This window comes from Serratia sp. AS12 (assembly GCF_000214195.1).
Classification (GTDB): domain Bacteria; phylum Pseudomonadota; class Gammaproteobacteria; order Enterobacterales; family Enterobacteriaceae; genus Serratia; species Serratia plymuthica.
Genome location: NC_015566.1, coordinates 2,518,175 through 2,633,517, shown reverse-complemented (window position 1 = coordinate 2,633,517; position 115,343 = coordinate 2,518,175). Strand labels below are relative to the sequence as shown.

The 115,343-nt window shown below is 53.7% G+C and carries 101 protein-coding genes and 4 pseudogenes (2 of these 105 running past the window's edge); 42 read left to right on the top strand and 63 right to left on the bottom strand.

Translation table 11 applies throughout. The features are described 5' to 3' along the window. The 4 genes from SERAS12_RS12290 to SERAS12_RS12275 form a co-directional block, all read right to left on the bottom strand. Positions 1 to 925: the 5' portion of a serralysin family metalloprotease gene (locus SERAS12_RS12290; protein WP_013812959.1), read on the bottom strand. 572 nt of this gene lie to the left of the window's left edge; only the first 925 of its 1,497 coding nucleotides appear in the window; the start codon lies at positions 923 to 925; the stop codon falls past the left edge of the window. A 266-nt stretch (positions 926 to 1,191) separates the two neighbouring features. Beyond that, positions 1,192 to 1,431: a hypothetical protein gene (locus SERAS12_RS12285; RefSeq protein ID WP_013812957.1), complete on the bottom strand. Its 240-nt coding sequence runs from the start codon at positions 1,429 to 1,431 to the stop codon at positions 1,192 to 1,194. 47 nt (positions 1,432 to 1,478) lie between these two features. After that, the gene (locus tag SERAS12_RS12280; RefSeq protein WP_013812956.1) at positions 1,479 to 2,426 is read right to left on the bottom strand and encodes a LysR family transcriptional regulator; all 948 of its coding nucleotides are present in this window, start codon (positions 2,424 to 2,426) and stop codon (positions 1,479 to 1,481) included. Between the two features lie 443 nt (positions 2,427 to 2,869). After that, entirely contained in the window at positions 2,870 to 3,760 is an 891-nt protein-coding gene (locus SERAS12_RS12275) for a LysR family transcriptional regulator (RefSeq protein ID WP_013812955.1), read from the bottom strand. Positions 3,761 to 4,065: 305 nt separating this feature from the next. Here SERAS12_RS12275 and SERAS12_RS12270 point away from each other — a divergent pair, with 305 nt between their 5' ends. From SERAS12_RS12270 to SERAS12_RS12255, 4 genes are all read left to right on the top strand, one after another. Continuing rightward, on the top strand, positions 4,066 to 5,094 hold the full coding sequence (locus SERAS12_RS12270) for an alpha/beta hydrolase (protein WP_013812954.1): 1,029 nt from the start codon (positions 4,066 to 4,068) through the stop codon (positions 5,092 to 5,094). 97 nt (positions 5,095 to 5,191) lie between these two features. Next, positions 5,192 to 5,677 carry a cyclophilin-like fold protein gene (locus SERAS12_RS12265; protein WP_013812953.1) on the top strand — a complete coding sequence of 162 codons (486 nt, stop codon included), beginning with the start codon at positions 5,192 to 5,194 and terminating at the stop codon, positions 5,675 to 5,677. Between the two features lie 92 nt (positions 5,678 to 5,769). Then, complete coding sequence (locus SERAS12_RS12260; protein WP_013812952.1) at positions 5,770 to 6,960, top strand: MFS transporter; 1,191 nt, start codon at positions 5,770 to 5,772, stop codon at positions 6,958 to 6,960. 70 nt (positions 6,961 to 7,030) lie between these two features. Then, a complete protein-coding gene (locus SERAS12_RS12255; RefSeq protein ID WP_013812951.1) occupies positions 7,031 to 7,987 on the top strand; it encodes a helix-turn-helix domain-containing GNAT family N-acetyltransferase in 957 nt (318 codons plus the stop codon). On the opposite strand, the gene SERAS12_RS12250 is transcribed toward SERAS12_RS12255, so the two are convergent. Then, positions 7,968 to 8,336, bottom strand: coding sequence for a helix-turn-helix domain-containing protein (locus SERAS12_RS12250; protein WP_013812950.1), 369 nt, complete (start codon positions 8,334 to 8,336; stop codon positions 7,968 to 7,970). The genes SERAS12_RS12255 and SERAS12_RS12250 overlap by 20 nt on opposite strands. A gap of 105 nt (positions 8,337 to 8,441) precedes the next feature. Between SERAS12_RS12250 and SERAS12_RS12245 the strand changes: the two genes are divergently transcribed. Next, on the top strand, positions 8,442 to 8,996 hold the full coding sequence (locus tag SERAS12_RS12245) for an NAD(P)H-dependent oxidoreductase (protein WP_013812949.1): 555 nt from the start codon (positions 8,442 to 8,444) through the stop codon (positions 8,994 to 8,996). A 43-nt stretch (positions 8,997 to 9,039) separates the two neighbouring features. Here the strand turns inward: SERAS12_RS12245 and SERAS12_RS12240 are convergent, their stop codons facing one another. After that, a complete protein-coding gene (locus SERAS12_RS12240) occupies positions 9,040 to 9,825 on the bottom strand; it encodes an NAD(P)H-dependent oxidoreductase (protein WP_013812948.1) in 786 nt (261 codons plus the stop codon). Positions 9,826 to 9,909: 84 nt separating this feature from the next. On the opposite strand from SERAS12_RS12240, the gene SERAS12_RS12235 reads away from it, so the two are divergent. The 3 genes from SERAS12_RS12235 to SERAS12_RS12225 all read left to right on the top strand — a co-directional run bounded on the left by SERAS12_RS12235 (position 9,910) and on the right by SERAS12_RS12225 (position 12,888). Then, the gene (locus SERAS12_RS12235; protein WP_013812947.1) at positions 9,910 to 10,806 is read left to right on the top strand and encodes a LysR family transcriptional regulator; all 897 of its coding nucleotides are present in this window, start codon (positions 9,910 to 9,912) and stop codon (positions 10,804 to 10,806) included. Positions 10,807 to 10,995: 189 nt separating this feature from the next. After that, positions 10,996 to 11,949, top strand: coding sequence for a 2-hydroxyacid dehydrogenase (locus tag SERAS12_RS12230; RefSeq protein ID WP_013812946.1), 954 nt, complete (start codon positions 10,996 to 10,998; stop codon positions 11,947 to 11,949). A gap of 330 nt (positions 11,950 to 12,279) precedes the next feature. After that, the gene (locus SERAS12_RS12225) at positions 12,280 to 12,888 is read left to right on the top strand and encodes a class I SAM-dependent methyltransferase (RefSeq protein ID WP_013812945.1); all 609 of its coding nucleotides are present in this window, start codon (positions 12,280 to 12,282) and stop codon (positions 12,886 to 12,888) included. A 234-nt stretch (positions 12,889 to 13,122) separates the two neighbouring features. Here the strand turns inward: SERAS12_RS12225 and SERAS12_RS25585 are convergent. Beyond that, positions 13,123 to 13,322 (bottom strand): annotated as a pseudogene (locus SERAS12_RS25585) (ISNCY family transposase); the annotation flags it as partial. Here SERAS12_RS25585 and SERAS12_RS26745 point away from each other — a divergent pair. Further along, positions 13,314 to 13,607: pseudogene (locus SERAS12_RS26745) on the top strand (hypothetical protein); the annotation flags it as partial. The pseudogenes SERAS12_RS25585 and SERAS12_RS26745 overlap by 9 nt on opposite strands. A gap of 102 nt (positions 13,608 to 13,709) precedes the next feature. Here SERAS12_RS26745 and SERAS12_RS12215 read toward each other — a convergent pair. Further along, positions 13,710 to 14,699: an amidohydrolase family protein gene (locus SERAS12_RS12215; RefSeq protein WP_239441000.1), complete on the bottom strand. Its 990-nt coding sequence runs from the start codon at positions 14,697 to 14,699 to the stop codon at positions 13,710 to 13,712. Between the two features lie 33 nt (positions 14,700 to 14,732). After that, positions 14,733 to 15,314, bottom strand: coding sequence for a nuclear transport factor 2 family protein (locus tag SERAS12_RS12210; protein ID WP_013812943.1), 582 nt, complete (start codon positions 15,312 to 15,314; stop codon positions 14,733 to 14,735). Between the two features lie 122 nt (positions 15,315 to 15,436). Between SERAS12_RS12210 and SERAS12_RS12205 the strand changes: the two genes are divergently transcribed. Continuing rightward, a complete protein-coding gene (locus SERAS12_RS12205) occupies positions 15,437 to 16,312 on the top strand; it encodes a LysR substrate-binding domain-containing protein (protein ID WP_013812942.1) in 876 nt (291 codons plus the stop codon). On the opposite strand, the gene SERAS12_RS12200 is transcribed toward SERAS12_RS12205, so the two are convergent. The 4 genes from SERAS12_RS12200 to SERAS12_RS12185 form a co-directional block, all read right to left on the bottom strand. Next, the gene (locus tag SERAS12_RS12200) at positions 16,313 to 17,041 is read right to left on the bottom strand and encodes an alpha/beta fold hydrolase (RefSeq protein WP_239440999.1); all 729 of its coding nucleotides are present in this window, start codon (positions 17,039 to 17,041) and stop codon (positions 16,313 to 16,315) included. A 336-nt stretch (positions 17,042 to 17,377) separates the two neighbouring features. Next, entirely contained in the window at positions 17,378 to 18,781 is a 1,404-nt protein-coding gene (locus SERAS12_RS12195) for an ISNCY family transposase (protein WP_013812940.1), read from the bottom strand. Positions 18,782 to 19,701: 920 nt separating this feature from the next. Further along, positions 19,702 to 20,319 (bottom strand): nitroreductase family protein, encoded by a 618-nt coding sequence (locus SERAS12_RS12190; RefSeq protein ID WP_013812939.1) that lies wholly within the window; start codon positions 20,317 to 20,319, stop codon positions 19,702 to 19,704. 34 nt (positions 20,320 to 20,353) lie between these two features. After that, positions 20,354 to 21,226: an EamA family transporter gene (locus SERAS12_RS12185; protein WP_013812938.1), complete on the bottom strand. Its 873-nt coding sequence runs from the start codon at positions 21,224 to 21,226 to the stop codon at positions 20,354 to 20,356. A 68-nt stretch (positions 21,227 to 21,294) separates the two neighbouring features. Here SERAS12_RS12185 and SERAS12_RS12180 point away from each other — a divergent pair, with 68 nt between their 5' ends. Further along, positions 21,295 to 21,816, top strand: coding sequence for a MarR family winged helix-turn-helix transcriptional regulator (locus SERAS12_RS12180; protein ID WP_013812937.1), 522 nt, complete (start codon positions 21,295 to 21,297; stop codon positions 21,814 to 21,816). Positions 21,817 to 21,968: 152 nt separating this feature from the next. Here SERAS12_RS12180 and SERAS12_RS12175 read toward each other — a convergent pair whose 3' ends face one another. Then, complete coding sequence (locus SERAS12_RS12175; RefSeq protein WP_013812936.1) at positions 21,969 to 22,820, bottom strand: SDR family oxidoreductase; 852 nt, start codon at positions 22,818 to 22,820, stop codon at positions 21,969 to 21,971. Positions 22,821 to 22,918: 98 nt separating this feature from the next. Between SERAS12_RS12175 and SERAS12_RS12170 the strand changes: the two genes are divergently transcribed. Continuing rightward, positions 22,919 to 23,341 carry a helix-turn-helix domain-containing protein gene (locus SERAS12_RS12170; RefSeq protein WP_013812935.1) on the top strand — a complete coding sequence of 141 codons (423 nt, stop codon included), beginning with the start codon at positions 22,919 to 22,921 and terminating at the stop codon, positions 23,339 to 23,341. A 119-nt stretch (positions 23,342 to 23,460) separates the two neighbouring features. Here SERAS12_RS12170 and SERAS12_RS12165 read toward each other — a convergent pair whose 3' ends face one another. Then, positions 23,461 to 23,757, bottom strand: a complete 297-nt coding sequence (locus SERAS12_RS12165) for a YciI family protein (protein ID WP_013812934.1) — start codon at positions 23,755 to 23,757, stop codon at positions 23,461 to 23,463. Between the two features lie 60 nt (positions 23,758 to 23,817). Next, positions 23,818 to 24,705, bottom strand: a complete 888-nt coding sequence (locus SERAS12_RS12160; protein WP_239440998.1) for an SDR family NAD(P)-dependent oxidoreductase — start codon at positions 24,703 to 24,705, stop codon at positions 23,818 to 23,820. 147 nt (positions 24,706 to 24,852) lie between these two features. On the opposite strand from SERAS12_RS12160, the gene SERAS12_RS12155 reads away from it, so the two are divergent. Further along, positions 24,853 to 25,290 (top strand): helix-turn-helix domain-containing protein, encoded by a 438-nt coding sequence (locus SERAS12_RS12155; RefSeq protein WP_013812932.1) that lies wholly within the window; start codon positions 24,853 to 24,855, stop codon positions 25,288 to 25,290. Between the two features lie 60 nt (positions 25,291 to 25,350). Further along, positions 25,351 to 26,406: an FAD-binding oxidoreductase gene (locus tag SERAS12_RS12150; RefSeq protein WP_013812931.1), complete on the top strand. Its 1,056-nt coding sequence runs from the start codon at positions 25,351 to 25,353 to the stop codon at positions 26,404 to 26,406. Positions 26,407 to 26,434: 28 nt separating this feature from the next. On the opposite strand, the gene SERAS12_RS12145 is transcribed toward SERAS12_RS12150, so the two are convergent. Next, positions 26,435 to 26,881 (bottom strand): MarR family winged helix-turn-helix transcriptional regulator, encoded by a 447-nt coding sequence (locus SERAS12_RS12145; protein ID WP_006325379.1) that lies wholly within the window; start codon positions 26,879 to 26,881, stop codon positions 26,435 to 26,437. Positions 26,882 to 27,058: 177 nt separating this feature from the next. On the opposite strand from SERAS12_RS12145, the gene aceE reads away from it, so the two are divergent. Together aceE and SERAS12_RS12135 are read left to right on the top strand one after the other, a co-directional pair. Continuing rightward, positions 27,059 to 29,713 (top strand): pyruvate dehydrogenase (acetyl-transferring), homodimeric type, encoded by a 2,655-nt coding sequence (gene aceE / locus SERAS12_RS12140; protein ID WP_013812930.1) that lies wholly within the window; start codon positions 27,059 to 27,061, stop codon positions 29,711 to 29,713. A gap of 57 nt (positions 29,714 to 29,770) precedes the next feature. Then, positions 29,771 to 31,027 carry a 2-oxo acid dehydrogenase subunit E2 gene (locus tag SERAS12_RS12135; RefSeq protein ID WP_013812929.1) on the top strand — a complete coding sequence of 419 codons (1,257 nt, stop codon included), beginning with the start codon at positions 29,771 to 29,773 and terminating at the stop codon, positions 31,025 to 31,027. A 45-nt stretch (positions 31,028 to 31,072) separates the two neighbouring features. Here the strand turns inward: SERAS12_RS12135 and SERAS12_RS12130 are convergent, their stop codons facing one another. Continuing rightward, a complete protein-coding gene (locus SERAS12_RS12130; protein ID WP_013812928.1) occupies positions 31,073 to 34,159 on the bottom strand; it encodes a multidrug efflux RND transporter permease subunit in 3,087 nt (1,028 codons plus the stop codon). Positions 34,160 to 34,240: 81 nt separating this feature from the next. Next, positions 34,241 to 35,140, bottom strand: a complete 900-nt coding sequence (locus SERAS12_RS12125) for an ABC transporter six-transmembrane domain-containing protein (protein ID WP_013812927.1) — start codon at positions 35,138 to 35,140, stop codon at positions 34,241 to 34,243. Positions 35,141 to 35,237: 97 nt separating this feature from the next. Here SERAS12_RS12125 and SERAS12_RS12120 point away from each other — a divergent pair, with 97 nt between their 5' ends. After that, the gene (locus tag SERAS12_RS12120) at positions 35,238 to 35,828 is read left to right on the top strand and encodes a TetR/AcrR family transcriptional regulator (protein ID WP_013812926.1); all 591 of its coding nucleotides are present in this window, start codon (positions 35,238 to 35,240) and stop codon (positions 35,826 to 35,828) included. 49 nt (positions 35,829 to 35,877) lie between these two features. Here the strand turns inward: SERAS12_RS12120 and SERAS12_RS12115 are convergent, their stop codons facing one another. The 5 genes from SERAS12_RS12115 to SERAS12_RS12095 form a co-directional block, all read right to left on the bottom strand. After that, complete coding sequence (locus SERAS12_RS12115) at positions 35,878 to 37,260, bottom strand: carbohydrate porin (RefSeq protein ID WP_013812925.1); 1,383 nt, start codon at positions 37,258 to 37,260, stop codon at positions 35,878 to 35,880. A 222-nt stretch (positions 37,261 to 37,482) separates the two neighbouring features. Continuing rightward, positions 37,483 to 37,785 (bottom strand): PTS lactose/cellobiose transporter subunit IIA, encoded by a 303-nt coding sequence (locus tag SERAS12_RS12110; RefSeq protein ID WP_013812924.1) that lies wholly within the window; start codon positions 37,783 to 37,785, stop codon positions 37,483 to 37,485. Further along, positions 37,778 to 39,181, bottom strand: a complete 1,404-nt coding sequence (locus SERAS12_RS12105) for a glycoside hydrolase family 1 protein (RefSeq protein WP_013812923.1) — start codon at positions 39,179 to 39,181, stop codon at positions 37,778 to 37,780. Before SERAS12_RS12105 ends, SERAS12_RS12110 begins: the two co-directional genes overlap by 8 nt. A gap of 21 nt (positions 39,182 to 39,202) precedes the next feature. Continuing rightward, positions 39,203 to 40,531: a PTS cellobiose transporter subunit IIC gene (locus SERAS12_RS12100; protein ID WP_013812922.1), complete on the bottom strand. Its 1,329-nt coding sequence runs from the start codon at positions 40,529 to 40,531 to the stop codon at positions 39,203 to 39,205. 12 nt (positions 40,532 to 40,543) lie between these two features. Further along, entirely contained in the window at positions 40,544 to 40,858 is a 315-nt protein-coding gene (locus SERAS12_RS12095; RefSeq protein ID WP_004944534.1) for a PTS sugar transporter subunit IIB, read from the bottom strand. Between the two features lie 296 nt (positions 40,859 to 41,154). Between SERAS12_RS12095 and SERAS12_RS12090 the strand changes: the two genes are divergently transcribed. After that, complete coding sequence (locus SERAS12_RS12090; protein WP_004944530.1) at positions 41,155 to 42,108, top strand: LacI family DNA-binding transcriptional regulator; 954 nt, start codon at positions 41,155 to 41,157, stop codon at positions 42,106 to 42,108. Between the two features lie 75 nt (positions 42,109 to 42,183). Here the strand turns inward: SERAS12_RS12090 and SERAS12_RS12085 are convergent, their stop codons facing one another. Then, complete coding sequence (locus SERAS12_RS12085; protein ID WP_013812921.1) at positions 42,184 to 43,389, bottom strand: aldose 1-epimerase family protein; 1,206 nt, start codon at positions 43,387 to 43,389, stop codon at positions 42,184 to 42,186. 323 nt (positions 43,390 to 43,712) lie between these two features. After that, positions 43,713 to 46,130 carry an outer membrane protein assembly factor BamA gene (gene bamA, locus SERAS12_RS12080; protein WP_371105547.1) on the bottom strand — a complete coding sequence of 806 codons (2,418 nt, stop codon included), beginning with the start codon at positions 46,128 to 46,130 and terminating at the stop codon, positions 43,713 to 43,715. Positions 46,131 to 46,526: 396 nt separating this feature from the next. Here bamA and SERAS12_RS12075 point away from each other — a divergent pair, with 396 nt between their 5' ends. Beyond that, positions 46,527 to 47,279: a MipA/OmpV family protein gene (locus SERAS12_RS12075; protein ID WP_013812919.1), complete on the top strand. Its 753-nt coding sequence runs from the start codon at positions 46,527 to 46,529 to the stop codon at positions 47,277 to 47,279. Positions 47,280 to 47,333: 54 nt separating this feature from the next. Here SERAS12_RS12075 and SERAS12_RS12070 read toward each other — a convergent pair whose 3' ends face one another. The 6 genes from SERAS12_RS12070 to SERAS12_RS12045 form a co-directional block, all read right to left on the bottom strand. Further along, positions 47,334 to 47,711, bottom strand: a complete 378-nt coding sequence (locus tag SERAS12_RS12070) for a DUF4440 domain-containing protein (protein ID WP_013812918.1) — start codon at positions 47,709 to 47,711, stop codon at positions 47,334 to 47,336. A gap of 52 nt (positions 47,712 to 47,763) precedes the next feature. After that, positions 47,764 to 52,860: an RHS repeat domain-containing protein gene (locus SERAS12_RS12065; RefSeq protein WP_013812917.1), complete on the bottom strand. Its 5,097-nt coding sequence runs from the start codon at positions 52,858 to 52,860 to the stop codon at positions 47,764 to 47,766. A 279-nt stretch (positions 52,861 to 53,139) separates the two neighbouring features. Then, positions 53,140 to 53,532 carry a hypothetical protein gene (locus SERAS12_RS12060; RefSeq protein ID WP_013812916.1) on the bottom strand — a complete coding sequence of 131 codons (393 nt, stop codon included), beginning with the start codon at positions 53,530 to 53,532 and terminating at the stop codon, positions 53,140 to 53,142. Positions 53,533 to 53,636: 104 nt separating this feature from the next. Then, complete coding sequence (locus SERAS12_RS12055; RefSeq protein WP_013812915.1) at positions 53,637 to 54,041, bottom strand: fucose-binding lectin II; 405 nt, start codon at positions 54,039 to 54,041, stop codon at positions 53,637 to 53,639. A gap of 11 nt (positions 54,042 to 54,052) precedes the next feature. After that, positions 54,053 to 54,454, bottom strand: a complete 402-nt coding sequence (locus SERAS12_RS12050; protein WP_004944514.1) for a hypothetical protein — start codon at positions 54,452 to 54,454, stop codon at positions 54,053 to 54,055. Further along, the gene (locus SERAS12_RS12045; RefSeq protein ID WP_013812914.1) at positions 54,451 to 56,016 is read right to left on the bottom strand and encodes a hypothetical protein; all 1,566 of its coding nucleotides are present in this window, start codon (positions 56,014 to 56,016) and stop codon (positions 54,451 to 54,453) included. Before SERAS12_RS12045 ends, SERAS12_RS12050 begins: the two co-directional genes overlap by 4 nt. Before the next feature lie 661 nt (positions 56,017 to 56,677). On the opposite strand from SERAS12_RS12045, the gene SERAS12_RS12040 reads away from it, so the two are divergent. Together SERAS12_RS12040 and SERAS12_RS12035 are read left to right on the top strand one after the other, a co-directional pair. Then, positions 56,678 to 58,063 carry a diaminobutyrate--2-oxoglutarate transaminase gene (locus SERAS12_RS12040; protein WP_174270191.1) on the top strand — a complete coding sequence of 462 codons (1,386 nt, stop codon included), beginning with the start codon at positions 56,678 to 56,680 and terminating at the stop codon, positions 58,061 to 58,063. Between the two features lie 18 nt (positions 58,064 to 58,081). Then, a complete protein-coding gene (locus SERAS12_RS12035; protein WP_004944506.1) occupies positions 58,082 to 59,554 on the top strand; it encodes an aspartate aminotransferase family protein in 1,473 nt (490 codons plus the stop codon). Positions 59,555 to 59,631: 77 nt separating this feature from the next. On the opposite strand, the gene SERAS12_RS12030 is transcribed toward SERAS12_RS12035, so the two are convergent. Continuing rightward, positions 59,632 to 60,336, bottom strand: coding sequence for an SDR family NAD(P)-dependent oxidoreductase (locus SERAS12_RS12030; protein WP_013812911.1), 705 nt, complete (start codon positions 60,334 to 60,336; stop codon positions 59,632 to 59,634). 142 nt (positions 60,337 to 60,478) lie between these two features. Between SERAS12_RS12030 and SERAS12_RS12025 the strand changes: the two genes are divergently transcribed. Continuing rightward, entirely contained in the window at positions 60,479 to 61,411 is a 933-nt protein-coding gene (locus SERAS12_RS12025; RefSeq protein ID WP_013812910.1) for a LysR family transcriptional regulator, read from the top strand. A 376-nt stretch (positions 61,412 to 61,787) separates the two neighbouring features. Here the strand turns inward: SERAS12_RS12025 and SERAS12_RS12020 are convergent, their stop codons facing one another. Beyond that, positions 61,788 to 63,344: an alpha/beta hydrolase gene (locus SERAS12_RS12020; RefSeq protein WP_013812909.1), complete on the bottom strand. Its 1,557-nt coding sequence runs from the start codon at positions 63,342 to 63,344 to the stop codon at positions 61,788 to 61,790. Between the two features lie 403 nt (positions 63,345 to 63,747). Here SERAS12_RS12020 and SERAS12_RS12015 point away from each other — a divergent pair, with 403 nt between their 5' ends. From SERAS12_RS12015 to SERAS12_RS26540, 3 genes and pseudogenes are all read left to right on the top strand, one after another. Then, the gene (locus SERAS12_RS12015; protein WP_041416579.1) at positions 63,748 to 66,183 is read left to right on the top strand and encodes a glucose/quinate/shikimate family membrane-bound PQQ-dependent dehydrogenase; all 2,436 of its coding nucleotides are present in this window, start codon (positions 63,748 to 63,750) and stop codon (positions 66,181 to 66,183) included. Positions 66,184 to 66,438: 255 nt separating this feature from the next. After that, positions 66,439 to 68,538 carry a bifunctional diguanylate cyclase/phosphodiesterase gene (locus tag SERAS12_RS12010; RefSeq protein ID WP_013812907.1) on the top strand — a complete coding sequence of 700 codons (2,100 nt, stop codon included), beginning with the start codon at positions 66,439 to 66,441 and terminating at the stop codon, positions 68,536 to 68,538. A 323-nt stretch (positions 68,539 to 68,861) separates the two neighbouring features. Further along, positions 68,862 to 68,984: pseudogene (locus tag SERAS12_RS26540) on the top strand (resolvase); the annotation flags it as partial. A 3-nt stretch (positions 68,985 to 68,987) separates the two neighbouring features. On the opposite strand, the gene SERAS12_RS12005 reads toward SERAS12_RS26540, so the two are convergent. Continuing rightward, entirely contained in the window at positions 68,988 to 70,190 is a 1,203-nt protein-coding gene (locus SERAS12_RS12005; RefSeq protein ID WP_013812906.1) for an MFS transporter, read from the bottom strand. A gap of 103 nt (positions 70,191 to 70,293) precedes the next feature. On the opposite strand from SERAS12_RS12005, the gene SERAS12_RS12000 reads away from it, so the two are divergent. Next, complete coding sequence (locus SERAS12_RS12000; RefSeq protein ID WP_013812904.1) at positions 70,294 to 71,217, top strand: LysR family transcriptional regulator; 924 nt, start codon at positions 70,294 to 70,296, stop codon at positions 71,215 to 71,217. A 210-nt stretch (positions 71,218 to 71,427) separates the two neighbouring features. Further along, entirely contained in the window at positions 71,428 to 72,351 is a 924-nt protein-coding gene (locus tag SERAS12_RS11995) for an ABC transporter substrate-binding protein (RefSeq protein WP_013812903.1), read from the top strand. Between the two features lie 52 nt (positions 72,352 to 72,403). Here the strand turns inward: SERAS12_RS11995 and SERAS12_RS11990 are convergent, their stop codons facing one another. Then, a complete protein-coding gene (locus tag SERAS12_RS11990; RefSeq protein ID WP_013812902.1) occupies positions 72,404 to 73,432 on the bottom strand; it encodes an NADP-dependent oxidoreductase in 1,029 nt (342 codons plus the stop codon). Between the two features lie 91 nt (positions 73,433 to 73,523). Here SERAS12_RS11990 and SERAS12_RS11985 point away from each other — a divergent pair, with 91 nt between their 5' ends. Continuing rightward, positions 73,524 to 74,099 carry a TetR/AcrR family transcriptional regulator gene (locus SERAS12_RS11985; protein WP_041416105.1) on the top strand — a complete coding sequence of 192 codons (576 nt, stop codon included), beginning with the start codon at positions 73,524 to 73,526 and terminating at the stop codon, positions 74,097 to 74,099. 30 nt (positions 74,100 to 74,129) lie between these two features. On the opposite strand, the gene SERAS12_RS11980 is transcribed toward SERAS12_RS11985, so the two are convergent. Continuing rightward, the gene (locus SERAS12_RS11980; protein WP_013812900.1) at positions 74,130 to 75,935 is read right to left on the bottom strand and encodes a sigma-54-dependent Fis family transcriptional regulator; all 1,806 of its coding nucleotides are present in this window, start codon (positions 75,933 to 75,935) and stop codon (positions 74,130 to 74,132) included. A 276-nt stretch (positions 75,936 to 76,211) separates the two neighbouring features. On the opposite strand from SERAS12_RS11980, the gene SERAS12_RS11975 reads away from it, so the two are divergent. After that, the gene (locus SERAS12_RS11975) at positions 76,212 to 77,732 is read left to right on the top strand and encodes an aldehyde dehydrogenase family protein (RefSeq protein ID WP_013812899.1); all 1,521 of its coding nucleotides are present in this window, start codon (positions 76,212 to 76,214) and stop codon (positions 77,730 to 77,732) included. Between the two features lie 46 nt (positions 77,733 to 77,778). After that, positions 77,779 to 78,804 carry an alcohol dehydrogenase AdhP gene (gene adhP, locus SERAS12_RS11970; protein WP_013812898.1) on the top strand — a complete coding sequence of 342 codons (1,026 nt, stop codon included), beginning with the start codon at positions 77,779 to 77,781 and terminating at the stop codon, positions 78,802 to 78,804. Positions 78,805 to 78,813: 9 nt separating this feature from the next. Here the strand turns inward: adhP and SERAS12_RS11965 are convergent, their stop codons facing one another. The 6 genes from SERAS12_RS11965 to SERAS12_RS11940 all read right to left on the bottom strand — a co-directional run bounded on the left by SERAS12_RS11965 (position 78,814) and on the right by SERAS12_RS11940 (position 84,649). Further along, the gene (locus SERAS12_RS11965) at positions 78,814 to 79,842 is read right to left on the bottom strand and encodes a putative zinc-binding metallopeptidase (protein WP_013812897.1); all 1,029 of its coding nucleotides are present in this window, start codon (positions 79,840 to 79,842) and stop codon (positions 78,814 to 78,816) included. 94 nt (positions 79,843 to 79,936) lie between these two features. Next, positions 79,937 to 80,143, bottom strand: a complete 207-nt coding sequence (locus SERAS12_RS11960; protein ID WP_013812896.1) for a hypothetical protein — start codon at positions 80,141 to 80,143, stop codon at positions 79,937 to 79,939. Positions 80,144 to 80,184: 41 nt separating this feature from the next. Continuing rightward, positions 80,185 to 80,283, bottom strand: a complete 99-nt coding sequence (locus SERAS12_RS26230) for a YoaK family small membrane protein (RefSeq protein ID WP_013812895.1) — start codon at positions 80,281 to 80,283, stop codon at positions 80,185 to 80,187. 370 nt (positions 80,284 to 80,653) lie between these two features. After that, entirely contained in the window at positions 80,654 to 82,408 is a 1,755-nt protein-coding gene (locus SERAS12_RS11950) for an ATP-binding cassette domain-containing protein (protein ID WP_013812894.1), read from the bottom strand. 236 nt (positions 82,409 to 82,644) lie between these two features. Then, positions 82,645 to 83,424: a Fic family protein gene (locus SERAS12_RS11945; protein ID WP_013812892.1), complete on the bottom strand. Its 780-nt coding sequence runs from the start codon at positions 83,422 to 83,424 to the stop codon at positions 82,645 to 82,647. A 121-nt stretch (positions 83,425 to 83,545) separates the two neighbouring features. After that, the gene (locus SERAS12_RS11940; protein ID WP_013812891.1) at positions 83,546 to 84,649 is read right to left on the bottom strand and encodes a succinylglutamate desuccinylase/aspartoacylase family protein; all 1,104 of its coding nucleotides are present in this window, start codon (positions 84,647 to 84,649) and stop codon (positions 83,546 to 83,548) included. 14 nt (positions 84,650 to 84,663) lie between these two features. Here SERAS12_RS11940 and SERAS12_RS11935 point away from each other — a divergent pair, with 14 nt between their 5' ends. Continuing rightward, on the top strand, positions 84,664 to 85,119 hold the full coding sequence (locus tag SERAS12_RS11935) for an Lrp/AsnC family transcriptional regulator (RefSeq protein ID WP_004944442.1): 456 nt from the start codon (positions 84,664 to 84,666) through the stop codon (positions 85,117 to 85,119). 6 nt (positions 85,120 to 85,125) lie between these two features. Here the strand turns inward: SERAS12_RS11935 and SERAS12_RS11930 are convergent, their stop codons facing one another. From SERAS12_RS11930 to SERAS12_RS11910, 5 genes are all read right to left on the bottom strand, one after another. Then, positions 85,126 to 85,848, bottom strand: a complete 723-nt coding sequence (locus SERAS12_RS11930; protein ID WP_004944439.1) for an ABC transporter permease — start codon at positions 85,846 to 85,848, stop codon at positions 85,126 to 85,128. Further along, on the bottom strand, positions 85,848 to 86,540 hold the full coding sequence (locus SERAS12_RS11925; protein WP_013812890.1) for an ABC transporter permease: 693 nt from the start codon (positions 86,538 to 86,540) through the stop codon (positions 85,848 to 85,850). Before SERAS12_RS11925 ends, SERAS12_RS11930 begins: the two co-directional genes overlap by 1 nt. Positions 86,541 to 86,595: 55 nt before the next feature. After that, positions 86,596 to 87,369: an ABC transporter substrate-binding protein gene (locus SERAS12_RS11920; RefSeq protein WP_013812889.1), complete on the bottom strand. Its 774-nt coding sequence runs from the start codon at positions 87,367 to 87,369 to the stop codon at positions 86,596 to 86,598. Between the two features lie 27 nt (positions 87,370 to 87,396). Next, a complete protein-coding gene (locus tag SERAS12_RS11915) occupies positions 87,397 to 88,158 on the bottom strand; it encodes a dimethylarginine dimethylaminohydrolase family protein (protein WP_013812888.1) in 762 nt (253 codons plus the stop codon). Between the two features lie 160 nt (positions 88,159 to 88,318). Continuing rightward, complete coding sequence (locus tag SERAS12_RS11910) at positions 88,319 to 89,257, bottom strand: LysR family transcriptional regulator (protein WP_013812887.1); 939 nt, start codon at positions 89,255 to 89,257, stop codon at positions 88,319 to 88,321. 96 nt (positions 89,258 to 89,353) lie between these two features. Here SERAS12_RS11910 and SERAS12_RS11905 point away from each other — a divergent pair, with 96 nt between their 5' ends. Continuing rightward, a complete protein-coding gene (locus SERAS12_RS11905) occupies positions 89,354 to 90,571 on the top strand; it encodes an MFS transporter (protein WP_013812886.1) in 1,218 nt (405 codons plus the stop codon). 38 nt (positions 90,572 to 90,609) lie between these two features. Here SERAS12_RS11905 and SERAS12_RS11900 read toward each other — a convergent pair whose 3' ends face one another. The 3 genes from SERAS12_RS11900 to SERAS12_RS11890 form a co-directional block, all read right to left on the bottom strand. Then, entirely contained in the window at positions 90,610 to 91,533 is a 924-nt protein-coding gene (locus SERAS12_RS11900) for a substrate-binding domain-containing protein (RefSeq protein WP_013812885.1), read from the bottom strand. 93 nt (positions 91,534 to 91,626) lie between these two features. Next, a complete protein-coding gene (locus tag SERAS12_RS11895; protein WP_013812884.1) occupies positions 91,627 to 92,406 on the bottom strand; it encodes a TIM barrel protein in 780 nt (259 codons plus the stop codon). After that, complete coding sequence (locus SERAS12_RS11890) at positions 92,406 to 93,422, bottom strand: Gfo/Idh/MocA family oxidoreductase (protein ID WP_013812883.1); 1,017 nt, start codon at positions 93,420 to 93,422, stop codon at positions 92,406 to 92,408. Before SERAS12_RS11890 ends, SERAS12_RS11895 begins: the two co-directional genes overlap by 1 nt. Positions 93,423 to 93,617: 195 nt before the next feature. Between SERAS12_RS11890 and SERAS12_RS11885 the strand changes: the two genes are divergently transcribed. The 6 genes from SERAS12_RS11885 to SERAS12_RS11860 all read left to right on the top strand — a co-directional run bounded on the left by SERAS12_RS11885 (position 93,618) and on the right by SERAS12_RS11860 (position 98,331). Then, on the top strand, positions 93,618 to 95,588 hold the full coding sequence (locus SERAS12_RS11885) for a sigma-54-dependent Fis family transcriptional regulator (protein WP_013812882.1): 1,971 nt from the start codon (positions 93,618 to 93,620) through the stop codon (positions 95,586 to 95,588). Between the two features lie 57 nt (positions 95,589 to 95,645). Then, positions 95,646 to 95,939: a SelT/SelW/SelH family protein gene (locus SERAS12_RS11880; protein ID WP_013812881.1), complete on the top strand. Its 294-nt coding sequence runs from the start codon at positions 95,646 to 95,648 to the stop codon at positions 95,937 to 95,939. A 90-nt stretch (positions 95,940 to 96,029) separates the two neighbouring features. Then, positions 96,030 to 96,524: a TIGR00645 family protein gene (locus SERAS12_RS11875; protein ID WP_013812880.1), complete on the top strand. Its 495-nt coding sequence runs from the start codon at positions 96,030 to 96,032 to the stop codon at positions 96,522 to 96,524. A gap of 260 nt (positions 96,525 to 96,784) precedes the next feature. After that, positions 96,785 to 97,240, top strand: coding sequence for a 3-hydroxyacyl-ACP dehydratase FabZ (fabZ, locus tag SERAS12_RS11870; RefSeq protein WP_004944391.1), 456 nt, complete (start codon positions 96,785 to 96,787; stop codon positions 97,238 to 97,240). 35 nt (positions 97,241 to 97,275) lie between these two features. Continuing rightward, on the top strand, positions 97,276 to 98,064 hold the full coding sequence (locus tag SERAS12_RS11865) for a spermidine synthase (RefSeq protein WP_013812879.1): 789 nt from the start codon (positions 97,276 to 97,278) through the stop codon (positions 98,062 to 98,064). Between the two features lie 72 nt (positions 98,065 to 98,136). Continuing rightward, a complete protein-coding gene (locus SERAS12_RS11860; RefSeq protein ID WP_006318355.1) occupies positions 98,137 to 98,331 on the top strand; it encodes a ribbon-helix-helix protein, CopG family in 195 nt (64 codons plus the stop codon). Between the two features lie 122 nt (positions 98,332 to 98,453). Here SERAS12_RS11860 and SERAS12_RS11855 read toward each other — a convergent pair whose 3' ends face one another. Beyond that, complete coding sequence (locus SERAS12_RS11855; RefSeq protein WP_013812878.1) at positions 98,454 to 99,581, bottom strand: nickel/cobalt efflux transporter; 1,128 nt, start codon at positions 99,579 to 99,581, stop codon at positions 98,454 to 98,456. An 8-nt stretch (positions 99,582 to 99,589) separates the two neighbouring features. Beyond that, complete coding sequence (locus SERAS12_RS11850) at positions 99,590 to 99,859, bottom strand: metal-sensing transcriptional repressor (protein WP_013812877.1); 270 nt, start codon at positions 99,857 to 99,859, stop codon at positions 99,590 to 99,592. Between the two features lie 191 nt (positions 99,860 to 100,050). Here SERAS12_RS11850 and SERAS12_RS11845 point away from each other — a divergent pair. After that, positions 100,051 to 100,243: pseudogene (locus tag SERAS12_RS11845) on the top strand (ribbon-helix-helix protein, CopG family). A gap of 54 nt (positions 100,244 to 100,297) precedes the next feature. On the opposite strand, the gene SERAS12_RS11840 reads toward SERAS12_RS11845, so the two are convergent. Continuing rightward, positions 100,298 to 101,512 carry an MFS transporter gene (locus SERAS12_RS11840; protein WP_013812875.1) on the bottom strand — a complete coding sequence of 405 codons (1,215 nt, stop codon included), beginning with the start codon at positions 101,510 to 101,512 and terminating at the stop codon, positions 100,298 to 100,300. A gap of 197 nt (positions 101,513 to 101,709) precedes the next feature. On the opposite strand from SERAS12_RS11840, the gene SERAS12_RS11835 reads away from it, so the two are divergent. Further along, complete coding sequence (locus tag SERAS12_RS11835; protein WP_013812874.1) at positions 101,710 to 102,327, top strand: TetR/AcrR family transcriptional regulator; 618 nt, start codon at positions 101,710 to 101,712, stop codon at positions 102,325 to 102,327. Between the two features lie 29 nt (positions 102,328 to 102,356). Here the strand turns inward: SERAS12_RS11835 and SERAS12_RS11830 are convergent, their stop codons facing one another. Then, a complete protein-coding gene (locus tag SERAS12_RS11830) occupies positions 102,357 to 103,430 on the bottom strand; it encodes a LacI family DNA-binding transcriptional regulator (RefSeq protein WP_013812873.1) in 1,074 nt (357 codons plus the stop codon). Between the two features lie 266 nt (positions 103,431 to 103,696). Between SERAS12_RS11830 and SERAS12_RS11825 the strand changes: the two genes are divergently transcribed. Beyond that, on the top strand, positions 103,697 to 104,962 hold the full coding sequence (locus tag SERAS12_RS11825; protein WP_013812872.1) for a maltoporin: 1,266 nt from the start codon (positions 103,697 to 103,699) through the stop codon (positions 104,960 to 104,962). A 144-nt stretch (positions 104,963 to 105,106) separates the two neighbouring features. On the opposite strand, the gene SERAS12_RS11820 is transcribed toward SERAS12_RS11825, so the two are convergent. From SERAS12_RS11820 to SERAS12_RS11795, 6 genes are all read right to left on the bottom strand, one after another. Next, positions 105,107 to 105,427, bottom strand: a complete 321-nt coding sequence (locus SERAS12_RS11820) for a PTS transporter subunit EIIB (RefSeq protein WP_013812871.1) — start codon at positions 105,425 to 105,427, stop codon at positions 105,107 to 105,109. A gap of 69 nt (positions 105,428 to 105,496) precedes the next feature. Further along, positions 105,497 to 107,557 (bottom strand): beta-galactosidase, encoded by a 2,061-nt coding sequence (locus SERAS12_RS11815; RefSeq protein WP_013812870.1) that lies wholly within the window; start codon positions 107,555 to 107,557, stop codon positions 105,497 to 105,499. A 51-nt stretch (positions 107,558 to 107,608) separates the two neighbouring features. Beyond that, positions 107,609 to 108,814 carry an arabinogalactan endo-beta-1,4-galactanase gene (locus tag SERAS12_RS11810; protein WP_013812869.1) on the bottom strand — a complete coding sequence of 402 codons (1,206 nt, stop codon included), beginning with the start codon at positions 108,812 to 108,814 and terminating at the stop codon, positions 107,609 to 107,611. Between the two features lie 4 nt (positions 108,815 to 108,818). Further along, positions 108,819 to 109,670: a sugar ABC transporter permease gene (locus tag SERAS12_RS11805; RefSeq protein ID WP_037430937.1), complete on the bottom strand. Its 852-nt coding sequence runs from the start codon at positions 109,668 to 109,670 to the stop codon at positions 108,819 to 108,821. A 4-nt stretch (positions 109,671 to 109,674) separates the two neighbouring features. Further along, a complete protein-coding gene (locus SERAS12_RS11800; protein WP_013812868.1) occupies positions 109,675 to 110,982 on the bottom strand; it encodes a carbohydrate ABC transporter permease in 1,308 nt (435 codons plus the stop codon). A gap of 237 nt (positions 110,983 to 111,219) precedes the next feature. Further along, the gene (locus tag SERAS12_RS11795) at positions 111,220 to 112,455 is read right to left on the bottom strand and encodes an extracellular solute-binding protein (protein ID WP_013812867.1); all 1,236 of its coding nucleotides are present in this window, start codon (positions 112,453 to 112,455) and stop codon (positions 111,220 to 111,222) included. 365 nt (positions 112,456 to 112,820) lie between these two features. Between SERAS12_RS11795 and SERAS12_RS11790 the strand changes: the two genes are divergently transcribed. Then, positions 112,821 to 113,927, top strand: coding sequence for an ABC transporter ATP-binding protein (locus SERAS12_RS11790; protein WP_004944356.1), 1,107 nt, complete (start codon positions 112,821 to 112,823; stop codon positions 113,925 to 113,927). Positions 113,928 to 114,124: 197 nt separating this feature from the next. On the opposite strand, the gene SERAS12_RS11785 is transcribed toward SERAS12_RS11790, so the two are convergent. After that, positions 114,125 to 114,478: an MmcQ/YjbR family DNA-binding protein gene (locus tag SERAS12_RS11785; RefSeq protein ID WP_013812866.1), complete on the bottom strand. Its 354-nt coding sequence runs from the start codon at positions 114,476 to 114,478 to the stop codon at positions 114,125 to 114,127. Between the two features lie 82 nt (positions 114,479 to 114,560). Further along, positions 114,561 to 115,343, bottom strand: the 3' portion of a protein-coding gene (locus tag SERAS12_RS11780) for a LysR family transcriptional regulator (RefSeq protein ID WP_013812865.1). 93 nt of this gene lie beyond the right edge of the window; only the last 783 of its 876 coding nucleotides appear in the window; its start codon lies beyond the right edge, outside the window; the stop codon is at positions 114,561 to 114,563.

Below are 115,343 nucleotides of genomic sequence, written 5' to 3'. Positions count from 1 at the left end.
TCAGTTTGCTGTTGCTGTCGGTGGCCGACAGATAACCGCGCCCGGTATTTGAATGGAAGCCATAAACGGTGCTCGTGTTAAACGCCGTGGTGTTGGCACCGTATAGGTATTGCATGCCGGCAATATCATCCATCAACGGGGCAGAGGCGTAATAACCTTTGAAGTCGCCGATCGTTGGGTTGGACGCTGGGCTAACCTCGGAGAAATAGCTCATTATGGAAAACTGGTTGGTGTCTTCCACGTAGGCTGCGTCATTTCGATAGGTAGGAGCGCCACCGTTATAACTTCCCGGGTGATCAAGCCCCAGCGCATGGCCAATTTCATGAGTAAAAACCTGTGCGCCGTAACCCCCGCCTGAGCTAGGATCGCGGTTTTCTGGCAGATCAAGAACCCATACCTGGCCTGACATGTCATTGCCCCAATCGTCAAGGATAGGTTGGTTATTTTCTAACGTATGCGGATACAACGCATAGTTAGAGTCATCATCTTTAACCTGAGTAAAATTACCGAATTTGATCTGCGCATTTTGGCTTTGAGAAGCGGGCAATTCCTTAAATTTCAGGTTGGCGACATCGGCCCAGGCTTGCAGCGATGCTTTGGCAAAAGCCTTTTGCGTAGCGTCCAACCCGCTTAACCCGCCATCACCAGAACCATTTTTTTCATACTCACTCCAGGTCGGGAAGGCAAAAGTGACCGTTGCGCCTTTACCTGTCGCCTCCTGACCTGTGCCATTCCAGGTTAGCAGGGGGCGAGCCAGGTTGATCCCTGCCGACTCGGCGCTTTGCGACGGTTTACCATTCAGTGTAAAACTGCCGCGCTCCTGATAATGCCAGAAGAGATCGATACTTTTATAAACGGATTGATCGTCGCCGTCAGCCAAAACGGAGTTATCATACTGGCTATAGATATAGTTTTTTCCACTCATTGCTACCCCTCATTTTACCTACTGTTACGGTTTGTTCGGCCACCTGTGCATTTGCTAATGCCACGGTGAGCGAGGATATATCGCTGGTGAGGAAGAAGGGCGGAAGGTTACGCCAAAATAAATCGATAATGCTATTTACATGTGATTGAATCATTTTCGTAATCCAGAAAATCTAGTCATGACTTTTTGTGCTGTACACTCTTCCGAGGGAAAAAGTAACTTTCCAAACAGGAAGTAATTATTTTGTGGAAAATAAAGGTGAATGGTTATTCAGATGGCGTCATTCCAACCATTTCAATTGCGACGCGGTATAGTTTCCTGGTGTAATCACAGGATTGCGCTTCTATTTCCTCCACTAAATAGGCCAATACGCCTGATTTGTTAACGGTCTTTTTTCCGGCCGAGATATGGGTAAAGCATTTGTCCAATATTGCATAGACTTCTGCATTGATATCCTGCACATCGCCGGTGAGGCCAAAAATTTTTATGTCTATACCTTGCTTCATTGCTGTTTCTCTCCATGTTATTGCGTTAACGAAGTGCAGCCCTATTTTTAATCATCAAGATGATTATTTGGGGGAAGGCCGACCTGTAAGTGAGTTTTTATAAAATCTACGCAGCTACGAATGAGGTGCGTCTTCTTCTCCTGATTCTTGATTACCGCGATGATATCGGCTGATTGCCGGTAGTGCGGTAAAACTCTGACCAATACCCCTGAGGCCAATTCCGGGGCTGCCCCCCAAAGCGGCAGCATGGCGATACCGTGATTTTTAATTGCCCAGGTTTTGACCACGTCGCTGTGGCTGGCGGACAGCGTACCGCTCACTTTAACCTTGCTTTCTGTCCCGCAGCGGCTGTCCGCAAGCCTCCACAGCCCCATACTTTCCTCGCGCGGACGGTACAGGATGCAGTTATGATGGCTGAGATCGTCAAGCTCCTCGGGGGTGCCGTGGCGTTTGAGATAGAGCGGCGAGGCGCAAAGCACACGAAAGCTGGTGGCTATTTTGTAAGCCACAAGATGAGGCTCTTTCACGCTGCCAATGCGGATATCGATATCAATATCGTCTGCAATCAAATCGTTTTGTTGATTGGTCAGATCCAGCCATATGTTTAAGCCGGGGTTCTGCCGTTCCATTAAAGACAATACCGGCGCCAGATGGTTTTGGCCCAAATAGGTATTACAGCTGATCCTCACATTACCGCTGGCCACGTCCTGTAAGGCATTTATGCCAAAAATGGCATCTTCGACGTCACCAAGAATATCTTTAACTTTAATAAAAAAGAACTCACCGCTTTTACTCAGCATCACCTGACGGGTAGTACGAACAAAAAGCTTGGTATCCAGGGCTTTTTCAAGCGAATGGATACACTTAGTTACGTATCCAGGCGTAATACCCATTTCCTGAGCTGCCCGGTTGAAGCTAAGCCATTTGGCCACAAGGAAAAACAAGTTTAAATCCCATAACGATATTTGTTTGGGTAAGGTTTTAAGTACGGACATGCGGGCATTCTCATGTAAAACATACGGATATTCCCATCATAAATATCAGGCTGCGATAAATGGGTGATAGGCTGTACTTAAATAAGTAAAATAATCACAAAAATGAACATTTCCGTGACTGTGCGCAGTTTACCTGAAAAACATCAGCTGTAAATTCTGACCTTTGTCGATGAGTAAATTTCATATTGAGCATTGAACGCAGGGAAGTTATATAACCACACACCATAAGCTTATAATAAAACAAACTTTCAGCACTTGAAATTTAAGTCTTTTCCTATTTATTATAGGCAAAAAAAATAAAATAGGGATGCCGTAGTCAGGCAATTGCTTCCATATAAGAACTTCTATCTTTACCAAAAAAACGATCTGGCTTTAGGGGGCAATTTCCAGATGTCTTACCGCCAGATCTGGCGGGGATAACGAAGGTGAAGGTCTGCGAGTGGCTAAAGATGATTGCGGTAATTTTCCTTCAGGATATCAACCAGGGCCATAAAGGCCGGCGAACCGTGGCGGCGATGAGGATAATAAAGATGATACCCCTGAAAATATGGGCACCATTCAGCGAGGATTTCTGTCAGTTGCCCACTCTGGAGATAAGGGGCTACCAGGTAATCGGGTAGGTAAGCAATGCCGATACCCGCCAGCACGGCGTCTAACTGATGCAGGGTGCTGTTTGCCGTGAATTGCCCCTTAACTTTTACGCTGAACTGATGTTTGCCTTTTTCAAATTCCCAGGCATAAACGCCGCTGGTGATTGAATGACGGATATTAATGCAGTTATGCCGGATAAGATCGTTAGGGGTTTGCGGGGCGGAATATTGCTGGAAATAAGAGGGCGTCGCCACCACGCACAATCGCCAGTCCCGGCTGATCCTTACCGCCACCATGTCCTTGTCAATAGACTCGCCCAAGCGTATACCCGCATCAAAGCGCTCCTGGACGATATTGGTAAAGCCGTAATCGATACCGATTTCAATATTAATCTCGGGATATTTTTTTAGAAAATCGGCCAGCACAGGCCGAATCAGGTACTGAACGGAATCATCGGAACCGGTCAGGCGAATCGTCCCGGTCGGGGTGTTCCTCATCGCCCCCAACTTTTCCAGCTCATCGTTTATCTGCTCGAATAAGGGCCCCAGGCTGCGCATGAGCATTTCGCCTTCTTCGGTGGGGGCCACGCTGCGGGTGGTTCGGGTCAGCAAGCGATACCCCAGTTTTTCCTCCAGCGTTTTAATCGTATGGCTCAGGGCTGATGGGGTGACGCCAATCTCCGCCGCCGCTTTGGTAAAACTCTGCAATCTGGCAATGCACAGAAAGGCTTTAAGATCATCCATTTTGCTTCTCCTCTGGGGCTGGATTCAGGTGTTGATTGGGCGGGTGCCTGAGTGCATATCATCTTACCCAAATGCAGGCTGAGGGAAAACCATTGATGAATTTCTCTCACAAAAGCGTAAAGATTTTTGGCATTAATTGTTCTAATCATTGTTGCTATATTGACTGCGTCGACAGGCCCTTTACATCAACTTGAAATGAGTCGTTTACATAAATGACCCGCGTTCAGGTTTGATTTTTGATTCCCCGATTTACTTATACGAATACCGAAGAAATTAACTTCACTATTTCAACCGAGAGTAATCCGATGAAGAAAATAGCGTTATCCCTGGCCCTGCTGGTCAGTTCATTCACCTCTATGGCCGCCGATATGTCTCACGGCGCAAATAACTTTTACCTGAGCGATAAGGTAACGACGCAAAAGATCACCTTTAACAATCAATTCAAAATGAAGATTGTAGGGAACCTGTACATGCCCAAAAATCGGAAACAGGGCGTCAGCTACCCGGCGATAGTCATCGGACATCCAATGGGGGCGGTGAAAGAGCAGAGTTCGAACCTTTATGCGCAGAAACTCGCTGAGCAAGGTTTTGTCACCCTCGCTATCGATCAGTCTTTCTGGGGGGAGAGTGAGGGGCAACCCCGTAACGTTGTTGCGCCAGACCTTTACGCAGAAGCGTTCAGCGCAGCGGTTGACTACCTGAGAACCCAACCTTGGGTTGATAAAGAGCAGATTGGCGTGCTGGGCATTTGCGGAAGCGGTAGCTTCGTCATCAGCGCCGCGAAAATCGACTCGCGCATCAAAGCCGTTGCGACGGTCAGTATGTATGATATGGGGGCGGCAGTGCGCAATGGACTCAAACACTCGCAAACGCTGGAGCAGAGAAAGCAGATGATCGCCGCCGCATCCGAACAGCGTGATGTGGAGTTCGCGGGCGGAAAAACCGAATACGTCAGTGGTACTGTACATGAATTGACAGCGGACACACCGGCTATTCAACGTGAGTTCTATGACTTCTACCGCACGCCACGCGGCGAATTCACCCCTAAAGGTTCGTCACCGGCGCTGACGACCCATCCGACGCTGACCAGCATCGTCAAGTTCCTGAACTTCTATCCGTTCAATGACATTGAGACGATCTCTCCTCGCCCGATGTTGTTCATCACGGGTTCTGAAGCTCACTCGCGTGAGTTCAGCGAAGAGGCCTATAAACTGGCCGGTCAACCGAAAGAACTGGTCATCGTGCCGGGGGCCGGCCATGTGGATCTGTACGACCGTATCGACCTGATCCCGTTTGCCAAGCTGGCTTCCTTCTTCCATAGCCATCTGAAGTAAGCGTTTCCTCAGGCCGCGCACACCCACGCGGCCTGCAACCTGAGCTTATTTCACGGGTAACAGCATGGAGAAGACGTCGACTATAAAAGGACATGCCATGGAAAAGACCTCTATGCGGGTTAGCCAATATGCAGCACTGCTCTTTATGCTGTCGACAGTCGGCACATTACAAGCGGCCCAGGACAGTTCTGATAACCAGAGAGAAACCGCAACCCGGCAGGTAAAAATGCATGATATTCGGATAGCCATAGGTTCCGCCCATCTGACGGCAACGCTTGAAGATAATCCGACGGCGCGGAGTTTCATTGAGCTGCTGCCACTCACCTTAACGCTTAAAGACTACGGCGATGCGGAAAAAATCAGTGGCGCGCTGCCACATCGCCTTTCGCAAGACGCGGCCCCCGAGTCTGATGCTGGCGCCACCGGGGATATTGCTTATTATGCCCCGTGGGGGAACATTGCTTTTTACCGAGGCCCGGGACCTGAAGCCGCAGAGGTTATCAAAATGGGCAAAATTACTTCAGGCATTGAGGCCCTTAACCGACCGGGAATAATGCGCGTAACAATCACCCTTGGGAATTGAATCTGATGTGTATTTGACTGCGTTCATTCATTTTCCTCGCCCATAATATGCCCCCGTTATTTTACGGGGATATTTTCATTTCGGAGTAACCCATGACCACCTCAACCCGATCCTCGTCAGGAGGTTCTTTGGCGAGTGCCGTCGGCTCCATGGCGCTGTGCGTAGCGCTACTGATCGCCTCAGAGTTTATGCCTGTCAGCCTGCTGACGCCTATCGCCGGCGATCTGCATGCTACGCAGGGCATGGCCGGGCAGGCAATTTCCATCTCAGGTTTGTTCGCCGTGTTGGCCAGCTTGTTTATCGCTCCGATAGCAGGCCGCTTTGATCGCCGCTATGTCTTGATGAGCATGACGGTGCTTATGCTGTTGTCACTGATTCTGATCGCTCTGGCACCCAGTTTTTCCTTGCTAATGGTCGCCCGCGCACTGCTGGGTTTAGCCGTGGGCGGTTTCTGGTCGCTGGCTACCGCCACGGTGATCCGCCTGGTTCCTGCGCACCGAGTCCCCAACGCGCTCGGCACCATTTACATGGGTAATGCGGTCGCCACCGCGTTTGCAGCGCCGATTGGCGCTTATATGGGGGGGCACTTCGGATGGCGTTGGGTCTTTGCGAGCCTGGTTCCTCTGGTTTTGATCAACCTCGTCTGGCAGGCGAAAAGCCTGCCGTCGATGCCGCCACAGGCCAGCATTCCGCTCACACGCCTGTTCGGTTTGCTCAAACGTCGCTATGTCGCCATAGGTATGCTTGCGGTCATGCTGACCTTTGCCGGAGCCTTTGCCGCATTCACCTATTTCCGCCCCTTTCTGGAAGGCGCGACCGGTGTTGACGCAGACAAACTCTCCTTGCTGTTGTTGGGCCTGGGGGCAGCAGGTTTCGCAGGCACGCATTTTGCCAGCGCCATGCTGCAGCGCAATCATCTGTATCGGCTGCTGGTTTGGTTGCCGGTCGGCCTGGCGATGGTGACCTTAGGCATGGTCGGGGCAGGTCATATATTTGCCGGCGTTGCGGTGATGATGATCGGATGGGGCATGCTGAACGCGGCCATTCCGGTGTGCTGGTCTACCTGGCTTGCCAAAGAGATTAATGACGAACCGGAAAGCGGCGGTGGCCTGATGGTGGCATCCATTCAGTTATCCATCATGCTGGGTGGGGCTGTCGGCGGGCATTTGCTGGATTCCATCGGCGTGGCCGCGCCGTTGATTGGCGGCGCAGTTTTACTGATGCTGGCGGCGTGGATGATAGGAAACGGACGCCGCCTGCAACGGCCAGAGCAGGGGTTTTGATTCGTACTCTTGAATTTGTGGCTTTCTCTGATATGGTTGTATTGTGCAACCATATATGGGAGAGGCCATTATGCCCACCGCCGAAAGCCGTCTTTATTTGCAGCCTATCAGGGATGCGTCACGCTATCTGGTGCGCGAGCTGGGCTTTATGGGTAGCACTTTGGCGGGGACCGATTTGCCGCCGTCCGCCGTGCATGCGTTGATCGAAATCGGCGATCGGCAGGTTGATACCGCCGCGCAGCTGTGTACCGTGCTCAATCTGGAAAAATCCAGCGTCAGCCGCATGCTGAACAAGTTAATCAAGGCAGGAGAACTGGCTACGCAACCCAGCGAGCGCGACGCGCGGGAGAAAATGCTGCGGCTGACGGAACAAGGGCGGCAAACCTTGGCGGGGATTAATCGCTTTGCCGAACGGCAGGTACTGAATGCGCTGGATACTCTGCCGACGGCGGCCGGCGCCGGCATTGCCGCCGGTCTGCAAACCTATGCTGCCGCATTGCGCGCGCACCGGGTCGGTGACGGGGCATTGCCGGTACCTGAGGCAGAGATTGCCAGTGGTTACCGCCCCGGCTTTGTCGCCAGAACGCTGGAAATGCATATGCAGTATTATTCGCGGACGGTTGGGTTCGGCGCATTTTTTGAATCTACGGTAGGGGCGGCGCTGGCCGATCTCGCCGGGCGCCTGTCTCATCCGCTGAACGAGACCTGGTCCGCGCTCAGCGGCGGCCGTGTTATCGGTTCGGTTTCCATCGACGGCGAGTCACTGGGCGATAACCGCGCCCATCTGCGTGCCTTTATCATCGATGACAGCCTGCGCGGCAGCGGCGTGGGCCGGAAATTGCTGAACCGGGCGGTGGCCTTTTGCGACGAACGCGGATTCCGTGAAACGCACCTGTGGACGTTCAAAGGGCTGGATGCGGCCCGGCATCTGTATGAAAGCGTCGGTTTTGTCCTTGCAGAAGAGCAGCAGGGTGAACAGTGGGGCCAACCGATGACCGAACAATTATTTATTCGTCCACAGGGCTGAGCGCTTCAGCGCGGTGAGTTTCCCCCCAGGCACACATCATATCTATGACCGGGATCAGTGTGCGGCCACGCTCCGAGAGGCTGTATTCGACCTTGGGCGGGATCTGCGGATATTCCTTTCTGATGACGATGCCGTCTCTTTCCAGCTCTTTTAACGTCGAGCTTAGCGTTTTATAAGAAATTGTGCCGATGCAGCGCTGCAATTCGTTGAAGCGTAATACCGGTTTATATTGCGCCAACCAGTACATAATAATCATTTTGTATTTCCCGCTGATCACCGACAGCGTATAGCCATATCCGGTCTGTTCGAGGTCGATGCCCGTTGGGCTGCAGATATCTTCAACGTTCATTTGATACTTTCCTAAAGGTTAGTATATGTAGTCAGTGTGCGTATTTTACATTAATAAAGCATAGCATATGATGCCCCGGTGAACTCATTGAAAGGGGAAGTCTGAATGAAAACGCTGGTGGTGGTCGCTCATCCTGATATCGAAAATTCGATGATAAATAAAGCCTGGCTGACCGAGCTGAGGAAATATCCCGATCTTTATACCATTCATGAATTATATAAAGCCTATCCAGACTGGCGGTTCGATGTCGAAAAAGAGCAGCAACTGATTGAACAGCATGAAAAAATTATTCTGCAGTTCCCGGTATTCTGGTTCAGTTCGCCGCCGCTCCTGAAGAAGTGGCTGGATGATGTACTGACCTATGGCTGGGCCTATGGTTCGAGCAGCGGTTATAAGATGAAAGATCGCAAGGTTGCATTGGCCGTCACGGCGGGGATCAGCGCGAAGGGTTACTCGCAGGAGGGCAGATATAAGTACTCACTGGATGAAATTTTGCGGCCTTTTGAAATCACGGTTAACTATGTGCGGGCAAAATACGGCTCATTCCATGCATTCTACGGCAAGGAAAATACCCCGGACGCTGAAGTTGAACCCCTAAATCATCATGATATTGAACGCAGCGCGTCAGAGTATCGAGCGTTTATCGCCAATCTGAACTAGCCTTGTACCGCGCGCGCCGCATTAAATGGCGCGCGCGGTAGAGTTATTGATTATCGCTGCTGTGCACAGTGAACCCCGAACGACCTGGCGCGATATGCTCTTTCAGGGACAGCTCGGGGATATGGTATTCCCCGGCATTTTGCCGCCGGAACGGAATAGGCGGGGTATCCCACAGGCTGTCCAAACGTTGCCCGAGTACTTCACAGGCCGCGGCAAACCGCGCTGAGTCTATCTTGTCGGTTCGGTAGATCACGAACGGCGGCAGTACGTCAAAACCGGGATAATGCAAAATCCCATGCTGGATCGGGAATAAAATATCATCCATAGGCCCGTTGATGCCGCGCGGGCCGTAATGCGTTTCCCAACCGCCGGCGGTGACCATCAGCATGGCGCGCTTGCCGACCAGCGTGCCCTCACCATAACGATCGCCCCAATGGGCGTCGGAGTGTTCCCCCACGCCATAGGCGAAACCGTAGGCGTAAACCCGCTCAACCCAGCCTTTGAGGATCGCCGGCATCGAGAACCACCACAGCGGGAATTGCAGGATCACCGTGTCGGCCCACAACAGCTTTTGCTGTTCGAGTTCAATGTCTTTGCTCTGCAGCCCATCGGCAAATGCCCGTTGGGAATCGTGCACAGGATCGAACCGTTCGCCCGTTTGTTTTGCCGTGCTGTCATCCGCGTCGAGCACGGCTTTCCACCGCATGGCGTAAAGGTCGGATACCTGGACGGCATGCCCGGCATCCTCCAACCGCTTGATTGAAAAATCCCTCAGCGAACCGTTCAGTGATTGCGGTTCTGGGTGTGCGTAGACGAGAAGAACATTCATGGTAGACCTCCGTTGCAAGATAAGATCAGGGTAGGTTTTTGTCAGGTATAGTAGAAATGAATTTCTAATATTCCAGGTATTATCATGACTAATCTCAGACGACTGGATCTCAATCTGTTGGTGACGCTGGATGCCTTGCTTGCCGAACATAATGTGACGCGAGCGGCGCAACGCCTTAATTTCTCGCAGCCCTCGGTTAGCGTGCACCTTGCCAAGCTGAGGGAGATTTTTGGCGACCCGCTGTTGCTGCCGGGGCCACGAGGCATGCGGCCTACCGCGCGGGCCGAGGCGTTACGCGAGCCTTTGCGGCAGGCGCTTGAGGCGCTGCAGCAAGCCGTGGCACCCGCAAGCCCTTTTGATCCCGCCAGCGCCGGCAATACCTGGCGGGTGGCCGCCTCAGACTATGGTGAATCGACCATCATCTTGCCCGCCTTGATTGGCCTGCGTTCTGTGGCTCCGGGCACCCGGTTGGCGGTCTTCGAAGCCGTGCCCGCTCGCCTCGCCCGGCAGGCGGAGCAAGGGGAAATTGATCTTGCTTTTCATACTCATGAAGGCGCGCCAGAGAATCTGCGTCGGCGAACCCTGTTTAGCGAACGTTACGTCCTGGCAGGCCGCGCCGGTCATCCTCAACTGGCAGTAACCCCTACGCTGGAACAGTTCTGCCGGCTGGAGCACGTGGTGGTATCGCCGGACGGCGGGGGATTTTTCGGCAATACGGACAGCGTATTGTCGGAGGCCGGTCTGCAACGCCGGGTGGTGCTCTCGGTTCCCCATTTCCTGTTCATCATGTCTGTTCTGGCCAGCTCCGATCTGGTGGCCATGCTGCCTTGGCGGCTGGTGCGCAACAACCGGGCGCTACAGGTGGTTGAAGCGCCCATTGAGGTCCCCGGATTTGAAATGGCCATGCTGTGGCACGAACGATCCCACCGCGATCCGGCGCATCAATGGTTGCGCGAGCATATCATCGCGGCAGTGAGCTAACGGCTGATTGATTAATGGGGATAATAGGGGAGTTAACGATCGCCTGGCAGCGGAAATAGCCTTTCCTCGTGTCGTTGGTTTAATACAGAGAACTGAGTCGCAGATTCTTAATCAGCACTTTCCGGCTTAAGATACGGGCGCCGTCGCGGTATTCTGGCGATAGCCTTTCTTGCCGCCGGAACCTTTTCTATGACACGCCATCTTCTGATACTGGTTGAACTTGCGCACGAACATCATGCCCGCCTCGAACTGGCTGGTTTTACCGTCCATGCCGCCAGTTCGGTAGCGGCATGGACGGTGCAAAAACCAAGGATCGATGTACAGGCGGTGCTAACCAACGGTTCCATTGGGCTCAGCGCAGACGAAATATCCGCACTGCCGGCGCTTGAAATCATCTGCGCACTCGGTGCGGGCTACGAAAATATCGACCTGACGGCCGCACAGGCGCGGGGTATTGTCGTCACCCATGGCCCCGGCACCAATGATGCATCGGTTGCCGACCATGCGATAACGTTGCTGATGGCCATTGCCCGTGGGATCCCACAGGCCGATGCGGCCGTTCGCCGGGGGGAATGGAAGCAAGCACGGCAACCGCGCCCGATGGTTTTCGGCAAAAAACTGGGGATCCTCGGCCTCGGAAACATCGGTATGCAGATTGCCCAGCGTGGGGCCAGGGGTTTTGAGATGCCCGTGGCTTACCACAACCGCCAGCCGCGTAACGATACGCCTTATCGCTATTGTGCAAGCCCGGTTGCCTTGGCCGAATGGGCTGATTTTATGGTGATCGCAACCCCTGGCGGCAGGCAAACCAGCCACATTGTTAACGCGGAGGTGCTTGATGCTCTGGGCCCAAACGGCTTTTTGATCAACATTGCCCGCGGTAGCGTGGTAGATACACCGGCGCTTATCAACGCCCTGCAACATCAACGCATCGCCGGCGCGGCTCTTGATGTGGTAGAGGGCGAACCTGCCGTACCGCCGGAACTTGCGCAGTTAACCAACGTTATTTTAACGCCGCATATCGCCGGGCGGTCTCCCGAGGCCATTGCCGCAACGGTCCAGTTGGTTATTGATAATCTGTCGGCACATTTCCTGGCAGAACCGTTACTTACGCAGGTGATTCCAGGTGACAATGTCACTTAACAAGAGCCAGGCGTGTTAATTTGCAGCATCTAAACGACGTATTTTGGTGAAATCTGCAGGCCCAAAAATTGCTGAAAGAACAAAAGGTGAGCGCGTTGAATACCAATATTTATGGTTAGCCAGTTGGCTTTTCCTTACCTGAGTGGCAGCCGGTATCTCTCCCAGACCAGAGGCCGCTTAACGGTCAATACTGTAATCTCTTGCCCCTTGAGAGTTGAAAAATTGGTTGCTGAGTAGGATTTTCATCGGTAACTATTGGCGCATTCTGTAAGGCCAGAGGTGCCAATCTTTCTCAGATTTCACGTAGCGCGATCAAAAAGAAGAGGGTAAATGACACATTCTGCGGCCGCGAAGATCATCACTTTATACGAACAGCATGCTGAAGCCTGGAAAAGGTTGCGGACAACGGATCTGTTTGAGCGACCCTGGCTGGACAGATTCCTGAATCTGGTACCGACAAATGCAAGGCTCCTGGATATCGGTTGTGGTAATGGAACGCCGATCGCTGAATATTTCATTCAACAAGGTTTTGGCGTACTGGGGATTGATAGCTCAGGATCAATGATCGACTCATGCTTGAAGACATTTCCGCATCAGCAGTGGCGAGTGGCAGACATGCGAGCATTGGCACTGGATGAAACCTTTGGTGGGCTGATTGCCTGGGACAGTTTTTTTCATCTTACTCGTAATGACCAACGGCAGATGTTCAACGTTTTCCGCAAGCATGCTGGCAGCAAAGCAGCATTGATGTTTACCAGTGGCACAAGTGATGGCGAAGCGATTGGCACATTTGAAGGCGAGCCATTGTATCATTCGAGCCTGGCGCCGGCAGAGTATCGACAGTTACTGCATGAAAATGGCTTTCGTGTTGTGAAGATGGTTTTCGAAGATCCTGAATGCCGAGGAAGAACAGTATGGCTAGCGCAAAGCACGATCTGAGGCAGGATGCAGATAAGGTCATGACAAAGGCCAAAACCTCAGAATCTACGTATTCTTATCTATGTCAAAGATAAGTTCAGGTGTCCGGGGCAGGGCAAAGTTCAAATGTCCATAGCATGGTTTCATCAGTCGAAACGACGCCCATCTGATCGGCAAATGAATTTTGTCTGAATGGTTATTTCTCTGATTTGCTTCCCACATTGCGTATAGCGTCTTTCGGTTCTTTCAAGACTTAGGTCCCCGGTTTTCAAACCAGTGATGGTCACAGCCGTCAATCTGGATCAGCACCCCGTATAGGGACGTCGGTAACGGGGCTGATGAATTTTTGGGCGGGCGTTGTCTGCGGGGATCCAGAGTCCGGCTTTTATCATGAGGCGTCTGATGGTTTCCTTGCCAAGGATCAGACCATGAACTTCCTCGAGCTTTTCCCGTGCGTATGGTTTGGCAACGTTGAGAATGTGGCCGCCGAGAAAATTGGTGCGGAAACCGTAACCTACGTCAGCAATATCTATAAATACTACATTGCGTATCGACTGGTTATCGATGAACTGGCCGGAAAAGAGAAAGCGGTGGAGCAATCTACAAGTAAGGCTACTTCACTAAAGATGCCGCAGGCAAAGAGCATCGTCGCTCCGTTGAGAACCGAACCTCAACCATTCTGGACAACGACTCAGAAGGCAGCACCTGGAAAAAATGCATGCAGGACAACGATGCTTTAGTGCCCGAGCTGACGTTTGCTCACTAATCCTGAGCGGGTTGGATGCTCGTAATTTTTGTACCCGCTTTGTCGCCAGATAGTTTTGTAACCTCAGCTGCCAGAATTACGCAAACTTAGGGAAAAGGGCGAGGGCGTTGTTACGCATAAAATCGGCCCGTAATGCCGCTGAAAGCTGCGGACTGCCATCAAGCTGGGCGGCAAGGGCGGTCACTAACGGCTCCGGCGTATAAGGATAATCGCTGCCGTACAAAACATGTTTGGGGTCAGCGATTTCCAGCAGCGCATTAAGCTGTCGAGGCAGTGGGAAACCGGCCAGGTCGTAATACATGCCGCGCAACGAGGTCATGAATTTTTCCGCATCCAGTTTTTCAGGCAGACCGAGCGCAGGAGAAAGACCCGCCACACGATCGGCCAGCACCGGGATTGTCGCCCCTGCATGCGGCACGATAATTTGCACATTCGGGAAGCGATCCAGGGTCCCGGAAAGCAGCAGATTAAATACTGCTCGCGTAGTTTCGAACATAAATTCAATCATCGGGTACGGATAGCCAATCGGTGGCAGCGCTTCGGCATTTTCACCTTTTGGCTGTACCTGACAGCACGGACAATGCGGGTTGGTCGGGTGAATGAACACTTTCGCGTGCCGACGATTCAGTTCCTCAAACACCGGATCAAAGCGGGCATCTCCCAGATAAACTCCGTGGAAATTACTTTCCAGCACCACGCCATCGGCCTTCAGGGTATCAAAGGCATATTCCAGTTCACGCAGCGCGCCGTCGACATCCGGCAGCGGCAAGGTGGCAAACATGCCAAAGCGCTGAGGATTATCGTGCGCAGCGGTGGCACCTTCTTCATTAACAAAACGCGCCAGATCGCGGGCTGCGGCGTTATCACCAAAGTGGACGCCGGGCGCCGATACCGACAGGATCGCACTGCCAATCTCATTACGGTCCATCATTTCAAGGTGTTCATTGACGTTCCACTCAGGAATGGCGGGCATCCCTGAAGGTTTCGAATGACCCGCTGCGGCAAGGGCCGCACGATAGCGTTCGGGCAAAAAGTGTGCATGCACATCGATTCTCTGGACCATCATTTACTCCTTTATTTCAGTGATATTGAATTCGGTTTAGGCGGCTAACCAACGTTTACCGTCAGCTTTCATCTTAGCTTCCAGTTCACTGCCGCGTGTCGCGAAGATGCGTCCCAGAGGGAACCCACTCTGCTCAAGTAAATAGGCCAGCGCGGCATATTCGCGTGGATATTTCGTCACAATCGCTTGGTCAACCTCTACCGGGCCGAAGGGGAAGGTGAAAGTGCCAATATCGTAAACACTCTGACGATGGAACAATTTCCATACGCCATTGCGTTTTTCTGCCAGGTCGTAAAAACGGTTATGACATTCACAGCCGATGTTCAGCTTCACGTTCTCAGCAATGATTATCGCGTTGGTTTCCAGAATGGCTTTATCACCGGCGTCGTTGAAGGTGATTGCCGGTGACGCGATGAGATGTTTAGTTCGCAGGTCAGACGCGCCCATGCGCATTGAGCCATTTACGAAATCGCTGGCCAGCCCTTCGAACCAGGTAATTTCGATAGTACCGTCCGGGTGGAACAGATTGCGCAGCTGATCCCATTCACCCAAGTCGCGGTGCATCCAGCCATTCATCAGGTCATTAAGTTGCTGGCGGTCTTGAAGTTGATTTTGCATGGCGAGGATTCCTGTTAGTAGTCTGTCGTTGTTTAACTGGATTCAGTTTGGCCCCGAAAGGAGGTAAACTCAAATATATAGATTTGACTGATCAATCATTTTTATTGATTGATGGAGGGGTTATGGACTTACGTCACCTGAAATACTTTCAGGCTGTCGCAGAAGAAAGGCACTTTGGCCGGGCCGCAGAGCGACTCAACATTGTTCAGCCCGCATTGAGCATGCAGATAAAAGCCCTTGAAGCCGAGCTGGGCGGCCCGTTGCTGATTCGCACCAGCCGTCGGGTCGAACTGACCGACGCCGGTAAGCTTTTGCAGGCCGAAGCCATGCGCACGCTGGAGCATATGGAACATACGCGTCTTGCGGTCGAGCGGTCGATTCGCGGTGAAACGGGTAGGGTGCGGGTCGGGTTTGCCGGCAATGCCGTCTTTAGCGGCAGGCTGATGCAGGACGTTCGCGCGTTTCATCAGGCATATCCGGATGCTGAGATTATTTGTCAAGAGTTGGCCCCGCAGCTGCAAAATGAGGCTATTCAGAACGGCACTCTGGATGTGGGCTATATGCCTGATTACTATCCTGATCATGACTCATCCCTGATGTATGAATCCGTGGGTGAATGGGGACGGGTGGTGGTGATGTCCAGCGAGCATCCGCTTGCCGATAAAGAGAGTCTGACTGTTGATATGCTGGCCAATGAACCATTAATCATGTACTCCATCAACGATGCTGATTCTGAGCTGGACAGGCAGTTACAAAAGCTGCTGGGTGATTCGTTGCATATTGCTTGGCGGATCTCAAGCTCACTGAGCGTACTCGCCATGGCCGGGGCTGGACTTGGGATCGCCCTGGTTCCCGCGCCGTTAGCGCAGGTAGCCATTCCGGGCGTGGTCTATCGGGTTCTTGATTCTAAGGCGCTGACAGCCAATTTGATGCTGGTCAGCCGTAAAGACGAACCCAGCGCCGCCGTGCAGGCCTATCTTACCCACACCCGTTCGTGATTATTTGATCAGTGAAACAAGGATCTGATGCAGTTCGTTGGCAAATACCACCGGTTCCATGGCGTAACTCAGGTGATGGCCGCTGAACTCAACACACGGGCAGGGTAATTGGCGGGCCAGCTCTATGGCTGTCACGGCATAAAACGCATCGCCACTGGCGCGTCCTCGGGCCGTCACCATCGGCACACCTCCGTGACGAAGTGCGGCCACGTCTGGTACAAAGCGATTAATAACGTTGAATTCGTGTGCCAGAAAACGCTGATATGCGCTGCCCTGATCGCCAGGGGCATTGGCTTGCAGGTCCAGGCCAACAAAAGACGCATTGAAAAGCTTCATTGCTTCGGCGCCGCCGTCGGCGATAAAGGTGTCGTACACGCGGTTGAAAAATTCTCGCCACGAACCGGCTTCAGGCGAGGGCAAAAAATCAGTGACAGGAGGCTCGTGAGCGACCAGGCCACGAACCAATTGCGGGTGATCCTGCGTTAGTTTCAGAGCAATATTTGCCCCAGCGCTATTGCCGAACACAAACGCCGGTTCATTCCCGAGTGCGCGAATAACGGCGGCGGCATCACGGCCCTGTTGGGCCATATCCAGCTCGGCCCCGGTATCGCCGGTACTACGGAAATTAGCCCGCCGGTCATAACGCACCACGGTATAACGGTCAGAAAGTTGTGCGGACAAAGCGGCGAAACGACGGCTGTCACCATTCCCTCCGACAACCAGCAGCAATAGCGGCCCCTGGCCTTCGACGTCATAAGCGATTTCAGCGTCTTCATTATGAACAGTTGCACTATATCGTTGCATGGTATTTTCTCCAGAAGGGAGTTGGGGAACAGTGTGATTCTAATAAGAGATAAATTCCAATAGCTATATTTTACCGATTAATCATTTTTAGTGATTTGTCGGTGGCTGACCAAAAATTTGCTACTTAGCGACGTAACGCATAACCACTGGCCCATAGCGATCCCCCCGGATAGCATCCGGTGTAAGAAGGGCGCTCAAATACTCAATTTCTGAAGCACTCAGGGCAATAGCTGAATCGCTATTGATTCGGACCCTGATGAGTTACGTTTGTTTCTTCCCAAATATCTCTTCAGAGCGTGACTGAAGTTTCATCAGTGCATTGAGCATATCGTCCTGATCCAGGGAGCGCTGGGATTTCTTCGTCGTGGGGGCTTTACGCCTGCGTGAAGGACCGTCTCCGGATGGCACTGATTGTGACCGGTTATTATCCCGTTCGGCCTGTACCAGTTGCGCCATTTCCAGTGCCCGGCCCAGGCGCTTATTGTCTACAATGGCCCCCTGATCGATTTCAGAAAGCTTGTCATAGGTGGAGTAGGGAAGTGATACGCCATTAAGCCGGAGCTCTTTATGCCCGCCAGGGTAATGCCAGACATCGATGTATTTACCAATCGCCCGACGACTGAATTCGCTGTCTTCAATCAGGTAAAGGACTTTGTCGTACTGCACAGTGAGTGATTTCGACACTTTGCGAGCTTCACGCCAGTTAAACACCATATCAAGGTCATCATCGACATCCAGTTCCCGATGAACATCAAACGCCTGGCGAGGCGCTTTTGCGAAACGACGGTTGTAATCGTTCATGAATTCTTCGGCAAATGCGTTCGCAGCTTCCATGGAACTGATGCCCTGGAGCCTGAGTTCCTTGACCAGGCGGTCCTGAAGCGTCAGGTGCGCCCGTTCAACGCGGCCTTTGGCAGCACTGGTTTCTGCACAAATAGTCTGAATGTTCAGTTCATGCATCGCACGGCCAAACTGGGTATCGCCGTCGCCGCCGGTTGCGTTTTTATTGTTGATCCTGAATACACTGGCTTTGTCGCTGTAAAGCGCCAGCGGCTTGCCATGTTTTTCAATATAGCCCCGGGTCGCTTCAAAATAGGTGAAAGTAGACTCAGATTTCACGAAAAGCAGCTGCATTAAACGACTGGTTGCGTCATCAACGTAAACCAGTGCCGTACACTTAGGTCCCCGGTTTTCAAACCAGTGGTGGTCGCAGCCGTCGATTTGTATGAGTTCACCGGCACAGGCTCGGCGGTAGCGCGGTTGCTGAATTTTTGGCGCACGTTGCTTACGTGGCACCCAAAGACTGGCCTGAGTCATCAGTTTACGGACAGTTTCTTTAGAAAGATGAACGCCGTGAACCTCAGACAGTTTTTCACATGCCAGCGTCGGCCCGAAATCGTTATAGCGCTCGCGAATAATATTCAGCGCGTATGCGGCCAGTCCCTGAGGCAACTGGTTGTTACTGGATTTACCACGACGGCGGCTGGTCATGCCAAGCGGACCATCTTCACGATAACGCGCAAGCAGACGGCGGCACTGACGGTCGGAGATACCAAGCCGGTGAGCTGCCATCTGTGTTGTCAGACGCCGGTCGATGACGTCCTGAATGATCTTGAGTCGGTTAACTTCATCCAATGTGAAAAACTCCGCTGCGAGAGCCGTCATGGTAATCCTTACTTGATTATACACGCCGGACATCTTAACTTAGCCCAGAGCGGACATTACAACTTTGCTACTACAACCTAGGTGCGCATAATGTATATTATGTTAAATTATATCAGTGGATACGCACCAGGCTATTCCTTTAGACTCTATCTCTCCTCACCTTCAGTCTTTGCCGGCTTCTTTCGCAGAATCTGCTCAGGCGCATCCTTGCCGATTGTCCCGGTTTAAACATCCGGTCTCACTCATCGATCGCCGTGTCCTGATGAAAAAGCGTTTGCCAATGACCACTGCTTTCTGCACCAGATTGACGAACTCGCTATGCGACGAGCCACCTTGCCGTCTGCATCAAGTTGAAAATTTTTATATCTCAGCAACGCTCTCGGTAATCATCATTAGCTGACCCCTCGGCAAAAATCTGCGGATGTTTACCGTTTTTGTCATAGCGTTGTTCCAAACGGCTGGTTTCTTCAAAATCGTCATGCAGTAATTCGTCGACGGTATTTGCATTGTTAGGCGTCGCCTACAGATGGAGCTGGACCTCCAGTAATTGAAGCACGGGCATGAAACCGGTGGAATCGCTCAAAAGGCCCTTCTTTTTTGATCGCGCTACGTGAAATCTGAAAGGAACTGGCTGCCATGGCCTTGCAGATTTAGCCAAAACGCACCGTTAATTCCCCCTTAAATCAGCCGATACCTCAGCACTTCCTCACTGTAACCATCGGCATTCTTTAGTGACACTGTCACCAAATGTCACTATTGGCCCCCTGGTCCATAACGCGCTCCCACTGACCACCAATCTTACCAACTGACTAGCCCTGAACAGCCACGAGCCGCAATTGGTTGTTGCTGGATCTCTTTCAGAACGCTGATAAAAACAGAGAAAATCTGGCAAAGATCTTTATCAGCGTACATCACAACACTTAAACGAAAGACAGCACCTCGTTAAGCGGTCGGCGGATTTTCTGCGTCAAACAGTCATCTTCCGGGTATCCAACTGCAACTATCATCAGGGGTAACTCATTGTCTGATAAGCCGAATACCTCCCCAACTTCCTGCGGATTAAATCCAACCATCGGGCACGAACCCAGCCCCATTCCCTGTGCAGCCAGCATCAACGTCATGGCTGCGAGTGATGCAGAGCGCACAGCTTCATCGCGCTGAAGGATAAGGTCATTTTCATGGCTTGTTATGGCCTGGGATAACCAGGCATCTGCGGTGCGTTGCGTCATTATTTTTGCTTCAACACTCGGCATAAGTATTGCGGGCAGAGGACGATATGCCGCCAACGAGCCACAGACAATGAACGCAACAGAGGCGTCGGCAATTTTCTGCTGGGAAAACGCTGTATCCTTCAGTTTTTCCTTCCCTTCCTGAGTACGCACCGCGATAAATCGCCAGTTTTGCATGTTATAGGCTGAAGGTGCTTTGGTTGCCTGGCGCACCAGCTCAGCAATAGTTTGATCCTCAAGCGGGCGATCAGGTTGAAAACGATTAATGGAAACGCGTGAGGCGATTGCGTCAAGCACCGAAATTGTCATTTGTATACCCTGTTTAAATGAAGAGTTGATGGTTTTAACTAGCGCGAACTGACGTGCGCTGTACAACCAGCACGCTAATCAACACGATGATGAATCCAAAGAGAGCCGTGCTACTGAGGGTCTGAGAAAGCATGATCCAGCCGAGCAAAACGGCAGTTAACGGGCTGAGTAATCCCAATGAAGCCACCGCAACACCAGGAAGACGGGTGATGCCACGGAACCACAAGCCGTAAGCCACAAACGCGCCGGCAAGGCTCAAGTAGGTGTAAGCGGCATATTGTGAAGCGGTCAGTGTGGGTAAAGGTGCGTCTAAAAGCCACGCCGCGGGGGTTAACATCATTCCGCCCAACACCAGTTGCCAACCAGTCAACGCCATTACAGGCATGTTGATCTGCCAGCGGCGTGTTAACCAGACGCCGGTTGCCATGCACCCCGCTCCCAGCAAAGCTGCGGCTATGCCAATAGGCTCAAATATTGTCTGGGGTGAAAGTAGCAATATTGCCATGCCAAATACCCCCGCCAACGCAGCCCATAGCGTGATTTTTTTGGGCGAATGGTGGTCAACCGCCCAGAGTAGCACCATCACCAGAAGCGGCTGGATCGCACCCAGCACTGCGGCCAGGCCGCCGGGCAACCGATAGGCAGCAACGAATAATAGCGCCTGAAAAACGCCGATATTAAGTGCGCTGAGGATCAACAATCGCCCTATTTCACGGTACGCAGGAATGCGGCGTGTGAACAGCAATAGCAAGAGCCCAGCAGGAAGAACCCGGATCAGTGCCGCAGTGAAGGGTCGGTCTGGTGGCAAAAGTTGCGTTGTCACAATATAAGTTGACCCCCATATAATCGGAGCCAGAGCCGTCAGGAGGACGTCACGCCAGTGAGAGAGAGAAAATGAAGTACCCATAACTTTGCCTTTACCTTCAATTCAAGATAAAATCAGTTTGTCCACCAATTAACTTGAAGTCAAGATAAATGAGCGATCTTATTAATCCATCACATGATGCCGTTGATGCCATTCTTGAGCAGTGGCAGCGTGAACGACCAGACCTGGATTGCAGCCCGATGGGGCCGATTGGGCGAGTAAAACGTTGTGCGGCGCTGCTGGATCAGAGGCTTGAATTAGCGTTTGCGGAATTTGAGCTGAGTACGTGGGAGTTCGATATGCTGGCAACGCTGCGCCGCTCGGGTACCCCCTATAGTCTCAGCCCAACAGAGCTGTTTTCAACGTTAATGGTGACCTCTGGTACCATGACACATCGGCTCAAACGCCTGGAATCCCGAGGTTTGATCAGCCGGCAGGTGAATGCAAATGATGCGCGAAGTATGCTGGTGCAATTAACGCACGATGGAATGTTGCTGATCGATCGTGCCGTAGAAAAGCATGTTGAGAACGAAAAACACATATTGTCGGGGATCTCTGCCGAAACTCTGGGCGAATTAGATCGCCGCTTGGCGGACTTACTGAGATCACTGGATGGTTTTAGTCAGCAATAAGTGTAGGTGGCATTGCTGTGGGAGCAACCGCTGCTCAATACCCCGGCTCCTGGCGCCGGAGGCTGATCCAGGTACAAGCCTGGCATGCGCGGGCTCTTGTTCAAGAGGCAACAGCTCGCCATTCCAGGCTAGTTCCGAAAAATCATAGAGGGTCAGCTCGTCTTCAGAGCCTGTTCAACGCAGGTTGCCAGCGGGGTCGTCGGGCGGCCGATAAGCCTGGATAACGCACCACCCGCATCGAATAACGCGCCCTGCGAAGCGCCCACATCCCAAGAGGCGATCGCATCGGCGAGCCCTGCCGGCAGGCCAAAGCTATGCAGTGCCGCCGCATACTCGGCTTCAGGAAGGTTATGGTAGGCGATGTCCTTGCCCGTCTGACGGGATAGCTCGTCTGCCAGATCTTTCAGTGTCCATGCAGTGTCGCCGGCCAATTCGTAGGTCACATTCACGTGGCCGGCGCTGCTCAAAATCGCCACGGCCGCTTCTGCGAAATCTTCACGGCTGGCCGATGAAATCCGGCCTTCACCGGCGCTTCCTATAAAAGCGCCATTGGCCAGTGCTGCGCCAACGGAACCGGTGTAGTTTTCAGTGTACCAACCGTTGCGCATGATCGTGTAGGAAAGGCCAGAGGCCTTAATCGCGGTCTCCGTTGCAAGATGTTCACCGGCCAGGTTCAGAGGCGAGACGTCTGCATGGAGCAGGCTTGTGTAGACAATGTGTTTCACGCCCGCCTTCTTCGCGGCGGCGATCACATTGGCGTGCTGGGCGACGCGTTGGCCGACTTCACTTGAAGAGATCAGCAAAAGGCTGTCGATACCGGCCAGTGCAGCGTCGAGCGTGTCAGGGTGCGCATAGTCGGCAGCACGTACGCTAACCCCTAGCGATTGCGCTTTTTCCGGGGTGCGTACCAAAGCAACGATGTCGCTGGCCGCCACTTTCTGTTTAAGCTTATCAATAACGATACGACCTAACTGGCCTGTGGCACCGGTGATGGCAATAGTCATGGCATAACTCCTTGAAATTTGATTGTGCGGTTAATCACGACTCGACTATAGACTAGATACTAACTTATAGTAAGTACGTACAAAAAGGTAAGTGAGGCATGATTTCACCTGTCCAAAGAGGCACCATGACAAACTCCGTAGTTGAACCTTTATCCGAAAAAATGTTGCGCGGCGACGTAATGATCGCGGCCTGTCCTTCACGCGAAATCTTGAGCCATCTTACCAGCCGCTGGGGAGTTCTTATTCTGATCGCGTTGCTGCCAGGGACACTGAGGTTCAGTGAAATTCGCCGCAGGATCGGGGGAGTAAGCGAGCGAATGCTGGCTCAAACTCTGCAGTTATTAGAGAAAGACGGCATGATAAACCGCTATGACTACAACATCGTCCCGCTACGCGTAGAATACACGCTCACGCCACTTGGAAAAGAAGCTGCGGTCAAAGTTCGGGATTTAGCAGACTGGATCGAGAACAATTTGGCGGCACTAACACTGTCGCACAATAGCCCCGATGCAGTTACCTGATAGGGTGTGCCGGTCATTTTCAGCAGACGGCCTCAGGCCTCGAAGAGCACTCTTTACCCTTCGAGGTGTGGTAACGGGATAACTCCCTCTCACGGGCGATAACCTTTCGTCGCCTGAGGTTAGCCGCGGGCTTTCAAATGCAGCATGGAGTAATGCTCATAGTGGCCAACGCCATTCTTCACAATGGGATCTTCCGCTGTGATGGCCGCGATATCCTGCTCATCGGGAATTTGGTAGAGCGAGACGCCATAGCCGCCCTTTTCATCAATCACCGGGCCATGAGCCACGATCACCCCCTGGGCAAGCAGCTCGTTCAAAAAGTCACCGTGCTGCTGCATCCATTTTTGTTCGTCAGCAGACATCGTGGTCAGGAAATTCGCTCGCGGCGGTATAAATTTGCACAGATAATATTTCATGGTCAGTCCTTCATTGAAGTCATTTAAATTTCATTTAAACGTCGCAGACATTATTTCTGCTTATGCAGACTTCACGCTTTTCAGAATTTCACCTTCAAAGATTTTTGGCATGTGGTGCTGAAGGAACAGGATTATTCTGCTCATTTTCCCCACAGGATTGCTGAATTTCGGTTTCTTCGCCGTTATCAGGCCGGAAATGGTTTTGATCACCGCATCAGGCGCTTCGGCTTCATCAATGCCCTTCTGCGTTGCGGCCATGGCTTGTTTGCGATAGGTGTTGTAGTCGGCAATGTCACGGCCTTCTGCGGAAATGGCATTGTGGGCCAGGTTGGTTTTAAACCACATCGGCTCGACCATGCTGACTTTGATATTGAATTGATCCAGCTCGAAGCGCAGAGATTTGAAATAACCCTGAACGGCGTGTTTGGAAGCCGTGTAATAAGACAGGTTTGGTGGGCCGATCAGGCCAACAATAGAACTGACCGTAATAATTTGCCCTTGTTTTTGCGCCCTGAAATAAGGCAGCAAGGCATTCGTCAGCTTAACCGTGCCCCAGAAGTTGGTTTCAAATTGTTGTCTGCCCAGTTCAATCGGCGTTTCTTCGGCAAGGCCGGTCACCATAAAACCGGCATTATTGACCAGCACATCCAGCTGTTTGGTGAACTGGAATAATTCGTAAACAAACGAGGTCATTGAGCTGTCGTCGTCAATATTCAACTTCAACAGCTTGAACGGGACGTTAGCCGCGTATTTCTCAGGTTCACGGCTGGTGCCGATAACGGTAAACCCCTGCTGGTGAAGGCTGTTGGCGAGCATCAGTCCAAAACCCGATGATGCACCTGTAATTAAAACGGTCTTTTTCATAGTGATCTTTTCCAAAAGGCTGTGTGGTTTCACATTCCGCAGTGCAATAGAGATATCAGTGATGGATAAATGTGCCGCTGGCACGTACCGGCACCGTCAGGTTGCAGTGATGACCCGGTTTAAGTTAGTATCGTTTTAGTAGTTAGTCAATACAGAAATGATAGTAATAAAAAGTCGGCGCAGGCGATCCTGCATGATAGTATCGTTTCAGTAGTTAGTGAGGTAAAAGCTATGAGCACAAATTCCTATTCTGAAAACATCTGCCCTATCGCCCGCAGCGTCGCTTTTCTCGGCGATGCCTGGACTATGCTGATCCTGCGTGATGCCAATTCCGGGATGACGCGCTTTGATCAGTTCCGCAAAAGCCTGGGGATTGCCCCCACCATGCTGACCAAACGGCTGGCGATGTTGACCGAGGAGAATCTGCTTGAGAAGCGGCAGTATTCGGAGCGCCCATTACGTGAAGAGTATATTTTGACAGAGGCCGGCCGCGACTTTTTGCCGGTGCTTATCATGATTGGCGCCTGGGGGAGAAAGCACCGTGGCGAAGGCAAGTTGCTCCGTCTGCTGGATGCCGAGGCGGGAACTGACATCAACGCTATAGCCATTGATACCGTCACCGGGGCCGAGATTGGCACACGCGCAATCCAGATGGTGCTGCCGGAATGATATAGCCTGCGAGGCCGGCAAAATTCTTTATTGAACGGACAGTGACACGAGGGATTCGGCATGTATGCCACAGAAAAACACATGATTGTTGTGGGCGCGGGAATTATGGGGGCATCGATAGCCTATCACCTGGCCAGCCGCGGGATAAAAGTGACCGTTATCGATAAAAGCCAACCAGCGTCTGGGGCTACCGGCAGCTCTTTTGGCTGGATACACACTACGGTGAGTGATGATGCGCCAGATGCCCTTCTTCGTCGCGCCTCGGTGGCGGATTGGTGCCGGCTGGAAAAAGAGATACCGGAACTCTGGGTGAACTGGACGGGAGCGCTCAGTTACGACGATTCTTCACTGGAGAGCCAGGCCGACGATCACTTGCTTCGGCAACCTGGCATATCCCAGCTTGAACCTGCGCTGAATAACCCGCCGCAATGGGCTTATTATGCACAGCAAGATGGGGCCGTTGATCCCATAGACGCCACCCGCGTCCTGCTGGATAAAGCCTGTAGTCTCGGGGCCACGCTGAAAAGCCAGACTGCGGTAATTGGCTTGACCCGAGAAGGAAACAAAATTACCGGTATCGAGACTCCGGAGGGCGTATTGCAGGCGGATTGCCTCATCCTGGCGTGCGGAACGGGCATCTCGCACCTGCTCGATTCCATTGGCACCCCGCTTCCGATCATGGCTTCACCGGCCATTTTATTGCGGTACGGCGTGACAGGCCACGTAGTTAACACCCTGATTTCAGGCCATGACATAGAGGTTCGCCATACCCGCAACGGCGATATTTTAGCAGTGGAAGATTATCCGACAACGGGCGGAATTGATGGCGTCGCCTCTGACACGCTCGCGGCGATGAAAGTCGCCTTAAAAGGCACAGAGTCGGCGCAGTTGCTTAGCCAATCGGTGGGGCTGCGGCCTGTGCCGGAAGATGGATGCCCGGTCATCGGATTCATGGGAGATGCAACAGGCGTTTACGTGGCGGTGATGCATCCGGCAGTGACCTGCGCAGCCACTTTGGGGAGGATGATAAGTGAAGAGTTGGTCAGCGGTAAGTCGCTGGAAATGCTTGAAAGTTATCGGCCGGCGCGTTTCTTCTCTGGCCAAGGCTGCACTTAAGCGGTTCATAAGGTAACCAAGCACAGCCCTATTCGTGCAGACGGCGCGCCGCCGCTGAAGCGTTATCCAGCGCGGTGGCAAATACCGCCTGCTGATCCGGAGTAAACTGCCTGAGGAACAGCTCGGCCACCGTGGCCTGATAAATGGCCCACATCCGTTTGCGCAACTCTTTCCCCTTTGCTGTGATGCTCACAAACGCCGCCCGGCCGTCCTCGGCCGAACGAATGCGGCTCACCAATCCCTCTTTTTCCAGCCGGTCGACCAGCCGGGTCAGGTTATAGCGTTCGATCACCAGTACATCCGCCAGCTCATGCATTCTGCGTGAACCTTGCGGGTGGCTCTCCAGTCCCCACAGCGTGTCATACCAGGCGTAAGGCGGTAGCCCCGCCTGCGACAAACGCTGCTCAATTTCGCGGATCATCAGCCGATGAGATCGCACATAAGAAAACCACAGATCGGGTTCACCTGAAGACATGATGCATTTTCCTTCCAGATACGATTGCATTTGCAATTGCATTTTACACTGATAGTATGCTCGTCGCCATTGTTGCAATTGCAATTGATAATAAGTCTTGCTCAGTCATGGGATGGATTGACGCAGGTAACCCAAACCCGGCTCGCCGAGCCGGTTAATCGCACTTGGAGAATTGTCATGAACTCACCTGATGTCGACTCGCAGGAAACCCACGAGTGGCTGGCAGCAATGGACGCCGTTCATACGGCCGAAGGCCGCACGCGCACTCACTATCTGATCGATCAATTGCTCGATCAGGATGTCATCCGGCACGGCGACTTGCATGGCCGGGTCACCACTCCTTACCTCAACAGCATTTCAAGAGAACGGCAGCCGGTCTACCCTGGCAACCTCGAGTTGGAACAGCGATTGAGCGCCTATGTGCGCTGGAACGCGATGGTCATGGTATTGCGCGCCGGGAAACATTCCAATGTCGGAGGACACATTGCCACTTATGCCTCCGCCGCCGTGCTGTATGAAGTTGGGTTTAATCACTTCTTCCGCGGCCGCACCGACAGCTTTGATGGCGATATGATCTACATTCAGGGCCATTCGGCGCCGGGCATTTACGGCCGCGCCTATCTGGAAGGCCGCGTCAGCGAAGCGCAGTTGGACAATTTCCGCCGGGAAGCCGATCGCGATGGTCTGTCCTCCTACCCGCATCCCCGTTTGATGCCCGACTTCTGGCAATTTCCAACGGTTTCCATGGGCCTCGGGCCGCTCACTGCCGCCTATCAGGCCCGCTTTATGCGCTATCTGGAATATCGCGGGTTAAAAAGCCCTCAGGGTCGCAAAGTCTGGGCCTTCCTGGGCGATGGCGAGATGGATCAACCGGAATCTCTGGCCGCGATCGCACTTGGCGGGCGTGAGAAACTGGATAATCTGATCTTTGTCGTCAACTGCAACCTCCAGCGGCTGGATGGCCCGGTGCGCGGCAACAGCAAGATTGTCCAGGAGCTGGAAGCCACCTTCCGCGCAGCCGGCTGGCAGGTAATCAAAGTGATGTGGGGCGGTGGCTGGGATGCGTTGCTGGAACGCGACCAAAGCGGCCTGCTGCGCCAGCGCATGATGGAATGCGTCGACGGCGATTATCAGACCTTTAAATCGCAAAGCGGTGCTTACGTGCGTGAACACTTCTTCGGTAAATACCCGCAATTGCTGCAACTGGTGGCAGACATGACGGACGAAGAGATCTGGGCACTGACCCGCGGTGGCCACGATCCGGAAAAAGTGTACGCAGCTTATGCGCAAGCCAGCAGCCACAGTGGGCAACCGACGGTGATCCTGGCTAAAACCGTTAAGGGATTTGGCATGGGTGAAGCGGGAGAAGGCCAAAACATTAACCACCAGTTGAAAAAAATGAGCGCCGACGCAGTACGTGCCTTCCGCGATCGCTTCGCGCTGCCGGTCAGCGACGCTCAACTGGAGGAAATGCCTTATCTGAAACCCGCGCCAGACAGTGAGGAAGCGCGCTATTTCGCTGCCCGTCGCAGCCAAATGGGTGGATATGTGCCTGCGCGCATTGCCACGGCAGAAACGCTGCCGATCCCGCCGTTGAGCGCATTTTCAGCCCTGTTGAAAGACAGTGGCGAACGCGGCGCTTCGACTACCATGGCCTTTGTTCGCATCCTCAGCACTCTGCTGAAAGATCCGCAGTTGAGCGAGCGGGTAGTACCGATCGTGCCGGATGAATCACGCACCTTTGGCATGGAAGGCTTGTTCCGCCAGATTGGCATCCACTCTTACCTTGGCCAACTCTATACTCCGCAGGATGCGGGCCAGCTCAGCTACTACAAAGAAGCGAAAGAGGGGCAAATCCTGCAAGAAGGTATTAATGAATCCGGAGCCATCGCCTCTTGGATCGCCGCCGGCACCGCGTACAGCAACCATGGCTTGACCACCATTCCGTTTTATATCTTTTACTCCATGTTCGGGCTACAGCGCGTCGGCGATCTGGCCTGGGCCGCCGCCGATGCTCGCACGCGCGGTTTCCTGCTGGGTGCCACATCGGGCCGCACTACACTGATGGGCGAAGGTCTGCAGCACGATGACGGCCACAGTCACGTCCTCTCATCCGTGATCCCCTCTTGTATATCTTACGATCCCACCTTCCCCTATGAACTGGCGACCATTGTGCAAAATGGCCTCCAACGCATGTATGCAGAACAACAGGATATTTATTACTACATCACTTTGCTCAATGAAAATTACCCGCAACCTGAGATGCCGGCAGGCGCCGAAGCCGGGATCTTGCAAGGCATGTATCTGTTCCAATCCGCACCGGCAGACCACCAGCCACAGGTGCAATTAATGGGCAGCGGAGCCATTTTGCGTGAGGTGATCGCCGCCGCCCGGTTACTGGCCGATGACTTCTCCATCGCCAGCGAGATATGGAGCGCCACCAGCCTGACCGAACTGCGCCGCGGGGGAATGAAAACCGAGCGTTGGAACCTGCTGCATCCTGAACAACCGGGGCGCACCAGCTATGTCGCTCAATGCCTGAAAGGCCACGTGGGTCCATTGGTGGTCGCGACGGATTACATGAAAATCGTCGCCGACCAAATCCGCCCCTACGTTCAGGATCGCCGTTTCGTGGCACTGGGTACTGACGGCTTTGGCCGCTCGGACACCCGAGAATCGCTGCGGCGCTGCTTCGAGGTGGATCGCTATTTCATCGCAGTGGCAGCGCTTAAGGCCCTGGCCGATGAAGGCAAAATCGCGCCGACGCTGGTCAGCCAGGCCCTGCAACGCTATGGCATCGACAGCGATAAGCCGGATCCGGCCTATGTCTGATCCCTATTCATAACGATAAGTGACAGATTTGCCACCTTAGGATCACAGGGAATCAAGATGCCAGAAATAAGACATGCCGTGGTGCCGGACATCGGCGACGACCAGCCAATTCCGCTGGTCGAGATACTGGTTGCCGTGGGGGATTACATTGCGCTGAACCAGGGGTTGATTACCCTGGAATCCGACAAGGCGACGCTGGAGATCCCCGCCACCTTCAGTGGCCGCGTCACCGAGCTGCTGGTCAAACCGAATGACAGGCTGTCGGCCGGTAGCCCGATCGCCGCCATTGAGGTCGAAGAAGAGACGCCAAGCGAACCGCTGCCGGTGAACGTTGCCGTACCAGCGCCCTCACCCGTGCCGGCCATGCCCGTTGCCGTCAGAGAACCGACAGCGCCGGCCCGCCCGGGTACTGCAGCTTATGCCAGTCCGCTGGTGTACCGTTTGGCTCGCGAGCTTGGGGTGGACCTGCAGCGGTTAACCGGCAGCGCCCGACAGGGGCGCATTACCCGCAATGACGTTATGCAACATGTCAGATCCGCTCTGAGCGCTCAACCTCAGGCAACGTCAACACTCGCAGCGGCGTTGCTGCCGTGGCCTGAGGTCGATTTCAGCCGGTTCGGCGAAACCGAACGCCGGCCGCTAACGAGGATCCAAACGATGTCGGCCGCTAACCTGAGCCGAAACTGGGCGTTGATCCCGCATGTAACGCACCATGATCATGCCGATATTACCGAGTTGGAAGCGCTGCGGGCAACGCTGAACCGTGAAAACGGCCCGGAAGGCGTGAAAATTACCCTGCTGGCATTTCTGCTCAAAGCCAGCTCCGTCGCGTTAAGGGCGTTTCCTCAGTTCAATGCTTCGCTGGATATCGACGGCAAACAGCTGATTATGAAGAAGTACCTGCACATTGGTTTTGCCGTGGAAACACCACAGGGATTGGTGGTGCCGGTAGTGCGCAACGTCGATGAAAAAAGCGTGACGCAGTTGGCGCAGGAGATCGCCGCATTGAGCAAAAAGGCGCGTGAAGGCGTATTGACAGCCTCAGAGATGAGCGGTGGCTGCTTCACGTTGTCCTCGCTGGGGGGCATTGGCGGGCTGGCGTTTACCCCGATCATCAATGCGCCGGAGGTCGCGATACTGGGGATCTCGACCGCGTGTTGGCAACCGGTGTGGGACGATAGGGAGTTTATTCCCCGCCTGCTGTTGCCGTTGTCGCTGAGCTACGACCACCGGGTGATTGACGGTGCCCTCGCCGCTCGTTTTAGCGTTTATCTGACCGGTCTGTTGGCCGATATCCGCCGTCTGTTACTCTGAGCCATTATCCTGCACCGGGCCATTTCCGGTGCAGGGTACACGCATTTACTTTTTTTCAAACAGACGCATGACGGAAATATAAAACACCGGCACAAAAAATATCGCCAGCAACGTCCCGCTGATCATGCCGCCAAAGACGCCTGTACCAATGGCGTGCTGGGTTTTGTCACTGGCGCCGGTAGCGAGCATCAACGGCACGACGCCCAGCGTAAAGGCCAGTGAAGTCATCATAATTGGCCGCAGCCGTTGTTTGGCCGCCAGCAATGTCGCGGCAATGATATCCATCCCCTGAGCACGCAACTGCCGGGCGAACTCGACGATCAAAATGGCATTTTTGGTAGAAAGTCCGATGATGGTGATCATCCCCACTCTAAAAAAGACATCATTCGACATGTCTGCCACGATGACCGCACATACCGCCCCTGCCAGGCCCAATGGCACGACCAACATCACCGCCAAAGGCGTTGACCAGCTTTCATAGAGCGCGGCCAGCACCATAAATACGACCAGGATAGAGAGCAAAATAAGCATGGGGAGCTGAGCGGTGGATTCTTTTTCCTGTAATGCACTGCCGGCCCATTCGGCTTTAAACCCCTGGGGCAATTCGCTCGCCAACCGCTCCATTTCCGCCATGGCGGCACCGCTGGACTCACCAGGCGCAGCGCTGCCCGTCACCTTTAACGCAGGATACCCCTGATATCGGTTTAATTGGCGTGGTGTCTGAGCCCAGGCAGCAGTAACGAAGGCGGAAAGCGGCACCATTTCGCCCGTTTTGTTTTTGACTGAAACCTTCAGTAAATCCGTTAACTGCATTCTGTAAGCAGTGTCGGCCTGGACGATAACCTGCTGAACACGGCCGTTGTCCGTATAGTCATTCACATAATAAGAACCCGAAGCGGCAGATATCGCCTGGCTAATATCGTCAAAAGAAACGCCGAAGGCTTCCGCTTTTTCCCTGTCGACATTCAGTGAAACACTGATGCCCTCCGCTAAGCCATCAATGTAAACATCCATTAATACCCAACTTTGATTGGCAAGATCGACAAGTTTTTCCGTCGCCTGCCTCAACGCGGAATAACCTTTTCCGGCACGGTCTTCAATATACAGCGTGAACCCCGATGAGGTCCCCATATCAGAAATAGCCGGTGGCAACAGGCTTAGGGTGGTGGCGTCAGGTACGCTGCTTAATGCTGTCTGAACAAAATCGGCTTCGTCCTGAGCGGTCTCGCCGTTCCGATATTGCCAGTCTTTTAACGTGGTAAACGCCAGCGCCGTATTGGGGCCCGACCCCGAAAAACCAAAACCGAGGATCGAGATATTGTTCGCGATAACCGGACGCGTAGCTATGGTCGCTTCGAAACGCTCCACCACGTCGCGCGTCCGCGCCATAGTGGCATCTGAAGGCAGTTGAATCGATGACATGAAATAGCCCTGATCCTCTTCCGGCAAAAATGATGAAGGCAGGTTCTGCAAGGCCACCAGCAGTGCGCCGCAAATCGCGACATAAAGCAGTATCGTTCTCCCGGTACGCTTCAACACATATCTCAGTCCTGACTGATAACGAACGGATAAGGCGTTAAAATAGCGATTGAACCCGCGTGAAAATTTGCCACCGGGGCCTTCTTTTTGGGCGTGCGGTTTCAATAAGGACGCGCAGAGGGCCGGCGTCAGCGTCAGGGCCAAAAAGGCTGAAAACAGAATGGACACGGCCATCGAGAGCGTAAACTGTCGGTAAATGACGCCGACCGAGCCACTGGCAAAACCCATCGGGATAAATACGGCAGTCAACACCAGGGTAATGCCGATAATTGCGGGGGTAATTTCTTTCATTGCCTCGCGTGTAGCCTGTTTCGGCGACAGCGCCTTTTCTTCCATCAGGCGTTCCACATTCTCCACGACCACGATCGCATCATCCACAATAATGCCGATAGCCAGTACCATGCCGAACATTGTCAGGACATTAATGGAAAAACCGCTGAACAGCATGATGGTGAATGTGCCCAACAACGCCACCGGCGCCACAATGGCGGGAATAAGAGTGCAACGTATTTTGTGCAGAAAAAGCAGCATCACCAGGAAGACCAGCACCATCGCTTCAATGAAGGTCTGGACGACTTTCTCGATCGACAGTTTGACAAACGGCGCCGTATCGAAAGGAACAGAAAACGTCATCCCCTGCGGCAGGTTTACCGAGAGTTCCGCAAGACGCGCATGGATCCCTTCAGCCGTACTGATGGCGTTCGCGCCAGGGGCAAGCTGGATCGCAGCCGCCGTCGCGGGCAAGCCATTCTCACGGATCGCAAATGCATAGCTTTGCAGACCTGATTCCACTCGAGCGACATCCGCCAGCGTTAAGCGCGAGCCATTGCCGTTCGCTTTAATCGTAATATTGCGAAATTCCGCCAGAGAAGAGAGCTGTCCTTTCACCGTAAGCGGATAAGTCACCCGCTGCCCGGTTGCCGCCGGCTCATCGCCAATGCTGCCCGGCGAAACAAAAAGGTTTTGTTGGCTAAGCGCGGTGATCACATCATTAACCGACAGCTTATAAGTGAACATTTTGACGGGGTCCAGCCAGATGCGCATGGCCTTCTCTGCCCCAAATAACTGGACTTTACCGACCCCAGGTACCCGACGCAGCTCATCGGTGACATTACGGGCAAAATAGTCGCTCAGATCGGCTTCCTGATATTGTCTGGAAGGTGACTTCAACCCCACCATCATCAGAAAGCCCGAGTTCGCAGCCTCAACGTTCACGCCATTTTGGCGCACCACTTGCGGGAGGCGAGGTTCAACCACGTTTATTTGGTTCTGAATATCCACCTGGGCGAGTTTGATGTCTGTGCCGGGTTTAAACGTCACCGTAATGGACGCGATCCCCGACGTGTCGCTGGACGACTCAAAATAAAGCAGGTTATCGACCCCCGATATTTCACGCTCGAGAAGGGAGATCACTGAGGTGTTCATTGTCTCCGGCGTAGCGCCGGGATAGGTAGCGGTTATCGACACGCTGGGCGGTGCAACGGCCGGATATTGGGCCACCGGCAATTGGGGAATGGCCAAAATACCGCCAAGAATAATGAATAGCGCTATCACCCAGGCAAAAACTGGCCGTTCAATAAAGAACTGGGACATTTAATGATACCCGTATTGATTTAAAAGCGATTTAGAGGCCCGGTATACCTTCTTCATGCACAGTTAAAAAACCGAAAAGCGCTAACCTCCCTCCCCGGTCTCGGTGTTCACCCGCTTACCAATGTCTTTAAGCTCTGAGTATTTTTCCAATAGCTGCGGGCCGTCATCAAGGCTTGTGGCAAACATCCACATATACGTCATTACCGAGTAAATATGGCCGGCAGTGATGCCCGCCGACTGAGTCATCCATGCAATGGTCAGGCTAAACAACAAGGCAACCAGCGCACCAATCGACAAATACCCCAACGCTTCGCGATCGGAGAGCCGTATGCGCAATTTGGCCAGTGTCAAATAATGCCTCTCGAGGGAAAGCACGGTGGCCTTATTAACGAAATCCACTTCTTTTTCAAGGCGGTTATTAAGCTTGTTGTACAGCGCTTCGTTTTTATGGGCATAACGGGAAAGGAAACAGGCCAGAAAGGTCAGTATGACCAGACAAGCGACACCCGCCCAGAATTCAATGACCAGCAACATCACGGCGGCCCCTAGCATGGCGGCCAGCGACGTGATGAGCGTAGGCAAATGCAACTCGAAGAAATCGACGAACTCTCTCGATAAGGCTACGCGCGCGGCCACGGTTGAAGGGTTGAGCCTGTTTTTGCGTTGCGTCATGACCACCGATACCGCCAACGCGGCATAAATTCTGGCAAAGGTGCGTGTATCCACGCTTCGGCGTGCAGCGCCAAGGCACCACATGAATAAGATCATCACGCCATACAGCATCGCGTTTAACATCTGCCCCGACAAAATGGCATTAATGGAAATGCCGGCCAGCATCGGATACAGCAGATACATGACGTTCTCTGCAACAACCAGCAGGAAGGTAAAAAACAACTTTTTTCGGTGGCGCCTTGCCAGTGATTTCAACGTGTTGGATGCGCTGCCAGCCACGGGTGGTGCCGTAATGTTTTGACTGTTCATTGTGGTTGTTTCTGTTAAAATTAAAATTAGAGCGGTTGCTCAAAACAATGAATTCATGCTATTTGAGCGGTTGCTCAAAGTCAATGGGAGGAAAGAGATGAAAGGCAAGTCTGAGCTGATGAGAGACAAAATTCTGCATGGCGTTGTAGAACTGTTTATAGAAAAAGGCATTGAGAAAGTCACCACGCGCGAGCTTACCGAGTACGTAGGCATCTCTCGCAGTCATATTTATCACTATTTTAAAGACTGGCAATCCCTGAGCCTCGAAGCCTTAACAAACTTCATGCACCGCGAACTGGAAGAATTTCGCACTCTCATTGCGCCCTTACCCGCCGCTCAGAAACTGCAAGAATTTATTGATGGCATGATATCCGAAACGCCGGACCCTACCAGGAAGCTGTATGGTTCCTTATGGCTGCTCTCCACATATAACGAAGCTTATTCAGATCTGATGCAGTCTTTTTTAGCCGAGTGGCATCAGGTGCTGACTCATATCATCGAATCAGGCATGGAGGAAAAAACGTTTCGCCACGTTGATCCACAACGCGTAGCGCGGCAACTGGACGCCATGCTGTTTGGTTACGGTGAACATCTTTTTACCCTGCCTTCTGCGCAAGCTTTGAAACAAGCGGAAGAAGACATTGACGATTTCATTCAACGAAACTTGCTGCTCACCGACAACAAATAGAAAGGGCAACGGGGGTGGCTACCTCTGCAGCCACCCCGTGGGTTTGTTATCAGAACCAGGCTTCCCACATTGCGCCGACGTTGAACGAATCCAGTTGGGTATCGTCGTCGGTGCCATTCACGCGAGCGGTATGTTTGTTATCCACTTCACCGCCAGTGACGTAGAAGCGCAGCATAGGGCGGAACTCCGGCCCCATCGCAATCGAAATATTCTGCGACAGTGTGAGTTTCCAGCCGTGGTTATCGCCGCCCTGATCGTAGTCTACCCGTTGGTAGCCCGCCTCCAGCCAGGTTGAATGCACGTCGTTCCACCAATACATCGGCCGCACAATCGCGCCGTAGTTGCGGCGATTATCAGCGCCGTCGGCGTCGTTGGAATAATCATGGAAAGCGAGCAGGTATTCCACCTGCGCCTGTTGGGTAAACTTGTAGTTCCCTTCAAAGCTGGCGTAGACCGCCGTCAACTCGTCCGTTTTGTTGTAGACGCTGTTATCCGCATTGTTGGAGTAACGGGCGATGACCTTGTTCACGCCTTTGTCGCCGGTATGGCTCAGCACCACGCCACCCTGCCAAGCCTTCAGGCGGTCATCGCTTTCCACCGCTTTCGAGTCAAAGCCGTAGTTGGCGTAAAGCTCCAAATCCAGCGGGCCAACCTTCATACCGTGAATTTTTGAGGTCAGCGCGTAGTTGCCTTTATCACCGGTGCCTGAGCCACCGGTACAAGTGATACGCGACGGGTTGGCTTCGTCCTCCGCCACTCTCGGATCACAGGATTCCACGGCAGCGACGGCGGCGACGTCAAACTGCACGCCGCCGATATCAAAGTTCTTCACCCCGGCGCCCTGACCGTCGTGATTCATCCAGAAATAGTCGTTGATGCCCTGTTGCGGACGCTGATGAAAATCGCGGCCGGCCCACAGATAGGCATTCGGATTGGAGGCCAGAATATTGGTGACGCCGGCGTAGGCTTTTTTGAGGTTCACCTCATCGCCCCAATGGTCGAACATCACATTGATGTCCCAAATTGCGCCGTTATCGCCTTTGAACGCTTTAGAGAGCTGGAATTCGCCGCCATTGCCTTCGTTGCCCAAACGGCCCAGCGCGGACGCGCCGTTGTAGGAACCGTCAACGCCGACGAATTTCTGATCGCCGCCCTGGAACTGCGCGCCATAGCGGGCGTAACCGGAAAATTTGACGCCAAACGGGATCGCCATATCCGGTGACTGGGCGGTGCTTTGCGGCTCGGTAATCACATCGGCCTTTTTGTTTACGGCGGCATCTATTTTCGCCTGCCGTTGCGCCAGGGCTTTATCTACCGCTTTGGCCACGATGGCATCGATTTGTTCTTGCGTAAATTCTTGAGCGAGTACGGATCCAGAGCAAAGAGCGGCCATTACCGCCAGCGCTATTGGCAATTTATTATATATTTTCATGGTTATCTCAATTGTACACACGTGATCCTCTCCGCCGCCTGAGGGCAGCGTTAATGATATTGTGTGGGCTGGTTTATTTTTAGATAACAGCCATCCTGTTCTGGTTTTAAAAAACAACCGTGCTATCACCAAAACAAGCTGATTCTTTATTATTTGTATGGGTACAGAACAGTTAAATAATCTTCGTAATTATTTCCCCTTGTTGGAATGAACAATGTGTTATTAGCGTTGGTAAAGATGAATGATCTCTTCCGATAATTCACGCGCCAGTAAAGACGTCATTAAATGATCCTGCGCGTGTACCATAATTAAAGTCATTGGTTGCCGGGCTTCACCGGCATCCTGCTCGATCAGCTTGGTTTGCATCTGATGCGCCTGGCGCGAGAAACCATCGGCCTGCTGCAACAGCGCTTTGGCTTCGCCGATGTTGCCTTCTCGTGCGGCGCGCAGTGCCTCAAAGCACAGGCTGCGCGACTGGCCGGCATTGACGATAATCTCCATGACCGCTTCTTCCAATTCAATCATCATTTGTCTCCTGTTCGTTAAACCCATTTTCTGCGGCGGTAGCGGCAAACCACTCCCCGCTTTTCTTGACGGTGCGTTGCTGGCTGGCTAAATCCAATTGCACCAGGCCGTAGCGATTTTTATATCCGTTGCACCATGACCAGTTATCAATAAACGTCCACATGTGATAGCCGAGGCAATTGCTGCCTTCGCTAATGCCTTTATGCAGCCATTTAAGGTGTTCGGAGACAAATTCAATACGATAGCGATCGTTGATTTGGTCGTTTTCAAGAAAACGCTGTTCGTTTTCCACACCCATGCCGTTTTCGGAAATAAAACAGCGCGGATTGTCATAGTTAACGCGCAAATTTGTCAGAATGTCATAAATACCCGGTTCGTAAATTTCCCAGCCGCGATAAGGGTTCATTTTTCTGCCGGGCATTTCATAGTTTTCGAATAACCATTCAGGCATAAAGGGCGCCAGTGGGTTTACGGCGCTGTCACGGCATTTCACGCGGCGTGGCTGATAATAATTAACACCGAGCAGGTCAATCTTTCCTTCGGCAATCAGCGCCCGATCGCCGGGCTGGCAGGCCGGAAGCTGATCCCAGGTTTTCAGCAATGCCACCAGATCGGCCGGATATTCGCCACGCAGCACCGGATCGAGGAAACTGCGGTTAAACAGCAGGTCGGCGTGGTGTGCGGCACTCACATCCGCCGGATTTTGCGAACGCGGGTAAGACGGCGTCAGGTTCAGCACGATACCGATCTCCCCGGCGTAAAGCCCGGCCCGAAACGCCCGTACCGCCGACGCATGCGCCAGCACCGTGTGGTATGCCACCGTCGCCGCCCGCTTAAAGTCGACCACGTTGGGGTAGTGGAAATCATACAGGTAGCCGCCTTCGACCGGCACAATCGGCTCATTGAAGGTGAACCAATGCATTACCCGGTCGCCAAACAGCTCAAAACAAACCTGCGCATAGCGGCTAAAGGCCGCGACCACGTCACGGTTTTCCCAGCCGCCCTTCTCCTGCATCGCCATCGGCATGTCAAAATGGAACAGCGTAATAAACGGCTTGATGCCCTGCGCCAGCAGCTCATCAATCACGTTGTTATAAAACGCTACCGCTTGCGGATTCACCTCTCCCGTTCCGTCCGGGATCAGCCGCGACCAACTGAGGGAGGTACGAAAACTGTTATGGTTGAGCTGTTTCAGCAGCGCGATATCCTGGCGCCAGTTCCGGTAAAAGGTCGACGTCTCCTGCGGGCCAACCTGCTGATGAAAGCGCCAGGGTTGATTAGCGTACCAGGTGTCCCAGATTGTCGGGCTTTTGCCGCCCTGTCGGCTGTCCCCTTCGGTTTGCAGCGCGGAGCTGGCGCTGCCCCACCAAAAGTGCTCGGGAAATGCGTATTTCATGATTCGGTTCTCCATTAAATATCAGTTGCTGCCGACGGTTCCGGCCAGCGGTGCACCGCTTTGCGCTTTTTGCTCTTCGGTTTTCATTAAAGAGCGCTCGTAGGCACGCAGGAACGGCAAGTACATCAGGGCGGACATCACCATACAGATAACGCACATCACTACCGGGCTGAACGCCCAGTTCGCCGCCCAAGAGGCGCCGATGGGTGCCGGCGTAGTCCACGGCGTGAGCGAGACCACCTGCGCCAGCCATCCCAAACGCGTCGCGGTATAGGCCAGTACGGCGTTGACCATAGGAACGCAGACGAACGGAATGAACAACATCGGGTTCATGATGATCGGCGCACCAAACAGGATCGGTTCATTGATGTTAAAGAAGCTCGGCACCACGCCCATTTTGCCGATGGTGCGCAGGTGCGCAACGCGGCTGCGCAACAGCAGGAAAGCCAGCGGTAAGGTCGAGCCGACGCCGCCAATCAGCAGATAGTGATCCCAGAAACCTTGCAAATAAACGTGTGGTAATGCCGTTCCCGCCGCCAGCGCCGCCTGATTTACCGACAAGTTCGCCATCCAGAACGGGTTCATGATGCCGGTGACGATCAGCGCACCGTGAATACCGGCGAACCAGAAAATCTGGCACAGCAATACCGACAGCAAAATGGCAGGCAGCGAATCCGAGGCGGACACCAGCGGTTCCAGCAGATGCATAATCGCCTGCGGCAGGATCATCCCGGTTTGCGCTTCGATAAACAGATTCAGCGGATGCAACGTACCAATCACCACCAGCACAGGGATCAGGATCTCAAACGAACGCGCCACCCCGGTAGGCACCTCTTTCGGCAATCGAATAGTGACGTTGTTCTGTTTGAGCCAGGCGTAAACACGGGTTGAGTAAATGGCGGTGATCAGGGCGGTGAAAATCCCTTGTCCGGAGAGATACTGGGTGGATATTTTGCCGTCTGCATAAGGGGCCGCCACCAGCAAAAAGGCCATAAATGCCAGCAGGCCGGACATTACAGGGTCGAGATTAAACTGCCGCCCGAGGCTGGCGCCAATTCCCACGGAGATGAAGAAAGTCATCACCCCCATGCTCAGGTTGAACGGCAACATCAGCTGCGCACGGTAAGTCTGCGAAAAATCCAGCCAGCCACGCGCAAAGCTGTTCGTGGTGTCGGCGGAGAACGGCGGAAAGATGAAGACCAACATGAACGAGCCAATAATCATAAACGGCAACGCGGCGGTAAAGCCATCGCGGATGGCGATGACATATTTCTGCTGCCCCAGGCGGCCGGCCAACGGGGTGATGGATTGCTCGATGACGGCAATCATTGACTGATATAACGAACTCATAGGAACACCTTTTTAGTGCGCCGCTGCGATCAGCGACAGAGCATAGTCCAGTACCTTCTCACCGCGCTGCATGCCGTAGTCCATCGGATCAATGGGCTGAACGGGTATGCCTTGGACGGCAGCCTTTTCTGACAGTGTTTTAAGCATATATTTTACCTGCGGCCCCAGCAGCACCACCTGGTAGCGTGGAAACTGCGTATCGAACTCGGCTACCCCATAGGCGTCGATCTCGACCGGCAACCCCCTTTCATTCGCCGCCTCCACCATTTTCCTGACCAGCAGGCTGGTAGACATCCCAGCGGAACAACACAGCATGATTTTGTACATCGACAACCTTCCTCAACGGGTAAATAACCTGAATGCGGGAGTGATTGGATATCATACGGAAACCGTTTTCCATCGAGTGAGGATGGAAGTGTGATACTCATCATAATCTAGCCACCGCAAGGGATTTTTATTGGATTGCCATCACATATTTTTGTCTTGTTTTGAGGTGTTTTGACATGGTGTGGAAAATCGGTTTCCATGAAAAAAGGAAAACGGTTATACTGCTGGCGGCGATAATGTGAGCCATTACCGGATCGGTTTTTACAGGCTGCTGCTTGGTCTGTCAGGAGATAAAGATGTCAACAATCAACGATGTATCACGTTTAGCTGGGGTGTCAAAAGCCACAGTCTCGCGGGTGTTGAGTGGATCGCGCGGCGTTAAGGAAGCCAGCCGTCTCGCGGTATTGCAGGCGGCGGAAGAGCTCAATTACCGGCCCAACGTCATAGCGCAATCATTGCTTAGCCAATCGACGGGCTGCATCGGGGTTATCTGCGCGCAGGAGAACATTAACCAAACCACAGGTTATCTTTATGCGCTGGAAAAACAGCTCAGCCAGCATCAAAAGCATCTGCTGCTGCGTTTCGCCAATACCAAAGCGGGCGTGATGAACGCGCTGGACGAACTCACCTGCGGGTTGTGCGACGACGTGCTGATTATCGGCGCCCGTTTCCCGCTCAACATCCCGCATGACAACGTGATCCTGGTCGATTGCGTTGAGGCCGACACGCCTAACAGCATTCAGTTCGACCACGCTTTCGCCGCCGAAAGCGCCTGCAATTATCTGATTAGCCAGGGCAGACGCCAAATAGCCTTGATCCAGCCGGATGCCGGCGGCTGTGCCGATCAGGTGTTGCTGGGTTATAAGCTCGCACTGGAAAACAACTTTTTGCCGTTCAATCGCAACCTGGTGTTTATGGATTCGACCACCTCTTCCGTTGCGGTACAGGTGCTGCTCAATAACGCCACTACGCTCAATTTCAACGCGCTGCTGGTGGCGGACGAGCAGGAGGCGCAGCGGGTGATTACCCAGCTACAGGCGTTCAATAAATCCGTACCGGACGACATCATGGTCTTTAGCCTGGCCGGTTCGCTGCATTTGCCGGGCATTCCGGCGATCCCGTCCATCGAATATTCCATGGACGCCATGGCGGCGCGTATCGTCAGTTGGTTGACGGAAAAAACCCGGGATATGCTCGGCGCCTGCGTGCTGCGCGGGGATTTGATTATCCCGGACAGACACAAGCGTTAAGCGATGAGCGGCGCCGCAAGAAAACAAAACGGGCCAACAAAGTTGGCCCGCGATCGGTACGGTTCCTGCTGACGACTACTCTACCGCGATAGGCGTCTCAACCAGTTTAGGCTGATTGCTCCCCTGCAGCGTCTTGATCTTGTCCTGGTACACTTTCACCTGTTCAGCATCTTTCAGCAAGGTATAGGTCAGTTCGAAGTCGGTGCTTTGGCCAGGCTGCAGCTGTTTGATACGCCCTTGTTCCCGTTCGATTTTCACCGGATAGGCATAGTTGGTCCCCGGTTCGATGCCGGTGACGTACCCCTGGCGTTCGGTATCCGTATTCTTCCACAATGTCAGCAGCGGCAGCTGGTGGGTATCAAAACCTATCGCCACGCCGCGATCCCCGCGCCGGTTGTGCAGCATGGCGAGCGTTTTGCCTTGCGCATCCGCATAAGGCAGGATGTTGAACACCATTTCATCAAAGCCTTTGGTCGGGCCCTGATACGTTGCCCAGTCTTTCAGGCCTGCTTTGGCATAGTCGTTAAAGGGTGAAATTTCCTTGATTGGGGCGCTGAATACCGCACCTTCTTCCAATAACGGTTTGCCAAAGTTGCTGTGGTAAATGATTTCGTAATCCCGTGGGTAATCGGCGCGATTAGTCACGCGATCGTGGATTGAAAACGATTGTGTGCCGGGGATATAGCGCAGTTCGGTCCAGGTTTCCAGGTTGCTTTTCTTGAAGGTGTTTTCTTTCAGCAACCCGCGAATGCGGACTTCGTACGGGGCTTTTTCGGCGATCTCGATCACCACTTTGGAGGCCGGCGTGTTGCCGGCGCGGCCATGCAGCGTGTAAAGCGTGCCGTTGTCGACGCCGGGGTGCCCGGTCCATTCAAAGCCGCAGCGCACCATCATTTCATTAAACCCGTCCAACCACCCTAACCCATTGCGGCTGTCCAGATTGATATAAGCCGGGTTGACCACCTCGGTGACCGGTGAGTCCCAGCCCAGCCGGACGTCGGACCCCTTCACATTCAGAATATTCATGCCGCGTGTCGGGCTCAGAGCAATCGTCAGGCCCGCGCTGCTTAAGGTGATCACCTTGGATCCTTCCTGTTTTCCGCCGTGCAGCACCTGTTGCTGTAAGCTGAAGCCTGCCCCTGTGATGTTCAGCTTTTGGCTGTCGGTCTGCCAATTGCCTTGTTCAATGCCTTTTTCCGTGTCGGTCAATACAATGGTCTGCGCGTTTACTGCGCATGAAATCAAAGAGATAACCGCCGAAAGTGTAATTAACTTTTTCATGGTGCTGTCCTTAACGTTAGCTGAAAGGTTTTAGCTAAAACAATGAAAAAATAGAGCTCGGCGGCCAATTAAAAAGAGAGTTGAGTCACCTTTCCGATAACAACGGAATAACAATGAAAAATAATGCGGACAAGATCACCTTTCCGCTGCAATGAATGATGAGCAATCACGAAATTAATCGATGTCTAGCACAGTAAAGACACAAGTTTGCTGTAAGGTGTCAGCAAAAAAATCGTGCGTCCGTTGGTTGGTTTTTATTATTCATTATCAATCCATTACCAGAAAATAAAGCCCACAGGAAATTTGCAGGCTTTACCTTCAGATTACCAGGTTTTACCAATGTTGAACTGGAATTGCTCTGCCTTGTCCCCTTCGTACTTTTTGATCGGGAACGCATAGGAGAAGGACAACGGCCCCAACGGCGATTGCCATTGCAATGCAATACCGGCCGAAACGCGGACGTTGCTCGGGTCACCGTAGTCCGGGATCCCTGCCGCGAGCGTTTGCGAGGTATTCTGCCAATGGGTATCCCAGACCGTACCGGCATCGACAAACACTGAGGTGCGCAACGAATTGGCATAGCGGTCATTAATGAACGGCGTCGGGAATATCAACTCGGTACTGGCAATAGCCATGGCGTTACCGCCCACGGCATCATCGGATTTGTCGACCGGACAGTCGCTGTAGGCACTCTCCGAGCCGCTGCAATGATAATAAACCGCTTTTGGGCCGATACTGTTGGAAGAAAAACCCCGTACGCTACTGGAACCGCCGGCATTAAAGTTATCGTAGAACGGCACCTCATGGCCGCCGAAACCATCGGCATAGCCGGCTTTGGTGCGCCCCATCACGATCCATTTATTATCGCTGGTCAACGGCAGATACTGATTGGCGCTGAACGTCACCTTGTAGTAACTGTTGGTCGACCCCGGCACGGTAATCTTGGCGTTCAGGCTGGCGCTGGTCCCGTCTGTCGGGAAGAAACCGCGGTCGAGGGTATTGTAATTCCACCCCACGCTCGTAAAGAAATCATTGGCCGTGAAACGGGCATCGTTATCGTTGTCTTGCGTGGTGATACCGGGGTTTACATTGACCGACTTAAGGTAGCGCCACATGGCCACCTGCGGCGCCATCCCGCTCAGGCGGGTATTGGCATAGTCGAGGCCAAGGCCAAGCGAACTGTTTTCGCCGATCGGGAAGCCAAGATTGCCGCCGATGCCCAGGCTTTTCATGGTGTATTCGGAGAGATCGTCATCTTCCGCGTCGTAGTCGTTATAAGAGATCTTCCCGCCTAAACTTACGCCGTCCACCGTAAAATAAGGGTCAGTCATCGACAGTTCGATATAGGTCTGAGAGTCGCTTTTGGTGCCATTAAAACCGACGATATTCCCGCTGCCCAGCCAGTTGTCCTGGCTGACGCCCACTTGAAAACTGGCCCCGCTATCCGTGCCGTAACCGAGCCCAAAGTTAAAGGTCCCCGTATTGCGCTCTTTAACCTTATAGACAACATCAACCTGATCCGGCGATCCCGGCACTCGCAGGGTCTCCGCCTCCACCGTTTCGAAGAAGCCGGTGCGATTCAGGCGTTGCTTGCCCTGTTCTACCCGATCGTTACCTAACCACGCCCCCTCCATTTGCCGCATCTCGCGCCGCAAAACGGAATCTTTCGACGTGCCGTTGCCTTCAAAACGGAGCCTGCGCACCGAGTAACGCTTGCCGGCATCGACATTGACGTGCAGTTTTACCGTCTTGGCTTTCTGATTGATTTCAGGCTCTATCCCTACCAGCGGGAAAGCGTAGCCGTAACGCCCCAGCAGCTGTTTGATGTCATTTTCCATGCGCGTGATTTTTGCACCGTTGTACAATTCGCCCGGCTGGATATTCGTCAAGGCCGCAATCTGCGGCAAGTGCCCCGCCATATTGCCATTCAATACCACGCCAGACAGCAGGTACTGACTGCCTTCGTTAAGGTTGATGGTGATGTAAATCCCTTTTTTGTCCGGGGTCAGGCTCACCTGGGTTGAGTCGATTTTGACGTTTGCATAACCCCGATCGAGGTAAAAACTGCGCAAGGTTTCAAGATCGCCGGCCAATTTCTGTTTCTGGTACTTGCGATCGCTCGCCAGATTCCACCAGGGCACGTCATCGCGCAGTTGCAGATTGGCGAGCAGTTCGTCCGTGCGAAAGGCCTGATTGCCGATCACGTTTATCTGCTGGATTTTGGCCGACACCCCTTCGGTGAACACCAGCTTCAGATCGATGCGGTTACGCGGCAATGGCGTGATCACCGCTTTTACGCGGGCGCTGTATTTGCCCACGCTGTAGTAAAAATCCTCCATGCCTTGCTCGATAGAAGACAGCGTGGTGCGATCCAGCGCCTCGCCCACGCGCACCCCAGAAGACTCAAGGTTTTGCTTTAACATGTCGTCTTTCACCGTTTTGTTGCCGGAGAAAGAGATACCGGCAATCGTCGGCCGCTCTTTGACTTTAATAATCAGGACATGATCGTCACGCAGAACCTGCACATCGTCGAAGTTCCCGGTGGTGAACAACGCGCGGATAGTATTGCTGATATCTTCGTCAGACAGCGTATCGCCAACGCGTACCGGCATACTCAGCAAAGCGGCGCCTGGCGCAACGCGCTGGAGCCCTTCAAAGTGAATATCTTTCACCAGGAACCCGTCCGCGGCATAGGCCGACAGGCTGTTAAGGAATAGCATCGCAACAATTGATTTCTTCATCTTGATTGGCATGTCTCGAGTGTTCATAAATACTGTGTCAGCTTTATAAATGTGGGAAAGCCTTTACCACGGCCATGCGGAACATCCGGTTCTATCGGCATATTATTCTCGGCGCTGTCATTTAAAGAGATATCCCACTGACCGCTCGCCTTATAAATAATTCAAAGCAAGCCCCGGCCTTTCACATTATTTTCACAAACCTGACACTCTAAAAATATTTCGCCAACCGCCTGGGGAATGAAAACCGAAAAATGGCCGCGACGGTAAGGGGTGAACCTTTGTAAGAAAATAATCAAGCTCGCGTAAAAAAAATGGAAATGTGCGTTTTTTATGCCTTGGTTGCTATAGATTCCCTGGGTACCACACTCCGTGGATATTGATATTCAGGTAGACCTTATGCGCCTTTATCCCGTAATGAAATGCCGCGTGCTTTTGATTCTTCCTCTTTTCTATGCCCCAGGCGCGTTCGCCGGTGAATGGTCGCTTGGCGCAGCCGCAGGGAGCGGCATCAGCCCCTATCGTGATACGGACAACACCCTGACCGCTCTGCCGCTCATTGGGTATGAGGGTGAAGATTTTTATCTGCATGGGTTAAAAGGAGGCTATCACCTGTGGAAAGATGAACAGAATCAACTGGATGTGATGGGTTATTATTCACCGCTGCATTTCAAACCCGGCGACAGTGATGATGAGCAAATGAAGCGGCTGAACAAGCGCCGTTCGACCGCCATGGCCGGCATTGAGTACACCCATCGCGCCGATTGGGGGGCCATTCGCACGGTACTTTCCGCTGACGTGTTGAACAACAGTAACGGCCTGGTCGGCGATCTGGCCTATCTGTACCCCATTCACCTGAATGACTGGGAAATCACCCCGCTGGCCGGCGTTAGGTGGGACAGCAAAAACCAAAATAAATATTACTATGGCATCAACGCCGGCGAATCGCACCGAAGCGGGCTGGCCAGTTATACCCCGGACGACAGTTTTACCCCTTACCTGGAATTGGCCGTGCGCTACCGCATTAATAAAAGCTGGGATACTTTTGTCTCTGCGCGCTACGAATCGCTGCCAAACACCGTTAAAAACAGCCCAATGGTGGATAAATCAAGTATCGGTTCGCTCTCGTTTGGCGTTAATTACTCATTCTGACGCGGATATTGCCTGATTTATTTTTATTGGGGTGTGCGAGGGTTTAATAAACCATTATTCCGTTGCCGGCGTGCCCTGATGAAAACGCAGTTGCCAACGCTCGCCGGTCTGATGTTCTGATAACACCCAGACAGATGACCGCAACGTACGCCTCGTGATATTTCCTGCGGCATCACGCTGAAAGCTTTTGTACGTCAGCAACGCCACGCCCTCCGTCATCATGGCCAGCTTGAAATCTTCGGCATGGATCACTGGCCGACCGGTTTCTTGCTCCAGCGCCGCAACGGTTTGCCGCTTATCATAATGCCGCCCCGAGCGGCCTATCTCTTCAAAGTCGTCATGCAGTAATTCACTGACAATCTTGCTGTTGTTACGCGTCGCCGGCTGATGCAGTTGCCTCTCCAGCGATGAGCTCATGGCTAACACAGTCAAAACACGCTCCTTTTTTGCTTTCAGTTAAAAAACGGCCATTTCAACGCTGCTTCTAGACAGGCTGATAAGTGACAGGCGTCACTGTGCCATTGACCACCTCAGCAATGCTAATGGCAACGGTATAGGCCTCCACCGGCCTATTGAGCGTATTGGCTATGGTTTGCGCCATGTTTTCCACGCCTATCCATTTCCCGGCGGAACAAGAAATCAGTCTGATGGTGCCCCCGCCGCCCCCGATATTATTCTGTATCGCCTGGGCCGTGGTCTTGGCGGAAGCATACCGATACCGGCCATGCACATCCTCAGGGAACGAGAATCGCGGGTGCCCATGCACGATCACCGTATCCTGCCCTGCGGTCATCGCCCCCAGATTACCACCTTGCCATTGATTGGCTTCTCGGGGATTGAACTCAAGAATGGTATTGGGCGTGGTCGTGTCCGTAACGACGCTGAACTCCGTGGCACTCATCTCCACAGGCGTGGTACGGATGCCACCGACTTTCCCGAAACCGAAATGCGCGCCCGAAGCCATCACGCCGGCTCCCATGCCGACCGCGGCGCTGATGCCGATGTTTTCCCACACGTCGGCGCTGAAGAATGCCTGATGTTCGAAGCCGGCAGTGACGCCGGCGGATGCCACCGAGCCGGAGAAACCGCCGGACACTGAAGCCGACAGGACACCGACGGCCGTGACTCTCCCGGCCGACCAGCCCGCATTCATCGCGGTGCTCATCGCTCCACGACCGACCGCGCCGCCGATGCCGGCTCCGACTGCGCCGGAGACTGCCCCCGCCAGCAGGCTGACGCCCCAATCCTTGGCGCTCAATCCAGGTTCGCCGCTCGCATGGAGACCCCATTCCGTGATGCCATTACTGGCCGCCGTACCGGCCACGCCCGCCACCGCGCCGACTGCGATCGAGGCGCCCATGCCCGTACCCAGGACCAATGCGCCTGCGCCGCCCGTGATAAGCCCTACGGCGATGCCCGCGATAGCCGCACCGATCACCCATCCTATGCTCAAATCCCCGCTGGGATCGCTGCCCATAATGGGATTGCCATTCGCATAGTTGTAGCGGTTGATAAGGTCGGTGGTATCCCGGCTCATGAAGCGCTTGATGCCGGGATGGTAGTAACGCGCCCTCAGATAGATCAGGGAAGACTCGAGATCGGTATATTCGGCGGTATATCTGAATGGGTTTACGCTGATATCGGCAAGCCGTTGACTGGCACCTTCTTCTTGCCCATAGGGTTCGTAAGCGTAGCTGGCATCCCTCTCGCAGGAAGCATCGAGGACGCCGACGATGTCCCTGAAGGAGGCGATGAAATATTCGGGGACGGTGATCCCTGCGCTGTCGACCAGGCGAACGTATCTCTTGCTTCCGTGCGCCAGGTAGTGGCTGGTTTTATCGCCCTGTATCTCATTGACGATATTGGGGGATGAGGAATAATCGTAATAAAACCGTATCGCCGCGCCATCATTGACCTTTTTACTGGCCCGCAGCCCATCGGGGTAGTAATCGTATTCGGCGACCAGATTGCCGCCGACATCGCTATACCCAATCAACCTGTTTTGCGCATTGTAGCGATATGTGCCGCCCGTCCCATCGCCGGTCAAATTGCCATTGGCGTCGTAGGCGAAGTTTCTTGCGCCGGACGAGGCGTCGATGCGCAATAACTTGTTGTCCTGATCGTAGGTATAGGTCGTCGACTGGCTTGTCGCGCCGACCCTGCGTTCTTCCTGGATGACGTTGCAGGCCGCGTCATACCGGTACGCCGTGACGGCAACCTCGCCGCCCAGGATTTGTTTCCGCTCTTCCGTGAGCTGGTTGAGGCTGTTGAAACTGTAGTTCGCCAGATAATTCAGATTGGCATCTTGCGCAAACGCGCCCGAGCTGGATTGCAGCGTGACCAGGTTACGGGTGATCGGATCGTAGGAATATTGCGTCTCCAGCAAAACAGGATGGGTCGCCCCCTCGGACGTATCGATGATGACCGCCTGCGCAAGAGAACCGAAACCATCATAGGAGAAACTGCTCGAGATGCCGTTGCTGACCCGGATCGACTTGAGCTTGCCGCTGTTGGCGGCGCTCTCCTCTTTGCTGTAATAGTCGGTCTGGACGCTGTACTCCTCTCCGACGATCTGTTGCCGGGTTACCCGGCCATAATTGTCGTACGTATATTGCGTGACCTTCCCTATGGCATCGGTGAATGTGCTGAGCAGCCCCGTGCCGAGGTCATATTCATAAAGGATCTTTTTCCCGTCGGGATAGGTCACCGACTCAATCGCACCGCCCAAACTGTAGCCATACGCAATACTCCCGTTGCTCACCCCCTGGCGGAACTCTTCTATGCTCCGCACCTTATACGTCAAGGGATCATAGGTATATTGCTTCTTGCACTGCGCCCCCTGGTCAGTCCATGCAACCGATACCAACTGGTTATTGGCGTTGTAGCCGCATGCGAATACCGTTCCCGCATAATCCGTGTAACGGGATACCAGGCCGATCTCGTTATAGACATAGGTGTACTGCTGGCCGAGCGCATTGGTGTCGGTGAGCAACTGATTCAAATTATCGTAAAAATAGGTATCGCCGCCTGCGGTGGACGCTTTCGTCTCCGGTGCACTGACATCAACGCCGGTGAATACCGCATTGGTAAATAAATCTCTTGAAATATCCTGGCGTTGCACGATGTCGTCACTGCCTGTCGCGCTGTAGGAACTGACCTGATTATTGACATCGTATTGGAAGGATGCCGCCAGCCATTCCTTGCCTGCCGATGGCTCCCCCGTCAGTGACTTGATGATGTTCGAATAGCTGTTGGAGAGGCTCATCGCCGACAGGCTCTCGGAAGAAAGCAGGCTGGAGTAAGTGACTTCGTCGAGCACATTGTCATGCTTGCTCAACGTGCTCACCTTGACGCCGTTAAAGAACTCCGTCTTGGTTTGATCCACGGTGTCATATTCGTAGCGGTTGACATTGCCGAGCGCATCCGTCGCCGTGACCAACTGGTTTCTGCTGTCATAGGTGTACAGGATCCGGGAGTCGGCGCCCAGGATGCCTTCGGTCCAGATCAATTGGCCCTTGTCGTTGTACCCATTGGCGGTGAGCGTACGCTCCGCCTTGTCATTACCGCCGTTGTCGGCGGTTTTGACCAAATCCGTGAACCCATTGTTATAGGCGTAGGTTTCATATCCGTTGGCATATCGGGTCGTGGCCTTGTTGACGGGGTCGTCGAAAATACACGCCGTCACCACGCCCATGGGATCGGTCGAGGTCAGTTGGCGGCCGATGTTGTCATACGTATAGCTGGAACCATAATTCAGGGCATTAGCCTGGCTGATCATCCACCCCGTCACCGTATCGATTTCAGTCGTATTCGGTATGCCTTGCGCATTGGTGGTGGTGACCGTCAATATGGGAACGGCCAGGGCGTAACGGGTCGAGGTCTCCGTGCTCTCCAGCGCATGGCTTTCGCCATCGGCCCATTCCAACTTCTCGTAAACAACCTTGCCCGAGGCGTTGTAGCGATAAGTGATCTTCTTGTTCGGGCTAAATATGTCTTTTCCATCGGCGGAGACGACAAAGCCGTCTGTGCTCGTTGCGATATTCTTCTTGTCGCCGGTCAGGTCATTGGCGATTCTTCTGAGGATAGTCCCATCCGTACAGTCGTAAGTATCCTGCCGGACAAGCTGCCCATAGCCGGCATAATCGTAAAGGGTTTGCACCTTATTGAGCAGTTTGGGCGCCTCGCCCGCCACTCTGCTGCTATAGGAGCGGACTTCCGTCGGCGCGCCGTAGTCGTCGAAATCCGATTCTATCTCGCTGATTAGCGTTTCCCCCGGGTCGTTGTAGATCTCGGTCACGACCTTGATGGGGGTCTGATAATTCGGTATCAGTTTTAATTCGTAGTACGGCGGAAAGTATTTCCCGTCGGTTTCGCTGATGAACGTATTGGTGACCTGCCGGATAAGCCGGCGCGGTGCATCCTTGGTGAAGGTCTTCGTCACGAGCTCGAGATGGAGCCGATTGTATTGATGCTCCACAACGAGCACGCCATCGTCGACCTGGCTTACATAGCGGTAATCGTCGTCATTGCTTTGCAGCAGGGTATCTTGATATTTCCCCATGACGTACGTCGGATAACCCGTGTAATCGTGGGCATCGCCGTTGGGGTCATAGGAATAGGAAACCGACCTTGTCTGGATTTGTCCGGCGGTATCGACATAACTCTGCCTTGTCGCGGCGATGCAATCGATACGATAAAACTGCGACCGGTTCGCATCGACATAATAACGCAGCGTGGAGTATTCATAGACGACCGAGACGTTGTTCGGATAAGTGATCTGAGAAATCAAATCGTTCCTGACCAGCCCGCCCCGATTGGCGATGGTGAACTTTTGCCCAAGCGGATTGACGTAACCCACCAGATAGCTCTGGCTATCCACCAGATAGGCAAAGGAGATATCGTTTTTCCCTCCCTGGGGATAAGCGATCTCGATGCCCTCGCCGCTATAAGCGAAGGTGATCGCCTGCCCGGCAAACCCGACGATGCTGGACAGCTTGCTGCTATAGACATCGCCCTCTTTCGTGTAATAAAAAATGGCAGGGTTGCCCCAGCGGTCCACCATGCCAATCAATCTGCCGTGAGCGTCGAAATACTGCGTTTCGCCGCTGATAAATTGCAATGTATTGCTGTACGTTAGCTGGTTATCGTAAGGGAACGTCCCCGAATCGTTGGTGAAGACAAGATCCTTCAGGTTGTAGTAGCGCAAACCCGAGTCATACATATCGTCGATGTAGTAAGCGGATGAACCATTAATGAATACCTGGCTCGCGGCGATATAACTGAATGAATAGCTCCAGCCCAAAGGAAGCCCAAGAAGCGTGATCCCCGAGGCGATAGATTGCGGGCTGTAAACGATGGAAGGCGTGATGTTACTGCCCAAGGGACCAAAGAAAGTCGGCGGCGAAAGGGTAACCTGCAGCGTGCCTGTGCGCGGATCAACCTCATAGCCAAGGGCACTATAAGTCGGGGCATTGGAATATCCGGGTTCGCCTGACGACGCAGCGAGCAAGTTCGCTTTCACTTTCAGGTTGGCCGCCTGATTCTCGAGCACCTTGACATCAAGATTATTTTTGTTTCCCATGGCACGCCCTATCTATCGGTATTTCGTGCGTACGACCGCTCTTCCTGCCGACATGCCGGTAGAGAGATTCAGCCTGCAAGATATCGCACGGAGATGGTTGACGACGGCGTTCCAGAATCGGCGGCCATCGCTGCAAAAATGTCGTCCTGCGCCCACGACCGACTCACGCGCAGTCGCGCCGACAACGCAAACTCATACCACGAAAAACACTGTGCGGCGGATGCCCATCGTGCACTCGCGTGCGCCAATGAGTATCCGCTGCAGCCTTCAACAATCAGGTCAGTAATAAGTGTTGAACAGGATCATGTCGATCATGGAGCCGGATGCAAAGCCCGCGAAGGATACGGTCAATCCGGTGCCGAAAGACAAATCGCCATCCCCGGTCACGCGCCCCGCCTCATAGGTCACACCATCGCAGACCAGTTTGATATAACCGACGACATCATCATTGGTGCACAAGCGCAAAATAGTAAATTTCCCATCTTGCGGAAGCTTGAAACTGGCCGACGTGCCACCGCCGCCACCGCCATATTTGTTATTGCCAATTTGTATGGAATCGATTTTGCTGCCGCTCTTGATCACCACCTGTTGGCCGCCGGTATCCTGGACGGAGTTGAAAGACCCACCATTACCGCCATAAGACATTTGATTTTTACCTGCTAGTGCCTTCATAACTACCTCCATCAATGTGTCGTCAGATTTGTTATTGGTGCGAGGATCTTTTCGAGCCAAGCGGCTTTGTCCCGCTCGGCTCGATCGGCCTTTTGGTCAGGGGGTTAACCCACGAACTGGAACCACTGCAGCTGTAGCAATGAATCGTTGTAATCATTGTCGGTGTAGTCTTCGCTGGCAAAAATGTATTTGCCAAAATAGACCGTTGCGCCGCTGGTAATCACATCCTGCGACCAGATCACCTGGGAATAACGTTGCCCGCTATTGGTGCCGATCCAGATGGTGTAATTCCCGGAGGCATCCGCAGCCTGGAAGAACCCCTCGCCTATCTGCGTGGGTGTGCCGCCGCTGGAACTGGCCCCCTGCGTAGTGAAGACCACGTTTGAACTGCTGTCTTTCAGCTGAATAAACTGGTTGGCCGAGCTTTGAACCAAAGCAGACCAAAAAACTATCTTTCCGGAGGGAATATTGATGGCAATACCATTGCCATTTACGGGTCCAATTGCCATTTCTCTGCTCCTCAACCAATGCTGTTAAACCAGGTCAGTGTCAGGCAGGTATCATTGAAATCCTGATCCGCGCCGTCTTCACTAATGAAATTGAAACAACTGGAGTAAATCTGGCTGCCGATATTTAACGCGATTTCATCCCACATAACCTGGGACCAGGACTGGCCATTGTTATAGCCAATGAAAACGGTATAAACCCCGCTGCCTGCGGTAACAAACGAGCCCTGGCCAATTTGGGTCGGCGAATGCCCGCCTGTCGATGCACCTTTGCTCTCAATAACCACCTGATTCGTCGAGTCGCGAACCAGAACATATTGTGAATACGATGCCTGGACATTGGCGGTCCAAAATAGCGTTTTGCCTACGGGTAAGGTGATGGTGATGCCATTACCGGAAACGGGTCCAATACTCATAAACCTCTCCTGCTATCAGTGCTGCCTGGGTTGATGATGGAACTGCCGTGAGATGGGGCTAACAAGCTGGTGCTATTATTGCTTTTACAAACAAAATTAGGCTGCTGCTGTTTTAAGGCATTGCAAATGCCATTTGCCATAGCAACCTGGCTTTGCGGGGTAAAGTTATTAGGAAACGCCTTTGCCGTCATAAATATCGACGATAACTGTTGGTAATAACCGTTATTGGTAATGATCGACTGTTGCCAGAATTGCTGAGTGGCCACCAACAACGTCCGCCACGGCGTACCGACGGGCAGATCTTTGGACTGCACGATATAATTTTTCATCGCAGTGCCGGTCATTAGCGTGGTGAACGCTTGTGCATTGGTCGCACATTGGCTACCCGGCTTGCAGGTCGCGGCGCTGGTAACGAAAGCATCTTCAAATAACAGCGGTTGGGGGTGCTCTCCCCAAGGGGTAGGCACGACATACAGCGGTTTTTGCGCTGACGAATAGAGATTCACGTAGAAAGACTGTTCGGAAAAGCCCATGTCGGTGCTGGCCTGCCCGGAGGCGAACACCTGCTCGGCACCGCCATTAGGGGCGTTATGATAGGTGTTATTGGTGCACTTGTTGACCCCGTTAAAGCTGCAGGTATCAGACAGTGAAACCAATTGATGGACAACGCCGTTATCAGGCGGCATTTGCATCGCCTGTTGCAACGCACCGTAACCATAGGTCTGCACATAAGCGTTGATATAGTCGGAAGGAATAGCCCAACTGCCATTAAAGCTGCCTGCCATTTTGGCGACTGACGACGTTCGGGTATTCAAATAATTCAGCATTTTCGACAAGGTTTTCTGCTGCTGAATCGCCTGATCGAACGCGTAGAAAAAGTCCATGCAGAGCCAACTGGGGATCGCCCATAACTGGCCTTGGTAAGTCGCCCCCGCCAGCGCCACGGCCCATGGCGCTTCACCGGTAATCTGGGCGGGATTGATCAGATGATTATCCGCCAGAAACCCCAGATAAAGGACATCAAGTTCCATCACGTCAAACCCATCATTACCCAACAGGACCGGCAACTCGGTAAAACTGTAAATATTCACCTGCGGATTCAGCACTGCATTGAGTAACACCTGCGGATGCTGCGACTGATAAGTCTGCACAACATAGGCGACTAAATTTTCGAAGTTATCCGTGGGCAGCGTAGGAAGAAAAGGATAAAGCGAGACGTTCAATACTTGCGTTTGTTGCCCATTCAACACCAGTGTTTGATTGGGGCCACTGGGCGTTATGGTCATCGCGCGGGTTTGCAGGTTATTGCATTTTGCCCAATTAATAACAGGGTCTTTCGGCCTGCTGGTGTTCTGTCCAACAAAGAAAGACTGCCCCGGCTGCACCTTAATGAACCAATCGAAACTGCTGCCTGAAGAAACCGTCCAGCCGTCAACCGTGCAGGTAATGGGCGATAAAGAGGTGTTTTTCAATATTAGCTGGCCGGCAATAACCGCAGTGCTGCTAAAAAAGGACAGCATCAAGGCAAAGGCGTAGAATAACGCCCGATAAATTAAGTTCATAGAAGCCTCACATAAAAACAATAAACAACGGTGCCTCCTGTTTTTCGAGGAAAATAAAAGGCGTAATTATTCCGTGGCGGCATGCGGCAGAAAAATAAAAGTCACTCTGAAAGCCAATGTTTTTACGTTTAACTCTATTAGCGTGATCTTTATATTTATTAATATGAATTTAAATGTGAATGGTCGATGAAATATTGGGGTTGCGAATCTTTTTAATATAGCACCAGGGTTAATCCCCTGCAAAGATCCTCAAATAAAAATCATGTATTCATCTGAATACATACTCACCATGATAATAAAATACATCTGAAATTATTCGATGTTTATTGATTTAAGTTCCGCCTCCGCTTAAGGCCGCGACTGGCGCGGTCTGGCGGACGAGCCAGCCCCCGACGGCCAGTCTATCGCCACACAAAAAACGTGTCTAAATGTTGTCAGCAAACATTTTAGCCGGCCGGTGCGACCTCGGGGGAGCCATGAACGGTCACAAAAACAGCAACATATTGATTGAGACAGAAAAAACACAATAAAATCAAGGGGAAATAAGCTATTGAGTCCCAGGCTAAAAAGCCATATATTGTACGCGATTTTTTACCGGGTTTACTTTTAAATTCAATCAATTCAACCAGGGCTTTTTGATACCCCCGGTTGTAGGAGAGATATGATGACGGATAAAGTCCGTATTGACACTTTAGTTGCGAATTCATTAAACGGAAACAATGAAACCTATTTGGCGAGACAGGCCGAATTTGAATCGAATGTCAGGAGTTATCCACGCAAATTGCCACTGGCCATTGCCAAGGCGGAAGGCGTGTGGATCACAGACGTTGAGAATAATCAGTATCTTGACTGCCTGGCTGGCGCCGGAACCTTGGCGCTTGGGCATAACCACCCTGACATGCTGAAAAGCATCCAAGATGTCATTACCAGCGGCTTGCCGTTACATACCCTCGATCTGACAACACCGTTGAAAGATCGTTTCTCCGAATACCTGCTCTCCTTGTTACCCGGCCAGGGTAAAGAGTATTGCTTGCAGTTCACCGGTCCTTCCGGCGCAGACGCCGTTGAAGCCGCACTGAAACTGGCAAAAAAACACACTGGCCGCTCCAGCGTGATCAGCTTCTCCGGCGGCTATCATGGCATGACCCATGGCGCGCTGGCGGTAACGGGTAACCTGTCACCGAAAGAAGCCATCAACGGCATGATGCCGGAAGTCCAGTTTATGCCTTACCCGCACCTGTACCGCTGCCCGCTGGGCATTGGCGGCGAGGCTGGCGTCAAGGCATTGACCTACTATTTCGAAAACCTGATCAATGACGTCGAAAGCGGCGTACGTAAACCTGCGGCCGTCATTCTGGAAGCCGTTCAGGGTGAAGGCGGCGTTAACCCGGCCCCGGCCGAGTGGTTGCAGCGCATTCGCAAAGTCACTCAGGAACACGGCATTTTGCTGATCATCGATGAAGTTCAGGCTGGCTTTGCGCGTACGGGCAAATTCTTTGCCTTTGAGCACGCGGGCATTGAGCCGGACATCATCGTAATGTCTAAAGCGGTAGGCGGCGGCTTGCCATTGGCCGTATTGGCCATCAAGAAGCAGTTTGACGCCTGGGAGCCTGGCCACCATACCGGTACCTTCCGCGGTAACCAATTGGCGATGGCTACCGGCCTGACCACCCTGCAGCACCTTAAAGACAACCAGATTGCCGAAAAAGTGGCCGCCCAGGGCGAATGGCTGAAAGCCAAACTGGCCGAGCTGCAAAAACGTTATCCGGTGATAGGTCACGTGCGTGGTCTGGGCTTGATGATTGGTATTGAGATCGTCAAACCTGGCGAAGCGCAAGATCATATGGGTTGCTACCCTGCCGATGGCCAATTATCCGCATTGCTGCAGAAAAAATGCTTTGAAGCCGGGCTGATTCTGGAACGCGGTGGCCGCAATGGTTGCGTACTGCGTCTGCTGCCTTCCCTGCTGATCACCAACGATGAGTTGGGTATTTTCCTGGATAAATTTGAACAAGCCCTGTTAGCGGCCGGCGTCAAACCCGTCTGAGTGGAGTGAATGACCGCGATGTCCAAGTTAAACCCGATTCTGGCGGCCTCGGCGCAAAGCACCGAGGCATACCAGCAAGCGATTGCACAAAGTAGCCAGGCCGTTGTGCAGTGGCTGCAACAACCTGAGATGTATCAGGGGAAAACCGTTGCCGAACTGCGTGAACGCATTACGCTCGATTTCAATCCACAGGGCCTGGGCAACCAGGCCGCGATTGAACGCGCGATTGAGTACTTTTTAAAAGACAGCCTGTCGGTTCACCACCCGCAGTGCGTGGCGCATTTGCATTGCCCAAGCCTGGTGGTCAGCCAGGCCGCTGAGGTCTTGATTAACGCCACCAACCAAAGCATGGACTCCTGGGATCAAAGCCCATCAGCCACCATCATCGAGATGAAGTTGATCGAATGGTTGCGCACCCAGGTGGGTTACCAGCCTGGCGATGCCGGGGTGTTCACCAGCGGCGGTACCCAGAGCAACCTGATGGGCCTGATGTTGGCGCGCGATGCCTTCTTTGCGCGCCAGGGGCACTCTATCCAGCAGGATGGCCTGGTCGGCAACCTGAAAAAGATTAAAGTCTTATGTTCTGAAAACGCCCACTTCTCGGTGCAAAAGAACATGGCGTTGCTGGGACTGGGTTATCAATCAGTCACGCTGGTGAAAACCGATCGGTTCGCGCGTATGGACCTGAACGATTTAGCCGAAAAAGTGGCGCAGGCCGAAGCCAATGGCGAGCAGATCCTGGCGATTGTAGCGACCGCAGGCACCACGGATGCCGGCGCTATTGATCCCCTGCGCGCTATCGCGCAGTTGGCGGCGAAACACCAGATCTGGGTGCATGTCGATGCAGCCTGGGGCGGTGCATTGTTGCTGTCGGAGAAATACCGCGATTATCTGGATGGCATTGAATTGGTGGATTCCATTACGTTGGACTTCCATAAGCAATTCTTCCAGACCATCAGTTGCGGCGCCTTCTTGTTGAAAGAAGCCCGTCACTATGAGCTGATGCGCTATCAGGCGGCCTACCTGAACTCCGAGTTCGACGAAGCGCAAGGCGTGCCGAACCTGGTGTCCAAATCGCTGCAAACCACCCGCCGTTTCGATGCGTTGAAACTGTGGATGGGTCTGGAAGCGCTGGGGCAAAAGCAGTACGCGGAGATCATCGATCACGGCGTTACGCTGGCGCAGCAGGTTGCGCACTACATCGGCGATCAACCGTCGCTGGAACTGGTTATGCAGCCACAGTTGGCCAGCGTCCTGTTCCGTTACCTCCCGCCACAGTTGGCGGCGAGCGGCGACGCGGCGATCGCCTTGCTCAACCAACGGATTGGCGATGCCTTGCTGGAATCGGGCCGCGCCAACGTGGGCGTTACCGAGTTTGATGGTGTCACCTGCCTGAAAATGACGTTATTGAACCCGACCGTCAGCCTGGAAGACATTAAAGTGTTGTTGGCGCTGGTAGAAACCACTGCACAGCAGTTGCCGACCGCTTAAACCCGGTTTGCCGTTAAAAGCCGATAGCATTCTGCTATCGGCTTTTTTATCGCAGATTTACGCGCAGTCTCCCCCATTTACCAAGGCACAACCCGGCCCAGGTAATCGAGGTAATGCAGCCCCGAGCGCCCGGCATACTCTTCGATCACGTTGACCAAATTCGGGATGCTTTCTTCGATGGTTAAGCGGGCTTGCGCCCCGCCCAGATCGGTTTGTACCCACCCCGGCGCCATCAGCATCAGCGTCCTGGGATCGTCACCGTGACGCGCGGCAAAACTGCGCATAAACATATTCAGCGCCGCCTTGCTGCCCCGGTATACTTCATACTGCCCATGAGTGTTATTGGTCAGGCTGCCTTGCCCCGAAGACATCACGCCTATCGTCCCGTCTGGAGCAACCCTCTGCTGAAGTCTCTCTATGGCCCGCATCGGGCTCAGCGCATTCGTCACCATGACCCGGATGAACTCTTCGGTCGATACGTCCGCGATCGTTTCTCTGTCGTCGTTTTTGACGCCGGCGTTGACGAAAAGCATATCAATTTGCCGCTCGCCGAGCCGCGCATGCAGTTCCTCAAGCTGTGCAGGCACCGTGATGTCGACGGTCTCAACCTCCAGCGAGCCAAGATATTTTTCCGCCAGTTGGTATAGTGCACCTTTGGAGCCGTCGCGTCCTGTAGCGATCACTTTATGACCGCGCGCCAGATATTCCTCCGTCATGGCAAGTCCCAACCCACGGGATGCGCCAATCAGCAGAACGGTCTTTTGAGCAGAACAGGTTGGCATAAATTATTTCCTCCAAACATGAGATATCTTGTCATGCAGTAAATATAACCAAGCATAATAGAAGGCGGAAGACGCAGCGTTTGCAGTTATAACCTGTATGCAACGCCTTATCTTTTTTCTTTGGCCAAGGAGACTAAACAGCGTGACGGAACCCGATCTCAACCTACTCATTGCCCTAGACGTGTTACTGGCCGAAGGCAGCGTGGCTAGCGCAGCGCGGCGTCTTGGGTTAAGCGCCTCGGCCATGAGCCGCACGCTCAGCCGCTTGCGCACGGCAACCGGCGATCCGTTACTGGTGCGCGCCGGGCGCAACATGGTGCTGACACCTTATGCCGAAGAGATACGCGAGCGTACGCAAAATACCGTTTTTGAGGCACGCGCCGTGCTCCGCCCTTCTTCAGCGGAGCTGGATCCGGCCACGCTGGAACGCACCTTTATCCTGCGTACCAACGACGGCTTTGTGGAGGCTTTTGGCCCTGCGCTTATCGCGGCAGCGGCGGCGGCGGCCCCTTTGGTGCGTCTGCGCTTTGCGCCAAAACCCGAGAAAAGTTCAAAGCCTTTGCGAGAAGGTTTGGTTGATCTCGAGATCGGTGTGTTGGGTGACATGGGGCCGGAAATACGCCTGCAGGCGCTATTCAGGGACAGGTTCGTGGGGGTGGCAAGAAAGGGTCATCCGCTGGCGCTACAGCCTGACGTGACCCTTGAGCACTATGTTGCCTGCGGGCACGTTGTCGCCTCGCGTAGCGGGCGGATAGCCGGGCCAGTGGACCAGGCGCTGGCGGAGCTGGGGCTGGAGCGGAACATCGCCGCCGTGGTGCCGAGTTTTCCCGCCGCGCTGGCGGTAGCTCAGGCGTCTGACCTGGTGGCGCTGGTGCCCGCCTCTTTTCTTATCAATCAACCCATCGTTAGCGGGAACGGGGTTGTCGCCGCACTTTTCGCTTTTGAACTGCCGGTAAAAACCCAGGGCATTACCGTCTCGCAAATGTGGCATCCGCGCTCCGAAGTGGATCCCGCCCATCGTTGGCTTCGTCAATTGGTATTGACTGTTTGCCGCCGGCAGGCACCGGAGTCATGAAAAAGCAAACAGATGCCGTGATGCGTTTCTTATGCCGGAGTAAAACGTCGGATAGAGTAATACAAGCTTGAAGGGTTTAGGGCAAAGAGACCCACGAGGAGTGTTGGTTGGGATAATTACGCAGCGTAACCATTATCATGAAAGGTATTTATTGGTTTGATTCATTTGGCTTTAATAGTGCCCACTATGCAGTGCATTAAAACGATGACGCCCAATCAATCGAAGCACTGCATAGTGGAGCGGGAATATTAACGTAATGAATTCGGATTTCTAACCTTATGTAACTAAAGAAACCGAAAATACAAAGATAAAAGCGCCAGAAATATCGAAGACACAATATATTGGCGCTCACCGGTCTATTAATTATCCATTAGAACTAACACTTTTTATTGGCCCTTACTTTTTCAGGGGAAATAAAATAATCAATCACTTCATCATCTACGCATTGATTGACGTTAGAAAGCGCAATCGTATGCCCGTCGCCATTCACCGTAATCAAAGGGCCATTAAAAAACGTCGCCATCCGTTTGGCTCCCTCATAAGGAGTCGCAGGATCATAACGTTGTGCAACAAATAACAATGGCGGCAACTCGGCAGAAACGGCGGGAGTATGCGCCGGCATTTTTCCTTTAAATGGCCAGAGGTCGCAGACATTACGCGGAGATTGCGTTTTTACCGGGTAGTTACTGAAAGGGGATGCATCCACTAACTTCTGTTCTTTGAGCCGGCTCTGTTCAAGATCACCCCCCGGATTGGCCGAATCGATGCAGCCGATCAAGGTTAAATTAGCGGCCTCTTCGTCAGCAGCGCTTACGGCGTTCACGTCAGAGTTGCTGTCTGTCAGGTAGTGGGGTTTGGGGGTGTTTACCGCTCTGGGTCGGATGTTTTGTTCTGCATCGGTAGCCTGATCCGCTGTTTTATCCAAAATGGCCAACGTCGAGTAATCAAACTTGTCGCTATCGATTGAACGCAGCAATTTAGCCAGCTTTGGCCAATCTTCTGAAGAATAAAGCGTTTTTGTCGTCGCACTAATGATATTGCTCGCGCCTATTTCCTCGCCGTTTTCATCCGTCAGCGCCCGATTATCTGCCTTTTCCAGCAATGAATGATAGATCGCCGTGGCATCGGTTTTCGTTAATTGGCACTGCTGCTCTTCCTCACAATAAGCGGCAAAACGTTCGAATGACCGCTGGAATGACAATGCCTGTTTGTAATCACTGCTGAACGCATCGTCCGAGATATCCATCACCCCATCAAATACCAGAGCCCTTATGTTCTTCGGAAAGCGCTCTGCGTAGAGTGCCGCTACCTGGGTGCCGTACGAGAAAGCAATAGCATTCAGTTTATTCTCACCCAAAGCGGCTCTGATAACGTCCACATCATTGACCGCCTCATCCGTACCCAGGTGTTTCAGGACGTTGAGCGTCGTGCGGTTAATACAGCCTTCCAGCCAGGCCTTACTCACTTTTTCAGCCTCGGCGGTAGTAGCCGCATTGCCTGCATCGTCGGTATCGTTATCCGGCTGAGTGGAACATGAAATTTTTGGCCTGGATTGCCCGACGCCTCGTGGGTCATAACCGACAATATCGAAACTTTCATTGAGTTCTTCCGTTTCGATAGGCACCTGTATCCCCGGCAGCCCTGGCCCGCCGGGAATCGACAGCACGCTGCCCAGCCTTTCCCCGGTAGCAGGTAAACGCGTTACCGCCAACCTGACTTTTTCATGGGTATTGTCACTGTCATAGGATAAAGGCGCTTCCACATAGCCGCATTGCAGCCGTGCTGGGATCGCTTCCCCGCCGAACCATTGATTAAACGGGCTGCTTTTGCAGGAAACCCAGGATATCGGCTGAATCTGGGATGGCAGCCCACGAGCAAAAGCTGCTGGTGAGCAAAAAATGACGGCAATAAAAACTATTGTCGGAAACCTCACACTACCCCCTCGATTAAACAAAAACTAAGGCTATAAATCGTCCAGCCCTTAGTTATATACGGAAAATACTCTCAAGAAATTAATGAAACTAAAGAAATCTACTTTTTACACACTGGCTATTTTTAAGGTGTATCCCGCGACAGGACGGCAAAGTAGTTTAGGTAGGTAATTAATTAAAGGGATGCTGAGGGGGAGCGTGTTGAGTTCCAACCCTGAATTTTTATTAATAACCCAGCTTAAAAGCAACATATCCTTAACAGCCTAACGAATCAAATGGTACAATCCGTCACATTCACTGTTTAATTTTTTGTTACGCTCCCCGTCTCAGTGCAGGGCGCGGCACAGCGATTACACTTTGGTAAACCAGGTAGTAAGACACATTATTTTCGGAGACTGCATGAACATGTCTGATTCAAATACCCGGCCGGGTATAAAGCTTAAATTATGGTGTTGTTTATTAGGGGTAATTCTTGCCGTTGTAGGCTTATTTTTCGCCATCGCCGGCGGAAAGTTAGTCTCGCTCGGCGGCAGCGCCTACTTCCTGATTGCCGGTATCGTCACCCTGCTTTCCGCCATCCAATTCTTCCGTCGCAAATCCTCGGCAGTCACGCTGTTCCTGCTGGTTTTCATCGGCACGCTGATTTGGTCAGTGGCCGACGCCGGTTTTGATTTCTGGCCCTTGATTTCGCGGCTGATGGTGCCAACCGGCCTGATGATTCTGGCCTTCCTTAGCTGGCCTGCACTGCGTAAACCGGAAGGGAAATCGCCGCTGGCGAAACTCTCTTATCTGCTCTCCGCCGTGTTGGCTGTGGGTATGGTCGGCGCCTTCGTGCAGATGTTCCAGCCGCACCCCACCGTCGCTTTCAGCGGCCAGCAATTGCCGTTGATCCCGGTCGATAAAGCCAAACAGCAAAAAGACTGGGAAAACTACGGCAATACCCCAGGCGGCAGCCGGTTCGTGGCGCTTGATCAGATCACCCGCGACAACGTGAAAGATCTGAAAGTCGCCTGGACCTTCCACACCGGCGATACGCCGATCAGCCCTGGAGGCAACGGCGCAGAAGACCAGCAAACGCCGTTGCAAATCGGTAACCGCATCTTCCTGTGTACGCCGCACAACAACGTCATCGCCGTCGAAGCCGATAGCGGGAAAGCGATCTGGAAGCGTGAAATCAACGCGCAGTCGCAGGTATGGAACCGCTGCCGCGGCCTGGCTTACTTCGACGCCACCAAAACCCTGCCACAGCCGACGGTCCCAGGTTCAACGCCTGCGGCGCCGGTCCAGCTTGCGGCCGGTGACAGCTGTCAACGCCGTATTCTGATGAACACCATCGATGCGCGCCTGGTGGCGATCAACGCCGATAACGGCGAGTTCTGCCAGCACTTTGGCAACAACGGCATCGTCGATCTGAAAGCCGGCCTGGGCGATGCCTCGGATCCGAAATACCAGTTGACCTCCGCCCCTACGATGGCGGGCACCACCATCGTCGTGGGTGGCCGCGTGGCTGATAACGTGCAAACCGACATGCCTGGCGGCGTGTTGCGTGGCTTTAACGTGATCACCGGTGAAATGCGTTGGGCGTTCGATCCGGGCAACCCAGACCCGAATGCGGCGTTGAAGCCGGGCCAGACCTTTGTGCGCAGTACGCCGAACTCCTGGGCACCGATGTCCTACGATCCGGCGATGAACACCGTATTCATGCCGATGGGCAGCTCTTCCGTGGACCTCTGGGGGGCTAACCGCAACGCTCTGGACCACAAATACGGCGCGTCCATTCTGGCGCTCGATGCGACAACCGGCAAAGAAAAGTGGGTTTATCAGACCGTACATAACGATCTGTGGGATTTTGATATCCCTATGCAACCAAGCCTGATCGATTTCCCGATGAAGGACGGCACCACCCGCCCTGCACTGGTCTTCGGCGGTAAAACCGGGCAGATCTTCGTGCTGGATCGCCACACCGGCAAACCACTGACCGAAGTGAAAGAGCTGCCGGTGAAAACCCGCAACATCCCGGGCGAGCAGTATTCGGCGACTCAACCCTTCTCTGTCGGCATGCCGCAGATTGGCGCAGAGAAGTTAACCGAATCCGACATGTGGGGCGCAACACCGTTCGATCAGTTGATGTGCCGCATCAGCTTTAAATCGATGCGTTATGATGGCCTGTTCACCGCGCCAGACACCGATCTGTCACTCAGTTTCCCTGGCTCGTTGGGCGGCATGAACTGGGGGGGATTGTCTACCGATCCGAACAACCACTACATCTTCGCCAACGATATGCGTTTGGGCCTGTGGGTGCAGATGATCCCGCAAAAAACCGACGCCAATGCGCCGGCCAGCAACGGCGGCGAATCGGTTAACGCCGGTATGGGCGCAGTGCCGTTAAAAGGCACCCCTTACGGCGTCAACAAGAACCGCTTTATGTCGCCACTGGGCATTCCATGCCAGAAACCGCCGTTCGGCACCCTGTCCGCTATCGATCTGAAAACCCAGAAAGTGGTATGGCAAGTCCCGGCCGGTAGCGTGCAGGATACCGGGCCATTCGGCATTAAAATGCGCGCCCCAATGCCGGTAGGCATGCCAACGCTGGGCGGTACGCTGGCAACCCAGGGCGGCCTAGTGTTTATCGCCGGCACCCAGGATTACTACCTGCGGGCATTTGATTCATCCACCGGTAAAGAAGTGTGGAAAGCGCGTCTGCCGGTCGGCAGCGGCGGCACCCCGATGAGCTACGTCTCACCGACCACCGGTAAGCAGTACATTCTTATCTCCGCCGGCGGCGCACGCCAGTCACCGGACCGAGGCGACTACGTGATCGCTTACGCGCTTGATAAGTAACGCTCAAGGTTAGCAATAACAAAACGCCCCTTTCACATGACAGGGGCGTTTTTTATGAATTAGCGTTAATCCATAGAAAACAACCTTCCTTATTACAAGAATAATCCTACTGTTTTACCCGGCATTATATCCCATTCTTTCATCGGCTTTTTACCGCGTTAAGCCCGGTCATTGGCATATTCCCGCAGGCACGAATATTATTAAAACAGTTCCTTTTGGAGCGAATCTCAGGCGGTTTTCATAAAGGAACAAGACATGAGCGTTTTACCTGATCACAGTGATGACATTCATCCTATTGATATAGCTAATGTAATTTTTGACGGGTTACCGAATCTCATTGGCGTGGGTAAAAGCCTGGGCGGACGTTTTAATAAAGGGTGGCGCGAATATACCGGTGGAGCCTCGTTTGATAATGAGGATAGCGGCTGGTTGAAAGCCCTGCACCCGGCTGACTATGCGCCGGTGCACAGCCTTTGGCAGCAGGCAATGGCTACCGCTGCCTCGTTCGTGAATGAAAGCCGTCTGCGCCATTGCAGCGGTGAGTTCCGCTGGTTTTTGCTGTCGTTCAACGCCGCCAAAGATCCCCAGCCTGAAGAGCCGCGCTGGTCTCTTACCTGCGTGGATATCCACGAGCAAGTGCTGGAAAAACATATCCTCGCCGCGACCTTGGCTGCGCAGCAAAACATGCTCGATGCCAGCGTCGACTGCATCAAGATCATCAATAATGACGGTTCGTTGCTGCACATGAACAAAGCCGGCTGCATTGCTCTTGGCCTGGATGAAAACCAAAAACAGTTTGGCATGTCGTGGCTGGGGCTGCTGCCGGTAGAAATACGCAAGCGCGGCAGAAAAGCGCTGCGTAAAGTGTTGAATGGCCGCAATGCCAGATTTGCCGGCCTTAGCAGCGCACCGAATGGCAAGATGCAGCACTGGGATAATATCCTCAGCCCGGTCACCGATAAAAATGGCCGGATACAAAATATATTGTGCGTTTCCCGCGATGTGACCTCGCAAAGAATAGCCGAGAAGCGTTTGCTGATCGCCAGTGAATATGACGAACTGACCGGCCTGCCTAACCGACGGTTATTCAAGAAAAAGTTAAAACAGGAAATGAAACGCGCCCTGAGCAACAATAAATTGCTCGGGTTGATTCTGTTGGATCTCGACCACTTTAAATTGGTTAACGACACCCTTGGGCATGCCGCAGGCGATCATCTGTTGCGCGTGTTATCCAAAAGGCTCACGGCGCACCTGAACCCTAACTCTTTTGTTTCCCGGCTCGGCGGCGATGAGTTTGCGGTGGTTATCAGCGACGTGGACGATGAGCAGGAAATCTTCAAAATCGCCAATAACTTTCTATTGCAGCTCGAATCACCGATCACCCACGGCGGTAAGGCGCTGCATTGCGGCATGAGCATCGGTTGCGCCGTTTATCCTCAGGACGCCCGCGACCCATCGGAACTGATGAAGTGCGCCGATACCGCGCTGTATGAACTTAAAGACGGCGGCCGCGGCGGCGTTTATATGTTCAATCAGCAGATGATGGAGAAGGCAAAGGCGCGCGCCTCACAGCTTAACCACGCACGGCAGATTGTGCGTGATAACCGCATCCGCCCCAGCTATCAACCGAAGGTCAATTTGGCCAACGGCGCTATCGTGGGTTTTGAGGCGCTATTGCGCTGGTATTGTCCGGTAAACGGCATGCAGTTGCCGGATACCGTCAGTGAAGCCTTCAGTGACTATGAGCTGGCGACAAAAATCAGCGAAGCCATGCAGATGAAAGTCTTTACCGACATCTCGCGCTGGATCGATGCCGGGGTAGACGTCTTGCCGGTGTCGTTGAACGCGTCCCCTATCGAGTTTTTACGCGACAACTATGCCGAAACCTTCCTGCAACGATTGCTGATGTTCCGCATCCCGCACCACCTCATCGAGCTGGAGGTCACCGAACATGCGTTCAACAAACACGGTTCGAAGTATGTTTTGCGGGCCTTGCAAATGCTCAAGGAAATGGGCATCAGGATTGCGCTCGACGACTTTGGCACCGGGCATTCGGCCTTTACGCATATCATGAACTACCCGCTGGACTGCATTAAACTGGATTGCGATTTTATCCGCCGGATGAACGACGAGCCGGCCATATTGGGCATCGTCGAAAGCATGGGCATTTTGGGACAGAAATTGTCCATCGATATCATCGCCGAAGGGATTGAAACAGAGCAGCAACGCCAGACGCTGTGCGACGCCGGTTTTTATTTTGGACAGGGTTTCCTGTTCAGCAAGGCCGTTGAGGCGCCCAACGTGCTTAACCTGCTGCGGGCCCATGTTCGCGATAACGAAGAAATCGACGACTAATGGCTCCGTTTGGCAAACGGAAATTATGTACCCGAACAGCGTAAGCGGTGAGAAGTACAAGATAGAGGTCACGAGTTTTAAGGCTGCGTTTTTTACAAGCAATAATGAACACTTAACGCCATACATAAAGGAAAATGGATATGACTGTAGAAATTAATAATTACCGAAGAACGCGGGCAACCTGATCTATTAAGCCTGCTCCAACAAATAGGTGGCATACCTGCCTGAGGCTCGGTGTGCAGTGGAACAGTAATATCAGGGCAAGGCATGATCGGTGAAACCCGCAGTATCGGTGTAATGCTCCCCTGATTTCCAGGTCGCTTCAGAAAGTTCTGTACTACCGACAGGTAAAAAAACTCAGTATCCGGGAAACTGCGGAAGCTACAGGTTACCGCCCCTCCCAGATATGTCGAATACAGGCGCAGTACCGATTAGCAAACAAATAGTGGTTAGGGTGACATTGCTGACAGATGAACACGTTTAGCCAGTTTCTTTTGCAGAATGATAACGATAATTGGGAACCCTGATGCGGAAATTGCACATATCGCCAGCAACCTGTTCACATTTTGTGGTGCTATGCCATGATCAGGTAATAGAAAAGCGGAAAGGAAAAATGCGACGGTTGTAATCAGATACATGATTGATGTCTGCAATGAAGAGAATCCAGCTCGTTGCCTATCATCAGGAAACTGAATCGTAACCGCTGAAGATGAAACCAGACGACTGTAAGATGCACCGAGAAATAAAGTAATAAATAACGCTGCATGCTGATAGCCCAGGATGGGTATTAGCAAACTCAGTATAAAGACTATGGTTGAACCTGTAGCCAGAATCAAAGCAGAAAAACGGGTGGTTAACACGCCTGTAATTTTTGTAGACAGGTAACCAGTAACCCCCCCACCGAAGAACAGCCAAGGCAACAAGTCTTGCGAAGCGCCCAACTGCTGGGTCATTAATGGTACCAGTATAGGAATGACCAGCATTGGACTAAACTGTACAAGCGCATTACAGGAGGCGAACAGTAAGGTATCCACATCGAGAGGCTGCGGACGGAGCCTCTCGAGAGAGACGGGGTCTTGGGGGATGATGGATACAATCAGTGGCAATGCCAACAAACAAAGTGTACTTATTAACCACAAAGCAACATGCCAACCATAATTTGTGCACAAAAATAATATAGTGGGCATTCCTGCAATGCTTACCACCGAAAATGACGCAATCACCGTCGCCAACATTTTTCCGCGCAAGTTAGTCGGCGCGTTGTTTATCAATATGCTTATACCCACACCCATTGTCGTCCCTCCAACCAACCCTGCGCAGAATCGTAGTGTAAGCAGAAGACTAAAACTGGAGGTGAACGTAGTCAAAAATGTCAGCAGGCCTAATAGTGCCATATTGGCGATTAAAAAACGTTTCTTATTGAAACGACCAATCCAGTAAAAGGCGATAACTCCCGAAAGGACTGCACCAGAGGTGTACATACCGGACACATAGCCTGAGAATGATACGGGAACTGCGAAATCTGCTGCCATAAAAGCAAAAACAGGGTTGAACATCATATATTCCAGCGCATTGGTGAACTGGATAAAAGCCATTGCAATGGCTATCCGCATGAGGGCTTTATGATTAAACGTCTGTGTGACCAGTGGCATAGCAAGCAACCTATGGATGAAAGATATCCGAGTTTAACCGCTATCAATGGTGTTCATTACATGGTAAAAATGGCACTTATTATTATCATATATGGGATAGTTGATGCGTTCGGCTCTTGATTTTAATACCCTGAAAGTGTTCATTGCTGTGGTTGAAAGAGAAAGTTTTGTTGGGGCATCGAAAGTCCTTGAAATGCCGACATCAAATGTGAGTCGTTGTATTTCTCAGTTAGAAGAAAAACTGAATCTTCAGCTCATTGAGCGCAGTACCCGACATATGAAACTCACCCAGGCTGGGCACTTACTCTATACCCGAGCGAAGCCATTACTGGAGGCGCTTGAGCAAACCGAGACAGAATTAACGTTGCGCCAAATGCAACTCAAGGGTCCATTACGCATCTGTATTCCCAATGAAATAGGTCCTGCATTGCTGGGTTCTGTTATTGCCGATTTCGCCTGTCAGTACCCGGACCTGGAGATCAGTTGTGTCACAAATTTGTCAGGTTTCGAATCCCTGCGAGATGATCTGGATTTAGCTATCATTATTACCCGTGGTCAGATGGATGACAGTGACTACATAGCCCGTCATCTGGTGACTATCCCTTGCACCATTGTTGCAGCCCCCTCCGTCATTCAGCGTTATGGCACCCCTTCTCATATTCAGCAACTTGAAGAATTACCCTGTATTACAACGGTAAGTGCACTGAAAGGTGCTCCCTGGCAGTTTGTCAATAAAAAGGGGGGATTCGAGACCATTAAGGTTAAAGGGCATTATCGGGTAAACAGCGGAGAGATGGCAGGACGAGCTGCGGTATCCGGTGTCGGTTTTGCAATTCTATCGAAACAAGCCTGCCAACCCTACATTAGCGATGGACGGTTAATCGAGGTTAAGTTTGAACAATCGGCAGCCCCATTGCAATTGTTCGCACTTTATTCAGATCGGCGTTACCTGCCCGCTAAAACAAGAGCGCTCATTGATTTCATACATCAGAGATTGAGTCATATACCCTCGACGGATTGTGGTTGAAAAATAGGATTAACGTACAATAATTTTCGATATCCAAACTGCCCTCAACAATATCTTCCGTTTCCCAATCGGAACCCACTAACGCCTCATCATTCAGGCGCAACCCGATTTTTCTAAAATTAGTTAGTTAATTTTGTTCGTTCACAGATTTAGCGGCTTCGAGGATAGTGAGCAGACCGCCTCAACAACATAATAATGCAGGTAATAATCATGATGTATAGCGCTAAATTAACCGCAGCGGCGGCACTCCTGAGCATGTCCTTCATCGCCAATGCCGCACCGGGAATTGATCTGATCGCCAATGAAACCCCGATAAACACGGTTAAAAGCCCAGAGGCCGTAGCCAAGATCCCGGCGGGATTTAAATTCGTGGAGCCGGGTACGCTAACCGTTGCCGTATCGATATTGGGTAGCGCCCCGCCGTTCGGGCTGTACGCCCGCGACAATAAAACGGTGATTGGCAGCGAGTCGGATATTGCCCGGCTAGTCGCCGATGGGCTTGGGCTAAAACTCAAACTGGTGCCGACATCCTGGGAAGACTGGCCGCTGGGGGTGACCTCAGGGAAATACGACGCGGCAATTTATAACATCACCGTCACCCATGAGCGTAAAACCAAATTCGACTTTGCCACTTATCGCCAGGACACGCTGGGCTTCTACGTGAAGGCCGACAGTAAAATCACCTCGATAAAATCCGCACCGGATATCGCCGGCAAAAAGATCATCGTCGACTCCGGCACCAATCAGGAGGCAGTGTTGCTGGCATGGGATAAAGAGAATCAGGCCAAAGGGCTGCCCGCTCTCCAGCCGATCTACGTCACCGATAAAGCGGCCTCAACGCTGGCGATCCAATCCGGCCGGGCCGAGGCAACGTTCGGGCCGAACGTAGCCGGCGCCTATCAGGCTAAATTAAACGGTAAAACCAAGCTGGTCGGCATAGTGCCTGGCGGCTGGCCGCGCAGCGCCAACATCGCCGTGACGTTGAAAAAGGGGAACGGCCTGGTCGATGCCGTGCAGGCTTCGCTCAACAGCGCCATCGCCAACGGCAGCTACCTGAAAGTGTTGGATCGCTGGGCGGAAAGCGACGAGAAAATCGAACATTCTGAAATCAATCCGCTGGGGCTGGGGGACTGATCTTCCTGCTTTCAAGGCGCCGGCTCTTACCGCCGGCGCCCTTAAAGATTGTTTAAAGCGCAACGAGTACCAGACCGCGTGCCTTGCCGGAACACGTCTCTTTCAGTGCCAACGGTGCCGATTCCAGTCCTTTAAACCGGGTCACAGGAAATTTGAGGTCCGCCCATGAAGGTTGTGATAGACAGGAAAGCCATTCAGCAAATACTTCCGGATTTTCGTCAGCGCTGTATCCGCGTATCCTAACGCCCTTGACGATAATAGCGAAAGCGTCTATTTCGACAGGAGCATATTTGGTCGACTTTGCACCTGCAAGTTCGGCCGATAGCGCCCCAAGCAGGACAATCCTCGCACCTTCCCGAGTGTGAGAAACCGCGGCTTCCAATTGCTCACCGCCTACGATATCAATAAATATGTCAATGCCGTCGGGCGCATAGCGGTGCAATTGGTCGCTGATAGTGCCGTCACCGCGAATGATGACCTCGTCGTAACCCAATTCCCGCTTCATCCATGAAGCTTTTTCAGGCGTTCCAGTACTGCCAATGACCCGTTTGGCACCCAGTTTACGGGCAATTTGTCCCGCCATGGAGCCAATCGCGCCCGCTCCGCTCGAAACAAAAACCACATCGTCAGGTTTAACCTGCGTCGCACGCGTCAAAGCCGCATATGCCGTCCAGCCATGCCCCAGATAGGCGGCAGGATTAAGCAGCTCGTTGCCTAATCGAGTGCAGAGATCTACGTCGACAGCGGCATATTCTCGCCAGCCAAACGGATGAAGCACGAACTCGCCCGGTTGCAAACCGCTTGCAGCAGGCGCAGACACAATCTCGCCAATTGCCGCATCTGCCAGCGTATCGCCAATGTTGATGGGTGGAAACGGAATGCCTTTTACACTTTCGGCTTCTTCACTCATCATCAGGCGGGTAGATATTGAGACCCGAAACCAGCAATTGCGAACCAATATCTCATTCTCGCCACAGGCGATATCAGGATGCTCAATAATCTCAAAGTTATCGGGCCCTGGCATGCCAGAAGAGCGTTTAAGCAGATTGATTTTCCTGTTGCGCTGAGTTGCAAAGACCATTTTATTTCCCTGTTGATATGTGAGTTAATACTCGCATTATCAATCGGAGAGCCCTCACGTGAATACTCGTGTTCCAGATACGGCACGAAGCATGCGTAAAATGCCGCAGCAAAGCCGTTCACGATTTTTGGTCGGCATCATTCTGGATGTGGCTACTCGCTTATTGGCTGAAAATGGATGGGCAAAATTTAATACCAATGAAGTGGCTCGCATTGCCGGGGTCAGTATTGGTTCGCTTTATCAGTATTTCCCCAATAAATTGGCTCTGGCGGAAGCGATACGCAAACAACACCTCGCGTCGATATTGATGGTTTTTGAAACCGCTAACGAGGCTACGCAGGCTGACTCATTGATGGCGGAGGTTGAACGAATGATTGATGGCATCATCGCCGCGCATTTAATTAATCCGCGTTTGCACCGCGTTTTGCTTGATGAAGTGCCGCTCTCCGGGCGTGACGCACATCATGACTTTGAACGTCGCTATGCTGAGTATTACGCTACCTTTACTGCCAATCATTTGGGTTCAGAACGAGCGCAAGTCGCCAGCCAAGTGCTGGCTTCTGCAATTGAAGGCGTCGTGCATGATGCATCGCGGCGTGGGCAATTAACGTCATCAGATCTAAAACGTGAATTAATCTTGTTGGTGACCTGTTATTTGAAGGGCTAATTGCACCTTGGTTTTCTCGTGTAAGATCATTCAATCTGCATTGAGGCGCTTTTTCTCCATTTTGCGATAAAGCGTGCTGCGCGATACGCCCAGCGACTTGGCCGCCTGGCTGATGTTGCCGTTGGCATTTCTGATGGCGGCGAACACCTCCGGCTCGGTTTGCGAAACGGCGTTGGCCTCCGCGCAAAGCGGCGGCAACGCGTTAAACTGTTCCGGCAGATCCTCAAGCGCAATCAGGTTGTCGTCATCCGCCAACGCCAGCAGCACCTTCAGCGTACTCAATAGCTGCCGTACATTGCCGGGCCACGAATAGCGAGCCAACGCAGCCAGCGTGTCCGGCGCCAGCCTGATGCCACGCTTATCGGCGCCCAGCTCATGCCAAAGGCTGAGAATGAAGCGATCGACATGCGCCCGCTGCCGCAGCGGTGAAATGCACAGGCTGAACTCCTGAATGCGGTACAGCAGATCCTCGCGGAATTCCCCCGCCGCCACCAGGGTGTTCAGATTGCGGTTGGTGGCGCAGATCAGCGTAAAATCTACCGAACAGGCATGGCGGCTGCCCAGCGGCGTGACGGTTTTCTCCTGCAGTACGCGCAGCAACCGCGTTTGCAGACTCAGCGGCATATCGCCAATCTCATCCAGGAACAGCACCCCGCCGTCGGCCTCCCTGATTTTACCGGCGTAGCCTTTGGGATTGGCGCCGGTAAAGGCGCCGGGCGCGTAACCAAACAGCTCGGATTCGATCAGGTTTTCAGGCAGCGCCGCACAGTTGATCGCCACGAAGTTGCCCTCCCGCCATTTGCTTTCCTGGAACAGCCGCCGGCTGAAGTGCTCCTTGCCGCAGCCGGTTTCCCCGGTAATGCACAGCGCAAGGCCAGCGTTCAAAATACGCAACGCTTTCTGTTTGTCTGCACCATCCCGATCAAAAGGCTGAACAAAGGGCCTGACGACATGCGAATGCCGCTCTGGCATCTCCAGCAGCGAGTAATAACGGCGACGGTTGGCCGCCCGTGTCTGGCAAGGTGCATCCAGCGTCTGTCGCGACATCTCCGGGAACAGCGTGGCGAAATCCAGCGCTCCAAAGGATTCCGGTGAAAGGTTAAATTCTTGCATCGCCAGCCGGTTGGCGGCAGTCAAAACGTCATCGCGGAAGACCAGGATCAGTTCGTGCGCAGTACCGAGGGTATGCGCATCGCTGTGCAGGCTGAGCGTCCAGTGTTGATCCGTGACGGTGCTCTTCACCCATTGATGTTCAATGTGCCGAACCGCCTGCAGAATCAGTGACCGGGCATCACCGTACGGGCGTTGCACCGGCGTTGAAATATCCAGTACCCCGCCAATTTGCCCGTCGGGCCGAAAAATCGGTGCGGCGGAGCAATAAAGCCCCGCGTTCTGATTGAGAAAATGCTCGTCGCCATTCACCTCGCACAACTCTCCCAGTGCCAGCGCGGTGCCGATCGCGTTGGTGCCGCGCTCTTGCTCCCCCCACTGATTGCCCGGTGCCAACGCTATGCGCGACGCCTTGCGCAAGAAATGGGTATTGCCACAGGTCTCCAGCACCAGCCCGCTGGCGTCAGACACCACAATGATGGAAGGTTGTCGGTTGATTTCACCCCCCAGACGCGCGATCAGCGGCTGGGCCAGTTGCGCTACCCAGCCATTTTGCCCACGCACTTCATTCAGCACGGCGGGCCGAACAAAAGGAACGTGGTCGTCGGCCCGGCTCAGCCCGTAGTGCTGGCTGCGCTGCCAGGACTCTGACAGTGGGCTGGGGAGAGGCCTGCTTTCATGGTCGGAGGCGAACCCCGTTACGGCTGTCCGGTCTTTATGCAACATGCCTTTCTCCCGCGCAAAAGTGTTGCATTTTTGTATCATGAATGTGTCTCATGCGTTGCGACATGGGACACAAAAAATAATAGAAATGAATGATAAATCACCTCTTTTATTGCCGGCAGCAGATATTTATAGCTATTAACTTAATGATATTAAATAGCTTTCAAAACAAACATCGACAAAATGGAACAATGTGGCATAGGCAATGCTTATGTTTAGGCACGGTGCCACAATCTGGTGCCCCTCCTACAGCCCGTGTTTCTTTGAGAGGTGTTTAACATGAAATATGTCCATCCCGGTTTGCCTGGCTCGCTGGTTTCTTTCAAACAACGCTACGGCAATTACATTGGCGGCAAATTTGTCGAACCCGTTTCCGGTAACTACTTTACCGACACCTCCCCGGTAACCGGGAAAACTGTCGCCGAGTTCCCCCGCTCCGACGCCCAGGACATTGAGCGGGCGCTGGATGCGGCGCACGCCGCCGCAGAGGCCTGGGGGAACACCAGCGCACAAAACCGCGCCAACGTGATGCTGGCCATCGCGGATCGCATGGAGTCGCAGCTGGAAATGTTGGCGCTGACCGAAAGCTGGGACAACGGCAAGCCGATCCGCGAAACGCTGAATGCGGACATCCCGCTGGCGATCGATCATTTCCGCTACTTCGCCGGTTGCCTGCGCGCACAGGAAGGCACCGCTGCAGAGATTGATCAAAACACCGTGGCCTACCATATTTACGAGCCGCTGGGCGTAGTTGGGCAGATTATCCCCTGGAACTTCCCGCTCCTGATGGCGGCCTGGAAACTGGCCCCGGCGCTGACCGCCGGTAACTGCGTGGTGCTCAAGCCGGCAGAACAGACGCCGCTCAGCATTTGCGTGCTGCTGGAGCTGATTGGCGATCTGCTGCCGCCGGGCGTGCTCAATGTGGTTCACGGCTTTGGCAAAGAGGCCGGTGAGGCGCTGGCGACCAGCAAGCGCATCGATAAAATCGCCTTTACCGGCTCAACCCCGGTGGGCAGGCATATCCTGGCCTGCGCGGCGGAGAATATCATTCCCAGTACCGTGGAGCTGGGCGGGAAATCACCCAATATCTTCTTTGAAGACATCATGCAGGCCGAACCGGAGTTTATCGACAAGGCGGTTGAGGGGCTGATCCTCGGCTTCTTCAATCAGGGTGAAGTCTGTACCTGCCCTTCACGCGCGTTGATCCAAGAGTCTATCTACCCGCAATTTATGGAGAAAGTGCTGGCGCGCATCACCGCCATTCGTCAGGGCGACCCGTTTGACACCGACACCATGATCGGCGCGCAGGCGTCCCAACAGCAGTTCGACAAGATCCTCTCTTACATCGAAATCGCCAAAAACGAAGGCGGGAAAATCATCGCCGGCGGCGAGCGCACCCACCATGAACAGACGTTGCAGCAAGGTTTTTATCTCCAGCCAACGCTCATCACCGGTAATAACAGCATGCGCTTCTTCCGTGAAGAGATCTTTGGGCCGGTCATCGGCATCGCCACCTTCAAAGACGAAGCCGAAGCGCTGGCGCTGGCCAACGACACCGAGTTCGGGCTGGGCGCAGGCTTGTGGACCCGTGACAGCAACCGCGCCTATCGCATGGGCCGCGCGCTCAAGGCCGGGCGAGTCTGGACCAACTGCTATCACCTCTACCCGGCGCATGCCGCCTTCGGGGGGTATAAAAACTCCGGCGTCGGTCGCGAAACGCACAAGGTGGCGCTGTCGCATTACCAGCAGGTGAAAAACCTGTTGGTGAGTTATGACGCCAAACCGCAAGGCCTGTTTTAACTGAAGATTGCCCTGTTCCAACCCTACAACTTCTCGAGGTCTGAAAATGAAAACGATGAAAGCTGCTGTGGTGACTGCGTTTGGACAACCGTTGGTGATTAAAGAGGTCCCGATCCCGGAGGTCGCGCCCGGAAAAATCCTGGTCAAGATTGCCGCCACCGGGGTGTGCCATACCGATCTGCACGCAGCCGACGGTGACTGGCCGATCAAACCCAACCCGCCTTTTATTCCTGGGCATGAGGGCTCCGGTCACGTCGTGGCGGTGGGCGCCGGCGTTACCCACGTAAAAGAGGGTGATCGCGTAGGGGTGCCCTGGCTTTACTCTGCCTGCGGGCACTGTGAACACTGTCTCGGCGGCTGGGAAACGCTGTGCCATTCCCAGCAAAACTCGGGCTATTCGGTTAACGGCAGCTTTGCCGAATACTGCCTGGCCGATGCCAATTACGTGGGTATTCTGCCCGATAACGTCGATTTTCTGTCTATCTCACCGATCCTCTGTGCCGGCGTCACCGTCTATAAGGGGCTGAAAATGACCAATACCAAGGCCGGCGACTGGGTGGTCATTTCCGGCATCGGCGGTCTTGGGCATCTGGCGATCCAATACGCCACCGCTATGGGGTTGAACGTGGCGGCGGTCGATATTGACGATGACAAACTGGCCTTCGCCAAAAGTCTGGGCGCTTCGGTGGTAGCTAACGCGCGAAACGTCGATCCTGGCCGCTTTTTCCATCAGGAGTTCGGTGGCGCGCACGGCGTGCTGGTGACGGCGGTATCGCCAAAGGCATTTGAACAGGCGACCACCGTGATGCGACGAGGCGGCACCATGGTATTGAACGGCCTGCCGCCAGGCAGTTTTGACCTTTCAATCTTCAATATGGTGCTGGAAGGCACGACGGTGCGCGGTTCGATTGTCGGTACGCGCAAGGATCTGCAAGAGGCACTGGACTTTGCCGGCCGTAAGAAAGTCGCGGCAACCATCTCGGTAGAGCCGCTGGAGCAAATCAACGACATCTTCAGCCGCATGCGTGAGGGCAAAATCACCGGCCGCGTGGTGGTGGATATGTCGCTTTAAGTCAACGCATCAGGGCACTGGCAGTCCAGTGCCCTTTTTATCCACGTCGGCAATGGTCTGGTGAATAAATCGCATTTTTTCCAGCACCGGTGTCGGCAACACAAAGGGGTAAAGATCGGCATGCCCCATCGAACGATTGAGCTGATTCAGCGCCCAGGAGACCGGTAGCCACTGCGCGATCAGGCGATCAAAATCCGGGGTTTCAGCCGAATGATTGAAAGCGGCGTCTGGCGCGGCAAAACCGTAAGCCGCTGCCGTGTCCAGGGTGTCGCGAATATGCAGATAATGAGCAAAGGTTTCCGCCCAGTCCTCCGCAGCGTGCATGGTGGCATAGGCGGAAACGTAACATTCATGCCAACCTTCTGGGGCACCCTGCTGGTAATGCCGATCCAGCGCTTGCTGGTAATCCGCATCCGGGTCGCCAAACAGATCGATAAATGCCTGCCGGCGTTCGGGCTGAATGATCAGTAGGCTGTAATAGTAATGCCCCACCTCATGACGGAAGTGACCCAGTAACGTACGGTAAGATTCCCCCATAGAAATACGACGCTGCTCGCGGTGAACGTCATCCCCCTCCTCCAAATCCAGCGTAATTACGCCGTTCGCATGGCCGGTGAGCACCTGGCGCCGTTCACTGGAAAGCAATTCGAAGATCAGCCCGTTGTTCGGATCGTCATTTTTACTGACGATCGGCAGGCCCAGTTCGGTCAACTCCAGTATCAGGCGGCGCTTGGCCGTTTCGGCTTCGGCAAACAGCGGGAGCGCTTCCGTATCATCATCCGCCGGCCGGGTTTGGGTCAGGTGACACGACGCACACAGATCCCCTTCTTGCGCCACCAGCCAGTTGCACTGCGCAATATGCATATTGGCGCACAGGTGCCCTTGTTCCGGGTCACCGCTGCCCGCAGGCCCAGGGGCCGCGATCGCCACCAATCTCCGGCCAGGCAAATCGAAACCCAAAGAGCTTGAGCAAGACAAACACAGCGAATTTTCAAACGACAGCTGCTGCCCGCAGTTCGGGCAAGAAAAGTTACGCATGGTCATGCTTCCTTAGCGGCGGAGGACGTGTGGGCAGGCGCCAGAGACAGGTTAAGGGTAGCCAGACGGGCTTGGATTAGTCAAACGACCCGATTCAGACCTTGGTCTTGGTTTTGGTGATTTTTGTCGCTTTGGCGGGATTGCCGGCAACGAATTCGAGCGTTGGCGAGTAGTAAAAAGGCAACCAGGCATGGTAACTGCTTTCCCACTCCCACTTGACGGGGCAAGGCCACAGAATATCTTCATACAAAATGTAATAGACCCATCGCCCATGCGGGCGGCGCGGTTTTGCTGTGCTCATAGACACTGACTTCTCTGGCCCGATCGATTACATGATGGCGCTCAACCGCCCGGAGTGGAGTAGCCGCCGACAATAAACAGGGTCAGCAGAACCAAGGCCGCAACAATAATCGCAATAGGGAAAAAATAACCGATCTTCATTTTTAATTCTCTTTGTCATCAGGCGCTACGGGGCTACAAGCGAATTTAACATGGACGGTGGTCGGCTAGCCATCTTTCCCGCTATTCATGTATCCATTGATGGGCTAATCAGTGAGGCCACCAGCCTTTAGCCTGTTGAAACTTATTGGACCTCTCTGGAGTAGACAACATGAATATTGGCCATCATTGGCGCAGGCGGGATTGGGGTAGCTATCGCTCGTCGTTTCGGGTTTGGATGAGGTAGCGATTTTGGCGGCTTACTTTGCTTGACCTGGACGCCGGGTTCGTTACCGGCAGCGATCGACTTATAGACGGCGGCGGCGCACCAACTGGCTGGTATTACCCACCGATGCGGCGGTGAGTGTTACTATCACCCCGCCACTCTCATAGCCTCTTGACGCAGGATCGATTGGATATACGTATTTGTGCGTTTTAACGCAACAAAATCACCTCTATCGACGATACGACCTTTTTCGATGACTATAATTTCATCAGAAAAATCGAAAGTAGAGCTCCGGTGGCTGATGTTACATATCATTGCATGGGGATAACTGCGTTTAATATTTGCTATCACCCCCCTCTCATTGATGACATCAAGTGCAGAGGTGATTTCATCAAGAATAATAATTCTGGGGTTCCTTAAAAATAAGCGCGCCAGAGACAGCCGCTGACGCTGACCGCCTGAAAGCGTCATGCCATTGTCACCAATATTGATATCCAGCAAATTCGTACTGTTATCACTCGCCAGATCGTCGAGCCTGGCCAGGTTCAACGCCTGGGTTAATTGCTCATCCGTGGCTTCAGGACAGGCGATTTTGAGATTGAATCGCAGTGTATCCATAAAAACATAATCATTTTGCGATATATGAAAAATCACATCCGCCCGTTCCCCCGCCGAAAGATGATTAATGTCTCTATCATTGATGAGGATATCTCCTCGATTGGTTTCAATCTGGCCGGCCATGAGTTTTGCAATGGTACTTTTTCCTGAGCCACTGCTGCCAGTCAGAGTAACAAAACACCCTTTTGTAATTTCCAGATTGAGATTGTTAATAATATATTCATCTGCATTTTCATACGAAAAAAACACATTTACCATTTTTAACGAATCAACAGTCCCAGCCCAAGGTTGGCCCACACTATCTCCCTTGGTCATACCAAAAAACGATTGTATAAAACCATGCAGGGATATCGTCGATTTTTGTAGAGCAGTGTACATTGAACCAATATTTTCCAGAGGGGATGACAATAATAATATATAGGATGAAATCATAATAAAATGGCTTATATTTATGTTGCCAATCGCAGTCTGATACAGGGAGTAGATAAATGACGATCCAAAAAAAACAATATTACAAGCAGACTCAATCAACAGGAATCGCATATCTGCCTTTAAAAGTCGCTCATGTTTAGTTTCGATATTGTTTAGCAATTTCTCGTAACGACCAAATAGATAATTATATGAATTACATACTTTAGCTGCCCCCATATTTTTTACACTATCGGTGATGAGGCTGTATTTTTTTACTGAGGTTGTATAGAAATCATTGTATAGTTCTACAATTCCAGGATTAAAAATTCTTTTGATAATAAAGTAAATCGAAAAGTAAATTATAAAAAGAGCAGCAACAATATAGTCCCCAGAGGCAATTATGATGATAATGCTGAATATCAACTGCAGCAAGGGAGGTATAAAGTTATGTGAAATATTTCTTAGTACGATAGTCAACTCATCTATAGCCTGATTCAGACGCTGTGTGACATCACCTGTATTTTCATTGCTCTTTATAGCATTGTCATCATAAAATAAACTTTTGAAATAATCATTCGTCATGCTTATTACAAGGTTATTTTTCAAGGAAGTTAGCAATATGAAATTTAACGCTGAAGACAATTTTCTCAAGCTCATAACAACAATGTAGCTTAACGCAAGCAAGTAAATGACAACTGGAAAATCAAGCTGTTTACTGTCAATTACACCAACCAATCTCGCCATAATAACCGGTTGCATGGAAATCAAGATGGTAGAGAAGAATGAAATCGCTATAATGACGAAAAACTTGATCTTGACGGGTAGCTCGGAAGTCTGTTTAAAGTACCTGAGTATAAACCAAAACTTGTTCATCTAGGTTCCTTTCGTCATGGCAATGAAACATAACGGGGGCCCCCGTTATGTTTTTAAAAGTTTAGAATCTGTTAAATCTTCTGTAACCCAACACCGGGTCGATTTTATCGACCTGCGTATCTGTCATAGTTGTTGTTTTTATCAATAAAAGATCTTTTTCAGTTAACATACAGCCTCCTTTTATCAAATCAAATAATATATGTAGCATGCAATTTCACAATCACACACTAAATATATTATTCGCTTGAACTCATATGAATGAGGTCAATGCATTTACAGTAAAATATGATGATAGGTTCCCAGTCTAGAAATAAGAATGCTTCACGTAAACTTAAAACGTATCCACTTCTGGCTATATGACATAACTCTGTTATCGGGATGTAGTTTTTTGCGTCCCTCTCCAAAATCACATTAAACAACATTCTAGATACGCGCCCATTACCATCACTCAATGGATGAATGTGCATCAAAAAAACCGATGCGATAATTGCGCACAAAAGTTTATTTTCTTTGCTTTTATTTAATATAAACGTTCTTAGCAACCCTAACTCTAACGATAAAAACTCAACATCCAAGAATTCTGTATAACTGCCGTCCGCTTCAGGTACAGTCCTGACATTGACGTTTCGAATGATATTATTTTCATTTAATGAGCGGCCAGCATATTCAATGAATCTATTGAAACTGTCGTCATCTTTTACGATATCGAATAACTTTACTTCAAGAGAGCTAAAAACCGTAAAATCGTTATGACTGTCATCGTTCTCGTTAGCGAATATGTCATTATCAACATATTGACTCAAACGATGTTGTAACACATAAAAATCATTGTTTTTTATTATTTTCTTAACACCACTCACAAACCCATCGTAATTATGACCTGCCGTAATCCCATCCTGCAAAATTGATTCGGATTTTATTAGCGCCCGCCATGTTTCTTCTTTTATTCCTTCATACTGAGGGTAGCTCAGTCGTAGCAACTTAATCACATTCCCTTGTAATAAGTAGCTTTTCATAAAATACTCCATTAGTGTCACATTCCTGATTAGTTTAAACATCCTAATCTATTTATTTGACACTCACATTTCATATTTATTACTTTTTTTCTAACAGCACGACTCTAGTAATAGCCTCTTCTTACGACGCCAGGCCACCGCCGCCTTTATAGGGCGTTTTACCGGCGATCTTCATGACTTCCGCCCCCAGGGTGACAAAGGGCACGCGGCGGCTGGCATAGATTAGCCCGCCCGCCTGGGCACGCACCGCTTTTACCGTATCGGTGATCGGGTCAATGATTTCCGCCACGGCCTCATCTGCCTCTACCCACTCACCCGGCTGGCGCAACGGCAGCAGAATGCCGCTGGCGGGCGCGGTAACAATCTCCCCTGCGGCAAACGGCAACATGGCGACATCCAACTGAGGTATTGCCGGCGGCTCGCCCGCAATTGCGCCACGGTGCTGCAAATAACGATAGAGACGTTCGGCATCGTTGCCGGCCAGTTCGTGGCCGATATCCTGTTGCCCGCGCAGTTCCAGCGTGACCGCCATGCAGCCGGGTTGCAGGTTTAACGCGGGATGCTGCTGCGCCAGCCGATGCCACGGCAGCCCGCAGGCTTCGTCAAATGAGCCGCCCCCGCTGTCTTGCGAAAGCAGCACCGCACCGATCCCCATACAGCGTGCCAGGTCTTCCGCCTGCTCGCGCCAGGCCGGGTCGGCATACATATGCAATATCGCACGGTCATCACAATGCAGATCCAGCACCACATCGGCATCGCAGGCCAGTAACAGCAATTGCCGGCGCAGGGCTTCCACCTCGCTGTGGTCCGGCATAGCGTGCAAGGCTTCGCGCATCGCAGCGCGTACCTGCGACACGGCAGGCTCCGACGAGGCAAAGGCCTCCTGGTGCAGCAACAGAGCCAGATCGGGAAAGTCGCGGTTGAAATTGCGGCCGCTGACCAGATCAAACCGCCCGACGCCGCCGTTGAGCAGCACCTGCGCCAGCCCCAACGGGTTGGCGACCGGGACAATGATTATTTCACTTTGCAGTTCACCGCGCCGTTCCGCCTGGCTGAGTAATCTTTTAAGATAATGCAGCACCAGCATGCCCGGCAGTTCGTCGGCATGCAGACCGGCCTGCAGGTAAATCTTTTCGCCCTGGCCGGGCTGGCCGAAATGAAAACTGGTGAATTGGCGCTGCCCACCCAGGGCATGTTCAGGTAACTTATGATGTTTACTTTTCATTGGACGTCCTATCTGTGGAAAAGAAAGCCCGGCTTGATCGAATCGACAAAAAAATCCTTGAAATACTGTGCCGGGATGGCCGCATTTCCTATCAAAAGCTCTCCGAGCAGGTCAACCTGACCGCTCGCCCCTGCCAGGAACGGGTACGCGGGCTGGAGCGAGACGGCATTATCCGGGGCTACAGCGCCATTATCGAACTGCCGGAACCGGAGCATGCCTTTGTGATACAGGCGCAAATCGCGCTGGCCGATCATGGCCATTCCCAACCCGCATTCGAGCAGGAAATGCGCAATACCCCAGAGGTGCTGGATTGCTGGCTGGTCAGCGGCAGTTTCGATTTTCTGGTGCGCATCGGCTGCCGCAGCATGGAAAGCTACCGGCTGCTGGCCGACGCCTGGCTGACCAGCAAAAAATTCCGGGTGGATAAAATCGTTACCCTGACCGAGTTGCAATCCATCAAGCGATCCTGAACCGCCTCAGTCACGGCGAATAAAGGCCAGCCAGCGCCGCTCTGCCCGTGAAAACAGGAAGATCAGCAGGAAGGTGCAGAGCAGATAAAGCGCCGCCGCCATCAGGAAGGGAATAAACGGCGAATAGGTGGCGGCGTAAAAAGCGCGCGCCACCCCGGTAATGTCCAGCAGCGTCACCGTGCTGGCCAGCGACGTGGCGTGCAGCAGAAAGACCATCTCGTTATTCAGTGCAGGAATACCCCGCCGTAACGTCGCCGGCAGCACCAGCCGGCGAATTATCTGCCACTGACTCATGCCAAACGCCTCCCCGGCGACCCACTCCTGCCTGGGAAAGGTGCCCATCATGCCGGCCAACAGCTCCGCGACGTAGGCGCTGGTATTGAGCACCAACGCCAGCGTGGCGCAAAAGGTGGCGTCACGAAACAGCAGCCAGAAAGGCTGATCGTTCTGCCAGCCCAACTGCACCACGTCGAACTGCGACAGGCCGTAGTAAATCAGCATCAATTGCAGATACAGCGGCGTGCTGCGGAAAAAATAGGTCACGCAACGGATTAACCAGGACAGCGGGCGCGGGCCATACACCTGGCCGACCGCCATCAGCACCGCCAATAGCATGCCCGGCACCACCGACAGCAAAAACAGTTTGGCCGTCAGCGCCAGCCCCGTCACATCCGAACCGTCGCTCCACAAAAAAGTGGGCGTCACTTCCAGCATATCTTGCAGAGTCATCAGCGTGCTCCTGCAGCGGTCGAGGAAGCCAGAGCGTAGCGGCACGCCAGCAGGCTAAAGCCCCAACTGGAGATCGCGGTGATCACCATATAGATCAACGCTACCAGGAAATAGAACAGGAAGGGTTTTTGCGTTGCCCGCCCCGCCTGCTCCGCCAGCCACACCATGTCCTCCAGCCCCAGGATCGACACCAGCGCCGAGGCTTTCATCAAGCCGAGCCAGTTATTGTTGATCCCGGGAATGGCGAAACTCAGCATTTGCGGCAGCAACACGCGGCGAAACACCTGCCCTGGGCGCATACCGTAGGCCATTGCGGCTTCCAGTTGCCCGCGTTCAACGGTGAGAAAAGCGCCGCGAAAGGTTTCCGTGTAGTAAGCGCCAAACACGAAACCAATCGCCAGCACGCCGGAGATAAAGGTGTTGAAGCGCAGCGGCCCCAACCCCAGCAGGCCAAGAAAGCCGTTGACCAGCATTTCGCCGCCAAAGAACAGCAACAGCATAATCACCAGTTCGGGAATGCCGCGCACCAGCGTGGTGTAACCCGTCGATAACCAGCGCAGCCAGCGCGGGCCGAACAGCTTGATCAGCGCATTGATCAGGCCGAGCGCCAGCGCCACCGCCAGAGAAACCAGCATCACGCACAGCGACAGCGCCGCGCCGTGTGCCAGCAACGGCAAATACTCGATGACCATTCCCGGCCTCCCATACTTGACTTGATACCGGGCCAGCCGGCGTCAGCGCGCCGGTTTAGCCGCCGTAAATGTCGAAGCTGAAATATTTTTTCTGGATGGCGTCATAGGTGCCGTCGGCACGGATGGCCTTAATGGCGCCGTTGAGCGCGTCACGCAGTGCCGGGTTGTCTTTGCCCACCGCGATGCCCACGTCAGAGGAGATGCTGCTGTCCGTAATCGCCGGGCCGGCGAAGGCAAACTTCTGCCCGCGCGGGGTATCGATAAAGCTGCTGGCCGCCTGGGTATTGTCCTGCAACGACGCATTAATCCGCCCGGACATCAAATCCAGATAGACATTGTCCTGGTTGGCGTAAGAAACGATCTTCACGCCCTGTCCGGCCCAATGCTTTTTCGCATAGGTTTCATGAATGGAGCCGGTCTGCACGCCGACCGTTTTGCCTTTCAGGCTGGCGACATCCGGCAGCAACGGGCTGCCCTTGCGCGCCACCAACTGCGCCGAACTGCGGTAGTAGCGATCGGTAAAGTCCACTTCCTTTTTACGCTCTTCGGTGATGGTCAGCGAAGCGATAATGGCATCGAACTTACGCGCATTGAGCGCTGCGATCATGCTTTCAAAAGGCTGTTTGACGAAAACGCATTTGGCATGCAACTGCGTACACAGCGCATTGGCGATATCGATATCAAAACCGGTGATCTCGCCGCTGGGCGAAAGCACGTCAAAAGGCGGATAACCGCCGTCGACGCCAAAGCTGATGGTATCGAAAGACTGGGCCGCCGCCGGGCCACCCAGGGCCAGGCTGGTCAGTAGAACCGCTAATGTTTTTTTCATGGCTGAGATCCCCGGTGCAAGAAAGCGCTAGAAACGAAGTGACAGGCAGGTCAGGCCGCCGTCCATTTTTTTAAATTCGCTGGTGTCGAGCTGAACGATGGGCATGCCCAATTTTTCGATTTGGGCCAGCGTGTGCGGGTAACCCCGTGGGGTAATCAAGGTATCGTTGATCCACAGCGTGTTGCCGGCATAGGACTCCGTTTCCGGGATAACGATGGCGTTGAAACCGCTAAAGGCAGGATGGCGTTGGTAGTCTTCCGTCAGCAACAGGGTGTTGCGGCCAACATAGTTGACGATGGATTTCAGGTGCAGCCCGGCGCTGACTTCAATGGCGGTCACCCGGTAGCCATACGGCTCTACCGCAGCGGCAAACTCGGCAATGCCGGCTTCATCGGTGCGCGCCGTCAGGCCAATAAAAAATTGACGATCGACCAGCAGCACGTCGCCGCCGTCAAGGTGGCCGCGCCGGCTCATCCGTACCACCGGGCGCTCGCCTTCAAACAGCGGCGCAATGGTGTCCACCTCGCCCTGGCGGCTCGGCGCACCCGGATGGGTGATCACGGCCAGCTCCGGCATGACCACCGCCGTGTCTTCCACGAAGTGGGCGTCCGGGAAGGCCGGGGCCGCCGGTAGCACCGTCACTTTCAGGCCCAGGCGCAGCAAGGTATCCACATAGGCCAAAAACTGACGGCCGGTGGCGGCGATATCCGGCGCGCCCAATTGAGCGGTGGTCTGGCCGCTGCCGCAGCTATCGGCAGGGAGTCTGGCAATGGCTTGAGTAAAGTGCATGGGCGATTCTCTCGAGTGAAATGGACGGTAGGTGTTCTTCGATTATCAAACAGATACCGTCGCCAATCAGGTTGAATCCGCCCGCCAACACTCTACATTTACGCTGTTTATCGCTCCGCTGACGACCTATTCCGCTGTACGCAGCACGAAGCCGTCGCCCTCACGGCACTGGCGCCTGTGCGCCGGTGATGCGTGGCATCACTTCTTTCATCAACTCGAGGAATTTACGCAACCGCGCCGGATAATAACTGGCATAGGGGTAAAGCAGATAAATCGGCAAGGGCGCGGCGTGCCAGCCCGGCATCAACGGGGTAAGCAGCCCCTGCTCCAGATCCTGTTTGACCACCCAGGATGACAGCATGGCCACCCCCACGCCGTTCAGCGCCGCCTTGCGCACGGCATAAAGGCTGTCGGTACTCAGCCTGGGGACAATGTCAAAACGGTAATCTTCGCCGCTGGCGGTATGCGTCAACGTCACTTCATTGCGATAAAAACTGTTTAGCGCCAGCCAGGGCAACTGCGCCAAATCGCCGATCTGCGCCAGCGGCGTATGGCGCGCCAGCAGTTCAGGCGCGGCCACCACAATGCGCGGCACCTGCGCCAGCAGCACCGCGACCACCGAGGGATCGGTCACCGCACCGACGTGGATCGCGCAGTCCACGCCTTCCGGAATGAAATCGGGCGAATGATCGTTGAGCGTCCACTCCACGCTGGTCTGACGATAGCGTTGCAGGTAATCCCCCAGCGGCCCGATCAACTGATCCTGGCCAAAGGCATGCGGTGCGCGTACCCGCAATACGCCCACGGGTTCATCGCGCACGCCGCGCAGTTCATCCTCCATGATTTGCCAGTGATCAATCAGCTTGCGCGCATGCTGATAACAACGCTCGCCGTCGTCCGTCAGCTTCATGGCGTGAGTCGTACGCTGGATTAATTTAACGCCGAGCAGTTGCTCCAGCACCTGGAGACGCCGGCTAATGGTGGGCTGCGAGGTGTTCATTTGCGCAGCCGCAGCCGAGAGGCTACCGCTGTCGACAATGCGCACCAGAGTTTGCAGCATGGCTATACGGTCGCCATTGGGAAATGGATTTTTATTCATACGTATTACGTATAACAGTTTTACCTGTGCGGGGGCTACAGTTTCCACCGAAAACTGGCAAGAATAGCCCCACTTTACTCGTTCTGGATAACCGTCATGAGCCTGATTTCAGCCACCACCACCGCGCCTGACCCTGCGCTTTCCGCCAAAATCGTTTTCCTGCTGGCCGCCGGTGCCGGTCTGAGCGTGGCGTCCATTTACTACAGCCAGCCAATGCTGAGCATCATGGGCGATACGTTCCACGCCGGGGTCAGCGATACCGGCATGGTACCCACGCTGACCCAGGCAGGCTATGCGCTGGGCATCCTGCTGCTGGCTCCACTGGGCGACCGTCACGATCGCCGCCAGATCATTCGGATAAAGGGCGTGTTGCTGGCACTCACCCTGCTGATGTGCGGTTTTTCTTCTTCATTTCCGCTGTTGTTGCTCAGCAGTCTGGCGATCGGTTTAGCCGCTACGGTGGCGCAGGACATTATCCCGGCGGCCGCCACGCTCGCTTCGGACGCCAACCGGGGCAAGACGGTGGGCACGGTGATGACCGGGTTGCTGGCCGGCATTTTACTCTCGCGCGTGTTCAGCGGCGTGGTGGCGGAATATTTCGGCTGGCGCAGCGTTTATATGCTGGCGGCATTGGGGGTGCTGGTCATCACCCTCACGATCGGCGCAGTGCTGCCGCGCTTTAAACCCAACACCACGCTGAGCTACCCTGCGCTGCTGCGCTCATTGGGGAAACTGTGGGCCGACTACCCGGAACTGCGGCGTGCGGCGTTGGCTCAGGGCTTGCTGTCGGTCGCATTCAGCGCTTTCTGGTCGACGCTGGCGGTCATGCTGGCGGAAAAATATCAGCTTGGCAGCGCCGTAGCCGGTGCCTTTGGGCTGGCAGGTGCGGCCGGTGCGTTGGCAGCCCCCCTGGCGGGCATGCTGGCCGATCGTCACGGGCCGGACTATGTCACTAAAATCGGCGCCGCCATGGTGGTGTGTTCATTCGCCCTGATGTTTCTGCTGCCCTGGCTTCCGCTGCCCGCACAGCTGGCGCTCATCGCGCTGAGCGCGGTAGGTTTTGATCTCGGTATCCAGGCGACGCTGGTGGCGCACCAGACCATTATTTACGCCATCAACCCGGCAGCCCGCAGCCGTCTGAATGCCATTATGTTTACCCTGGTGTTTATCGGTATGGCGAGCGGTGCCGCTCTCGGCAGCAAAATCCTCGAAAGCGCCGGTTGGCCGGGCGTGGTATTGCTGGCCACGCTGGCATCGGCGGGCGGCCTGGCGCTGCGAATGCTGGCCAAGCGCACCCCGCGCACCGTCGCCTGAGTAATCAAGCCATCCGACAATAGCCGCAGATCCTGCGGCTATTGTTGATTGGCGGCCACAAACTCCGCCAGATTCTGCTGAGTGATGGTTTTATAAGGCACCCAGTTGTAAGCCTCGGTCTTTTGCTTTTCCAGCAATGCCTTGGTGACCTGCACCGCCCCGGTGGCCTGTCCTTTGGCGTCCTGGAAAATGGTCAACACCATGCCCCCGTTTTTAATAAACTGCAGGCCGTCCGGCGTACCGTCAATGCCCGCCACCAGGATGCTTTTGTTTTTAGCCTGGTTCAACGCCATGATGGCGCCAATCGCCATTTCATCGTTATTGGCGGCGATAGCGTCAATCGGGCGGCCGTTCAGCAACCACCCGGACACCACATCCACCGCTTCATTGCGCTGCCATTTGGCGGTCTGCTTTTCCAGAACCTTCATGTCTTTATATTTGGCGATCACCTCTTCCACCGCGCGGGTGCGTTCACGCGCCTCTTCGTTAGAGAGTGCCCCCATCAGGATCGCCACGTTGCCGCGATAATTCATCCGTTTCGCCAGCGCCTCCATTTGCAACTTGCCCCCCTCCGCCGAGTCCGAACCCACATACGCCATGGCATTACCCAGCTTAACTTCCGGTTTGCGGTTGACGAAAATCAGCGGGATGTTGGCGCGCTCGGCGGCATCCATCATCGGCTTCACGCCCTGGGTATCTACCGGGTTGAGGATAATGGCATCCACCCCCAGGTTGATAAAATCGTCCACCTGCTGCACTTGCAGCGCCACGTCGCCTTTGGCATCGACAAACTGGCCGTCCATGTTCAACTGCTTAAGCTCGCTCACCATTTGCGAGCGTAAAATGGACACGAAGTTGAGATCGAAATTGGCCAACGCGACGCCGACCTTATAAGTTTTCGCCTGGACGTTAAAGGCCATAAACAGGCTAAGTAATATCAACAGCAAGCTTCTGATTTTCATGATGTCATCCTGTAGGTTGAGATAAATTTATTATTAAAATCAATGCATCACTCTTCATCCCGGGCAACAGACCACCGCCCGGGTTTACTGCGGTTATAAAGTGAAATGGTCACGGAACTGTTGCAGCGCCGCGGTGCTGTCATCGGATGCCCATCCCTCCAATGCCACTACGCCCCGGTAGCCGATCTCGTCCAACGTGCGGGCTATGGCACGGTAGTTGATTTCACCGGTCCCCGGTTGTTGCCGGCCCGGTACGTCGGCCACCTGAATTTCGCCGATCGCCGGCCCGCAGCGGCGAATAAGCTCGATGAGATTGCCTTCGCCGATTTGCGCATGATAAAGGTCGAGGTTCATCTTCAGGCCAGGGCTGTTGACCGCCTCAACCAAGGCCAGCGTGTCGCAGGCTCTGGCAAAGGGCGTGCCCGGATGATCCCGCGCCAGGTTGAGGTTTTCCAGCGTGAACACCTTACCGGCGCGCTCCCCCAGAAGCGCCAGCTTGCCCAAGGTATCGGCCGCCTTCAGCCACATGGCACCGGTCACCACCTCCACCGGCTTCACCGGCAAGCCGTTGGGATCCAGGCCGGTGCCGTGCAGATTCAGGCTGGGGCAGTTCAAGCGCTGTGCGATGGCGAGCGACCGTTCCGCCGTTTGCAACAGCTGGGCGATATCCTCGTCGTCGGTCAGGTTGCCGGCGAGATAACCGGTCATTGAAGTAAAACGCGCGCCAGTGCCAATCAGCGCATCAAGATCTTTGTTTTCCCAGTTCCAGATCTCGACGCCGAAGCCGAGCGCATGAATACGCGCTACGCGTTCAACAAACGGCAGATCGAGAAACACCATCTCGGCGCACACAGACAGCTGATATCCGGCCATTATTGTCTCCCCAGCGAGATCGGTTTGCCCTGCTTCACCGACTCGATGCAGGCCAATGCAATCTCCAGCGCATTGCGGGCATCCTGTCCGGTCGCGCGTGGCGTATCCCTCTGCTGGACACAGCGGGCGAATTCAGTCAGTTCCGCCACATAAGCGTCATGCAGCAGATCGGTATCCTGACGCGAGGTTTCGATGGCGATGCCGCCGGCGTGATACCGCACGCAGTTATTCAGGTTGATATTGCCCGCCTGCAACATCCCTTTGCTACCAAATACCTCACCGCGCACGTCATAGCCGTAGACCGCCTGGAAGTTGGCTTCTGCGGTGGCGATAGCGCCGTTATCGAAGCGGATAGTCACCACGGCGGTGTCCAGTAACCCTTTATCCTTGAAGTCCGGGCGCACCAGGGCATCCGCCAGCGCGTATACTTCAACCGGCCTGGCACCCGGGTTGAAGTGCAACAGCGTGTCAAAATCGTGGATCAGCGTTTCCAAAAAAATGGTCCAGGCGGGGATAGGCGCCGGATCGCGCAACTGCGGATCGCGGGTTACCGATCGGGAAAGCTGGGTAACGCCATTCTCTCCCTCCTTCACGGCGGCAATGGCGGCGGCAAAACCGCTGACAAAGCGGCGATTAAACCCCACTTGCAGCACGACGCCCGCCTGTTTGGCGGCGGCGATGGCCCGATCCGCCTCTTCCAGCGTGATGGCCATCGGTTTTTCGCAAAACACGTGCTTCCCTGCCTGGGCGGCGGCAATCACCCACTCCGCATGGGTACGCGCCGGGGAAGCAATGACTACCGCATCGATTTCGCTGTCATCCAGCATGCTCTGCAAATCGCTAAAGGCGCTGACGCCCAGCCTGTCCGCCAACCGCTGCGCTGCACCCGGCAGCGGATCGGCCACGGCGGCCAAAACGGCGCCCGGCACGCGCCGCGCCAATGACTCCGCATGGAAAGTGCCCATTCGGCCGGCACCGATCAGGCCAACGCGCAAGTTGTGAGGTGAATGACTCATAGTGATTCCTTATGTGGATTAACGCCCTTGTCGGGCTACGGAGGTCACTGTGGGTATTGCAAAGGGGATGCCAGCTCGTAAAGGGAGGAATTTGTGAGGCGATGCACAGATAACCACAACAAAGTGACAACTAAATTGACATGTCAATTTCACATGTCAATAAAATGAACATTACATTCCAAACTGGAGAGCCGCATGCACACTGCCGCCGGACTGATGCCGATCAAAGACGAGAGCGACCCGATTTTCAGCCTCCCGGGAGGCCCGGAGGCCAGTGAATGGGATAGCCTGTTTTGGCAAGGCTGGCAGGTTTTTAATGAAGGCGGGCAACCCGGCTGGATCCGCAAGTCGATCCTGCAATCCTGGCAACGTTCGCGTGAAAACGGCATCGACCCCGAAGAGTTTGTCTATCACTCGCCGCCGGCAGAGCGGTTGCAGATGATTCTGGCGCAAAACAACGAGCTGATTAAGGTGGCGCACAGCATCATGGAAAACCTGCTGGCCTACAACCCTGACGGCCACATCAACCTGACCGATGCCTCCGGCGTCACCCTTCACTACTGCGGAGCGGATTTGACACCGGTCGGCAGCATCCTCAGCGAGGAGGTTCAGGGCACCAACTGCACCGCGCGCTGCCTGCGGGAACAGCGCCTGGTGTATGTGTTAAGCGGTGAAAACTGGAAAATGGGCCTGCGTCAGCGCCATCGCCAATGTGCGGCAGCACCGGTGCGTAACGCTGAAGGCGTGATGATCGGCGTGCTGACGCTCACCGCCACGCCGGATAACTTCAACGCCCACACCTTGGGCACCGTGCAGGCGGCTGCGGAAGCCGTCGGCCAACAGTTGCAGTTGCGTCGGCTGCTGGCGGAACAACAGTCCATTATGGAAACGCTGAATGAAGGCGTTATTGTCTGCGATCGCCACGGCAGGCTGAAAACCGTCAACCGCTATGCGCGCCAGATTTTTGACGGCCTGGAGCCTGGCAACCTGTCCCTCGACCAGTTGCTGCGCCCGCAGTCCGGCTCGCTGCTGACCATGCCGTTTTGTAACGATCGTGAAATGGTCTTTATGCCCGAAGGCAAACCGGCCCTCTCCTGCGTGATTTCGTTGATGCCCGCGCCGGATGACGGCCGGGTGCTCTCCCTGCGGGAGAACCAGCGTATTCGCGCTATCACCCGCCGAGTGATGGGCGTCAGCGCCAGCTATACCTTTGACATGATATACGGCCACTCCAGCCGCATACGGGAAGCCATCGCCAAGGCGCGTACCAGCAGCCGCAGCGACAGCACCGTTCTGCTGACCGGCGAGAGCGGAACCGGCAAAGAGCTGTTTGCTCAGGCGATCCACAACGGCAGCGCACGCAGCAATGAACCCTTCGTTGCCGTTAACTGCGGCGCCTTGCCGCGCGATCTGGTGCAGAGCGAGCTTTTCGGTTACGTGGATGGCGCCTTTACCGGTTCGCGCCGTGGCGGTTCCGCCGGGAAATTTGAGCTGGCGGATGGCGGTACTTTGCTGCTCGATGAAATCGGCGAAATGCCGCTGGATGCGCAAACCAGTCTGCTGCGCGTACTACAGGAGAGTGAAGTGCTGCGGATCGGCGCCACCCACCCGGTGAAGGTCAACGTGCGCATCGTGGCGGCCACCAATTGCGATCTGGCGCAGGCGGTGGAGAATGGCGCTTTCCGGCGCGATCTGTATTACCGCCTGAACGTCATCTCCCTCTCGGTTCCGCCGCTGCGCGAACGACGGGAAGATATCGTCGGGCTGGTTAACGGCTTTGTGCACAAACTCTGTACGCGCATGAAAAAAATCCCGCCGCAGGTATCACCGCAAGCGATGGCCTGCCTTAGCGCCTGGCGCTGGCCGGGCAACGTGCGCGAACTGGAAAACCTGGTGGAACGAATGGTGAACCTGTGCGAAGGGCTACAGATCGACGTGGGCGACCTGCCGGAGGAAATCACTCGTGATCGTACTGAACCTGACGCAACACCGTCCGCGAGGCTGGAAGATAACGAACGTACCCATATCATGCAGGTGATTGAATCCAGTGGCGGCAATCTGCGGCAGGCTGCGCAGCGGCTCGGACTATCGCGCACCACGCTGTACAATAAAATCAATAAATGGCGGATCGATTTGACCCTGTTGCGCCCTGAACGGCCGGCTTGACAGGGTTGCGGCGGCATTCGATGATGATGAGAAAATCTTACCGCCCAGGCCTGCTCAATGAAAACGTCCCCCGCTGTCACCATTCACTATTGTTCGCAATGCAACTGGCTGCTGCGTGCCGCGTGGATGGCGCAAGAATTGCTCCACACCTTCAGCACCGATTTGGCCGCCGTTACGCTGGTTCCCGGCACCGGCGGCATTTATGAGATAGCCGTGGATGGCTTTGTCATCTGGGATCGCAAAACCGAAGGCGGCTTCCCCGACGCGGCAGTGCTCAAACAGCGTTTGCGCGATCGATGCTTCCCCGAGCGGCCATTAGGCCACGTGGATAACAAAGGCGTTAAAAGTTAAGGTGCAGTAACCACAAGGTGCCGCGCTTGCCTTCCTCCGGGCGTCCTGAGCTATACTGTGCGTCTCTTTTGGTAACAAACTCAGATGACTATGGAACGCTTTATAGAAAACGCTATGTATGCCTCTCGCTGGCTGCTTGCACCGGTTTACTTTGGCTTGTCGCTGGCGCTGGTGGCGCTGTCGATCAAATTCTTCCAGGAGATACTGCATGTTCTGCCGAGCATCTTCTCCATAACCGAAGGGGATCTGGTGCTCACCCTGCTTTCGCTGATCGACATGGCGCTGGTGGGTGGCCTGCTGATCATGGTGATGTTCTCGGGCTATGAAAACTTTGTTTCGCAGTTGGATATCAGCGAGCACAAAGAAAAGTTGAGCTGGCTGGGGAAAATGGACGCCACCTCACTGAAGAGCAAGGTAGCCGCATCCATTGTCGCTATCTCTTCCATTCACCTGTTGCGGGTGTTTATGGATGCCAAAAACGTGCCGGACAATAAGCTGATGTGGTATGTGATTATCCACCTCACCTTCGTGCTTTCCGCTTTCCTGATGGGCTACCTCGATAAAATAACGCGTGAGAAGCACTGATTCACCGATCTGGCCGTCATCACTCTGATGGCGGCTAACCCTCTCTCCCATTAAAAATAATTATCCATCAATCTGTTGGACGCCAATTTCAATCGTCAATTTAAAGTTACGTTGTCACTAAACGGCGGTTAATGCCCGACCTGGCGATTTTCAGTTAGTGCATATGATGATAATAACATTATAATGCTATTACATTCCCGCCGGGCGCATAAGCCACCGCTGGCCGAGCTTCGTCCCGCTGACAGGATCCAAAATCAATCATGCCGCTGAATGGAAATCCACTACAGTACCAGGATGTTCAATCTATCCTGCCACACCGGTTCCCCTGTCTGCTGGTCGACCGCATTCTGCCCGCCGGCACGTCGATTTCTGAAGGGCGCTTGAGCGCCATCAAAAACATTACCGCCAATGAACCGACCTTTTGGACCGGCCACCACCAGACCACCGTTTTCCCCGGCATCCTGATGGTGGAAGCCCTGGCGCAGAGCACCGGCCTGCTGGCCCACTACTTTCTCGGCCCGTTGTCAGAAGGCGAACATTATTACTTTGCGTCCATTCAACGCGCCCGTTTCTACCGCTCGGCCCAACCCGGCGACCAATTGCGCATGGACGTCGCCTTTGTCCGGCAACGATCCGGCATTGCCCGTTTTTCCGGAATGGCGACGGTCAATGGCCGCCGTATCTGTACGGCCGAATTTATGTGCGCCCGTAAATAAGCCCCCGTTTCTAAAGGAGCCAAAGCGAAGCTACCATGTCTATTGTTGATAAGTTGCTCAATAGCCTTGATTTTTCTCCCCGTGGACAAATCATCGCCCGGGAGGAAGACCATTGCGGTGAAATTATCGTTTCTGACCACAAAGACTACCGTACCCTGCGTTTCGACGGCATTTGCGAGCAGAGCAAAATGTGCATCAGCGCGCCGCAGGTGCCGGTTCACAACTACATAAAAACCATGCTGATGGCCGTAGCCTGGCAACCGCCTTCGGCGGCGCTGATCCTCGGTCTGGGAGGCGGCAGCCTGGTGCGGGCATTGCATGCCTATGATCCCAACATGTTGCTGGACGTGGTGGAACTGCGCCCGGCGGTGGTGTCTGTCGCCCGCCGTTATTTCACCCTGCCCGCCGATAAAACGGTCACCTTGCACACCGCTGATGCCGCCGATTTTTTACAGGCTCCCGCCACTCGGCAGTATGACCTGATATTTTCCGATCTTTACAGCGCCTTCGCGATGGACCCGCAACAGGGCACGCGAAATTTTCTGGATCAATGCGCCGGTCGTCTTTCGCCTCAGGGCTGGTTGGTGCTGAATTATCATGAAGTGCCCGATGACAGCACGCTGCTGTATCACAGCTTGCACTGCGCATTTAAAACCGTTCTTTACTGCGTGGCACCCAGCGGCAACGTCATTATTTACGCTACACCGGGCCATGTTGAGACGCCGCTCAGCCTGCTGCGCAGCCTTTCCGCCGCCGTCGGTCCGACCTTTGGCTGTGATTTAGGTTTTCTGTCGCGCAAAATTGAGCGGCTGCATTTTAACTAGAAATTGTGGGTTGGATAGCCGATTACCCAGCATGCCATTATCATTTGATTATCATCCTCTGGAGGAATCCTCATGGAAAAGAAAACGGCACGACTGACGATACTCATCGATCCGGATAAGAAAAAAGCCCTTGAAGAGCTGTGCCTGCAACAGGACGTCACCCCGTCTCAGGTGATCCGGCAACTGATACGGGACTATTTGCACAAACATCAGGTGGAATACCCCAGTCAACCGACCCGTTCCAATCCCCGGGTAGATAACACCTGACCCGAGGATTGAAGCCGGATGGCGCACGGAATGCGCCATCTGCAACCGCCAGGTTCAGCCCTGGCGTCTCCCCGCAGAGAATCCGTGCCCTTTAGCCTCGGCCACCAATGCGCAGGACCACATCAATTCATCAAACCTGTCCAACCGTGGATACCCATGTAGATACCCACCGCGGCAATCAATATGCTTGAAAAATAAGGGGCACGGCGGGCCAATGTGTTGAAACCGCCCCAGCGTTTTGTCGCCTGCCTGACGCTATAAGCGGCAGCAACACCCACCACCACCAAGGTCATTGCCAGGCCGATGCTAAAACACAGTACCAATGCCGCACCTAAGCTAAATGCCTTCACCTGGATGCACAGCAGCAGTACGGTGATTGCCGCAGGGCATGGGATCAATCCGCCCGTCAAACCAAAGAGAATAATCTGACCGGTCGTCACATTTTGGTTGGCAAAACGACGTTTGATATCGTTAGCGTGCGCTTTCTCATGGGCATCCTGATACTCCTGCGAAGAAACATCCAATCCTGCCAACGCCGAATGATCATGATCGTGGTGATGGTCATGTTCTTTGAACTCGACGTCATAGTCATGAGAATGCCCGCCATGGCCTAACGATAAACGCGCCGTGAAATTATGCGGTTCGGGGATCGCATGCACGGATTGCAAGAAGCCGTCTTTTTCCTCGAATTCAAAAATCTGTGGGAAGCCCTTTTCGCGCACAGTAGTCACCGTGACCGACTTTGCTCCCCAGTTTTGCCCAGCGACATTTCTTAAACGCCAATGCGGTGGTATGCCGTCTTCAAAGATCGACAATTCAACGCGCCCATGGCCAGTATCAATCAGGTGTGATTCGTCATGGCCCTGATGTTCAAGCTCATAAGCTTGTTCGGCTTTCCACTGTTGTTCACCCCGCCAGGTACGCCAAAACATCCAAAGTGCGGTACCCAAGATAATGATCGAGGAAAAGAGTTGAAAATAAGGTTCTGTCGCCTCTGCGGTAAACTGACGGCTCAAATACATGCCGCCAAAAGCGATTAACCACACTATCGCCGTATGCGAGACAGTCGCCGCCAGCCCCAGCAAAACCGCCTGTTTCATCGTGCCGCGAATAGCCACAATGAAGGCGGCCATCATCGTTTTGGAGTGTCCAGGTTCAAGACCATGCAAGGCGCCAAGCAAGATAGCGCTGGGAATAAACAGCCAGGCGTTACCCACGCCTTGCTGCAGCAGGGAGGAAAAATCGCGCATGACGCACCTCAGAGATACTTTGTTATTTCTTTAAATTCACGGACAACTGCCGGTGATACTTCCCCGTCAGCCTTCACAGCGTGATCCAGACAGTGATCGAGGTGATCATGGATGAGCGTTTTTTTTGCATTAGTCACCGCCTTTTCAACCGCCTGAAGCTGTTGTGCGATATCAAGGCAGGTTCTTCCATTTTCCAGCATCAGGATTGTACTGTTCAGATGACCCGCTGCACGCTTAAGTCGCTTGATGATATCGGGATGTGTTTCATGTTGATGCATAGTTGTATCCTATGAGGGGGGATAGGATGAATATAGCTGATCTCTGCAGAGATAGCACCCGTCGTCGAGGGCATGTTTGAAGGTCATTGCACTGATTGTGAGCACGCTTTGATGAAAGGGCTCCGTTTGGGAAACGGAAACTATTTAGCCGATTATTCAGCATGCCATTTTCATCCTCTGGAGGAATCCTCATGGAAAAGAAAACGGCACGACTGACGATACTCATCGATCCGGATAAGAAAAAAGCCCTTGAAGAGCTGTGCCTGCAACAGGACGTCACTCCGTCTGGTGATCCGGCAACTGATACGGGACTATTTACACAAGCATCAGGTGGAATACCCCAGTCAACCGACTCGTTCCAATCCCCGGGTAGATAACACCTGACCCGAGGATTGAAGCCGGATGGCGCACGGAATGCGCCATCTGCAACCGCCGGGTTCAGCCCTGGCGTCTTCCCGCAGAGAATCCGTGCCGTTTAGCCGCAGCCGCGACAGCCAGTGCGCCCAACAGAAGCACCAGCGCTGCCCAGGGGAAAAACGCCGGGCCATACCGATCAAGCAAGATCCCGCCGAAAATGCCGCCACCGGCGATGGCGCTATTCCAGGTAACCACGTTCATGGCCAGCGCCGCATCCGCACCTTCACCGGCGACATCCGCCAGTGCGGTCTGCAATAGCGTCGCCGCACCGCCGAAACTCAACCCCCACAGCACCATGCCGACATAGATCACTCCTGCATTCTGGAATCCCAGGCCCAACAGCACACTGGTGGCGGCGAAGAGCGCGAGGCTGGTCAGCACCGCCGTTCTCAGGTGGCGATCAACCACCCGGCCGGTGATCCAGATCCCCGCCAGCGCCGCCAACCCGAAAATAAGCAATACCGCATCAACCCGGTCGCCAAGGCCGGCCGGCGTAACAAAGGGCGCAACGTAGGTATAGAGAATGTTATGAGCGAACATCCACAGCACTACCACGCCCAATACCGATCTGACGCCGGGGGTCATCAACACCTTGTGCAGCGGCAGCCGTTTTGTTCCCGTCTGCCCCGGATAATCCGGCACCTTTACCAGCACCCAAACAATTAATACCAACGACAGCAGCGACATAACGCCAAAGGCGGCGCGCCAACCGACCACCGATCCCAACCAGGTCCCGAGCGGCACGCCCAACGACAGCGCTACCGGTGCGCCCACCATCGCCACCGCCATCGCTTTGCCCTGAAGATGAGGCGCCACCATCCGGCGCGCATAGCCGGCGAGCAGGCTCCAGGCCAGTCCCGCCGCCGCACCGGCAAAAAAGCGCGCGGTCAGCGTAACCGCAAAGCTGCCCGACATGGCAGTGATCGAGTTAAAGAGAAAAAAACCCGCAATAGTCAGCAGCAAAACATTACGTCGCCGCCAACGCTGAGTGGCGAGCGTCAACGGAATGGCAGCCAGTACCGAACCTAGCGCGTAGGCGGTGATCATCTGTCCGGCAAGCGAAGGCGACACCTGCAGGCCGGGTGCGATCTGGGCCAGCAAACCGGCGGGGAGCGTTTCGGTAGCAATGCAAATAAATCCCGTCATGGCTAATGCCAGCAGCGCGGCAATCGGCAAACGCTGTGTCTCCTCGTGGATCGCCCTGACATCACTGCAATGGGTAGTCGTTTGGCTCATGGTTTATCCATTTATATATCGATCGGTATAAATATAGGCGACAGCGAAATGCACTCTTTTGCCAGGGTGCATTTCGGTCAGTACGTCACTGGAATTGATTTATGTATCGAGTGGTATAATTATGCTAAGGAGCTATCATCTGAGTGTCAACAAGATTTATACTGATCGGTATGTAACTTACAAACATGGAGTCAGCCATGGCACAAATGGGTCGCCCTCGCCGGTTCGACCGCGACGAGGCCGTTCAGCAGGCATTGCATCTGTTTTGGCAGCACGGGTATGAGGCCACCTCTCTGGCTCAGCTTAAGGCGAACATTGGCGGCGGCATTACCGCGCCCAGTTTTTATGCCGCCTTTGGTTCGAAAGAAGCGCTGTTCAGAGAAGCGGTTGCCTGCTATCTCAACAGCTATGGGCGGGTCAATGATGCGCTCTGGGATGACTCCCTGCCGCCCAGAGAGGCGATTGAAACCTCGCTGCGCCGCTCGGTGAAGATGCAGTGTGAAGATAAACATCCCAAGGGGTGCATGGTTGCATTGAGCGTAATGACAGGTGGCACGGATGAGCATTCGGCGGTCCTGAAACCGCTTGCCGATTCGCGCCTGCGTACGCTGAACGGTTTTATGCGCTGCATCGAAAGAGGCATCGCCGGCGGCGAACTGGCCAAGGATACCGACGCTGCAGCCCTCGCCACTTTGTTTGATAGCTTCCTGCTGGGCGTTTCGACGTTGGCGCGCGACGGTGTCGGTCATTCGGTGCTCGATAGCGCCGCAACTGCCTTGCTGGCAGTTTGGGACGCAAACACCGGAGCCGGATAATACCGATGTCGAACAGCGCCTGGCCGCGATCACTGCTCCAGGCGTTGCGCCAGCAGGCGCAGCTGTTCGGCAATCTGCTTCAAATCCTTGTCATTATGCTCGCGTGGCCCGGTGGAATTACGGATCACCAGCTTTGCCGACAGAATCGATGACGCACGCGACAGCTCGCTCTCGCTGGTGTTGAGCACCTTCCTGACCGCTTCCTTGCCCTGCAAATCCAGATCCAGCGAGACGGTGGTCAGCGCCGGGTAGAAGAAGGCGCTTTCATAAGCATCGTCATAGCCAATCACCGACTTTTGCCCCGGTATCGGCAGTTGGTTCTGATGGAAGGCGCTTAGCAGCCCGAGCGCCATTTGGTCATTCCCCACCAGCACCGCCGAGAAATGAGGGGTCTCGCGCAGCATCTGCAATGCGCCGGCGTAACCGCTTTGCGCGTCCCAGTTGCCGTGCAGCACCGTGACCGGCGTCAGGCCATAATCCTGCAGCGCATCCTGCCAGTTCTTCAGGCGCAAATTGGCCGAAATGGAGTATTGCGGCCCAGCCAGCAAGGCAAAGTCGCGGTGCCCCAGCTCGTAAAGATACTTGACGCTGGCACGGGTGCCGTCGGCCGGGTTAAAAGAAACGTTAAACACTGAACTGTAAGGGTCAACGTCGAGGAACAGGCAGGTAATGTCATCGTTGTCCGCGGCGATTTTTTCCGCCACCGTCGTCTCCAGCGGTACGTTGATGATGACCTTTTCTACCCGCTGCGACTTGAGATCGTTGATCGAGTCCTGAATGCCATGATTGACGTTCTCATCAATCATTGAAATCAGCACCTGATAGCCTTCCGCATTGGCGTAACGTTTTACCGCCGCCGCCACCTGCGAAGGGGCATGCAAAGCCAGGGAGATGGTGACCAGCCCCACCGTTCGGCTCTGTTTGCCCACCAACTGCTGCGCCAGACGATTGGGCACGTACCTGAGGAGCTCAATAGATTGTTCAACCTTGCGACGCGTGGTTTCAGAGACATTGGCTGACTTGTTCAACACCCGTGAAACCGTCTGGTAAGACACGCCGGCATGGCGGGCAACATCCTCTAACGTGGTGCTTTTCGACTTCATAATCCGTTCCCTGTGATTGCTCTGGACTGATTGTAACAGGCGCCCCCCTCACCGCATAGTTACCCCGATCACATCCATCAAATTTCCAGAAAAGTTATTCGTTCACATATCCAGACTTAGTGATCTGTCTCACTAACCGTTACAAATCCTGCTGTTTTATTTGCACTAAATCACAATAAATCAATAACGCGATTGTGTGTTGTCATGATTAGCCATTCTATTGCTGCGCGGATGTGAACGTAATACAAAAACATAATGAGGCATACATGAAAACAAGACTACGCACATTGTCTGTCGCTTTGGCGATGGCGCTTTCCTCACCGGTTGCCTTTGCCGCCGAAACACCAGGGATCGATTTCCATGGCTATCTGCGCTCCGGTGTCGGGGTATCCCAGGATGGTGGGTTAGAAGAATGGCAGAAGAACAAAATTGGCCGTCTGGGCAACGAATCCGACACCTACGGTGAAATCGAACTGGGCAGCGAAGTCTACAAAAAGAACGACGTCAGCTTCTATCTCGACACTATGGTCAGCATGGTATCGGACGGCTCAAACGACAGTGAAACCACGCTGGGGGATGACGCCGAATTCGGGTTGCGTCAGCTTAATCTGCAAATCAAAGGGCTGATCCCGGGCGACCCTAACGCGGTGATCTGGGGCGGCAAGCGCTACTATCAGCGCCATGACCTGCACATCATCGATACCAAATACTGGAACATATCCGGCGCGGGTGCCGGGGTGGAAAACCTCTCCTTTGGGCCGGGCGCCATCTCCGTAGCCTGGATCCGCGGTGACGGCAACGACGTGGATTACCGTGTCGACAACGATAACGACCTCAACATCAACTATCTCGACCTGCGCTATGCCGGCTGGAAACCGTGGACCGGCGCCTGGACCGAGTTTGGTATCGATTATGCGATGCCGAACCCGACCAACAAGCAAAAAGAGTACGGCGGCCTGTACGACGCGGAAAACGGCGTGATGCTGACCGGCGAGATCAGCCAAGACATGCTGGGCGGCTATAACAAAATGGTGTTGCAGTACGCCACCAAGGGTCTGGCGCAGAACATGGTGTCTCAGGGCGGCGGTTGGTATGACGTCTGGAACAACACCCGCGATGCCACAGGTTACCGGGTGATCAATACCGGTCTGATCCCGATTACCGACAAGTTCTCCCTTAACCACGTGTTGACCTGGGGTTCCGCCAGCGATCTCAGCGATGCGATCGACAAGAGTAACCTGATCTCTCTGGTAGGCCGGGCACAGTATCAGTTCACGCAGTACGTACGCGGCATTGGCGAAGCCGGCGCTTTCTACCAGAAAGATGATCACAAAGATGGCAGCCACTACAAGCAAGGCGGCGAAAAGTACACCTTGGCGCTGGGGTTGGCGGATGGACCGGAATTCATGTCCCGCCCTGAATTGCGCGTCTACGCCTCCTATCTCAATGATTCAGAGCAAGGCAATTCATTCAAGGACGGCACCGCCAGCAATACCTGGAACTTTGGCGTGCAGGTTGAAGCCTGGTGGTAACAGGCATAACTCAGGATAAATAACGGCTCTTGGTTTATTGGCAGTACCTTAATCCTCTCATCATTATCTTCTGTGTCTTTGACGATGCTCTCCGGTTGCGGTCGTCCATTGGTAACCCCCTTTTTGGGGGTTACCAATTATTTTTTATTCCTGATGATTAACCGAAAAACGTTCCGCCAATAATTTACGCAAATTATCTGACTGCTTGCCAAATATCGCGTGCACCTCCTGACCGATAATAATTACCCCCAAAGCGCCCGACTGTTGCAAGCCTTCCGTATCGACTTTAGCTAAATCCGTCACCGTCACGCGCAAGCGGGTAATACAGGCGTCGACATGCTGGATATTTTCTCGGCCGCCCAAATGCCGCATCAGCGTTTCTAAAAACAGCATGTCGACATTATTATCTTCTACCGGCGATTTCGGGTGCGAGAAATAATGCGTAAAGGCTTTTAAACTGACCATGGTTATTTCCTCATAAGATACAGACGTAAAAAAACGCCCGTTCGACTGAACGGGCGCAAGGGAAAGAAACTAGGCCAACTTGCGGGTCAATAGGCGGCAGCCCCAGGGGGCCAACGTCATTTCGCCCTGTAGAGTCTTGGCATTCGACATATCGGTATACACCGCCGGCAACGCCACGGTTTTTGCCTTGTCGCTGTAGTTCTGCACGATAATGAACTCGGATTCACCGTCGGTGCGCCGCTGTGCGGTTACGCTCGTCGGCAATACCGTGTCCAGTGCGCGCGGCAACGCCAGCTGTTGCGCTATCGCCATAAAGAAATCACGCTGGAATGAGGCATCGTTGCGCGAAGCGACATACCACGCCTTGCCGTCGCCAAAGCGGTTGACCGTCAACGCCGGGCGGCCGGCATAAAAATCACCGCCGTAGACCGCCTGCGCGGTGGCGCCCTCCAGGTTGATCAGCTCGCACAGATGGCGCGCCTGATAGCTGCCCTGCAAACCCAGCTCATTGCCCGGCACGCCGCGAATACTGTTGGTCTCGTCATCCGTCAGGCTGTCGATCTCTTCCGCCCAGATCCCCAGCAGCGGCCGCAGTGGTCCCGGGAAACCGCCCAGATGGCACAGATCGCTTTCATCGACGATGCCGCTCCAGTAGCTGGCGACAAACTGCCCGCCCTGCCGGACAAAGGCTTCCGCACGCGCGGCAAAACCTTCGCGCACCATATACAGCATTGGCGCAATCACCAGTTTATAACCAGAGAGATCGCAATCGGCGTTGATGATATCCACCGCGATGCCCTGCTCCCAGAACGGACGATAATGCTCCACCACCGTCTGCTCGTAATGCAGCCCGGCGTTGCGCGGCCCTTGGGCATCGTCCATCGCCCAGCGGCTTTCCCAGTCGAAGATAATCGCCACCCGCGCCTCGACCCGGCTACCGGCGACCGGTGCCATGGCGGTCAACAACCGACCCAGCTCGCTCACCTCCTTGCCGACGCGGGTATCCAGCCGCCCGGAATGGTCAATCACCGCACCGTGGAATTTCTCCACCGAGCCGCGGCTTTTGCGCCACTGGAAGTACTGCACCGAATCCGCTCCGTGCGCAACCGCCTGCAGTGAGGAGAGAATATGCATGCCCGGTTTCTTCAGCTTGCTGATCGGTTGCCAGTTGGTGACGCTCGGCGTCGATTCCATCAGCACAAAAGGCTTGCCCTGTTTCAGGCTGCGCATTAGATCGTGGAACATGGCGGTATAGCAGGCCAGGCCGGTTTCGTCCTGCCGGTTATGCCACATCGGGTAGCTGTCCCAGGAGATGAAATCGATGACTTTCGACATCTGCCAGTAATCGTAATCGTAGAAATATTCCATAAAGTTGGTGGTGGCCGGCAAGTCTGGATTGGCCGCCTTCAGCGGCGCAATTTCCTGCGCGCAGAAATCGGTGGCCTGGGTGCTGCAAAAACGCCGCCAGTCCAGGTTCAGACCGTGAATCGACACCTCACCCTGCGGCGCGGGCGATTCAATCTGCGACCAATCACTGTAGGTGTGGCTCCAGAAATCGCTCCACCAGGCCTCGTTCAACCGATCCAGCGTCTGATAACGCTGCTGCAACCAATCGCGGAAATCGCTCTGGCAACGGCTGCAATGGCATTCGCCGCTGTATTCGTTGGAAATATGCCAGCCGATCACCGCCGGGTGGTGCGCATAGCGCTGAGCCAACGCCAGGTTGATCTCATTCACCTTGCGACGATACACCGGGGATGACAGGCAATGGTTGTGTCGGCCACCGTGCAACGCGGGTACCCGATTGCGCCCCACGCGTAATACCTCCGGGTATTTCTGCGACAACCACGCCGGACGCGCGCCGCTTGGCGTAGCCAAAAATACGTGAATACCCTGCGCATATAACTTATTCAGCACCTCGTCCAACCACGCGAATTGATATTTACCCTCTTCAGGTTCAAGCTTCGACCAGCTGAATATCCCTACCGACATAATATTGCAGTTAGCCTGCGTCATCAGCTCTACATCTTTCTCCACCATGCCCGGATAATTAGCCCATTGTTCCGGGTTGTAGTCTGCTCCATGCAATAGGCCAGGCACCTTTGCACTCAAAGGAGGAAATTTATTCATCATAATTCCTTAGAAAATAATTACTGAAATTCTTTATTACGGACGGCGCAATTAATTAAATGACTTTAATGAAGGCAGCACTTTACCCCGGCAATCAAACAGCGCCTGGTTTTCACGCGCGTTGCCATCCTTGCCGGATTCACCGATATATTTCATCCCGGCCGACGTAGCCCAACCGGCCCCCGGCACGGCGATCCAGGTCGGCTCCCAATAAAACACGCCTTTGCCACGGTTATCTGGCACGTTAATGATGCTTTGCATCAGATCGCGAATAAAATCGGCCTGCCCCTGAACGGTGCCCGGGTATCCCCCATCCTGCGCTTCTTTGGCGGAGAAACTGTTGTCGGTATCGTCGCAATTTTCCAGGCCATAACCGTAAGCGGCCTCAACCACAATCACGTCTTTGTTATACCGCTTGCTGATGTCGTCCATATTGGTTTGCAGCTTTGAGATGGGGCCGTCCCAATAGGTGTACATCGATAAACCTATGACATCGAACGGCACATTGCGCCGGGTTATCTCGTCAAACCACCAACGGAAAGTGTCATTCTTGGTGCCCTCGGCCAAATGCAGCATGATTTTCACCTGTGAAGGCGAATCGAGGTTTTCCCGCAGCCCGGCGATCGCCGCGTTCAGCAACCCGGCCAGGCGATCAAACTCCCCGCCGCCCTGGCCCCAGCTTTTGCCTTCCGGCCACAGAATGCCGCCATTAATCTCATTGCCGATCTGCACCATATCCGGCAACACGCCTTGCTGCTTGAAGCTGACGATGGTGTCGCGGGTATAGTCATGGATCGCCGTTTTCAGCTGGTCATAGCTCATTTTATCCCAGGCTTTAGGCTTGAATTGCTTGCCGGGATCGGTCCAGAAGTCGCTGTAATGGAAATCCAGCAGCAGCTTCATACCCTGCGCCTTGACGCGCTTGGCCAGCGCCAACGTGGTGGCGAGATTGTTATTGCCGGCACCATAAGATTGGCCTGCGCTGTCTTGCGGATCGACCCACAGGCGCAGACGCACATAGTTCACGCCATTGTGTTTGAGGATGACCAGCGGATCCTGTTGAACGTTGTTCTGGTCGTAGAACTTGCCGCCATGCTGCTCCACATCCGCCAGGGTAGAAATATCCACGCCCTTGATAAAGCCGGTCGGAACATTGCTCAGCGGTTTGATGATGACGCTGTCCGCCGCAAACGCCGTGGCGGACAACAGCCCGGCCGCCAGACACAGGCTTAATAAAGCCGGTTTGAATGTTTTCATCGCATTATCCTTTTGTGCTGCCAGAGGTCAGGCCGGAAACAAAGTACTTTTGCAGGGCCAGGTATAAGATGGCGACCGGCAGCGCGATCAACACCGCTCCCGCCGCGTAAGTGGTGTAGCTGGCGCCCATCTTTTGCGACACCAGGTTATACAGGCCGATGGGCAGCGTATATTGGTCCGGGGTACGCAAAATGGTGCTGGAGAGGATGAAATCCCCCAGCGGGCCGGTAAACGAGAACAGTGCGACCACGGCGATAATCGGCTTGGAGAGCGGCATGATGATCTCGATAAAAATCCGGAAATTGCCGGCGCCGTCCATCCGGGCGGACTCGTCCAGATCCTTCGGAATCGCATCCAGATAGCCCTTCATCAGATAGGTGTTCATCGGGATCATCCCCGCCACGTAGATCAACACCAGCGCCATATGGCTGTTGATCAGCCCCAGCAGCTGCGACAGCACAAAAATGGCAATCAGCGCGGAGAACTGCGGGATCATCTGCAACAGCAGGAACAACATCAGGCCGTTCTGCCGCCCCTTGAAACGAAAGCGTGAAAACGAATAGGCGGTAAAACTGACGCTGATCAGCGTCAGCACCATGGTCAGGAAGCTGATTTTCATCGAGTTCCAATACCAGGTCAGGTAATTGACCTTGCCGTTGAACAAGTCGGCATAGTGCTGAAACGACAGGTTCTCCGGGATGATCGAGCTGCTCAGCAGGCTGTTGCCGGCATTGAGCGACGCGCCGACGGTCCACACCAGCGGGTAGATGATGATGGCGGACACCAGAATAATCACCAGCCAGGACAGCGATAAACGCACCCACTTCTCTTTCTTGATGCTCTTTGACATTGCTATCCCCTTAGGCCGCATCATCGTTCTTGAACGAATTGGTGGCGCGGAACTGCCACAGCGCGATGCCCACCACGAAAATCGACAACAGAATGGTGATGGTGGCGGCGATGGCGTACTGCGAAGACGACATCGTCAGCTTATAGATCCAGGACACCAGAATGTCCGTCCCCCCTGCGTTGGAGCCGGCCACCGCCGGGCCGCCGTTATTGAACAGGTAGATGATATTGAAATTGTTAAAATTGAAGGTGTATTGCGTGATGATGATCGGCGCAATCGAGTAAAGCACCAGCGGCAACGTGATGGTGCGCAGCTTGGTCCAGGTGCTCGCCCCGTCCATGGTCGCGGCTTCGTACAGGTCATCCGGGATCGCCTGCAGCACGCCGGTGGTCATGGCGAACACAAACGGGAAGCCCAGCCAGGTCTGCATCATGATCAGCGCAGTTTTGGTCCAGAACGGATCGGTCATCCAGGCTTTCGGTGCGATGCCGAAAAACGCCAGAATGGCATTGTTGATCACCCCGAACGAGTCATTGAACATCCCGGCGAACACCAGAATGGTGACAAAGCCCGGCACCGCCCAAGGCAAAATGAAAATGGTGCGGATCAGCGGTTTGAAACGTAAATCCTTCTGATTGACCAGGATCGCCAACATCACCCCTACCGTGCATTGCAGCGTGGTGGCCAACAGCGTCCAGACCACGGTCCATTGCAGCACGTCAAAGAAGGTGGAACGCCAGATCGACAGCGTGAAGATATTGATAAAGTTCTTGAACCCGACCCAGTCAACCAGCTTGGCCGGCGGCGTGTGATACAGGTTGTAGTTGGTAAAGGCGATAGAGAAGCCAAACAAAATGGGGAAGATCACCACGAACACCAACAGGATAAACCCCGGTGTGATCATCAGATAAGGAAAGCCTTCGCTCAGCAGCATCTGGTATTGCTTGCGCACGCTGTTCAGCGCCATACCGGCATCGCGCTTTCTGCCATTCACCCAGGCGTCGCGTATCGACAGGCCGTAAATCGCCAGGCCAAAGCCAATCACCAATACGCTGAGGATCCCCTCCGCCAACAGGAAAATGGAGTTATCGCGTGGCACTTCACTGCCGAGCGTATACAGCCCCCACAGCCCTTCGGTGAGGAACTGCCAGGTCACCCCGACAAAGCTGCTGAGCAGCACCAGAAAGATCAGCCCTTTCGCCCACTGGCGATGATAGAACTGACCAAACCCGGGGATCAGCGCCAATATCAGCGCCCCCACGGAATGGCTGTATCGGCCTCGGTCGGCGGACAACTTTTCACTTGGAGTGACAATCACACACTGCTCCTTCTTGAAAACGGGAGGAGACCTCCCGTTGCAGACTGCTGGCAAAGCCCGTTATTAGGGAGAGCGTGCCGTAGGGGTCGTAGCGGCTTGCCCGCCGACCAATTTGCCGGGAGCAAATTGGAACGACTCCATGTCGGCCCGCAGGGTGGGACACACGGATGTGTCCCATAATGGCCCCTCGGTGCGCTAGGCCCGGGTATCTCGGGTTCAAAGACAACTTTGGCTCGGTTACTGGTTGCTGGCCTGCATCGCTTCGATTTGCATTTTGATTTGTTTGACGGCATCGTCCAGCGCCGTTTTTGGCGGCTGTTTGCCGGTCATGCTCAGTTCCAGCGCCGCGTTGGCCGGCCCCCAGACTTCCTGCATTTCAGGAATGCCCGGCATGGCGGTCGCATGGCTGGCCTGAATGGCTACCGCACTGGCTCTCTCGTCGTTCTTGATGAGCGGATCGTCAATCATCGCCACCAGCGGAGGGATCTCTTTGGTCACCTGATAGCGCGTTTTCACGTAGGCCGGCTGATTGATAAACTCGATGAACTTCTGAGCCAACGCCTTATCTTTGCTCCAGGTGGAAACCACGTACCCTTTCACGCCCAGGAAGGAGTTCATCGGTTTGCCGTTCGGCAAGGTTGGCAGAGGCGCTACACCATAGTTGATACCCGCGTCGGCATAAGGCTGGAAGGCCCACGGGCCGTTGATCACCGCTGCGGCTTTCTTCTCGGTGAACAGGGAATCGATAGCGTTCAACCCGCCATCGCCGATGATGCCCGCCGGGAACAGGCCATCGGCGTAGAATTTTTTCAGGTAACTGACGGCTTCAACCGCGCCGGGGGTGTTCAGGCCGATATCCAACGGATTCAACCCGCCTTTGCCGTCGTTGCCAAAGATATAACCGCCCATGCCGGCGATCGCGCCGCGGCTGTAATAAATCTGGTCAAACTTGGCCAGCAGGCCGTATTTGCCCGCCGCACGCTGCTGTTTGGAGAAATCGTAATAGGCATCCAGATTAGCCAGCGGCTGCGGCAGCAAATCCTTGTTGTAAATCAGCACCAGCGTTTCCACCGCTTTCGGCACGCCGTACAGCGTTTGATTCATGGTGAACGCGCCGATGGACGGCTTGGTGAACGCGTCGGCTGCGGCCTGATCCAGCTTTATCGGCGATAACAAACCTTGCACCACCGCCGCACCCACCTGATCGTTAGGGATCACCAGCACATCGGGGCCGATACCGGCCGGGCCGTCCAGCCGCAGCTTTTCAATCTGCTGCGCAAACGGCATTTCCAGCACGTTAACCTTCACGTCGTTCTGTTTTTCGAAATCGGCGATGGCACCCTTGATGCCGTCGGACTTCTTGATGTCTTCCCAGACGGTAAGCTGTTGGCCTGCCGCTGCGAGGGCGAAACCGGAATATTGACTGGCCGCCAATGTGGCCAGTACCAGAGCAGTGATTGTTTTGGTTTTCATTACCCACCTCATGTGAAGGTATTACATTTTTGTTTTATCACTTTGGGATTAGATGCTTCAGGCCTGGCACAATGTTCAGTATTACAACGTGTAATGCGATAACCTGATCATTGCCTCGACTTGTTATACGCTACGCTGAGAACCACGCCAACTCTATACAATTATCACCATTGTGTGATCGTTATTGCAGAAATGAAAACCGGTGATATGGCTTGAAATCCAGCGCAGTTATAGTCTTTTCAAGACGTTCTGGCCGTTATGATGATGAGAAAATATTTGTTATACGTATTACATACAAACAAGAGTAACGCCCAGAAGACGCCCTGACAGGGTTTGCCTATTGATAACTTCCGAGGATCAACAAGATGTCCAGCATAAGACTGAGGAATGTCACCAAGCGTTTTGGTAAAACGGTGACGTTGCACAATATCAACCTTGAGATTAAAGGCGGGGAATTCGCCGTGTTCGTGGGGCCGTCAGGCTGCGGTAAATCTACGCTGTTGCGCATGATTGCCGGGCTGGAGGAGATCAGCGACGGGGATATCCTGATTGGCGAAGAACGGGTTAACGATGTGGCGCCCGCTCACCGGGGCGTAGCCATGGTGTTTCAGTCCTACGCGCTCTACCCGCACATGACCGTCGCCGAAAACATGGGTTATGGATTAAAGGTGAACGGGACGCCGAAAGAAGAGATCCGCCATCAGATCGAGATGGTGGCAAAAACCCTGCAACTGACCCATCTGCTGGACAGAAAACCCAAACAGCTTTCCGGCGGCCAGCGCCAACGTACCGCTATCGGGCGCGCCATCGTGCGCAATCCCAAAGTCTTCATGTTTGATGAACCGCTTTCCAACCTGGATGCCGAGCTGCGGGTCGATATGCGCTTGCATATCGCCAAGCTGCACCAGGAGCTGAAAACCACCATGGTGTATGTCACCCACGATCAGGTTGAAGCGATGACGCTGGCCGACAAGATTGTGGTCATGAATTACGGCAAGGTGGAACAGATGGGCGCGCCGATGGCGCTGTATTACAACCCGATCAACAAATTCGTCGCCGGGTTTATCGGCTCGCCAAAGATGAACTTTTTGCCGGCCACCGTGGTGAGCTGGACGCCAGAGCTACTGACCGTCTCCATAGGCGCAGACAAAACCCTGGCCCTCGCCCTCTCCACCCTGCAGATCTCTCCCGGCGAGCCGGTTACGCTGGGTATTCGCCCCGAGCATCTGACAACCCACTCAGATTCACCGTTACGCCTGGATTTCCACTGCGAAGTGGTCGAACGGCTCGGCAACAACACCTATCTGTTCGGCCAATGCCACGGCCACGATGGTTTTAAAATGCTGTTGCCCGGCGATGCGAATTTCCGGCCCTATCAAAAATTGCAACCGGGATTCCAGGCACAACAATGCCTGGTGTTTGATGCCGACGGCGCGCGCATCAGCGCCGATATCGTCATTCCGCAATCCTGAACCTGCTCCATCCGGCAAGAAATCATCGGCAGTGCGCGGTGATCGCGAGAGAGGCCCGCGATCGCCGCGCGACAAACCCGGTTATACCGCGCCGGTAGCCACGCTATCGAACACACCTGATGCCCTGTCGCGACGCAGCAGTGCAGCCACCGCGATCTCTGCGATATCACGCGAATCTTGTTTTTTGAATTATGTTGTCAGGATGTCAGATCATGGCTGTCAGCAAGCAGCTCATGTATTTCCTTTGGCGTTAGCGGCCCGGAAAGAAGCACGCTAACCCAGTGCTCTTTGTTCATATGGTAAGCGGGCAAAATGCCGTCTTTTTTACGCAATGAACCGATGTACTCCGGCCTGACTTTCACTTCGAGGACATCCAACACATCATCCGTCTTCAGACCCAGCTTTGTACCGGGGACATTCATCACGAGACCGAACCATTTGGTTCCGTCATGATGGCGAAGTACGGCATAGCCCGGCAGGTTACGCCAGAGATATTCCGGCTCAGATTTAAAATGTTCCCGGGCGTAACTGAATAATGTCTCTCTCTTCATCATAATTTCCTTATTTATCCAGATGACCAAAGCGTTCGATACCTGTCTTTACTGTCCGCGATGCTTCATCAGTATTGTAACGTCACCCCGTTAGAACCAGCGACATGTCCGGGTATCTGGCGCAAAGGAAATCGACGAAGGCGCGAACCTTTGGCGCAGCAAGCCGCCTGGAGGTATGCAATACCCAAAGTGCTCGATCTGCGCCCGACACCGTGCCCCACTGAATCAAATCGCCACGGGCAAGCTGATTCCATGCGATGGACTGAGGAATGAGGGCAGCACCACCGCCGGCAATAGCGGCATCCCGAACCATCAGCAACGAAGAGAAGCGCAGCTTTGGGATCGGCTCCAGGACCAGTTGCCCTCCATCGAGACTCCAGTGCGTAGGCTGGAAACTCGAGGTTACGATGCTGGGAACGGGTCTAATTGCACCGGGTGTCGGCTTGAGTATTTCAGGTGCAGCCACGACAACCAGCCTGTCTTTGGCGAAACACCGCCCGACTAAATTGCTGTCGGGACTGGGGTTGATCCGAATGGCAACGTCAAATTGTTCCTCGACGAGATCCACCATGCGATCTTCCGCCACGACCTCAATCTCAATTTCCGGGTAGGCTGCACAAAATTCCGCGCCAATGCGCCCCATCGAAAGCTGGGAAAACAAAACGGGTGCCGCTACACGCAAACGTCCGCGAGGCGTCGAAATACCGTCACCGACCGCCGTTATGGCTTCGGTTACCTCATTCAGCAGACCTTCGGTTCGGGACATCAGCATTTCGCCGGCTTCGGTGAGCTTCAAACCGCGAGCGCTACGTTCGATCAGCCTCACACCCAGTTGCTCCTCAAGATCGGCGATCCGTCGCGATAG

Coding starts and splice junctions, on each gene's coding strand:
- SERAS12_RS12285 (WP_013812957.1), bottom strand. CDS start 1,431: ATGAAGCAAGGTATAGACATAAAAATTTTTGGCCTCACCGGCGATGTG.
- SERAS12_RS12280 (WP_013812956.1), bottom strand. CDS start 2,426: ATGTCCGTACTTAAAACCTTACCCAAACAAATATCGTTATGGGATTTA.
- SERAS12_RS12275 (WP_013812955.1), bottom strand. CDS start 3,760: ATGGATGATCTTAAAGCCTTTCTGTGCATTGCCAGATTGCAGAGTTTT.
- SERAS12_RS12270 (WP_013812954.1), top strand. CDS start 4,066: ATGAAGAAAATAGCGTTATCCCTGGCCCTGCTGGTCAGTTCATTCACC.
- SERAS12_RS12265 (WP_013812953.1), top strand. CDS start 5,192: ATGGAAAAGACCTCTATGCGGGTTAGCCAATATGCAGCACTGCTCTTT.
- SERAS12_RS12260 (WP_013812952.1), top strand. CDS start 5,770: ATGACCACCTCAACCCGATCCTCGTCAGGAGGTTCTTTGGCGAGTGCC.
- SERAS12_RS12255 (WP_013812951.1), top strand. CDS start 7,031: ATGCCCACCGCCGAAAGCCGTCTTTATTTGCAGCCTATCAGGGATGCG.
- SERAS12_RS12250 (WP_013812950.1), bottom strand. CDS start 8,336: ATGAACGTTGAAGATATCTGCAGCCCAACGGGCATCGACCTCGAACAG.
- SERAS12_RS12245 (WP_013812949.1), top strand. CDS start 8,442: ATGAAAACGCTGGTGGTGGTCGCTCATCCTGATATCGAAAATTCGATG.
- SERAS12_RS12240 (WP_013812948.1), bottom strand. CDS start 9,825: ATGAATGTTCTTCTCGTCTACGCACACCCAGAACCGCAATCACTGAAC.
- SERAS12_RS12235 (WP_013812947.1), top strand. CDS start 9,910: ATGACTAATCTCAGACGACTGGATCTCAATCTGTTGGTGACGCTGGAT.
- SERAS12_RS12230 (WP_013812946.1), top strand. CDS start 10,996: ATGACACGCCATCTTCTGATACTGGTTGAACTTGCGCACGAACATCAT.
- SERAS12_RS12225 (WP_013812945.1), top strand. CDS start 12,280: ATGACACATTCTGCGGCCGCGAAGATCATCACTTTATACGAACAGCAT.
- SERAS12_RS12215 (WP_239441000.1), bottom strand. CDS start 14,699: ATGATGGTCCAGAGAATCGATGTGCATGCACACTTTTTGCCCGAACGC.
- SERAS12_RS12210 (WP_013812943.1), bottom strand. CDS start 15,314: ATGCAAAATCAACTTCAAGACCGCCAGCAACTTAATGACCTGATGAAT.
- SERAS12_RS12205 (WP_013812942.1), top strand. CDS start 15,437: ATGGACTTACGTCACCTGAAATACTTTCAGGCTGTCGCAGAAGAAAGG.
- SERAS12_RS12195 (WP_013812940.1), bottom strand. CDS start 18,781: ATGACGGCTCTCGCAGCGGAGTTTTTCACATTGGATGAAGTTAACCGA.
- SERAS12_RS12190 (WP_013812939.1), bottom strand. CDS start 20,319: ATGACAATTTCGGTGCTTGACGCAATCGCCTCACGCGTTTCCATTAAT.
- SERAS12_RS12185 (WP_013812938.1), bottom strand. CDS start 21,226: ATGGGTACTTCATTTTCTCTCTCTCACTGGCGTGACGTCCTCCTGACG.
- SERAS12_RS12180 (WP_013812937.1), top strand. CDS start 21,295: ATGAGCGATCTTATTAATCCATCACATGATGCCGTTGATGCCATTCTT.
- SERAS12_RS12175 (WP_013812936.1), bottom strand. CDS start 22,820: ATGACTATTGCCATCACCGGTGCCACAGGCCAGTTAGGTCGTATCGTT.
- SERAS12_RS12170 (WP_013812935.1), top strand. CDS start 22,919: ATGATTTCACCTGTCCAAAGAGGCACCATGACAAACTCCGTAGTTGAA.
- SERAS12_RS12165 (WP_013812934.1), bottom strand. CDS start 23,757: ATGAAATATTATCTGTGCAAATTTATACCGCCGCGAGCGAATTTCCTG.
- SERAS12_RS12155 (WP_013812932.1), top strand. CDS start 24,853: ATGAGCACAAATTCCTATTCTGAAAACATCTGCCCTATCGCCCGCAGC.
- SERAS12_RS12150 (WP_013812931.1), top strand. CDS start 25,351: ATGTATGCCACAGAAAAACACATGATTGTTGTGGGCGCGGGAATTATG.
- SERAS12_RS12145 (WP_006325379.1), bottom strand. CDS start 26,881: ATGTCTTCAGGTGAACCCGATCTGTGGTTTTCTTATGTGCGATCTCAT.
- aceE (WP_013812930.1), top strand. CDS start 27,059: ATGAACTCACCTGATGTCGACTCGCAGGAAACCCACGAGTGGCTGGCA.
- SERAS12_RS12135 (WP_013812929.1), top strand. CDS start 29,771: ATGCCAGAAATAAGACATGCCGTGGTGCCGGACATCGGCGACGACCAG.
- SERAS12_RS12130 (WP_013812928.1), bottom strand. CDS start 34,159: ATGTCCCAGTTCTTTATTGAACGGCCAGTTTTTGCCTGGGTGATAGCG.
- SERAS12_RS12125 (WP_013812927.1), bottom strand. CDS start 35,140: ATGAACAGTCAAAACATTACGGCACCACCCGTGGCTGGCAGCGCATCC.
- SERAS12_RS12120 (WP_013812926.1), top strand. CDS start 35,238: ATGAAAGGCAAGTCTGAGCTGATGAGAGACAAAATTCTGCATGGCGTT.
- SERAS12_RS12115 (WP_013812925.1), bottom strand. CDS start 37,260: ATGAAAATATATAATAAATTGCCAATAGCGCTGGCGGTAATGGCCGCT.
- SERAS12_RS12110 (WP_013812924.1), bottom strand. CDS start 37,785: ATGATTGAATTGGAAGAAGCGGTCATGGAGATTATCGTCAATGCCGGC.
- SERAS12_RS12105 (WP_013812923.1), bottom strand. CDS start 39,181: ATGAAATACGCATTTCCCGAGCACTTTTGGTGGGGCAGCGCCAGCTCC.
- SERAS12_RS12100 (WP_013812922.1), bottom strand. CDS start 40,531: ATGAGTTCGTTATATCAGTCAATGATTGCCGTCATCGAGCAATCCATC.
- SERAS12_RS12095 (WP_004944534.1), bottom strand. CDS start 40,858: ATGTACAAAATCATGCTGTGTTGTTCCGCTGGGATGTCTACCAGCCTG.
- SERAS12_RS12090 (WP_004944530.1), top strand. CDS start 41,155: ATGTCAACAATCAACGATGTATCACGTTTAGCTGGGGTGTCAAAAGCC.
- SERAS12_RS12085 (WP_013812921.1), bottom strand. CDS start 43,389: ATGAAAAAGTTAATTACACTTTCGGCGGTTATCTCTTTGATTTCATGC.
- bamA (WP_371105547.1), bottom strand. CDS start 46,130: ATGAAGAAATCAATTGTTGCGATGCTATTCCTTAACAGCCTGTCGGCC.
- SERAS12_RS12075 (WP_013812919.1), top strand. CDS start 46,527: ATGCGCCTTTATCCCGTAATGAAATGCCGCGTGCTTTTGATTCTTCCT.
- SERAS12_RS12065 (WP_013812917.1), bottom strand. CDS start 52,860: ATGGGAAACAAAAATAATCTTGATGTCAAGGTGCTCGAGAATCAGGCG.
- SERAS12_RS12060 (WP_013812916.1), bottom strand. CDS start 53,532: ATGAAGGCACTAGCAGGTAAAAATCAAATGTCTTATGGCGGTAATGGT.
- SERAS12_RS12055 (WP_013812915.1), bottom strand. CDS start 54,041: ATGGCAATTGGACCCGTAAATGGCAATGGTATTGCCATCAATATTCCC.
- SERAS12_RS12050 (WP_004944514.1), bottom strand. CDS start 54,454: ATGAGTATTGGACCCGTTTCCGGTAATGGCATCACCATCACCTTACCC.
- SERAS12_RS12045 (WP_013812914.1), bottom strand. CDS start 56,016: ATGAACTTAATTTATCGGGCGTTATTCTACGCCTTTGCCTTGATGCTG.
- SERAS12_RS12040 (WP_174270191.1), top strand. CDS start 56,678: ATGATGACGGATAAAGTCCGTATTGACACTTTAGTTGCGAATTCATTA.
- SERAS12_RS12035 (WP_004944506.1), top strand. CDS start 58,082: ATGTCCAAGTTAAACCCGATTCTGGCGGCCTCGGCGCAAAGCACCGAG.
- SERAS12_RS12030 (WP_013812911.1), bottom strand. CDS start 60,336: ATGCCAACCTGTTCTGCTCAAAAGACCGTTCTGCTGATTGGCGCATCC.
- SERAS12_RS12015 (WP_041416579.1), top strand. CDS start 63,748: ATGTCTGATTCAAATACCCGGCCGGGTATAAAGCTTAAATTATGGTGT.
- SERAS12_RS12010 (WP_013812907.1), top strand. CDS start 66,439: ATGAGCGTTTTACCTGATCACAGTGATGACATTCATCCTATTGATATA.
- SERAS12_RS12005 (WP_013812906.1), bottom strand. CDS start 70,190: ATGCCACTGGTCACACAGACGTTTAATCATAAAGCCCTCATGCGGATA.
- SERAS12_RS12000 (WP_013812904.1), top strand. CDS start 70,294: ATGCGTTCGGCTCTTGATTTTAATACCCTGAAAGTGTTCATTGCTGTG.
- SERAS12_RS11995 (WP_013812903.1), top strand. CDS start 71,428: ATGATGTATAGCGCTAAATTAACCGCAGCGGCGGCACTCCTGAGCATG.
- SERAS12_RS11990 (WP_013812902.1), bottom strand. CDS start 73,432: ATGGTCTTTGCAACTCAGCGCAACAGGAAAATCAATCTGCTTAAACGC.
- SERAS12_RS11985 (WP_041416105.1), top strand. CDS start 73,524: ATGCGTAAAATGCCGCAGCAAAGCCGTTCACGATTTTTGGTCGGCATC.
- SERAS12_RS11980 (WP_013812900.1), bottom strand. CDS start 75,935: ATGTTGCATAAAGACCGGACAGCCGTAACGGGGTTCGCCTCCGACCAT.
- SERAS12_RS11975 (WP_013812899.1), top strand. CDS start 76,212: ATGAAATATGTCCATCCCGGTTTGCCTGGCTCGCTGGTTTCTTTCAAA.
- adhP (WP_013812898.1), top strand. CDS start 77,779: ATGAAAACGATGAAAGCTGCTGTGGTGACTGCGTTTGGACAACCGTTG.
- SERAS12_RS11965 (WP_013812897.1), bottom strand. CDS start 79,842: ATGCGTAACTTTTCTTGCCCGAACTGCGGGCAGCAGCTGTCGTTTGAA.
- SERAS12_RS11960 (WP_013812896.1), bottom strand. CDS start 80,143: ATGAGCACAGCAAAACCGCGCCGCCCGCATGGGCGATGGGTCTATTAC.
- SERAS12_RS26230 (WP_013812895.1), bottom strand. CDS start 80,283: ATGAAGATCGGTTATTTTTTCCCTATTGCGATTATTGTTGCGGCCTTG.
- SERAS12_RS11950 (WP_013812894.1), bottom strand. CDS start 82,408: ATGAACAAGTTTTGGTTTATACTCAGGTACTTTAAACAGACTTCCGAG.
- SERAS12_RS11945 (WP_013812892.1), bottom strand. CDS start 83,424: ATGAAAAGCTACTTATTACAAGGGAATGTGATTAAGTTGCTACGACTG.
- SERAS12_RS11940 (WP_013812891.1), bottom strand. CDS start 84,649: ATGAAAAGTAAACATCATAAGTTACCTGAACATGCCCTGGGTGGGCAG.
- SERAS12_RS11930 (WP_004944439.1), bottom strand. CDS start 85,848: ATGACTCTGCAAGATATGCTGGAAGTGACGCCCACTTTTTTGTGGAGC.
- SERAS12_RS11925 (WP_013812890.1), bottom strand. CDS start 86,540: ATGGTCATCGAGTATTTGCCGTTGCTGGCACACGGCGCGGCGCTGTCG.
- SERAS12_RS11920 (WP_013812889.1), bottom strand. CDS start 87,369: ATGAAAAAAACATTAGCGGTTCTACTGACCAGCCTGGCCCTGGGTGGC.
- SERAS12_RS11915 (WP_013812888.1), bottom strand. CDS start 88,158: ATGCACTTTACTCAAGCCATTGCCAGACTCCCTGCCGATAGCTGCGGC.
- SERAS12_RS11910 (WP_013812887.1), bottom strand. CDS start 89,257: ATGAATAAAAATCCATTTCCCAATGGCGACCGTATAGCCATGCTGCAA.
- SERAS12_RS11905 (WP_013812886.1), top strand. CDS start 89,354: ATGAGCCTGATTTCAGCCACCACCACCGCGCCTGACCCTGCGCTTTCC.
- SERAS12_RS11900 (WP_013812885.1), bottom strand. CDS start 91,533: ATGAAAATCAGAAGCTTGCTGTTGATATTACTTAGCCTGTTTATGGCC.
- SERAS12_RS11895 (WP_013812884.1), bottom strand. CDS start 92,406: ATGGCCGGATATCAGCTGTCTGTGTGCGCCGAGATGGTGTTTCTCGAT.
- SERAS12_RS11890 (WP_013812883.1), bottom strand. CDS start 93,422: ATGAGTCATTCACCTCACAACTTGCGCGTTGGCCTGATCGGTGCCGGC.
- SERAS12_RS11885 (WP_013812882.1), top strand. CDS start 93,618: ATGCACACTGCCGCCGGACTGATGCCGATCAAAGACGAGAGCGACCCG.
- SERAS12_RS11880 (WP_013812881.1), top strand. CDS start 95,646: ATGAAAACGTCCCCCGCTGTCACCATTCACTATTGTTCGCAATGCAAC.
- SERAS12_RS11875 (WP_013812880.1), top strand. CDS start 96,030: ATGGAACGCTTTATAGAAAACGCTATGTATGCCTCTCGCTGGCTGCTT.
- fabZ (WP_004944391.1), top strand. CDS start 96,785: ATGCCGCTGAATGGAAATCCACTACAGTACCAGGATGTTCAATCTATC.
- SERAS12_RS11865 (WP_013812879.1), top strand. CDS start 97,276: ATGTCTATTGTTGATAAGTTGCTCAATAGCCTTGATTTTTCTCCCCGT.
- SERAS12_RS11860 (WP_006318355.1), top strand. CDS start 98,137: ATGGAAAAGAAAACGGCACGACTGACGATACTCATCGATCCGGATAAG.
- SERAS12_RS11855 (WP_013812878.1), bottom strand. CDS start 99,581: ATGCGCGATTTTTCCTCCCTGCTGCAGCAAGGCGTGGGTAACGCCTGG.
- SERAS12_RS11850 (WP_013812877.1), bottom strand. CDS start 99,859: ATGCATCAACATGAAACACATCCCGATATCATCAAGCGACTTAAGCGT.
- SERAS12_RS11840 (WP_013812875.1), bottom strand. CDS start 101,512: ATGAGCCAAACGACTACCCATTGCAGTGATGTCAGGGCGATCCACGAG.
- SERAS12_RS11835 (WP_013812874.1), top strand. CDS start 101,710: ATGGCACAAATGGGTCGCCCTCGCCGGTTCGACCGCGACGAGGCCGTT.
- SERAS12_RS11830 (WP_013812873.1), bottom strand. CDS start 103,430: ATGAAGTCGAAAAGCACCACGTTAGAGGATGTTGCCCGCCATGCCGGC.
- SERAS12_RS11825 (WP_013812872.1), top strand. CDS start 103,697: ATGAAAACAAGACTACGCACATTGTCTGTCGCTTTGGCGATGGCGCTT.
- SERAS12_RS11820 (WP_013812871.1), bottom strand. CDS start 105,427: ATGGTCAGTTTAAAAGCCTTTACGCATTATTTCTCGCACCCGAAATCG.
- SERAS12_RS11815 (WP_013812870.1), bottom strand. CDS start 107,557: ATGAATAAATTTCCTCCTTTGAGTGCAAAGGTGCCTGGCCTATTGCAT.
- SERAS12_RS11810 (WP_013812869.1), bottom strand. CDS start 108,814: ATGAAAACATTCAAACCGGCTTTATTAAGCCTGTGTCTGGCGGCCGGG.
- SERAS12_RS11795 (WP_013812867.1), bottom strand. CDS start 112,455: ATGAAAACCAAAACAATCACTGCTCTGGTACTGGCCACATTGGCGGCC.
- SERAS12_RS11790 (WP_004944356.1), top strand. CDS start 112,821: ATGTCCAGCATAAGACTGAGGAATGTCACCAAGCGTTTTGGTAAAACG.
- SERAS12_RS11785 (WP_013812866.1), bottom strand. CDS start 114,478: ATGAAGAGAGAGACATTATTCAGTTACGCCCGGGAACATTTTAAATCT.